Genomic DNA, 115,343 nt, shown 5'->3' with positions numbered 1-115,343 from the left:
GAATTTTGATGATCCAGGTACGTACCACCTTTATTTTGGAAATGAAGGAGGAAAGCCTGGAACAATTATTACGTTTTTCCCATGGGCAGGTGCTCGTCAAGGTATTATTGGGGACGGTCAAGTAGGAATTACGTCTTACGTTGTACCAAAAGGTACAATGGAGTTTTGGGAAAATAGATTAGAAAAATTCGATGTTTCGTATACAAAAATGACTCGTTTTGGAGAGCAGTATTTAGAATTTGATGATCCGCATGGTTTGCATATAGAATTAGTTGAAAGAGAAGCAGGCGAATTAAACAATTGGAGTTTTGGAGAAGTTACACCAGAAGTAGCAATTAAAGGGTTTGGAGGTGCTGTTCTTTTATCTGCACAGCCTCAAAAAACAGCTGAATTGTTAGAACATATTATGGGTCTTGAAAAAATTGGAGAAGAGGGCGAATTTGTTCGATTCCGTTCTTCTGCTGACATTGGAAATATTATTGATTTGAAATTATCAACAATCGGTCGTGGCCAAATGGGCGTTGGTACAGTTCATCATATAGCCTGGAGAGCGAGTGATGATGCTGATCAGCTAGACTGGAAAGAGTATGTGTCGCGTTTTGGATATCACGTAACTCCTGTACAAGATCGAAATTATTTTAACGCGATTTATTTTAGAGAACATGGTGAAATCTTATTTGAAATTGCAACAGATCCTCCTGGTTTCGCTCATGATGAATCGTTAGAGACGATGGGGGAGGAATTAAAGTTACCGGAACAATATGAACAACATAGAAAACAGATTGAACAAACGCTTTTACCATTTGAAGTGAGAAATTTAGATTAAAGTGATTGAAGGGGGAAAAGGATTATGATGAAACATGTTTTTCAAAAAGGAAAAGATACGTCAAAACCAGTGCTGTTATTACTTCATGGCACAGGTGGTAATGAATTAGATTTACTACCACTTGCAGAAATAGTTGATTCGGAAGCGTCGGTATTAAGCGTTAGGGGAAATGTGTTAGAGAATGGGATGCCGCGTTTTTTCCGCCGATTAGCAGAGGGCATTTTTGATGAAGAGGATTTAATTTTCCGTACGAAGGAATTAAATGAATTTTTAGATGAAGCGGCTAAAGAATATAAATTCGATAGAAATAACATTGTAGCTATCGGTTATTCGAATGGGGCAAATATCGCAGCAAGCTTATTATTCCATTACGAAAATGCATTGAAAGGTGCTGTGCTTCATCACCCAATGGTACCTAGAAGAGGAATGCAATTAGCAAATTTAGCAGGGAAATCTGTGTTTATTGCTGCTGGGACAAATGACCCAATTTGTTCATCAGCAGAGTCAGAGGAATTGAAGGTACTATTAGAAAATGCAAATGCGAATGTAACAATGCATTGGGAAAATCGAGGGCATCAATTAACGATGGGTGAAGTAGAAAAAGCAAAAGAGTGGTATGACAAAGCATTTTAAAAAAAGAAGCATCTGCTAACGATTAGCAGATGCTTCTTTTTTATTTAAGACTGGATTGCAAGATGAGATGAAGAAAGTGGTAGCTCAATATCAACAATCGTACCTTTATTTAATTCGCTTGAAATGTGTAATTTACCATGATGTTCTTCAATTATTTTGTAACACATCATTAATCCTAGTCCTGTGCCTTTTTCTTTTAAACTATAAAAAGGTTCGCCTAGACGGGAGATACGATCTTCTGGAATGCCACAACCTTCATCGATAATTCGTATTAAGATGAAATTATCCTCTAATGGTTTTGTTTGGATGAAAATATTTCCGCCATTTGGCATCGCTTCTATCGCATTTTTTAATATGTTTATAAAAACTTGTTTTAATTGGTTACCGTCACATTGAATATCATATACGTAATCAAAATGATCCATGATGATATGAACGCTATGCATAATTGCAGTCGGTAAAATAAATGTAACTACCTCTTCAATTAAAGTTTGTATGTTACAAGTTTGGATAGATAATACTTGTGGCTTAGACATCGCCATAAATTGACTCGTGATGGATTCCATTTGTGAAATCTCACTTAACATAACATCGATATACCATTTTTGCTCCTCATTTATTTCAGGGAGGAGCAACGTTAGAAAACCTTTTAGAGAAGTGAGTGGATTTCGAATTTCATGGGCAATTCCAGCTGTCAGTTGTCCGACTACTGCGAGCTTCTCAGATTTTCGTAATAACTTTTCAGTTTCTTTTAGCTCAGTAACATCTCTCCCCATCACGATAAGACCTTTGCGAGAACCGTCAGGATGATAAAGCGGGACTTTTGATATACTTAAGATTAGATCGAAATCATCTCTATGTATAATAAATTCCTCGCCATGAAGAATTTGTCTTTGTTGCCATGCTAGTTCATCAATTTCTTCACAATGTAAAAAAGCTTCTCGGTATGCTTCATTATATTGAATGAGTTCGCTATCTTTTTTCCCGTGGTAAGGTACATGATGGAAATTGAAGCAAGAAAGTGCGTAGTCATTTGCCTCAAGCCAGCGCCCTTCATGATCTTTAAAAATAACAAACGCAGGCATGGAGTTTACTAATGTACGCAATCTCTTCTCACTTTCTTTTAGTATATTCTCAATTCTTTCTGATTTTTCAAGCGGCTTCATAATAGCATATACGCCAGTAAGACGATTTTGAACAAAAATAGGAACTAGTTTTGTCACAACATCTAATAAGAATCCATTTTTATGATAAATAGATAAGATATACTCTTGTTGATTATCCGCTTCAGTATTCTTTATATTTTGTAATACTTGCTCAGAAATATGGGCTTCTAAAATAGAGGTAATATTTTTCTGTTCTAATTCTAAAGAAGTGTAACCTAATATTCTTTCGGCAGAAGGATTTATATGTAGAATAACTCCTTCTAAATTTAATGAAATAATACTATCAGGATTGTGTTCGAACAGAGATGCGTACATTTCTGTTAATGAACGATCTTGTATATGGTTTCGCAAACGTCTAGAAATGTTCGGATGACGTTTTTTTTGAGTTGGTGAATATTTTTTACGACTCATAATAGTTCCTCCGTACAAATAGCATCTAAAAAGATTTGTCTATTCATAACTATAATATAGATGTAATGTGTATTTCTATAAAAAATGGAAGTTATAGAATAAATTTTGTTTTTTTTATTTTTTGCAAGGTGAATGCAGGAGGGTAATAAGGGGAGCTTATATTGTTTTATAAACCTTTTGTAAGTTACAGACGGTTGTTTTCCGTATAACATTAGGGTAGAGGAGGGGGAGAGAAAATGAAAAATTATATTCAAGGGATTGATCACGTGCAAGTAGCTGCACCTGTAGGGTGTGAAGAAGAGGCGCGTGATTTTTATGGGAATACGATTGGTATGGAAGAAATTCCAAAGCCAGAAGAGTTGAAAAAACGAGGTGGATGTTGGTTTAAATGCGGAAATCAAGAAATTCATATTGGTGTCGAGCGGAACTTTACACCAGCTAAAAAGGCTCATCCAGCTTTTTATGTGAATGAAATTAATGAATTTAAGCAAACACTTATAGAGCAAGGTGTTAAAGTGATTGATGATTATGCACGGCCAGATGTAATTCGATTTTACGTGTCAGATCCATTTGGAAACCGAATTGAATTTATGCAAAATAAAGACTAGGTGGATTCCCACCTAGTCTTTAACTTCTTCTGAAAAGTCCTAACACTTCTACAGTTTCTGTAATATTAACGAATGCATTCGGGTCGATTTCAGAAATTGTTAGTTTCATACTTGCTAATTCTTCACGAGAAACGACGGTCATAAGTACACGCTTTTTCTCGCTTGAATAAGCACCTTCGCCATCAAGTAACGTTATTCCACGTACAACAGTTGAAAGAAGTTGTTTTTTCATTTTTTCTGCTTCATTTGTTACAATCATAAGTGTAACTTTACGATGTTTTGTATGAACAGCATCAATTACTTTACCAGTTACATAAATTGAAAGTAAGCTTGTAAGTGCAACATCCCAGGTGAAGAAGAATCCTGCGATTATTACAACGACTGCATTTAAAATAATAAGGAATCCGCCAAGTTTAATGTCTCGCTTGCGGGATAAAAGCATACCGATAATATCAAATCCACCAGTGGATCCATTACAGTTAAAAACAAGACCAATACCAGCTCCGGCGATTACACCTCCGAAGATAGAAGATAACAATGGATCTGTTGCTACGACTTTTACTGGAACGTAGTATAATGCAACAGATAATACAACTACAGAGACAACTGTGTTAAAAATTACTTTTTTTCCAAGACCTATGTACCCTAAAATAAGGATAGGTAAGTTTAATACAAAGTTAATAATGCCTGTGTTTACAGGGGTTACAATCCCTAAAATAATAGCAATTCCGCCAATTCCACTACTTAAAATTTTGTGGGGGATAAGGAAAAGATTAAAGGCAACCGCAATAATAATAGAACCGATAATAACACCAAGGAATCTGACCATTTCTTTCCCGTCCTTCACTGAAAAATTCATATTATTTCAAGATTATATATGATATTGAAAGTTTTGGGTAAAAACAGTTTATTTAGGTAAATTAGATTAATCAAAAGAATTTGAGTATTTTATCATTTGAAAGGGGATACAGTTGTGAAGATAAAAACATATCAACAGAAAAGCCCGTTGAAGCAAGAATGTGAGGATTCTTATTTTTGTAATAAAGAAAAAAAGATTTATGGTGTATGTGACGGTGCAACACCACTTGTCCCGTTTCGTGATGAAAAGGGACATAATGGAGCATACATCGCTTCGCATTTATTTGCAAGTTATTTTACTGCATTACGAGAGAATCATAGTTTACAATTTGCAGTTGCCAAAGCAAATGAAGTATTGCAAAGCAAAATGTTAGAATATGAAGTAGACACGAGAAAAAAAGAGCATTTGTGGTGCACATGTATCGCGGCAGTCCAAATAGTTGGTGAGAAAATTGAATATGCGCAGCTTGGGGACTGTATGATTGTCGCAACTTTTCAAAATGGAACGATGCAAGTATTAACGAAAGACACAGTTGAAGGAATTAATAAAAGAGCAAAAAAGAAGAGGGAAGAAGATCGTAAAAAAGGGTTATCTGTACCAGAAGAATATGTTTTTCAAGATGTTCGAGAACAGTTAAAATACAATCGTTATCTTGCAAATATGCCAAATGGTTATTCAGTTGCAAATGGAATGAAAGAAGCGATACATTATTTACAACATGGTGAATTACATACAGATGAAGTGAGTGGGATTTTTATTTGTTCAGACGGGTTATTTCACCCAGATTGGTCATTAGAACAAACTGTTGCATATATAAGAAAGAATAGTATAAACGAATATATAGCAATTATTGAAGAGCTAGAAGCGGAAAAGAGAATAAGGCCAGATGATAAAACGATTATAATGATTGATTTTTAAGAGGAGGCAGTTCAAATGGAAATTAAACGTGTCAATCTAACATTTCAAGATGAATTAGTTCCTTTAGAAAAAGTAAACAAACTGATTATTCACCATACAGCTGAAGATGGATGGGACGTGTATAAAACGCATGAATTTCATCAAACTGTAAGGGGGTGGAGCGGAATTGGTTACAACTATTTTATCGAAAAGGATGGAACTGTAGTGGAAGGGCGAGGTTTACATATTGGAGCGCACGCGAAAGACCATAACCGTCATACAATTGGAATATGTATGACGGGAAATTTCGATAAATACGATCCCACTCCCCCGCAAGTGAATGCATTATATTCTTTATGCAAACTGTTTATGAAGCAATTTGCTATAAAGAAAGAAAATATACTCGGTCATAGAGAGTTAGAAGGAGTTACAAAAAGCTGTCCTGGTAATCGTTTTTCTATGGTAGAGTTAAGGAAGATACTATCTTAAATATAGAGGAGTAACAACGATGATGAATATAAAAATACCAAATGATAAAAAAGAAGAACTTGTAGCACAAATTCAGCAATTTTTTATGGAAGAAGATTTAGATGAAATTGGACGTTTCCAAGCAGAGCGTTTAATAGAAGAAATGATTAAATTAGTTGGACCGTTTGCATATAATCAAGCAATTGGAGATGCAAGAAAGCTTGTAAGTGAGAAATTAACGAATATCGAAGAAGATTTATACGTGTTAGAGAAGAATGAAGGGAAATAAAAAAAGAGCCGATGGGCTCTTTTTTTATTTTTCTTTCTTGTGTTCTTTATATTCATGTACTTTTTCTTTTACATTACCAACTGTATCTTTAGCAGTGCCTTTCACCTTATCCCATTTTCCTTCAGCTTGTAATTTCTTATTGTCAGTTACTTTCCCAACAACTTCTTTTACTTCACCTTTTACCTTATCAATGGCACCTTCTACTTTTTCTTTTAAACCATGATCATGTTTAGTCATACATTTCTCCTCCTTGTAGTTTGATTAGAATTCTCTTTTCATATTGCAAGTTGAATGATGTATCTAGTAATATCGTAACAAATCTAGTTTGAATATTCAAATGATTAATAGGATAGAAAAGAATTTGTCATAAAATGTTTAAAAATATAACGGAAGGAGAAATAAAGTAAATTATATGTCTTTTGCGGTCCATATTGATTTTGTATAAGCAATTTTCATGTGGGCACGTTCCATGTTATTTTGACTGCCGCTACCGAACCTTGCTTGTCCAACTATTAAAGTACAATTGGATTCAATAGCTGTCTTAATTCGTTTTTGAATTAATGCAGTGTGACAGCCTTTACGCTGAAATTCTGGTAAAGTAGCAGAAGCAGCTAATGATGCGACACCTTTATTTATATACAGGACACCAATACCAGCAGGGATATTTTGAACTTCAGCTATGAAAAAATGCCATCCTGGTTCATTGTAAAGAATTTCATTATTTTGGCGCACGCTATCTTTTGTAAAGGATGGCATATTAAATCCACGTACATATATGTCTGCAAAAATATCAAATTCATTTTCTTTCAGTTTTCGTAATGTAATATTAGAAGGAAGAAGTGATGAACTCTCTCTCGGTATACTATACAAAGCAGTATGGAAGCTAGATTGGTAAAAACCTTTTTGAGATAAGTATTGAAATAGTTCAGTTGTGCCTTGCGCTGGTGTAATTTCAAAACGGCAAGGAATTTGTAGTGATTCATAATAAGAAATAATTGCATCAATCGCATCTGCATTTGTAATACCTTTTACCGTATTAAAAGCAGGACCGGCAATTATTTTTGATGAAAAGGCAGTGGCACTACCGAAATTTTTCATGTGCACTTGCATTGGGTTTCCGCTTATTGTTTGTAGTCTCTCTAATCTAGAAGAGAGCATATCAATTTCTGCATTTTCAATTTCTGTTGCTATATCGAGTGTCATAACAGTAGTCATAAAATTCCTCCGTTAATAAATATATTTCATAGTACATATACGATTTTTGTTTTGAGATTCCTGTTGAAATGTGAGAGAATAAGAGGTTTTTTGGAAGGGAAATGGAAGTGAGCTGTCGAAGGGAGTGGAAACAGATTAAAGGTGGTGCTCTCATGAAACAAAAAACCGTGCAGACATGCTCTAATTGTGGTTCTCAAAACATAGGAGAAGGTGAGTTTGTCGGATATGCACAAATACGGAAAAAGGAAACGATGTTCACATCTTCACCGGTGGATGCTTATATTTGTACAGATTGCGGGAATATCCTTCTATTAAAAGTACGACATTATGAAAAGTTTAAGCAGAAGCCGTTATGATTATTGAAAAGTGTTTTTATTAAAGAAGCTAATAGGAGTAATATTTTACATATATATGAATATGCCTTATATAAAGAGATGACAACATATACTGTGTGGGATGCTTATTAATCGTTGCACAACATACAAAAATATATAGAAGAAATTGTGAATTAATATGAGAAAGAAAATTAGCCCTTCTTGGAATATTTCATATCGAAAACTCCTTTAAATGAATAAGGGAGTTTTTATTTTTTGTAACAATAATTACCTTTAATTGTTATAATTTGTTATTGGAATGAAATGTTTGATTAATGTCATAATCGTAGAAGAAAACTAGCTAAATCGTATGAAAAACCGCTATATAACACAATCGCAACCGTAAGTTGACAAAGTGCAACTGCAGGAAGATAGAGATAAGGGCAATGTTTACATACAATTTAGGTAAGAAAACAAAGGGGGACACACATATGGGATTTGGTGAAAAGCTTTTTAAATTAAGAAAGGAAAAGGGCCTTTCTCAAGAAGCATTAGCTGAAAAATTAAACACAACAAGGCAAGCGGTTAGTAAATGGGAAAACGGTCAAGGTTTTCCTGAAACTGAAAAGTTAATAATGATTGGAAATGTATTTGAAGTATCACTCGACTATTTATTAAAAGAAACTGCAGAGCAAAGTAATGAAAATGTGGATGGCTATTACGTAAGTCAGGAAATGGCAGAAGGGTATATAGTGTATGGGCAAAAGATTTCAAAATATATAGCGTTAGGGTTTAGCTTGCTCATTTTATCTACAATACCGTATTTACTATTTAAAGAAAATGCAACAATGTCGACATTCCTTGTCATTATCATTGCTGTTCTTGGAATTGGAGCAATGATGGTGCCTGCAACGATAGAAGAGAGTCGATACAATGTATTGAAAAAAGAAGAACTACTATTTGATCAAAACTTTCTAAAAGAATTGACAAAAAGATATGCGATTATTAAGAAGAAGTATGCCGCAGTGATGATTGTTGGATTTTGTTTTATTGCCGCAGGCGCAATACCGTTTTTGTTTGAGGAAAAGCATATCACTTCAGGAGAATTAGTGCAGTATTATCCGTACTGTGTTGTACTTATTGCTATTGGAGTTTATCTTTTTGTTCGTGTTATAGGAGTGTGGGAGATGTATCGAATTTTAGTAGAAAATAAAGAATATAGCAATCGTATTATTTTCAAACTAAAAAAGAAAGTGAGAGAAAAAGTGGATAATTTTTAATAGGAGCAAACATACTTTTATGAAAAGTTAAGATAGGAGTGAAATGATGTCAAACATTCTAGAAATTAAAAATTTAAGTAAATCATTTGGAAACAAAATTGTTTTAAAAGATGTTACATTCAATGTGCCATCAGGGTCAATAGTGGGATTCATTGGTGACAATGGGGCAGGTAAATCAACAACATTTAAAACAGTACTAGAATTAATTTCTAAAGATAGTGGTACAGTGAAAATATTTGGTGAAGAAAATATAAATAAAGATGCCAAGAATAAGGAGAAGATTGGAGTCGTATTTGATGCTATGAATCTCCCGGCTCATCTTACAATAAAACAACTAAATAAGGTTTTTGAAAAGATGTTTGAATCTTGGGACAGAGAAAATTTTTACCGATTAGTTCATTCTTTCTCTTTACCTACTAATCAAAAAGTAGGTAGGTTTTCCCGTGGAATGTCGATGAAACTATCTATAGCTGTTGCATTGTCGCATAATGCCAAATTGTTAATCCTAGATGAAGCGACGGGAGGTCTTGATCCTTCATCTAGGGAGGAGGTATTAGAGGAATTAAAAAGTTTTGTGAATAAAAGTAACGGTGGTATATTACTTTCTTCACATATTATGAGTGATGTAGAAAAAATAGCTAGTCACCTTATTGTGATAAAAGATGGAGAAATTTTATTGAATGAAGAAAAGGATAAAGTTTTGGACAATTATGCCATTGTAGATGTTGATGAGGAACAACTAACTTTAATCAACAAAGATATAGTTGTGGTGAAAAGGAATAATGGTTCTTATTTCAATGTACTTGTATCAGATGTGCATAAACTACCAAATGGGATTGCTCATAGAACCATTTCACTAGAAGAAATAAGTGTTTTATTAACAAGGAGTGAAAAATAAATGAAAGGTTTATTATTGACAAACTACTATCTAGTGTATCGAACTTTCTTTATGTTCATGGGAATGGCGATATTAGGATCGGGATTTGTTTTTTATTTTGGTAATGCTTCAATGTACCGTTTAATTGCTACATTCATTATCTTATTTGCTGCGATTCCTGCACTTGAAGTTATTAAGTATGAGAGTAAGTCGGGTTATGAAAAATATGTACTTACTTTACCGGTTACTAGAAATAACATTGTACAAAGTCACTACCTTTTCTATTTTTTAGTTGTAATTATTGGTACTTTATTATCGTATGGCATATTTTATGTACATGGTTTAGTATCAGATATACCAATTGATGATGATATATTTAAGAGTGTTTCTTTAGGGACGTTCATCATTCTTAATGCCGGAGCAATAGCCTATCCACTTCTCTATGTTTTTGGAGCAGAAAAATCTGATGCTATTACAATTGGAGGCGCATGCGGGGGGCTTGTTACTTATTTTGGATTACAAAGTGTTATTGGTTATCTAATAGAACAATTTCCAATATCAAATTTAAATTCATCTGTATACGTTTCAATGCTATATACAATATTTGGTGTTATCATATATATCTTTTCTTTTGTTATTTCGGTATTTATATATTGTAATAAAGAATTTTAATATGTTTTCACTTGGTATTTTCTGAATTATTTCCAAAGAAATAATTCAGAAAATACAGAAAAATTTCGTAATCATTTGCGGAAGTCTGTTATAATAAACGAAAAAATGAAAACGCTTTAAAGGGGGATATAACCAATATGATGATGAATGTACCGCTAACAATTAGTTCTATGATGGAAAGAGCAGAAAAGTTATTCTCAAAGAAAGAAATTGTTTCTCGTACACATGATACCATTACGACATTAACGTATAAGCAGCTAGGAGAAAGGACGAGAAGACTTTCTAGTGCGTTAAAAAAGCTTGGGATTAAGGAAGGCGAACGTGTAGGAACGTTAGCGTGGAATCATCATCGACATGTGGAGGCGTATTTTGCTATTCCTGGTATTGCTTCCGTTTTACACACAATTAATATTCGTTTATCTCCTCAACATATTTCATACATTATTCAGCACGCAGAAGACCGAATTCTACTTATAGATGAAGATCTCGTACCGCTTGTTGAAAATATTCAATCACAATTATCAACTGTACAAGCTTACATTATTATGACTGATAAAGATGAACTCCCAAACACTACGCTGAAGCCTGTATATCATTATGAAAAGCTATTAGAAGAAGGCGATCCCAATTTCCAATTTGTAAAAGATATTGATGAAAATACACCAGCTGGTATGTGTTATACGTCAGCGACTACAGGAAATCCGAAAGGTGTTGTATATACGCATCGTAGTACTGTACTGCATTGCATGGCACTCGGTTTAGCGGATACAGCTGCTTTATCGGAAAGTGACGCGGCGATGGCAATTGTACCGATGTTCCATGTGAATGCTTGGGGACTTCCTTTCGCTGCTACTTGGTTTGGATCAAAACAAGTTCTTCCAGGACCGATGTTTACGCCGAAAATTTTATTAGAAATGATCCAATCTGAAAAAGTGACGTTAGCTGCCGGTGTGCCGACAATTTGGCTCGGTGTATTACAAGAGTTAGAAAATAATAGTTATGATTTATCTAGTATGACGAGAATACTATGTGGTGGTGCAGCCGCACCGAAAAGTGTTATTAAAGCATTTGAACAGAAACACAATGTTCCTTTCATCCATGCATATGGTATGACCGAAACAAGCCCACTCGTAACACTTGCACGTTTAAAAAGTTATGAAACAGAATTATCGTATGAAGAGCAATTAGAAATTAGATCAAAGCAAGGGTATCTTGTCCCTGGTGTAGAGATGAAAGTAGTCGGTACAAATGGTGAAGTGAAGTGGGACGGTACGGAGATGGGAGAACTATGTTTACGAGCACCTTGGATCGCTGAAAGCTATTATAACGATGATCGTACTGTCGAAGGTTTTCGCGATGGATGGTTATATACTGGTGATGTTGTCACAGTGGATGAGGAAGGTTGCGTGAAAATTGTTGACCGTACGAAGGATGTTATTAAAAGCGGGGGAGAATGGATTTCTTCGGTCGATCTTGAAAATGCTTTAATGGCACATGATGCTATATTTGAAGCGGCTGTCGTTGCAGTTCCTCACCCTCAGTGGCAAGAGCGACCAATTGCCTGCGTTGTTCAAAAGAAAAATAGTACGGTTACAAAAGAAGAAATATATGAGTTTTTAAAACCACAGTTTGCGAAGTGGTGGTTGCCAGACGATATTGTCTTTATGGAAGAAATACCGAAAACATCTGTTGGGAAGTTTTTAAAACAGGCGCTTCGGAAAGAACTGGAGCATTTGCATAGAGAGAAATAAGTGAACTTCTATTTGTAAACTCTAATACATTAATGGTTGACAAAAGAAGAATGGAAAGATAATATGATTTTTATGATATGTTACCTAAAAAAAATTTTAAGTTTACAAATAGGAGAAGCAAATATGAATACAAAAAACTTAGTTTTTGTCGCTTTATTCAGTTCTATTATGGGAGTGTTAGGGTTAATACCTCCGATTGCTCTTTCTATTACACCAGTTCCAATTACATTGCAATCACTCGGTGTTATGCTTGCGGGTGGGTTGTTAGGATCACGTCTAGGTGCGTTAAGTCAGCTTATTTTCTTACTTATTGTAGGAGTTGGAGCACCATTGCTTGCGGGTGGACGCGGTGGCCTTGGTGTATTTGTTGGACCAAGTGCAGGATATTTACTTGGTTACATCATTGGGGCGTTTGTTATTGGTTATTTAATTGAGCGTTTACGTGAAGTTTCTATTATAAAAGTATTATGTATTAATATAATTGGTGGTATTTTCGTAGTTTATGTATTTGGTATTACTGTACAAGCGTTCTTAATGGATGTTTCTGTATGGGAGACAATGAAAGTGAGTGCTGTGTTTTTACCAGGGGATTGTATAAAAGCAATTATTGCGGCAGTTCTCGTAACAAAATTACATCGTTCATTGAAACATATTATTACGCCCGCTTTAAAGAATGGAAAATATACAAATACGGGATGATAAAGGGAAGAAACACGTTAATTGCGTGTTTCTTTTTATTATTATTGTAAAGAAAGGACGTCTCATATGGGGATTACAAAAGAATATAAAAAGCATGCCTCTTTACAACCAAATAAAATAGCGATAAAGGAAAATGATAGAGTTTTAACATATAAAGAGTGGTTTGAATCAGTTTGTAAAGTAGCAAGCTGGTTAAATGAAAAAAAATCGAAGAATAAAACGATAGCAATCCTATTAGAAAATCGTATAGAGTTTTTACAACTATTTTCTGGTGCCGCTATGTCCGGGTGGGTTTGTGTTCCGTTAGATATAAAGTGGAAACAAGATGAGCTCAGAGAAAGAATTGAAATTAGTAATCCGGATATGATTGTGACAGAACGATATAAGGTGAATGATCTATTGGATGAAGAAGGAAGAGTAATTGAAATTGATGAGTGGAAAAGAATGATAGAGAAATATCTTCCTACATATTCCACTGTAGAAAGTGTACAACATGCTCCTTTTTATATGGGATTTACATCAGGATCAACAGGAACAGCAAAAGCATTTTTACGTGCACAGCAATCGTGGGTTCATAGTTTTGATTGTAATGTACATGACTTTCATATGAAAAGGGAGGATTCAATTTTAATAGCTGGGACGCTCGTTCATTCTCTTTTCTTATACGGGGCAATAAGTGCATTATATGTAGGACAAACAGTGCACATTATGAGAAAGTTCATTCCGAATCAAGTATTAGATAAGTTAGAAACTGAAAATATATCGGTTATGTATACAGTTCCGACAATGCTTGAATCTTTATATAAAGAAAATAGATTAATAGAAAATAAAATGAAAATTATTTCATCAGGAGCGAAATGGGAAGCTGAAGCGAAAGAAAAAATAAAGAATATATTTCCTTATGCGAAAAGATATGAATTTTATGGTGCATCAGAGTTAAGTTTTGTAACAGCACTAGTCGATGCAGAAAGCGAAAGAAGGCCAAATTCAGTAGGAAAACCTTGTCATAATGTGCAAGTTCGAATATGTAATGAAGCAGGCGAAGAAGTACAAAAAGGTGAAATAGGAACTGTTTATGTGAAAAGTGATCAGTTTTTTATGGGATACATAATAGATGGGGTTTTAACACGGGAGTTGAATGCAGAAGGTTGGATGACAGTGCGAGATGTAGGCTATGAAGATGAAGAAGGCTTTATATATATTGTTGGTAGAGAGAAGAATATGATTTTATTTGGAGGAATCAATATTTATCCAGAAGAAATAGAAAGTGTATTACATGAACACCCAGCTGTTGATGAAATAGTTGTAATTGGTGTGAAAGATAGTTACTGGGGTGAAAAGCCCGTCGCGATCGTAAAAGGAAGTGCTACGAAACAACAATTAAAGAGTTTTTGCTTACAGAGATTATCCTCTTTTAAAATACCGAAAGAATGGCATTTTGTAGATGGAATACCTTATACAAATAGTGGGAAAATCGCTCGTATGGAAGCAAAAAGTATGATTGAAAACCGGGAGAAAATATATGAATAGAGCAGTCATTGTAGAGGCGAAAAGAACACCTATTGGTAAGAAGAATGGGATGTTAAAAGAGTATGAAGTTCAGCAATTAACAACGCCGCTTCTTACGTTTTTAAGTAAAGGGATTGAGAGGGAAATAGATGATGTCATATTAGGTAATGTTGTTGGGCCAGGAGGGAATGTTGCGAGACTATCTGCTTTAGAGGCGGGACTTGGCTATCATATTCCTGGTGTAACGATTGATCGGCAATGTGGTGCTGGTTTAGAAGCAATTCGAACTGCGTGTCATCTCATTCAAGGCGGGGCAGGTAAGTGTTATATCGCCGGGGGAGTAGAGAGTACAAGTACGTCACCTTTTCAAAAAAGAGCACGATTTTCACCTGAAACAATTGGTGATCCTGACATGGGAGTAGCGGCTGAATATGTTGCGGAGCGTTATAATATAACGAGAGAAATGCAAGACGAGTATGCTTGTCTTAGTTATAAGCGGACACTGCAAGCGTTAGAAAAAGGATATATACATGATGAAATATTTTCTTTTAATGGATTATTAGATGAATCTATAAAGCCAGAAATGAATTATGAACGAATCATTAAAAGAACAAAGCCCGCATTTTTACAAAATGGAACAGTGACGGCAGGTAATTCATGTGGTGTAAATGATGGGGCATGTGCTGTTCTTGTAATGGAAGAGGGACAAGCTCGAAAGTTAGGTTATAAACCTGTCCTTCGTTTCGTTCGTAGTGCTGTAGTGGGAGTGGATCCCAAGCTTCCAGGGACTGGTCCGATATTTGCGGTGAACAAATTATTAAACGAAATGAATGTAAAAGTAGAGGACATCGATTATTTTGAAATAAATGAAGCATTCGCCTCAAAAGTTGTTGCTTGCGCAAAAGAGTTACAAATTCCGTACGAAAAAGTAAATGTAAATGGTGGAGCAATTGCGCTCGGTCATCCGTACGGTGCATCTGGTGCTATGCTTGTAACACGTTTGTTTTATCAGGCTCAAAGAGAGTCTATGAAATATGGAATTGCTACATTAGGAATTGGAGGCGGGATAGGGATTGCGCTATTATTTGAGAAAGTAGAAGACTAGCGAGGTAACTAGTTTTCTACTTTTTGAGGAACATAAATATTGCTACCAGGCTTCGCTTTCATTTCGTTCCAAGCAGCAATCGCATCAGCTTTTGCTTTCCCTTTATTATTTGGATCTTCGAAAAAGTCACGAGTAAAGCGATTGTATTCAAATTGTGTACCGATAGTTGTTTTGTATGTAGGGTCTTTTTTTCGTTCGTTTTCTTCATGCCAAAAAGCTATCGCGTCTTCATATGTTTTTCCAACATTCTCTTTGAAAAATTTTTGAAGAGCTACTGTAAAGCGAAAGTTTGTTCCGATTTTTTCTTTGAAAAAAGCACGAACATCTTCGCTACAGCGGTGATTGTTAGTAATAATCGTTTGAAGAGAAAGGTCTTTATAGGATAGAGAAGTTTTACTCACCTTTTGAACAGAGCTGTTTTTTAATATTTTACCAGTAGTTAAATAATGTGAGATACAATCGGTTATTTCGATCTTAGAGCCACTAGCTGGCAACCCATTCTCACGACAAAATGTTTGGAGTTCTGCTTTTAACCAATAATAGTTTTGGAAATCTTCAAGTGATATAGACTTTGTTAAAGGTGGACGCATGAATGTAACAACTACTTTCTTCCATAATTTCCTTCAATTATAAAACATATGTTCTTTTTATGGAAGGGTTAATTTGTAAATATAATGGGAAGAGGAGATTGCATATGGAAAATGTAATGCAAGTTCGTGTTACAGGAATTTTAATTGAAGATGAAAAGGTATTGCTAGTAAAGCAAAAAGTGGCTAATCGAAATTGGTCTTTACCTGGAGGAAGAGCAGAGAATGGCGAAACGTTAGAGGAAGCAATGATTCGAGAAATGAGAGAAGAGACAGGGTTAGAAGTTAACATTCAGAAGCTACTCTATGTTTGTGATAAACCAGATGCTCGCCCGTCTTTATTACATATAACGTTTTTGCTTAAAAGGATTGAAGGTGAAATTATGCTACCTTCTAACGAGTTTGATCATAATCCAATTCATGATGTGCAAATGGTGCCGATTAAAGATTTAAGTCATTATGGTTTTTCGGAAACTTTTATCAATCTTATAAGTGAAGGTTTTGTAAATGCAGGGAGTTATCAAGGTTTGAAACAAAATATAGGTCTGTAAATATAGGGGAAGGATAGCCGTTCGCTATCCTTCATAACATGTTTTAAACTGCTGACTGTAAAGAAGAAACAAGCTGATTTAAAAATTCATCTCCGCTCATAATTGCTTTCCCGCCACCGCGAGCACTCTTCTTATTTCCGCCACCTTTTCCTTCGAGTGTAGGAAGAGCGTCTTTTAAAAGAGCATTCATATCGAGTGATACTGATTTTCCGCAAGCGAGAATACATTGTAGTTTGTCATCATTTTCGATGACGAAATACGTAATTGCATGCTCTTGTTGTTCTGTAATAATAGCGGAAAGCTTTGCGATTTCTTGCATAGAACGATTTGTAAATACTTTAGAAATAAGTATGCCGGCATGTATTTCCGTAGGGTGTTGAAGTAGTTCATTTGCCTCTGCAAATAATAATTTTTCATTCATTGTTTGTATTGCTTTTTCGTTTTCTTTTTGAGAAGTAAGCAGTTGCGCCACTTTTGTTGGAATATCAGTTTCGCTACTGTTTAATTGTTTGGAGACATTCTTCATAATTTGTTGTTGCTGCCCTATTAATTTAAGTGTGCGCCAGCCAGCGATAAACGTTAGTCGTATGCCACCTTTATTGCGTTCCCAGCTAAGAACTTGAATAGGACCTACTTCACCAGTACGTTTCGGGTGTGTTCCGCCACAGCCGTTATAATCAAAGTTTTCGATCATAACAACGCGTATATTTTCTGTCATAGTCGGTTCTTTACGAAGGGGCAACGTTTTCGCTTCTTCTAAGTTCATCCACTGGATGCGGATTGGATGGTTTTCAAAAACAATTTTGTTTGCAATTTGTATTGCTTTTTCAACCGTTTCTGCATGAAGATTTTCTGTTTCTAAATCAATTGTTACTGTTACTTTACCAAGATGGAATCCAATTGTAGGCATGTTAAAATGGTCCCAAAAGGCAGCAGATAAAATGTGCTGAGCCGCATGTTGCTGCATATGATCAAAACGGCGATCCCAATTGATTTTACCTTCTACGTCTTCTGTATGTAATTGTTCTGCAATGTAATGACGAATTTCTCCGTTTATCTCTTCTACATTGATTACATTGATATCATTTAATGTACCAGTATCATATGGTTGTCCGCCACCTGTCGGATAAAATGCTGTTTCATTCAAAACAACGTATAAGTTACCGTCTTTATCATAATCTTGCTTTATAATTTTAGTAGTAAAGTCTTGCTTATAAGCGTCAGTGTAATATAATTTGTGCTCCAATTTTCTTTCTCCTCTCGCATTAACTAGTTTCATTGTAAAGCAATTGAAATTAGTTTCCTAATATTTCAGAAGAAAGAAACTATTTTTAGAATTTTCTTGCTATAATAAGAAAAAGAAAATGCGGGGGTGGAATGAATATGTTATATGAAAACGGCGTAGATAAACTGCTTAGTTTAAGTAGAAATATTTCCGAATTATATCGAGAATTAAACGAAATGACCCGGATTTTAACGGATTGTAATCGAGAAAGTGTGAAGTTTGATCGATTATATGTAAAAGAGTTACTTTGGAAGAAAGAAGATGTAATAGAGAAATATGACCAGCTACTTGTACAACTTTGTATTAACGAATGCTTTGATCTAAAAAGTGTCATTACAGGGGAATATAAGTATACATATGAAGAAGTAGAAAACATAGTTTTACAATTTAATGAAAAGTATAATGTCGCAATCTTAATTAAAGATGTGTGTAAAGAATTACAGTTCACATATGGAATTGATATGGACATAACGAGAACAACTCGGGTATCAACAGCTCAAGTATAGAAAAAGGAAAAGAAAGCAGATCCTTTGCTTTCTTTTTTTGTGAAAATAGAGAGAGTAGGTTTAACGATGAAGGGGAAGTTACAGCATATTCATCCGCTTGGAATGAGTATTATTTTAGGGACATTGTTTGCTAGGTTTGCAACTTCAATGAGTATCCCTTTTTTAGCGATTTATTTAACGACTGTTAAAGGTGTATCAGCTGGAATGACTGGTGCTATTATCGGAACGAGTGCACTTGTTGGTGTTTTTGCTAGTTTTATCGGAGGGAATTTATCAGATCGATTTGGCCGGAAAACGATTATGATCTGGTCCATGATAGTTTGGATTTTTGTGTTTATAGGTTTTTCACTTGCGGATCATGTTTTAAGTTTCTTTTTATTAAACGCTTTAAATGGATTATGTAGGTCGTTTTTTGAGCCAACATCAAGAGCATTATTATCAGATTTAACAAAGCCTGAGTATCGGTTACTCGTCTATAACTTACGATACGGTGCAATAAATGTTGGAGTTGCTATTGGACCAATTGTTGGATTACAGATTGGAAGTGCAAAATCAACAATTCCTTTTTTAGTAGCAGCTGGGGTATATATTCTATATACAGCTATATTAGCGTTCCAATTTAAGAAGTATCCAATGGAAAAAAAGAAAGTGAGTACAGAAAAACCTGTTACAATGTTAAATGCAATGCGTATATTGCGAAAAGATATAGTATTTTTAGTTGCTTTAGTCGGTATTATTTTGAGTAATTGCGGTTTTTCACATTTAACGACGACAGTATCTCAATATTTTGCAAATGCACATATATTTGAGGATGGAGTGAAGCTATTCTCATATATGCTCGCTTTAAATGCAATTGTTGTAGTGATTATCCAATACCCTGTTATTCAAATGTGCAAAAAATACACACCATTAGCATCCATTATGGTTGGAACTTTATTTGTGAGCGGAGGATTGTTTGGATTTGGAGTAGTAGAATCTATGCTAGGTGCTGCCGTCTGTACAATTATTTTTACAATTGGAGAAGTCTTAATGTTTTCAATGACGGATGTATTTATTGATGATATTGCTGTTGCGCATCTAAAAGGAACATACTTCGGTGCGATGGGTTTTTCGGGAATTGGAGCAGTAATAGGTCCGTGGTTTGGAGGAGTACTTCTCGATTACTACGGGTACCAAAATGGGTTTGCAATATTTTCAGCACTAGCTATATTTTCAACTGTGGCATTTCCTGTGCTTTTAGTTACAAAAGGTTTATCGAAAAAAAGATATGATAGAAATTCTAATATAGAAATGCATGCGAAATAACATAAGCCCCAGTAACCAACTGGGGCTTAGTGTGTATTATATTAACTCTTAATTTGAAAAAAGAACTTTCTTTTCATGCTTATCAGCAACTTCATTTTTGGAAATATGAATGGCTAAATATCCATTTTCTAAGCAGGCTAGCATCTTCTTATAAATAATATTATCGGGTAAAGGAATGATCCGCTGTAAAGAAATATTATTATGAAGTATGCAAATGGTTAGGCCTGTCTTCATCTTTTTAATGACTACATTTTGTTCAGTTACATTTGGTACATCTGTTTCCAAAATGTATTCTTGTTCCGTTTCGCAAAGGTCAATATGAATTTGATTTGGGAAACTAAAGTTACTACAAGAGTCAGAACAAAATTGATCCATCCATTCTTCGAAACCATCAACATGAAAAAGACAATCCTTCTTTTTCTTGCCCATGTAAGACACCCTCCGTGAAATCTCAATTCATACTATGTTATGCATGAATGAAGTAGGGGTGAAGAATAAATGGAAAAATATAAACATTGTATGTGGAAAAGATAGCTAGTGTGCACTTTTTGTTTTACATATCATGATGCGCATGATGTTTTTGGCGTGAATGGTTACGGTTTTTTACTTTATGAGATCCGCTTAATGGTTCAGGTTGTCCTTTTTTTTCTTTCGCTTCACGATTGTTTTTTCCCATTGTATGTGACACCTCCTCTTCCTCTTTAGAATGAGAGAAGTTTGCAAATTTATACGAGAATGTTTTTAGAAAAAAAGGTAAAGATAAATGGGACTAACTATTATGGAAAGGGGATTATATAATGCCATATCATAAAGATAAACAACAAGCGTTTCAAGCAGCTCAGCAAGGTGTTACACAAGCAGAAAATGCATTTAACAACATTGTAAAAAATGATCCAAACTACGGTCATGATTTAAAAGAATTACGCCAAGAGGTTCAGGAAGCGTATGAACAAATTCAAAATGCACTAGAAGTAGCTTCAGAAACACAACGCCCACAACTTGAGCAATACGAAAATAACCTTCAAAATATTATGCAGCATGTAGATCAATTAGAAAAGTAAATGAGGTTGTTGTGTATTCGACAACCTCATTACTTTAACGAATATTATGCTAAAACAGAAAATTTTTCTACTCGTTTTTTCTTTATTATGCGCAGTACATATATTTCAAGTTGAAAAAGTGGAAGCGAAAATGTTGCTCAGAAAAGAGCTAGAACCAACTGGCTATGTAACATGGGAAGTACCTAATAATGAAAAGATTATTGCTATTACATTTGATGATGGACCGGATCCAACTTATACACCACAAATTTTAAATTTATTACGTCAATATAAAGCAGAAGCGACATTTTTTATGATTGGATTTCGGGTTCAGCGTAATCCATATTTAGTGAAACAAGTGTTAAAAGAGGGACATGAAATTGGAAATCATACGATGAATCATTTGTATGCGAGTAATTCATCAGATGAAAAATTAGAAAATGATATTTTAGATGGAAAGAAATTTTTCGAAAAATGGGTGAAAGAATCTTTGCTATTCCGTCCACCGGGTGGATATATTAACGATGCTGTATTTAAAACAGCGAAAGAAGCTGGTTATCAAACTGTTCTATGGTCGTGGCATCAAGATCCACGTGATTGGGCAAATCCAGGGGTTGAATCCATTGTAAATCATGTAGTGAAAAATGCAAAAAGTGGTGATATTGTATTGTTACATGATGGTGGAAATAATCGTAGTCAAACAGTAGCAGCGCTAGCAAAAATTTTACCTGAACTGAAAAAGCAGGGCTATCGATTTGTAACGGTTTCGGAATTGTTACGTTATAAACATTAGAAAAAATCCCAAAAGGTGAATGCTCCTTTTGGGATTTTTCGTTACTGGTTCTTTTTGCGTTTCTTATTATTTTGTCGTTCTGCAGCAGTTAAGTTTTCATTTGCAAACTCTTCGTTATAACCAGCACCTTGTCCTTGTGCAGATGCCGCATTCATTCCTGAAATAGTATGATTTGCTTTTCTTTTACCCATTTTATTTCACCTCTATAACTTTTTTTGTAAGTTGCATGATGAGCAGTTCATAGTATGTATGAACTGTAAAGAAAGCGCTAATAGAGCACTTTACTTTATGGTAATAGTATTCATAAGGAACATGAACACTATTCAAATTTAGAAACATAAAGAAAACTTATGATAATCTATAAGTTTCTTATTATTTACTTATTTAGAAAGTTGTAATAAGATATTATCGTAAGGTATTGAAAAGTTTGTCTACATTTTATATTCAGACAACTTAGTCACGTTTAACAGGGGGGAAACATAATGGTCAAACATAATCCATTTCAATCACGCGCAACTTTTGAAGTAGATGGAAAAACGTATCATTATTATGATTTGAAAGCGCTTGAAAACGCAGGGGTTGGCAACGTATCTCAATTACCATATTCCGTGAAAGTTTTACTTGAATCAGTACTTCGTCAAGTAGACGGACGTGTAATCACAGAAGAGCATGTTACAAATTTAGCGAAATGGGGAACGAAAGATGTGCAAGATATCGATGTTCCATTTAAACCATCTCGTGTAATTTTACAAGATTTTACTGGTGTTCCAGCTGTTGTTGATTTGGCTTCGCTTCGTAAAGCAATGGCAGACATGGGTGGGGATCCTGATAAAATTAATCCGGAAATTACTGTAGACCTTGTAATCGATCACTCTGTACAGGTTGATAGAGCGGGTACGGCAGACGCGCTTGCATTCAACATGGACTTAGAGTTTAAACGTAATGAAGAACGTTATAAATTTTTAAGCTGGGCACAAAAATCATTTGATAACTACCGCGCAGTTCCACCAGCTACAGGTATTGTACACCAAGTAAACCTTGAATATTTAGCACCAGTTGTTCACGCGGTGAAAAATGCTGAAGGTGACTTAGTTGCATACCCAGATTCATTAGTTGGAACAGACTCACATACAACAATGATTAACGGTATCGGCGTTCTTGGTTGGGGCGTTGGTGGTATTGAAGCAGAAGCAGGAATGCTTGGACAGCCTTCATACTTCCCAGTACCTGAAGTAATCGGTGTAAAATTAACTGGTACACTTCCAAGTGGTACTACAGCAACTGACGTTGCATTAAAAGTAACACAAGTATTACGTCAAAAAGGTGTAGTTGGTAAATTCGTTGAGTTCTTCGGTAATGGACTAAAGAGCATGCCTTTAGCTGACCGTGCAACAATTTCAAACATGGCACCAGAATATGGCGCAACTTGTGGATTCTTCCCAATCGATGATATTTCATTAGAATACTTACGTTTAACAGGTAGAGATGAAGAACAAATTCGCGTTGTTGAAGAATACTGTAAAGCGAACGGCTTATTCTATACAGCAGACAGCAAAGATCCAATTTACACTGATCTTGTTGAAATTGATTTAAATACAATTGAATCTAACCTTTCTGGACCGAAACGCCCACAAGATTTAATTCCACTTTCAGATATGAAAGATGCGTTCCACAAAGCTGTTGTAGCACCAGTTGGAACACAAGGACTTGGATTTAATGAGCAAGAGTTCGATAAAGAAGTGAAGGTTACATTAGAAGATAAAGAAGTAACGATGAAAACAGGTGCAATTGCAATCGCAGCAATTACAAGCTGTACAAATACATCAAACCCATACGTATTAATTGGAGCAGGTCTAGTTGCGAAGAAAGCAATTGAAAAAGGACTTGTAGTACCTGAGTACGTAAAAACATCATTAGCACCAGGATCTAAAGTTGTTACTGAGTACTTAGATAAATCAGGTTTAACAACATATTTAGACCAATTAGGTTTCCAAACAGTTGGTTACGGCTGTACGACTTGTATCGGTAACTCTGGTCCATTAGCGCCAGAATTAGAAGAAGCAATCGCAGCAAACGACTTATTAGTAACATCTGTTTTATCTGGTAACCGTAACTTTGAAGGTCGTATTCATCCACTTGTAAAAGCGAACTACTTAGCATCACCACCACTTGTTGTGGCATATGCACTTGCAGGTACTGTTGATATTGACCTGAAAAATGATGAAATCGGTAAAGATGCAAATGGTAATGCTGTTTACTTCAACGATATTTGGCCATCAGCTAAAGAAATTGAAGATGTAGTTCAAAGCGTTGTTACATCTGAGCTGTTCAAGAAAGAATATGCACAAGTATTTAATAGCAATGAGCGTTGGAATGAAATCCAAACTTCAAACGAAGCTTTATATACTTGGGATAATGATTCAACATACATTCAAAACCCACCATTCTTTGAAGGTTTATCTAAAGAGCCAGGTGAAGTTGAAACGTTATCAGGCTTACGCGTAGTTGGTAAATTTGGTGACTCTGTAACGACAGACCACATTTCACCAGCAGGTTCAATCGGTAAGCACACACCAGCTGGACGCTACTTATTAGAAAACGGCGTACAACCAGTTGACTTTAACTCTTACGGTTCTCGTCGTGGTAACCATGAAGTTATGATGCGTGGTACATTCGCGAACATCCGTATTAAAAACCAAATTGCACCAGGAACAGAAGGCGGATATACAACATACTGGCCGACTGGTGAAGTAACATCAATCTATGATGCTGCTATGAAATATAAAGAAGATGGCACAGGTCTTCTAGTTGTTGCTGGTAAAGATTATGGTATGGGAAGTTCTCGTGACTGGGCTGCGAAAGGTACTAACTTATTAGGTATTAAAGCAGTAATCGCAGAAAGCTTCGAACGTATTCACCGCAGTAACTTAGTGTTAATGGGTGTATTACCACTTCAATTTAAAGATGGCGAAAGTGCTGAAACGTTAGGTCTTGTTGGTAACGAGTCATTTGAAATTCAAATCGACAAATCAGTTAGACCACGTGATCTTGTAAAAGTAGTTGCAACTGATTTAGATGGCAACGAAAAACAATTTGAAGTAGTAGCTCGTTTCGATAGTGAAGTTGAAATTGATTACTACCGTCACGGTGGTATTCTGCAAATGGTTCTTCGTGAGAAAATTGAAGAGTCAAAAGTGTCAAACTAAATAATTGAAATGAACGAGAAGGAAGCTAACAACTGTTAGCTTCCTTATTTTATGGAAAGGGATGAAACCATTTGGTTTCATCCCTTTCTTTTTACTGTGAAAAAATGGAGGAAACGTCATGAAAGAATATAAAAGAATTTTGTTACCGTTACAGAAAGAAAAAATATTAGTAATAGCAGCTGTATGTAGTGGGCTTTTTGCAGCGATTTTAAATTTATCTCGGCCACTATTCATGGGACTAATTGTAGATAATTTGATTCAACGGGAGTTGAAGGGAGCATATTTTTACATTACTTTGTTTACAGTTTGCCGCTTGTTGATGTGGGTGAACAACCTCTCATTTGATTATATAAGCTCAAAAGCGAGTCAGCGAATATTACGAGAGAAGCGTATAGATGTATTGCGCCATTTTTTCCTATTACCGTTTGAAGAGAGTGAGAAGATTAAGCAAGGAGAGTTAGAAACTTTGGTCGTGTCTGATATTCCGAACTGGGTCAGGTTATATGGCTCTATATTAATAGAATATATACATGCCATTGCGCAATTTATAGGTGCGTTCATAGCACTACAACATATAGATATACAGTTCATATTGTGGATAACTCCGTTTTTATTTTTAAGTGCAACGGTTCCGATGTTGTTTGGGGAAAAGGTAAGAAATATCGCAAGCGTTGCTCAAAAAAATCACTCAAGTGTTGTAGAGATGGTGTCACAGTTTGTAAAGGGAATACAAGATTTGCGGAGTTTACAAAAAGAAAAATGGGCAATTCGCTTATTTAAAAGAGTAACGGCACAATCGTATAAATCGGAAGTAAAGAAGACGATGATGCAACATTGTATTGGAGTAGTTGGAACGGTGATTGAAACAGGAGCATATATCCTTGTTCTCATTATAGGTGCACAAAAAATAATGAGGGGAGAAATAGAAGTTGGTTCACTCATTGCAGTGTTAGCGACAATTGAGATGCTCTTTTTCCCTGTCCGTTATGTAGGCGATTTATTAATAATGACACAAGTTGCAGTCGCTTCGGCAAATAGAACTTTTTGCTTTTTAAATAAACGAGCAGCAGATAACAATGTAGAAAGAGCGATGGGTATCAGGATAACAAATGTTTCATTTCAGGAGAATGACGAAGAGAAATGCAGAATTCATAATATTGATTTGCAAATTCGTCCTGGTGAACTCGTTATTATTGTGGGAGAAAGCGGTGCAGGAAAAACAACGCTTTTAAAGTTAATAACGGGCTTGTATAAACCATCTAACGGTAGCATTGCTTATTATGGTAATGAAGCTCGTATGACTACAGTTTGGCAAGAACCACGTTTTTTTCGAACGACGATAACAGAGAATATGTATTTCGGGGAAGAGTGTTTAGAAAATCAGTTAGAAAAAAATAGTGAACTTATAAATGTAACGCCGATTATTAGAGGGTTACCTGAAGGGAGTCAAACTGTGCTACATAAAAGCGGTGAAGAGCTTTCAGGAGGCGAAAGAAAACGTCTCGCATTATTGCGAGCGATTGTATCAAATCCAACTCTTATTATTTTAGATGAACCGACGGCTGGGTTAGATCCAGGCAATCAAGAACTGGTTTGGAATATGATTGAAGGGATAGGAAGAGATGTAACGAGAATTGTGGCAACACATGATGTAGAGAGAGCGATGATAGCAGATTGTGTTGTTGTCATAAAGAATGGGACTATTGTGGAATGTGGGAATCCTAGAGAATTATTAAATTGCAACTCATTGTACAAAGAGTTGCAAACAAAAAGATAAGAGATATGTAATGCCCTTATCTTTATTCAGCTATTTGCCGGGCAGCCCGATTGGTGAGGGCTGATTAAAGTTTCACTTTATTCGTTCTCATTAAGTTGATAAGTATAAGAATTCGGATCACTAGAATTAACTTCTTTGACGAGAGTAAGTTGATTTGTATCTGGATTATATTTGAAAATCTTAATTGTATGTTCGCTACTTAGTAATGGATTATATTCTTGAATAGCGAATGTATTTTCCGCAATTTGTGTCATATTACTGGTGGGAACATTTTCTATGGAATCATGATTTGTAGAAATTTCAACGACTTTTTCACTGTTGAAAAATAAAAGAACGATTACTAAAATAACTAAGCATATTCGTATATAGCGTAGCTCTTTGGTGATAGGGTGTTCTCCCAAAATAATCATCCTTTCTATAACTATTCTATAGTAGTAATGGTAGTCATCGTGAAAAAAGTAATAATGCCGAGGCCTGCCCAAAGGATAAATGAGATTAATGCGATATAGAGACAAATACGTCCAACTTGTTTTTTTTCAGGGTCTTTACTAAATAGTGAGATAATCCATGTGATAATTCCGATTGGGGAAAATATAAAACTAAGAATATATAGAAGTATTTTTTCAAATAAATTCATGAGAGCTCCTTTCATTGTAAAATATTCTATTTATTTCTAATTATATGATGGAAAGGTAAATATTTCATCACAGTTATAAAAATTCTGATTATTTAGAATGTGAATATTTCCAAGCTTGTCCGTATAAGCTAAAATAAGATATATAGTATTTTGATGAATGTGTTAAAAGAAGATAATACGTTAGGGTGATATAAAATGTGGCGGAAGCTTACGATTATTGTAGTGTTACTTTGTTTAGCGGGATATGCAGCTTATGAACAGTTTGGTAATAAAGAGCAGGCGGTAAAAGTGAAGCAAGAAAAAAGTGAAGCTGTGATGAAAGAGATTATCGCAAGGAATGGTATTGAGATAGGGAAGAGCGCACCAGACTTTGAATTAACTAAGTTAGATGGGACAAATGTAAAGTTATCGGATTTAAAAGGAAAGAAAGTAATTTTAAACTTTTGGGCTACGTGGTGTGGACCATGTCAGCAAGAAATGCCTGATATGGAGGCTTTCTATAAAGAACATAAAGAAAACGTAGAAATTTTAGCAATCAATTATACGCCTTCAGAAAAAGGTGGGGGGGAAGAAAAGGTAAGCAATTTTATTAAAGAAAAAGGAATTACTTTTCCTGTTTTATTGGACAAGAACATTGATGTGACAACAGCGTATAAAGTAATTACGATTCCAACTTCGTATTTTATAGATACAAAAGGTGTCATTCAAGATAAGTTTATTGGGCCGATGACGCAAAAAGAGATGGAGAAAAGGGTTGCTAAATTAAAATAATGGTAAAAAGGTAGAGGTGGAGAGTTCCCATTTCTGCCTTTTCTTTTTCAAGTAGTAATAACTTCATGATATGATGTAAGAAATATAAACGTTTAGAGATAAAGGAGTGTATGGAGTGGGGAATGTATCCTTACCGTTAGATTATGTTGTAATTGATTTTGAAACAACAGGATTTAACCCTTATAATGATAAAATTATTCAAGTTGCAGCGGTGAAATATCGTAATCATGAACTGGTAGATCAATTTGTTTCATACGTGAATCCAGAGCGGCCAATTCCGGACCGAATAACGAGTTTAACAGGTATTACCAATTATCGCGTTTCAGATGCACCGACGATTGAAGAAGTGTTACCTTTATTTTTAGCATTTTTACATACAAATGTTATTGTGGCTCATAATGCTTCTTTTGATATGCGCTTTTTGAAAAGTAATGTAAATATGCTTGGGTTGCCTGAACCTAAAAATAAAGTAATTGATACTGTATTTTTAGCGAAGAAATACATGAAGCATGCGCCTAATCATAAACTTGAAACGTTAAAACGAATGCTTGGAATTCGTTTAAGCTCTCATAATGCATTTGACGATTGCATTACGTGTGCTGCTGTTTATCAAAAGTGTGCAGCTATTGAAGAAGAAGGGAAACGAAAAGTAAATAAGGCTATGCTTGATGAAACTGCGGTATATGAAGCGGTGAAAGAAATACTTGCATGTAATAAACGTAATGTAGAATGGCTACGTTGTATGAACGTAGGAAGTTATTTAGATATAAAAGCTTTTTATCCAGTTATGAGATTAAAGGTAAAAGGACGAAAGAAATATGTATTAACAGAGATATTAGAAGAAGATGTGAAAGAAATATGTACAAGTTTAAAATGTGAACCGGCGTTAAAAAGTGAAGTTGGTAATACGAGAATTATGCTTAATAGCTTAGAGGATGTTATGAAATTAGAAAGTTATATTTTAGAGCAGTATGATTTTGTATTACAGGCGCTTCATGATTATAAAGAAAATGAAATGAATGCAGATGAAAAGTTGAAAGAGTATTTAAATATTATGGTATAAAAAACTCCGTGTGCAATATATTGTACACGGAGTTTTTTTAGGAGTACTAAAACATAAAATTTTCTTGCAAATCTGATTAAAGAGTTTTTTGTTTGCTCATACTATGTAATAAGAAAGCGAAGGAGAGAGGGTGAACAACATGAGAAGAAGTCGCCGTAAATCGTTTGAAGAACTTGTAAATGAAAATAAACAACAATTATTAAGCGATCGTGATGCAATTGATCGCATTGAAGAGCGCATTGAAAAACGTTATGAAATGAAACTTTTTAAGCAAGCTGAATAATTCTTAACACTAGTACGATACTAGTGTTAAGGAGGCGATAGTAATGGGTAATCCGAAAAAAAATTCAAAAGACTTTGCACCAAATCATATTGGAACACAATCGAAAAAAGCTGGTGGAAATAAAGGAAAGCAAATGCAAGATCAAACAGGTAAACAACCGATTGTTGATAATGGTTAAAGAAAAGGAGAATATTACATTCTCCTTTTTTATGTATAAATTTGAGGAAAGATAGGTAATTTAAGATGGTGTGTATATACAATATTAGGAGGGAAGTACATGCCAAATCCAGATAATCGAAGTGACAACGCTGAAAAGTTACAAGAAATGGTGCAAAATACAGTTGATAACTTTAATGAAGCAAAAGAAACAGCGGAACTTTCTAATGAAAAAGATCGTGCTGCTATTGAAGCAAAAAATCAAAGACGTTTAGAAAGTATTGACTCATTAAAAAGTGAAATCAAAGATGAATCTTAACAAAATGTACAAAAAGGGCTGACTTTTGTCAGCCCTTTTTCGTAATCGTAAAATTTTCAACGAGTAAACGCCAATTTTGTGGGAATGGTAAACCGATTTTCCAGTAACTAATACCACCTATACCTTGTTCTTTCATTAAATTGAATTTACTTTGAACAGACCGTGAATCTTCAAACCAAACTTCGTGTTGCACGCCGTTTTCATCAAAATAATTAAAATGAGGAGCTTGGGCTGTGAAATCATAACGAATAGGGACATTATATTTACGAGCTAGTGCAACAGCTGCGACAGAGCTAATTGCTTTTGCGGGTGGATTTCCTTGTTTAAATGGAAGCTTCCAATCAAACCCGTATAAATTTTGCCCCATCATAATTTTTTGGGGAGGCATTTGAGATTTTGCATATTGAAGTACTTCTTTCACCGGACCGATAGGAGAAATTGCCATCGGTGGCCCGCCCTGCCATCCCCAGTCATATGTCATAATGACGACGAAATCAACAATTTGCCCTTGCGCTTTATAATCGTGAGCTTCGAAAAATTTTCCCTTTTGATTTGAACTTGTTTTCGGTACGAGAGTTGTGCTCAATGTGTACCCGCTAGGTAAGCGTGTTTTTACATTTCGTAAAAAACGATTATACGCTTCGCGGTCTTCAGGTGCTACACTCTCGAAATCGAAATGAATGTCTCGCATGCCATATTTCTCAGCTGTTTGCAAAATGTTTGTAATAAATTTGTTTTGAATCGTTGCGTCGCGTAAAATAACCGATGTTAGATCGGCACTGAAATTACCATTTTCAATATTTGTAATAACGAGCATAGGGATTGTTTTACCCTGCGTTGCAATATTAGCGATTTTAGCTGTTTCAGTAGGTTCTTTTAATGTGCCATCTCTTTTTGCCTCAAAACTAAAATAAGCTAAGTATGTTAAAAATGGATTGATGGCACGTGTAGCATTAACTAAACTCTCTTTAATCGGTATAGTGGAAGGTTGTAAATAAGCGATGGATTCTACAGCTCGTTTTGTACCTTTTGGTACGTATAATTGTTGTCCGACATGGAGAATAGATTTTAAAGATAAATTATTAACTTTAGCTAAACTAGCGAGGGGGACATTATATGTTTGAGAAATTCGATATAGGCTGTCACCAGGCTGTACATAATAATTATTCCCTTTCGTATTAACGATAAGTGCCTGACCAACCACGAGCGTTTCAGCTGGATTTAATCCATTGTCTTTTACTATTTCGTCAGGTGTTGATCCATATTTTGATGCCAAGCTATATACGCTATCACCACTACGAACAGTTACAATTTGAATCATATGCTGGCTCCTTTCAGTAAAAGATTCACTGTTTTTATTTTATTTTTGATGTTACTGTATTATGATTAAATGTATGCAAGGTAGCAGAAGTGAAAGAAGGCGAATATACATATGTTTGTAGCAGAACATGAAGTTGAAATCCGTTATGCGGAAACAGATCAAATGGGTGTTGTTTACCATTCAAACTACTTAGTGTGGCTTGAGTTAGGTCGCACGAAACTTATACAAGATTTAGGTTTTTCATATGTTGAAATGGAGAAAGAAGGAATTATTTCTCCTGTGTTAGATTTACAAATTTCATACCGTAAAGCGATGCGTTACGGAGAAAAAGCAATCGTAAAAACATGGGTAGATACTGTGAGCCCACTTCGCGTTGTATATGGATATGAAATATATAATGGTGATGGTGAACTTTGTATTACTGCAAGTACAACGAATATTTGTGCGAAAAAAGAAGGGTTCCGCCCTGTATCATTTAAAAAGTTATATCCTGAGTGGTATGCGAAATATGAGGAAATTAAGAAAAAATAAAAAAGCGTGGCAGAAGCCACGTTTTTTTATTTTTCATAATTAAATTGTGGGAAGTCGTCACCTTCGTTAAGTGTAACAGATAAATTATGTCCATCGAAGAACCATTCATCATCGCCTTCAATAAAGAAGTTAATACCTTCTTCTTGAATTTGAACAGCAGGATGTGCAGGATCATCTTTACGAATACCTAAAGAAAGTCCTTTTTGCACAGTACTGCAACCACCGTATTGTACGAAAAAGCGTAGTGTTTCATTTGATTGTAAGTTTAATTCATTTTTATACCATTGTGCTGCTTCTTTTGTTACGGAAAGATTCATGTATAGTTCCTCCAAATTATGTTGCTTTTTCTTTAGTATAAAAAATAACGCAAAAAGACGCTATTAATATGCTTCACGTTTTCTTTTTGCGTTATGTGGGTTACGATCTTATTTTTGCTTTTTTGAAAAGTTTGCTTTTGGTTCAGTTTTATTTATAATTCGTCCGATATTTGCACGGTGTTTATAAATAACCATACCTGCTAATAAACACATCGCAATAATGAAGATTTTATCCCCGCTAACAATGGATGCAATAACAGCAACAACTGCTGTTACCATAGAAGAAAGTGATACGTATCTTGTTGTAAATAAAAGGGTGAAAAATACAACAGCCAATATTGCAAAAACAACTGGTGAATAGCATAATAGCACCCCAGCAGAAGTTGCAACTGCTTTACCACCGCGGAATTTCGCGAAGATTGGATAGACATGTCCAAGAACAGCCGCTAACCCGAACCATAGTGGATGAATATCTAATCCGAAAATCATTGGTAGACTTGTTGCTAATGTCCCTTTTAAAATGTCAGCAATTGTAACGGTAAAACCTGCTTTTTTCCCTAATGTGCGGAATGTGTTTGTTCCGCCTAGATTACCGCTCCCGTGCTCACGAATATCGATTCCGTAGCCGATTTTTCCAACAACTAGTGCAAATGGAATCGAGCCAAGTAAGTAGGCAACGATAAATAAAAGATATGTAGTAACCATAAGTTCAGTCTCCTTTATTCAAATGTGTTGATAAAGGGTAAAAAGAGTTTTTCCCGTATATTGTACCATACATTTGTAAAGAGCACATTTCTTTTTTGTAAATGAAAAATTCATTATTTCGTGAAAAAAATTTCACAGTAATGTTACATTTCTCACAGAAACAGTAAGACTGTATGTAGTAACATTTTAATCAAAAGATAACAACATATTGGTGGAGGGTTATAAATGTTACAAAATAATACACGTGGAGAAGAAGAATTAATGAAAGTGTTTGAGACAATAGTCCACGGCAATGAACAAGATTTGATGCAAGAAAATGCAAATGTAGACGGCCGCTCTCCAATGGGCGTAATGGGAACGTTCGCATCTGAGAGTGCAAAATATTATGCTGTTGAGAATTTATTGTCAGATCAAGTGAAAAAAGCGATAAATGAAAATATATTATATCCACATGATTTAGATTTTTATGCAACAGGAACGACGACTTGTTCACAAATTCCGTTAGCGCAAATGCTTGCTAATGGTTTTCATACTGGACATGGACATATGAGACAACCGCAAGACATTAAAAGTGCATTGGCTCTTTCGTCTATTATTTTTCAAGCGAATCAAAATATGCAGCATGGTGGTCAATCGTTTGCACTCTTTGATATTGATTTAGCACCTTATGTACGAAAAACAATTGAGAGACATAAAAAACGATTACAATCATATCCGCTTACGAAAGAACAAATAGAAGAATTTTCATGGAAAGAAACGGAAAATGATACGTATCAAGCGTGTGAGGCTTTCGTTCATAATTCGAATAGTATGCATAGTAGGGGCGGAGGACAAGTACCGTTTATTTCTATTAATTATGGAACAGATACATCAAAAGAAGGAAGAATGTTAATTAAACAACTTTTAAAAGCGACACAAGCTGGACTTGGTAAAGGAGAGACACCGATTTTTCCGATTCAAATTTTCAAGATGAAAAAAGGTGTGAATTTTGAAGAAAGTGATCCGAACTACGATTTATTTGAATTAGCATTAGAGACAACCGCAGAGCGATTATTCCCTAACTTTTCATTTTTAGATGCTCCGTTTAATGCAGTGCATTATGATGGAAGACCAGAAAGTGAAGTATGTTACATGGGATGTCGTACCCGTGTTATGTCTAATATACATGGAGAAGAAACAGCGATTGGTAGAGGGAATTTATCATTTACGTCTATTAATTTAGTGAAATTAGCGTTAATTAGTGGTTCAAAAGAAGCGTTTTTTGAAGCGCTAAACTATTATTTAGATTTAGGAATTAAGCAGTTATTAGAAAGATTTGCGTATCAATGTACGAAGCGAGCAAGAGATTTTCAGTTTTTATATTCACAAGGTGTATGGCGTGGTGGAGAAACGTTGCATCCTGAAGACTCCGTAGCCTCAATTTTAAAACAAGGGACGTTAAGTATTGGTTTTATCGGTCTTGCGGAATGTTTAGTAGCTTTAACAGGAAAGCATCATGGGGAAGATGAAGAATCATGGAAACTTGGGTATGAAATTATTTCCTTTATGAGAGATAGAATGGATAAAGCGACAGAAGAACATCAACTGAATTTCTCAGTAATTGCAACTCCAGCAGAAGGATTATCAGGGAAGTTTGTGAAAAAAGATAGAAAAGAATTTGGCGTGATTAGCGGTATAACGAACCATAATTACTATACGAATTCATTCCATATTCCAGTTTATTATAACATTCAAGCGATAAATAAAATTCGTTTAGAAGGTCCGTTCCATGCTCTATGTAACGGGGGACATATTACTTATATTGAACTAGACGGAGCAGCAATGCATAACAAAAAGGCATTAAAACAAATTGTACAAGCCATGGCAGAACATGGCGTTGGATACGGTTCAATTAATCATCCTGTTGACCGTTGTAAGTGCTGTAGTTATCACGGGGTTATTGGGAATGAATGTCCAAGTTGCGGGAATGAAGATGAGGCTAATATAGAAAGAATTCGCCGTATAACAGGCTATCTTGTAGGAGATATGTCAAAGTGGAATAGTGCGAAACGTAGTGAAGAGATAGATCGGGTGAAACATAAATGAAAGTGATGAATATTATTCATGATAGTGTAGTAGATGGAGAAGGATTGCGGACAGTCGTGTTTTTTGCGGGCTGTCCGCATCGTTGCGTTGGTTGCCACAATCCGAAATCGTGGAATATTTGCAACGGAACGGAAATGACAGTAGAAGAAATTGTGAAAGAGATTGCAAGTAATCCATTAACTGATGTAACATTTTCAGGTGGAGATCCATTTTTTCAAGCTGCTGAAGTGAAAAAGGTAGCAAAAATCGTGAAAGATTTGAAAAAAAACCTATGGATGTATACAGGTTATACGTTAGAAGAGATACAGAGTTCTCAAAATAATGATATGATAGAGTTGTTACATTATGGGGATGTTTTAGTCGATGGAAGGTTTGAAATTGAGGAAAAAGATTTAACACTTCCATTTCGCGGAAGCTCCAATCAACGTATTATTCGATTGAAAGAGTAAAAAGGCGGGATAGATTATATGAACAAAACGGTATTGCTTGTTGAAGATGAAAGAAGATTACGTGAAATTGTTAGTGATTATTTTCGTAATGAAGGCTTTGAAGTAATCGAAGCAGAAGATGGAAAAAAAGCGTTAGAGTTATTTGCAGAGCATGAAATTGATTTAATTATGTTAGATATTATGTTACCGGAAATAGATGGATGGTCTGTTTGTAGAAGAATTAGAAAAGAATCAGCAGTACCAATTATTATGTTGACAGCGCGTTCGGATGAGGATGATACATTGCTAGGTTTCGAATTAGGTGCAGACGAGTATGTAACGAAACCATTTAGCCCGAAAGTATTAGTAGCTCGTGCAAAGACGTTATTGAAACGTGCGGATGGTGCGGTAGGAGTAGCGGAAGAAAATGCTATGTCTTTAGCTGGAATAGAAGTGAATCGTCTATCTAGAACTGTTTTAGTAGATGGAGAAGAAATTATATTGACACATAAAGAATTTGAACTTCTTGTGTATTTAATGGAGAACAAAGGAATTGTGTTATCACGTCAACATTTATTAGACCAGTTATGGGGATATGACTATTACGGTGATGACCGAACGGTTGATACCCATATTAAAAAACTTCGAAATAAGCTAGGAGATAAAGCGAAGCATATCGGTACTGTTATTCGAGTTGGTTATAAATTTGAAGAATAATCTAGAACGATTTGTGTAATTTAGCCTAGGGAAATGGTAATTTTATACTCTCTTTTGAAGGTAAAATGTACAAAAAATACTTTTTTTGTCTACAATGTTAGATAAGTGTATTTTTTTAATTGGATTTCACGATGAGTTCACAAGAAGGACACAAAACGTGACTATACTGAAAATACGAATTCACCAGAGAGGGGAAATAAAACATGGGATATTACGACGGACCAAATTTAAATGAAGAGCATAGTGAAACGAGAGAAGTGAGAAAATCAGGTAGTAAAAAAGGCTATTTCTTCACAGGTTTAGTGGGAGCTGTAGTCGGAGCGGTTTCGATTAGTTTTGCAGCACCATATATGCCATGGGCTCAAAATAATGGAGCGCCAGTATCATCATTTAGTTCGGATTCAAAAGTAGAAGGTACTGTAGTTCCTGTTGTAAATAAAGCGAAAAATGAAACTGATTTACCTGGTATGATTGAAGGGGCGAAAGATGTTGTTGTAGGTGTTATTAATATGCAACAAAGTGTTGATCCATTTGCAATGCAACCGACAGGTCAAGAACAACAAGCCGGTTCAGGATCAGGTGTTATTTATAAAAAAGCAGGAAATAAAGCATATATTGTAACAAACAACCACGTAGTAGATGGAGCAAATAAACTTGCTGTGAAGCTGAGCGACGGAAAGCAAGTTGATGCGAAATTAGTTGGTAAGGACCCTTGGTTAGACTTAGCGGTTGTTGAAATTGATGGATCTAATGTAAATAAAGTTGCCACTTTAGGTGATTCAAGTAAACTTCGTGCGGGTGAAAAAGCCATTGCAATCGGTAATCCACTTGGATTTGATGGAAGTGTAACGGAAGGTATAATCAGTAGTAAAGAACGCGAAATTCCGGTTGATATTGATGGGGATAAACGACCAGATTGGCAAGCACAAGTTATTCAAACGGATGCAGCGATTAATCCAGGTAATAGTGGTGGTGCATTATTTAACCAAAATGGTGAAATAATTGGGATTAATTCAAGTAAAATTGCACAACAAGAAGTTGAAGGAATTGGATTTGCTATTCCAATTAACATCGCAAAACCAGTTATTGAATCTCTTGAAAAAGATGGAGTAGTAAAACGTCCAGCTCTTGGAGTAGGTGTTGTTTCACTAGAAGATGTGCAAGCTTATGCAGTCAATCAATTGAAAGTACCGAAAGAAGTAACAAACGGCGTTGTATTAGGTAAAATTTACCCAATATCACCAGCTGAAAAAGCTGGTTTAGAGCAATATGATATTGTAGTAGCATTAGATAATCAAAAAGTAGAGAATGCTCTTCAATTCCGTAAATATTTATATGAAAAGAAAAAAGTAGGCGAGAAAGTAGAAGTTACATTCTACCGTAACGGTCAAAAAATGACGAAATCGGCTACTTTAGCAGATAATTCAGCTACAAAGAATCAATAATCGAAATAAAAGAAAGTCTCTTTCATATTGAAAGAGACTTTCTTTATCGGCTATACTAAAGGAATAGGAGGGATTAATTATGACAATTGAAAACCCAACTCGTACGGAAATTGGTGAAGTGTTAAAGAAAAGCAAAACAATTGCGGTTGTTGGATTATCAGATAAGCCAGAACGTACATCGTATATGGTTTCAAAAGCAATGCAAGATGCTGGATACCGCATTATTCCAGTTAATCCAACAGTAGATGAGGTGCTCGGAGAAAAGGCAGTTTCTTCACTAAAGGATATTAAGGAACACGTTGACATTGTAAATGTATTTCGTCGCTCAGAGTTTTTAATGGATGTTGCAAAAGAATTTGTAGAGATTGATGCAGATGTTTTTTGGGCACAATTAGGAGTACAAGATGAGGATACATATAAACTTTTAAAAGAAAAAGACTATACTGTAATAATGGATCGTTGTATTAAAGTAGAACATGCGATGACAAAATAGTATAGATTTAAAGGTAGAAAGATTGATTCAGCCCTCATTATAGATAAGTAGGGCCGATGAACGAGGTGTTCATCATGAGATTTTTTAAAGGCTGTTTTTGGGGATTGTTATTTGTAATCCCATTTTGGATCTTGATCATTTGGATCATAATAAAGGTTTGGAATGTGTAATCTTGGAATACATATCCATTTCTCGTTGACAAACGATTATTTTTCTGAAATAGTAGCCTAGAGGAATCCTTGTGAGAAAACAAGGATTTTTCTATTGAAAATGGTATATAAAAGAGATAAGATAACTTGCCAAAACGATAGTCGAGGCGTTATTCTATAATAGAAACATATGTTCTGATTTTGGATTAGGAAAGGGGCAAGGAGTTTGGCGAAGCATCAGTTCCAATATAATGAAGATGCGATTCAAGTGTTAGAAGGACTTGAAGCCGTTCGAAAACGCCCGGGTATGTATATCGGGAGCACGGACAGCCGTGGATTGCATCATTTAGTATATGAAATAGTAGATAACTCCGTTGACGAAGCGTTAGCGGGATTTGGCGACGAAATTTCAGTCGTAATACATAAAGATAATAGTATTAGCGTTATAGATAAAGGGCGAGGAATGCCTACGGGAATGCATAAACTTGGGAAACCTACACCTGAAGTTATTTTAACTGTACTTCATGCCGGTGGTAAGTTTGGTCAAGGTGGTTACAAAACGAGTGGTGGTTTACACGGTGTTGGGGCATCGGTTGTAAACGCCTTATCAGAATGGTTAGTCGTAACGATTAAGCGTGACGGAAATATTTACGAACAACGCTTTGAAAATGGCGGTGTTCCTGTAACGACGCTTGAGAAAATCGGGAAGACGAAAGAGTCTGGTACTACGATGTATTTCAAACCAGATACAACGATTTTCAGCACAACAAATTATAATTATGAAACATTATGTGAGAGATTACGTGAATCTGCATTCTTATTAAAAGGAATGAAAATCTCGATAAAAGATGAACGAAATGATTTAGAGGATGTATTTCATTATGAAACGGGAATTGAAGCTTTTGTTTCCTATTTAAACGAAGAAAAAGATTCCATTCATCCAGTTGTATATTTCACTGGTGAACAAAATGGAATTGAAGCAGAACTAGCATTTCAATTTAACGATGGCTACTCAGAAAACATTTTATCGTTTGTAAATAACGTACGTACAAAAGATGGTGGAACACACGAAGCTGGATTTAAAACAGCGATGACGCGTGTGTTTAACGAGTATGCTCGTAAAGTAGCACTATTAAAAGAAAAAGATAAAAACTTAGAAGGCACAGATATTCGTGAAGGTGTAGCGGCTATCGTTTCGGTACGTGTACCAGAAGAAGTGCTTCAGTTTGAAGGGCAAACGAAGGGGAAACTAGGTACAAGTGAAGCGCGTTCTTCAATTGATGCCATTGTATCTGAGCATTTAGCATACTTTTTAGAAGAAAATCCTGATGTAGCTACACTTCTTGTGAGAAAAGCAATTAAAGCAGCACAAGCACGTGAAGCAGCCCGTAAAGCAAGAGAAGAAGCGCGTAGTGGTAAGAAGAAGAAAAAATCAGAAGGTACGTTAAGCGGGAAATTAACACCTGCACAATCACGTAACCCGCAAAAAAATGAACTATACCTAGTAGAGGGTGACTCTGCCGGTGGTTCTGCAAAACAAGGACGAGACCGACGTTTCCAGGCCGTATTACCGTTACGTGGTAAAGTAATTAATACAGAAAAAGCAAAGCTTGCTGATATCTTTAAGAATGAAGAGATTAATACAATCATTTATGCGATTGGCGGCGGTGTAGGAAATGAATTTGATGTTGAAGATATTAACTACGATAAAGTTGTAATTATGACCGATGCCGATACGGATGGGGCTCATATTCAAGTATTGTTATTAACGTTCTTCTACAGATATATGAAGCCACTTATCGAAGCTGGTAAAGTATTTATCGCACTTCCTCCTTTATACAAAGTAAGTAAAGGAAAAGGTAAGAGTGAGGTAATTGAATACGCTTGGTCAGATGAGGAATTAGACGGTGTAACTAAAAAAGTTGGAAAAGGCTATATGTTACAACGTTATAAAGGACTTGGTGAAATGAATGCGGATCAATTATGGGAAACAACAATGAATCCTGAAACGCGTACATTAATTCGCGTGAAAATTGATGATGCAGCTAGGGCAGAGCGCCGCGTTACAACGTTAATGGGCGATAAAGTAGAACCGCGCCGTAAATGGATTGAACGTAATGTACAGTTTGGTATGCAAGAAGAAGGAAATATTTTAGAAAATGAAATGATTATGGAGACGGAGGTGGAATAACATGCAAGCAGAGAAGTTTCATGACCTCCCGCTTGAAGACGTGTTAGGTGATCGCTTTGCACGTTATAGTAAATATATTATTCAAGATCGTGCACTTCCAGATGCGCGTGACGGCTTAAAGCCAGTACAAAGACGTATTTTATATTCTATGTATGTAGAAGGTAATGTACATGATAAAGCGTTCCGTAAGTCAGCTAAAACAGTCGGTAACGTTATTGGTAATTATCATCCACATGGTGATTCCTCTGTATATGAGGCGATGGTACGTTTAAGCCAAACTTGGAAAGTACGTAATGTTTTAGTTGAAATGCATGGTAATAACGGTAGTGTTGACGGGGATCCAGCAGCAGCAATGCGTTATACGGAAGCTCGTTTATCACCAATTGCATCTGAGTTATTACGTGATCTTGATAAAGAAACAGTAGAATTCGTATCAAACTTTGATGATACGAGTGAAGAACCAGTTGTATTACCAGCAGCGTTCCCGAATTTATTAGTGAACGGATCTACAGGGATTTCCGCTGGTTATGCAACAGAAATTCCTCCGCATCATCTTGGAGAAGTTATTGATGCTACAATGATGCGTATTGATAAGCCAAATAGTACTGTTGATGATTTATTAACAGTTATGAAAGGACCAGATTTCCCAACAGGCGGTATTATTCAGGGGATTGATGGTATTAAAAAGGCGTATGAAACAGGTAAAGGTAAAATTATTATTCGCGGAAAAGCAGAAGTTGAAACAGTGCGTGGTGGGAAACAACAAATTGTAATCACTGAAATTCCTTACGAAGTGAATAAGGCAAACCTTGTAAAGAAAATGGATGAATTACGTCTAGATAAAAAGTTAGATGGTATTGCTGAAGTGCGTGATGAGACAGATCGTACTGGTTTACGAATTGTTGTTGAATTAAAGAAAGAAGCAAACGCCGAAGGTATTTTAAATTATTTATATAAAAATACAGATTTGCAAATTCCATATAACTTTAATATGGTAGCGATCAATAATCGTCGTCCAACACTTATGACATTACCGAAAATTTTAGATGCTTATATTGGACATCAAAAAGAGGTTATTACGAGACGTTCGCAATATGAATTAAGAAAAGCAGAAAATCGTCAACATATTGTAGAAGGTTTAAAGAAAGCATTATCGATTTTAGACCAAGTAATTGAGACAATTCGAGCTTCAAAAGATAAACGTAACGCGAAAGATAATTTAAGTGCAAAATTTGGCTTTACAGAAGCACAGGCAGAAGCAATTGTTTCCTTGCAATTATATCGCTTAACGAATACAGACATTACGGCGTTACAAGAAGAAGCAGATGAGCTTAATAAGAAAATTATTGAGCTACAGGCAATTTTACAAAGTGAAAAAAGATTGCTTCAAGTAATTAAAACTGATTTAAAGAGAGTTAAGAAAACGTATAGTGATGATCGACGCGCTATTATTGAAGATCAAATCGAGGAAATTAAAATCGATGTAGAAGTGATGATCCCACAAGAAGATGTCATCGTTACTGTAACGAAAGAAGGATATGTGAAACGTACTGGATGGCGCTCACATAATGCCTCAAACGGCAAAGACTTCGGTATGAAAGAGGGTGACATCTTACTTGAACGATTCGATACGAATACGACAGAGACAGTCCTCTTATTTACGAATAAAGGAAACTATATATATCTGCCAGTATACGAAATGCCAGATATTCGTTGGAAAGATTTAGGTCAGCACGTTGCTAATATCGTTTCACTCGACCGGGATGAAACAATCATTTGGGCAACGGTTGTACCGAACTTTGAGGAAGAAAAACGATTTATCGTATTTGTAACAAGAAATGGTATGATAAAGAAAACAGAATTAAATCAATATAAAGTTCAGCGTTATTCAAGAGCATTCGTTGCTGTAAACTTGAAAAAAGATGATGAAGTTGTCGATATATTTGCGACAGATGGAACGAGTGATATCGTTCTTGCTACACACGGTGCATATGCACTTATTTTCCATGAAGAGGAAGTAAGTCCAGTCGGTGTAAGAGCTGCTGGAGTGAAAGCAATTAATTTAAAAGAAGATGACTATGTCGCTTCTGGTAAACCGTTAAATGGTGACAAAGATCAACTTATTCTCGTAACACAGCGCGGTGCTGTAAAACGCCTAAAAGCATCAGAAATTGAGAAATCAACGAGGGCGAAGCGAGGTCTTGTTATTTTCAAAGAATTAAAACGTAATCCGTACCGCATTGTCGGTATTGAAATCGTTCGGGACGATGAATTAGTTTACATGAAGACAGAGAAAAACATTGTAGAAGAAATTGATCCGAAAGCGTATCGAAATAAAGACCGGTATAGTAATGGTAGCCTTGTGCTAGATGTTAATGATACTGGTGAAGTAGTAGAAACGTGGACGAAGAAAAGACCAGAATAAAGAGGGCATCTTGCTATGAATAGTAGCAAGATGCTTTTTTCTAGGCAATTTATTATGTAAATAATAATAATCTTGTTATAATAACTGAATGAAATCGTTCTCATAAAGTTCAACTAATCGGGCTTTAACAAGCAGTTGATTCCTCACCTAATTCCTTAGCTTTCACTGAATTTTGGGTTAGGAATCTTACTGCTCGTTAAAGCGGCACAAATGGAGGGGCAACATGAAAAAAATAGGTGTAGGGATTGTAGGATTTGGTTTTTCTAGTACGACATTTCATATCCCACTATTACAAACAATAGAAGAATATGATATTCGTGCTGTATTATCCTCAAAAGAAGAGGTAGTAAAAGACACATTACCAAACGCTAATGTTGTTAGTACAATTGATGAATTGGTGAAGCGAGCTGATGTTGACTTAGTTGTTATTACATCACCTAATACAACTCATTTTCCATATGTAAAAGAAGCAATTTTAAAAGGTAAGCATGTTGTTGTAGAAAAACCATTTGTTGTCTCAATTAAAGAAGGGGAAGAGCTTATTTCATTAGCAGAGCAGCATAATGTAATGTTAAGCGTATATCATAATCGTCGTTTTGATAATGATTTCTTAACAATTAAGAAATTGTTAGGAGAAAACAGAGTAGGGAATGTATACGCATATGAATCGAATTTTGATCGTTTCCGTCCACATGTACGTGATCGATGGAGAGAAAAAAATCTACCAGGCTCCGGTATATTATACGATTTAGGATCGCATTTAATTGACCAAGCGTTATCAATATTCGGGAAACCAGATGCGATAAGTGCAGATGTAATAAAACAACGACCAGGTGCAGAGGTGGATGATTATTTCCACATAGTACTTCATTACGGAGTTAAACGTGTCATTTTACGTAGTAGTAGTTATGTGAAAAAAGCTGGACCACATTTTATAGTGCATGGAGAGAAAGGTTCTATCGTGAAGTACGGTATGGATTCGCAGGAAGAGCAATTAAAAAATGGAATGAAGCCAGGTGATAACGGTTATGGAGTAGACGATGAAGAGAATTTTGCTACTTTAGAAACAGAAGAAAGCTTAGAGCGTATTCCAACAGAAGTCGGTTGTTATGACAATTATTATAAAGGTGTACGAGATAGTATATTAAATGGTGAGGAACTACCTGTAACAGCAAAAGAAGGTTTAGATGTTATTAAAATGATTCAATTAGCGATTGAAAGTAGTGAAAAGGGTAGAGTCATTTCTATAAAATAAAAAGACACGAAATTCGTGTCTTTTTTATTAGGAATATGTGAATATGATTAATTAATTAGTTTAGTCGTTTATCATACATTAATTGGATTTGTATGCCATAAGGATCTTCAATAATACCATATGCTTCACTAAATATATTTTTTTCTAGCGGAGAGATTATTTTCACATGCTTATCGGAAATTAAATTATTATAAAACCGTTGTATTTCTTCTAAATTAGCGCTTTGAATGCAAAGTGACATGTTATTTCCAACGTTATAACGTTCATTATGCTTCATTGTATCTTCTGCTATCATTAGCTTTGTATTCCCAATTTGTAAAACAGAGTGAGCAATATGATCTTTATTTTCACTTGTAATTTTAAAAGAACTATCTCTTTTCGCCAGTTCTTCATACGTAACAATCATTAATTTTTTGGCTTCTAAATTACGTGTATAAAAGTTAATCGCCTCCTTTGCTTGCCCGTTCATTGAAAGAAAAATAGCTATCTCTAATGTCATAAATATATAACTCCTTTATTAGTTGATAATTATAATATAGATTAAAAAGGTTTCAATACATGATACCTTTTTGGGAGGGAAATATGAAAAAAACTGAACGAATAAATGACATGCTTATTTTCTTAAATAATAAAAGATATTTTAATTTAAAAGATTTAATGGCTAGATATGATATTTCTAAAAGTACTGCGTTGCGAGATATTCAATCATTGGAAGAAATAGGTGTACCCATATATTCTGAATTAGGTAGAAATGGAAGTTATAAAATTATAGAAAATAGTGTGTTATCGCCAATTTATTTTAGTGTGGATGAAATGTATGCGTTATACTTTTCAATTCTTACGCTAAATGGATACAAGACAAAACCATTTAATGTAGAAAGTATTGCGCTTGAAAATAAATTTAAACATGTATTACCTGATAATGTGAGTAAAAATATTTCAATTATGGAACGAACGCTTTCCTTTGAAGTAACAAATCATAGTAATTTTAGTCCGTTCTTAAAAGAAATTTTACAGGGAATTTTTGCTGAGCAAGTTTATCATTTAACATATTTAAAAAAAGGTGAGGAGAAAGCATTGGTTGCCCAATTTATTCGAATAGAATCTAAATTTGGCCAGTGGTATGCTAAAATCTTTAATTTTGAGACAAATCATGTTCAAATAATTAGATGTGATAAAATTCTTTCTATTGTGGAAACAAGCAATGTTCATCCAAAAAATCTTGAAGAATTATTAAGTTATCTTACTACCTTTCACAGAAAGTCTGATGCAATTGATTTTAGCGTCATTGTTAATCAAAAAGGAAAAGACATTTTTGATAAAGAGAATTACCCTTCCATGAGGTTGCAAAAGGAAAATGAAAATTACATTATAACAGGCTATTTTAACAAGAAAGAATCTGATTTTATTTCAAATTATTTTCTGAATTTCGGTGAAACGATTATTTCAATTCAGCCTGTTATGCTAAAAGAGTTAATCTATAATAAGGTGTTATCTATAAAGCAGCATTTAACTTCTTTAAGATAAAGTTAGTTTTAGCTATTTATTTGATATGAAAAAGCCCTTGAGATTTAAATATCCAAAGGGCTTTTTGGTGATTGTATTTGTTTTTTAGAAACAATTATTTTTCTGGGACGGATAGTCCATAAAAGAACATCGTAACGATATCTTTTATATGTTTTTCCCGATCTCCTTCAAGAAGTTGTGCTCCAAATTCATCACCTAATTTTGTAAACATTTGAATGTAAAGTAACATCATTTCTTTAGTAAGGTGTGGATTAATTTCGTTTTTGCGCTGAGCTTGTTCTAATATTTCTAAATACCAGGGTAGGATTTTTTCATTTTGATAACTATAAATAAACTTACGGAGTTCTTCGTCCCTCTGCATCATTTGTAGTAACATATCAGGTTGAAATAATCCGCCAGTATTCATTTTTCTTACAATCATTTTTTGCATCATATCATGAAAAGGTAATTTTTCTTCTGCAAGCTCTTTATAATATTGAAATTCAGATATGATAAATTCTTGTATAAGCTCCCTAAATAACGCATCTTTACTTCCGAAATGATTATAAATTGTAACTTGAGAAACGTTTGCTTCTTTTGCGATATGTTCTATTTTCACTTCATTAAATCCACGTTCTGAAAATAATACGAATGCTGCTTCTTTAATGGCACGCTTTTTCTTTTCTTTTACTCTTTCAAAGCCGTTCAATGCAATCACCTCACTTAAAATATACAAGAAAAAATAATGGAAAACAATAATTTTGAAATATGGACTAATAAATATTTCAAAAAGTTGTTGCGAATATGGAAGATGAGGAGTACAATAATTTTGAAATATCAAACATTAAATATTTCAAAAAATGAGGTGGAATTATGATTTCAGTTCAAGATGTCACAAAACAGTTTTCGAATGGAAAAGGTTTGTTTCATATTACATTTGATGTAAAAGAGGGAGAAGTATTTGGTTATTTAGGACCGAATGGTGCCGGAAAATCAACGACGATTCGTAATTTAATGGGATTTATAAAACCGACAGCTGGTAAAGCGACAATTTTTGGATTAGATTGTTGGAATGAAGCAGCGAAAATTCAAAGGGAAGTTGGTTACTTGCCAGGTGAAATTTCTTTTATTGAAGGAATGAATGGATTAGAGTTTTTAAAATTAATGCAGGGAATGCGTGGATTAAAGGATACGAAAAGACGAGATGAACTGATAGAGCGTCTGCAATTTGATGTGAAAACACCGATTCGCAAAATGTCTAAAGGAATGAAGCAAAAAGTAGGGATAGTCGCTGCATTTATGCACGATCCAGAGGTGTTAATTTTAGATGAACCAACATCTGGACTTGATCCACTTATGCAACAAGTGTTTATAGATTTAATATTAGAGGAAAAGCAAAGAGGAAAAACAATCCTAATGTCATCACATATTTTTACTGAAATTGAGAGAACTTGTGACAGAGTAGCTATTATTAAAGATGGTCGACTCGTAACGGTTGAAAATATTCACGATTTACAAAGTATGAGAAGACAGGTGATAGATGTAACAGTATCATCACAAGAAGAGATTGAGTCCCTTACAAAGTGTAATTTGCAATTTGAAGCGGTAAAAGGTAGAGAGGCATCTATCATTGTACAAGGAAACTATCAAACTGTTTTACAAACACTTTCAAACTATAATGTAACGGCACTTCAAACGAGAGCGATGGATTTAGAACATTTATTTATGCATTATTACGATAAGAAAGAAGGGGTAACGCATGAATAAGCAATTATTTTTAGCTAGTTTGAAAGAAACACAAAAAAGTATTTTGAGTTATGCGTCTGGTGCAGCTTTATATCTGTGGTTATTAATTTGGATATTCCCGTCAATGGTATCAGCGAAAGGGCTAAATGAATTAATAGCTGCCATGCCTGATAGTGTGAAAAAAATCGTTGGTATGGAAAGTCCGATTCAAAACGTAATGGATTTTCTAGCGGGCGAATACTATAGTCTATTGTTTATTATCATTTTAACAATTTTTTGCGTAACAGTTGCGACACATTTAATTGCTCGTCATGTAGATAAAGGAGCAATGGCATACTTGCTAGCAACACCTGTATCTAGAGTGCAAATTGCGATTACACAAGCTGCTGTTCTCATATTGGGACTTCTAATTATTGTATCTGTTACGTATGTAGCTGGGTTAGTAGGTGCAGAATGGTTTTTACAAGATAACAACTTAAATAAAGAATTATTTTTGAAGATAAATGTAGTCGGAGGGCTCATATTTTTAGTCATTAGTGCGTATTCATTTTTCTTTTCTTGTATATGTAATGACGAAAGAAAAGCACTAAGTTATTCAGCGAGTTTAACTATTTTATTTTTCGTATTGGATATGGTAGGGAAGTTAAGTGATAAGTTAGAATGGATGAAAAACCTATCATTATTCACGCTGTTTCGTCCGAAAGAAATTGCTGAAGGATCATATAATATATGGCCGGTAAGTATAGGTTTAACTACTGTAGCGCTTTGTATTTTTATCGTAGCGATTGTATTATTTAGGAAGAGGGATTTACCGTTATAGAGTAGAAAGTCCACTGAGAAAGTGGGCTTTTTTTATTTGTAAATTTAAACTAGTATGTTTATCGCATAACACTTATAAAGGATATTTATCTTTTTAATTAAGAAAATATTCAAAAAAATGAACCTTTTTCTAGGTTCATACGTCTAATACATGTAAAGTTAAATTGGAAGTGATGAAGTGAGGATGAAACAGGAGGAGCAATTGTGAAAGTAATCCCTTTATATAAAATGATTGTAAAAGAAGAAACGGATGTTTCTTTAGCGAAAAAAGGTGATCATGAAGCCTTTATAGCGCTTATACATACAGAAAAAGCGCAGATGTATCGAATAGCAAAGGCGATGTTACGTGATGAGACAAATATAGAGGATGCGATACAGACAACAATTTTAAAAGCCTATGAAAATATAAAAAAATTAAAAAAAGAAGAATTTTTTCAAACTTGGTTAATTCGAATACTAATAAATGAGTGTAACAATATTATTAGAGCGTATAAAAATGTAATTGTGACAGAAGAGAATGATTACATTATGAGTGCGTGTGATCAGTATGAAGATATAGATTTGTGTAATGCGATTCAATCGTTACATGAAGAATTAAGAGCTGTTACGGTGCTTTATTACTATGAAGACATGCATCAAGAGAGTATAGCAAAGCTGTTAGAAATACCGAAAGGAACAGTGAAATCAAGATTATCACGTGCGAGGGAACAACTACAAAAACGATTAAAGATGGAATAGGGGGTGTAAAGGATGGATAATGAAAAATTATTTGATGAGAAATTAAAAAAGAGAATAAAAGATGAAAATGTTATAGTACCTCCAGAGTTAAATGAAAAGATTAATAGCACGCTACATAATCTTAAGGTAAAAAAGAAGAGTTACAAAATTCATATGATGATAATTAGTGCAGTGGTTTGTATACTTTCAGTGGTATCTATGTCTGAGTTTTCTATACAAAGTTTTGCGCAAAATGGTGGAGTATTTGAATATGTAAAGAAAAAAGCGTTTTCTGATTATGAAAATGAAGAAGAAATAAAATCGAATGTACATTATCCAGATAAAGAAAAGATTCATCAAAAAATGCTAGATTCTATTGATTATTTTAAAAATATTTCAGGACAATTTGAGGAATATTCTAGCTCATCAAGAATTGCTACAACATATAAGTATGCGATTGATACGGAGAAACAAAGAGGTATCTCTTCGAAAGAAGATAAACTAGCCAAAAAACGAACAATTATATATAACGAGGGGAAGAAAAAAGAATTTGATGATGAGAAGTATACTTATAAAGAGAAAAAATGGAACCCGAAAGAAAGAAACAATGAACTATTAAAATTAAATCCTACGGAAAGGTTAGTGAGAAAATCAGATGAGAAAAAGAGATATGATGATGAATATGTAGGGCTAGCTAAATATAGTATTCAATCAGAATTCGCAGATTTATTAATTCGATATAAAGATTGGAATTATAAAGAAACGAAATATCTTGGATTAGATTGTTACAAAATTGAAGGAGTTATAAACATAGAGATGCCTGTTAGCACCTCTGAAGATTTAAGAGGGAAATTCGAAATGGTTGTGGAGAAAAATACAGGGATTATGTTGAAATTTCTTAGTTTTCAAGAAGGCTTGATTCAATATTCAGTTACGACTGAATGGATACAAATAGATAAGGGATTGAAAGAAAGTATGTTTCAAAAGGATAGTGCTAAATATGAAAAAATGAAAAACATATTGGATGAATAGAAACAGGAGGAGAGTAAATGGGTAATCATTCATCTTTAAGAGAAGAGAAAAATAAGCAAAAATATAAAAAGAAAACGATAATAAGTTTACTACTGGCGGTATTACTATTTTGTGGAATTGGCTATGGAGCCTATGTATATATGAAAACTTCTAGTCTTGTACAAAAATCTAATTTGAATTTAGCACGAGGTGAAAAATCCAATTTACGTGAGAAATCTGTAAAGCCAATTGCAAATCATGTTTCACTTTTAATTATGGGAATTGATGAAAATCAAGAACGACAAAAGGAATATAATGGTGCATTTCATACAGATGCATTATTGTTAGCGACTTTTAATAAAGACGATAAAACAGTGAAATTAACGAGCATACCGCGTGATACATATACATATGTTCCAGTTGAAAAGAAAAAAGATAAAATAACCCATGCATATGGAAGTGGTTTCGTTAAAAATGGTAAAGATGGAGGACCGCAAGCTTCTGTGGAAGCAGTAGAAAAATTGTTACAGGTGCCTGTTGATTATTTTGTGAAATTTAATTTTGGTTCCTTTACTAAAATTGTTGATGGGTTAGATGGTATTGAAGTGGATGTCCCAGTTGAATTTACGGAGCAAAATAGTAAAGATGAACCTGATGCGATTCATTTGAAAAAAGGATTACAAAAATTAAATGGGGAAGAAGCACTTGCACTAGCAAGAACGCGCCATATTGATAGTGATGCAATGAGAGGACAGCGCCAACAACTTGTTATTGAAGCGATTTTAAGTAAATTAAAAAGTGTAGGATCGATTACGAAGCTAGAAAAAATAGTTGAGGCGGTTGATGGTGATTTTAAAACAAATTTAGTAATGGATGATATTTTATCTTTTTATAAATACGGTTTAAACGGTTCAGTTGAAAAAATACAATTAGCTGGTGATGATTTATACTTACCTAATGGCCCAAACGGGCAACGTGTATATTATTATAATCCTAATAAAAAAGATCTACAGAGTTTGAGTAATACTCTTAGAACACATCTAGGATTAAGTGAAAAACAGATTGAGGAGAATTAAAGCAGATGTAATGTCTGCTTTTTTATTATGTTAAATAGTATGTCTTTTATTCATAAATATTATATACTATTTTCAAGTTTAAGATAATAGTGTAACATAAATTTATAGTTTAAGTTAAATAACAGGGGGGCTATTACATAGAATATATCATTAGCAATTATTGAAATAGTATGGGAGAAATGAAAATACAGGGGAGTATCAAAAATGAGAATTGTAAAGAATTTAACATTCCAAGTTATTGTGGCTATTATTTGTGGTATTGCAGTAGGGGCAATTTGGCCGAGTGTTGGACAACAAATGAAGCCAATTGGTGAAACATTCATCAATATGATTAAAATGGTTATTGCACCGATTATCTTTTTAACAATTGTGCTCGGTATTGCAAGTATGGGAAGTATGAAAAAGGTAGGCCGCGTTGGTGGGAAGGCACTATTATATTTTGAAATTGTTACAACAGCGGCTTTAATTATTGGTATCATCGTAGCGAATGTTGTACGTCCAGGAGATGGATTAGATCCCTCAAAACTAAAAGGCGGAGATGTTTCACAATATGTACAAAGTGGGCAAGAAATGAAATGGATGGATTTCTTTTTACATATCGTGCCGTCTAACATGTTTGAAGCATTTGCCAAAGGTGATATTTTACAAGTTCTGTTCTTCTCCATTTTATTCGGAGCAGGGTTAACGATGTTAGGAAAAAATGGACAACCGGTTATTGACTTTTTTGAAAGATTATCGAAAGTATTTTTTAACATTTTATCAATTGTAATGAAATTAGCACCAGTTGGAGCATTCGGTGGGATGGCATTTACAATTGGGAAGTATGGTTTAAGCACGCTCATACCACTTGGTAAATTAATGATTTGTGTATATGTGACAATGGCATTATTTGTTTTTATTGTTTTAAATTTTATTTGTAAATTGTATAAATTTAGTTTGTGGAAATATTTAGCGTATATTAAAGAAGAATTACTTATTGTTCTCGGGACATCATCTTCAGAATCAGTACTGCCGCGGATGATGACAAAGATGGAAGACTTCGGGTGTTCGAAGCCGGTAGTAGGTTTAGTCATTCCAACAGGTTACTCTTTTAACTTAGATGGAACAACGATTTATTTATCAATGGCAACTATATTTTTAGCGCAAGTTTTTCACGTCGATCTTTCACTAGGTCAACAATTAACTATAATAGCTATTTTGTTAGTTACATCTAAAGGAGCAGCAGCAGTAACCGGCGGGGGATTCATTGTACTAGCATCTACTCTATCTGCAATGAATGTTATCCCATTAGAAGGTTTAGCGTTATTACTTGGTGTAGATCGTTTCATGTCAGAAGCACGTGCTATCGTTAATTTAATTGGTAACGGTATTGCAACTGTAGTTGTTGCGAAAAGTGAAAATGAATTTGATGATGAGAAGTATACGAGAGTAGTAGAGGAAATGAAAAGAGAAAAAATGGTCGGGTAAAAAGTCAGCTTTGCTGACTTTTTTATTTTTGTAGAAAAGATGTTTTTAGATATATGCATTATTTATTAGCAATAATTAACAAGTATTCAAGTGGTAAATGAGATGAAAGTGATTAAAACAACGAATGTGTATGAATGCGAAATAAGGTTTGAACAAAATATGGAATTTTTATGAATATTACTGTAAAAAAATAATTTTTTAAAAATTTTCAATAATAATACTTTACAAAAATTAAAAAATTAGTAGAATAAGAATTAGTAAGAATCGTCTGATAAATATATAGAGAAAAACAGAATTATCAGAAAATTCTTTAATAGCTATCGTTAAGAATTAGGGAGGGTACAAAATGAAAAAGAAACAAATGAAAAAACTAACAGCAGTTGTAGCACCGGTTTTAGCAATGAGCATGGCGTTAACAGCATGTTCTACATCAGGTGGAGATAAGAAGACAAGCACAAACTCAAGTGGAGATAGCAAGTCAGAGGGAAAATTAGCGGCAAAACAAGTGTTGAATCGAACAGTAAACCAAGAGATTCCAACGATGGATTCTTCTAAATCAACAGATACAGTATCTTCACAAATGCTAGGGAATACGATGGAAGGATTATATCGTCTTGATAAAGATAATAAGCCTATTCCAGCTGCAGCAGAATCTAGCACGAAAAGTGAAGATGGTAAAAAATATACATTTAAACTACGTAAAGATGCAAAATGGTCAAATGGAGATCCAGTAACGGCGAAAGATTTCGTATATGCTTGGCAACGTCTATTAGATCCAAAAACAGCTGCTGAGTATGCATTTATCGCATTCCCAATTAAAAATGCAGAAGTGGTTAATAAAGGTGAAAAACCTGTAGCTGAATTAGGAGTGAAAGCGGTAGATGATCTTACGCTTGAAGTTGAATTAGAGCAAGCGGTACCGTACTTCTTAAACTTAGTAGCATTCCCATCGTACTACCCATTAAATGAAAAATTCGTAAAAGAAAAAGGGGAGAAGTTCGGTATAGAGTCTGATACAACAGTTTATAATGGACCGTTCGTTCTTAAAGATTGGAAGCATGAACAAGGATGGCAATTAAAGAAAAATGATCAATATTGGGATAAAAAGACTGTAAAACTTGAAGAAGTTAACTTCAGTGTTGTTAAAGAACCAGCAACTCTTATCAATTTATATGATAGCGGTCAAGTTGACTTTGCTTTATTAACTGGAGAGTTCGTAGATAAATATAGAAGCAAGAAAGATGAATTTGGCACATATTCACAAGTGAGTACGTATTTCATTCGTATGAACCAAAAACGTGATGGACAAGACACGCCATTAAAGAGCAAAAAATTACGTGAAGCAATTGCGCTATCAATTGATAAAAAGAATTTAGCAAATGTAATTTTAAATGATGGATCAAAAGAAGCTGACTTCTTAGTACCAAAAGGATTAGCAACTGGACCGGACGGTAAAGATTTCCAAGAAACATTTAAAAACGGTTTGAAACCAAATCCTAAAAAAGCTGCTGCAGCTTGGGAAGAAGCGAAAAAAGAACTTGGAAAAGATCAAGTTACGATTGAATTCTTAAACTACGATACTGGTAATGCGAAAAAAGTTGGCGAATATATTAAAGATCAGATTGAGAAAAACTTAAAAGGTGTAACAGTTAATATTAAACTTCAACCATTTAAGCAAAAACTAAAATTAGAGACTGAACAACAATATGATATTTCGTATGGCGGATGGAATCCGGATTATGCAGATCCAATGACGTTCTTAGATATGTTTGAGACTGGACATTCTCATAACCAAATGAGCTTCTCTGACCCTAAATATGACGGCATGGTGAAAAAAGCTGGAACGGAATTAATGAGCGATGCGAAAAAACGTTGGGAAGAGTTAGGGAAAGCTGAAAAAACATTACTTGAAGAAGATGTAGCGATTGTACCTTTATATCAACGTGGAGATTCTTATGTTTTACAACCAAATGTAAAGGGAGTAGTAAAACATAATATCAGTCCAGAATTTAGCTTTAAATGGGCATATATAACTGAAAAATAATAGAGTTAAAAAAGCATTTCAAAGTAGCTTGGCTACTTTGAAATGCTTTTTTTGTGAGCTTAAAATACTAATTTTTAGTATGGTTAAATAGAGGAGAATAAGGTGTATAGTATGTACATATAGTAGATGGGGGATAAATCCTACTAAAATAAAAAAGTCAGAATATTTAAAATTAAACTATTTACAAATGCGAAAAAAAGAGTAGAATAACATTAGTTGTAAATTTCAGAAAAATGAATCTTTAGTAAGGGGTCTCTCAAGGGTTGGTAATGTACATATAATTAGGGAGGGTACAAAAATGAAGAGAAAAAAGATGAAAAAGTTAACAGCAGTTGTAGTACCAGTTTTAGCGATGAGTGTTGCATTGACAGCATGTTCTGGGTCAGGTGGGGAAAAGAAAACGACTACTACATCAAATAGTGGGGAAGAAAAAAAATCTGATATTAAATATGCAGCGAAACAAGTATTAAATCGTACGGAAAACCAAGAAATTCCGACGATGGATACTTCTAAATCTACTGATACATTAGGTGCGCAAATTTTAGGGAACACGATGGAAGGCCTATATCGCCTTGATAAAGATAATAAGCCAATTCCTGCTGCGGCAGAGTCTAGTACGAAAAGTGAAGATGGTAAAAAGTATACGTTTAAACTGCGAAAAGATGCAAAATGGTCAAATGGTGATCCTGTAACAGCGAAAGATTTCGTTTTCGCATGGCAGCGCTTACTTGATAAGAATACTGCGGCAGAATATGCATTTATTGCTTACTATATTAAAAATGCGGAAGCGATTAATAAAGGAGAAAAACCTGTAACTGAATTAGGAGCGAAGGCGGTAGATGATTACACGCTGGAAGTAGAATTAGAAAAACCGGTACCGTATTTCTTAAATTTATTAGCATTCCCATCATACTATCCATTAAATGAAAAATTCGTAAAAGAAAAAGGTGATAAGTACGGTTTAGAAGCAGATACAACTGTGTATAACGGTCCATTCGTTATGTCTTCATGGAAACATGAACAAGGTTGGCAGCTGAAGAAAAATGATAAGTACTGGGATAAAAAGACTGTGAAATTGGAAGAAATTAACTATAGTGTAGTAAAAGAGGTTGCAACGAAAGTAAACTTATATGATACAGGATCAATTGATTTTACATTACTATCAGGAGAGTTTGTAGATAAATATAAATCGAACAAAGAAGAATATGGTGAGTATGCGGAATCAAGTACATTCTTCTTACGTTTAAATCAAAAACGTAACGGACAAGATACGCCTTTAAAGAGCAAAAAACTACGTGAAGCAATTGCATTATCAGTTGATAAAAAAGGATTGGCAAATGTAATTTTAAATAATGGATCAAAAGCAACAGATCAATTGGTTCCAAAAGGGCTTGCGACAGGGCCAGATGGTAAAGATTATCAAGATACATTTAAAAATGGTCTGAAATATAATCCGAAAAAAGGAGCAGCAGCGTGGGAAGAAGCGAAAAAAGAACTTGGAAAAGATCAAGTTACAATTGAATTGCTAAGCTATGATGATGGAACTGCGAAAAAGATTGCTGACTATGTAAAAGATCAAATTGAGAAAAATTTAAAAGGTGTAACGATTAATACAAAAATTCAGCCGTTCAAACAAAAATTAAAATTAGAAACTGCGCAAGATTATGAAATTTCTTATGCAGGTTGGAGTCCAGACTATGCGGATCCAATGACATTTATTGATATGTTTGAATCGAAGAGCCCGTACAACCAAATGAGTTATTCAAATCCAAAATACGATGAAATGGTAGGAAAAGCAGGTAATGAATTAATGAGTGATGCGAAAAAACGTTGGGAAACGTTAGGGAAAGCTGAAAAGTTATTCCTTGAAGAAGATGCAGGGTTAGTTCCTTTATATCAAACAGGAAGATCGTACGTAATGAAACCGAATGTAAAAGGAATTGTGAAACATAACATCAGTCCAGAATATAGCTTTAAGTGGGCGTATGTAACTGAGGATGGCGGAAAAAAATAAAGTGAAAGCATTTCAAAAGTGGCTGAGCTGCTTTTGAAATGCTTTTTAGTATGCATAAGGGAATAAATCTCGTTAGCCTATTGAGAATCGGGTAGGTAATTAGGAAGGTTCTATCGGAGGAAAATAGAGAGGTCAGTAAGTAGTAAGACAGATGAATGATAGTAAGAGACCTCATGCTAATAAGAAAAATATAGAACGTAGTAATAGATTGGAATAAGGGGAGGGATGTTTACATATAGTAGACGGGGGATAATTCATATAGTAGTTAAAACAACAAGTTACTATAATAAAAAAATAAATATTTAGAAAATTTACAAAAATACTTTACAAAATCTAAAAAAATAGTAGAATATTAATTAATAAGAATTTTCTGATAACGAAAGTTAGTAGAGAATTTCTAAATGTTAATATCGTACATATAATTGGGGAGGGTACAAAAAATGAAGAGAAAAAAGATGAAAAAATTGACAGCGGTCGTAGCACCAGTTTTAGTAATGAGTATGGCATTAACAGCTTGCTCTGGATCAGGAGATAAAGAGAAGGCAAGCACAACACCGAAAAGTGGTGAAAAAGAAGGTGGAAAATTAGCAGCTAAGCAAGTATTGAATTTAACAGAAGCCCAAGAAATTCCATCTATGGATTCTTCGAAAGCGACAGACCAAGTATCGTTTCTTGCTTTAAATAACGTAATGGAAGGTTTATATCGACTTGATAAAGATAATAAGGCAGCTCCAGGGGTTGCTGAATCATATAAAAAGAGTGATGATGGTAAAAAGTATACATTTACATTAAATAAAAATGCAAAATGGTCAAATGGAGACCCTGTAACAGCGAAGGATTTCGTGTTTGCTTGGAAACGTGCGGTAGATAAAAATACAGCAGCGGAATATGCATACATTATGTTTGATTTAAAGAACGCAAAAGCAATTAATGATGGGAAAGCACCACTTGATACGTTAGGTGTAAAAGCTGTAGATGACTACACATTAGAGGTAGAATTAGAAAATCCAGTTCCTTACTTTGTAGAATTAACTTCATTCGGAACATTCTATCCGTTAAATGAAAAATTCGTAAAAGAAAAAGGTGAAAAATTTGGTTTAGAAGCAGATACAACGTTATACAACGGACCATTTACATTAACAGACTGGAAACATGAAGAAGGATGGAAATTAAAGAAAAATGCACAATATTGGGATAATAAAACAGTTAAGTTAGATGAAATCAACTTTAACGTAGTAAAAGATAGCGGTACACGTGTAAACTTATATGAAAGTGGACAAATCGATCGTGCGGGACTTACATCTGAAATGGTTGACAAATATAAATCAAATCCAGACTTCTATACACAAAAAACACCATCAACGTTCTTCTTACGTTTAAACCAAAAACGTGGTGGGCAAGATACAGTATTAAAAAACAAAGATTTACGTTTAGCGATTGCAAAGGCATATGATAAAAAAGGCTTAACGAACGTTATTTTAAATGACGGATCTACACCGGCAGATTACTTAGTACCAAAAGAATTTGCGAAGAGTCCAGATGGAAAAGACTTCCGTAAAGATAACGGAGATATTTTAAAAACAGATGTGAAAAAAGCAAAAGAGCATTGGGAAAAAGCGAAAAAAGAACTTGGAAAAGAGCAAGTAACGATTGAGCTATTAAACTACGATAGCGATAATGCGAAAAAAGTAGGGGAGTTCTTAAAAGGAGAACTTGAGAAAAACTTACCAGGGTTAACAGTGAACTTGAAAAATCAACCGTTTAAACAAAAGTTAAAATTAGAATCAGATTTAGATTATGATTTATCTTACGCTGGTTGGGGCCCTGATTACTTAGATCCAATGACATTCATTGATATGTTCGTTACAAATGGTCCTCATAACCAAACTGGATATTCAAATCCAAAATATGATGAAATTGTAGAAAAAGGTAAAGGCGAGCTATTAACGAAAACGAAAGAACGTTGGGATAGCTTACTAAAAGCTGAGAAAATGTTACTTGATGATGCTGTAATTGCACCATTATATCAACGTGGTGATGCTATCGTTCAAAGACAGAAAGTAAAAGGTATTGTTCACCATCCAGTTGGTGGAGACTACAGCTATAAATGGGCATATATTACAGAGGATAAGTAAGATGAGGGGCGTACAATACGCCCTTTTTTCTATGCACTTTTCTTCCTTGCTCGAATATATAAAATAAAAAAGGGAGAATCCCATGAAGCGAAACACATACATCGATTTCCTAGCTTATTACGGAATAGGAAGCGCTCATCCTGGTGGCTTTACGTTAACAAAACAATTGTTAGCACAACTGCCTTTTAAATATGGAGCGAATGTCCTTGAGATAGGTTGCGGTACGGGGAAAACAGCGGCATATATGACAAGGGAATTTGGTTATAAAGTAACAACGGTTGAAAAGAATGAAATTATGATTCAAAAGGCAAAAGATAGATGGTTGTTTGAAGGGTTAGATATACAATTAATTGAAGGAAATGTGGAGCATTTACCGTGTTTGAATAACTCATTTGAGTTCGTACTTGGAGAATCAATCATCGCTTTTACAGACAAAGAAAGGGTTATCTCGGAATGTTATCGTGTATTACAGCAGGACGGTAAGCTTGTTGTCATTGAAATGATTATTGATAGGCACATTGATAAGGGTGAGGAAGAAAAAATCGCCCAATTATATGGTATGAAAGAATTATTAACTGAGAATGAGTGGGTACAATTATTTCAGAAAGCAAATTTTAAAAGAATTACAATTGCTGGCGGTGGCACGATTGCAGAAACGATCTCTGGCTATGTAGAAGAGCCAGAATGGAATGTATCCTCACATATTCCGAATGAGTTATATGAGGCGTGGGTACAGCATGAAAATATACGGCTTATGTACCAACACATTTTAGGGCATCGTATTTTTATATGTGAAAAATAAAGAAAAAGAGTTGGCTAAAGGTAGCCAACTCTTTACTATGTTAAATGAAAAATAATGCAGCTAATGTAATTCCGAAGATGAAACCAAATCCGAGTTCAACACCCCAGCCACAACCGCCGCCTCCCCAGCCACCGCAACCACAACTACTACAACCACGACCACCACATCCGCAGCTGCTGAATCCACCACCGCATCCGAATCCACAACTATCACACCTGCTAAGGCCTCCACAAAGGTCACAACCACCGTTTGCATAAGCGTCATAGTAGCCGAATCCTGAATCAAAAGATGAGCGCTGTTGCACCGGTTCAATCCATACAGAGCTTTGTGTCACATCGATTATTTTCCCTAAATGTATACGGCCATCACGGTCTTCAATCCGAACAACTTTTCCGAAGTAACGTCGGCATGTATCATAACATTTTTGTCTATGCATGTTCTTTCCTCCTTCCGCATTACAGTAATACGATATGTAAGGGGGACAAGTGCGGCTTGTACGAATGCCCTATCTATCATAATTGTTATAGGAAAGGGGAAATATAAGAAGAGGATATATAAGGAGGAAAAGGCATGAAATCTACAGATCAGTTTCAGACATACGAAGTACCGTGGGAAGAATTTATTGAAGCGTTGCGAGAGGAAATGAAGAAGCAAGTAGGGGCAGATATTATTGATACAGTAGTTTGCAATTTAGAAGATGGTTTTGAAGTGTATACATATGTGCAGGGGGATTTAGATTTTGAATATAAGGAAGCGCTTGAGAGAAAATACGGAAGTGATGCGAAGACACCTAATGTGTTAACGATAATGTTATTAGCTAGTATTTATAATACAAGTGAAGAGAATATACGCTTGCATGCGGATCATAAAGAGAATCCGATTGTTGAAGTGTATGTAAAGCAAGGAAACACGCTGTGAAAGGCGTGTTTTTTAATTGTATGATAAAATATTAGAAAATTAAGAAAGAAGGTGATGAATTGGGAATTAAACATCTTAATTTAACAGTTGCAGATGTAGTAGCTGCAAGAGAGTTTTTAGAAAAGTATTTTGGCTTAACTTGTAGTGGAACAAGGGGGAATGCCTTTGCAGTTATGCGTGATAATGATGGATTTATACTAACGTTAATGAAAGGAAAAGAAGTTCAGTATCCAAAAACATTTCATGTAGGATTTCCACAAGAAAGTGAAGAACAAGTAGATAAGATAAATCAAAGATTGAAGGAAGATGGATTTTTGGTCGAGCCTCCTAAGCATGCCCATGCGTATACGTTTTACGTTGAAGCACCTGGTGGATTTACAATAGAAGTGATGTGTTAAGTTAAAAATCAAACTTTTTGTCATGTGTTTTTAAAATAAAAAGTAGGAAAAGTCTGTTTTAAGCGTGGAGCTTAAACAGGCTTTTTTACTTATATAATTGGATAGAGAATGCTAGAAGGAATATTACCAAGTGTATGATCTGTTTACATAATAAAGTTATGGTGGGTTAGTTGTCCTAAAATACAAGTCATATATCTTGTTTCCTCTCATAAATTTAAACATAGGAATTTGTCTACAAAGGTGGCGAAGCCTCATCATGAAAATTCGAATTTGTGCCACATTCATGTTGTTTCTATTTATATGGTTACATCCTTTTTGGACTTTTGCAAAAGGAGAGGAGGCAAAGGAAAGGGTCGTTTCACTTGTATATGATGATTCGGGCAGCATGAGAAATAACGATCGCTGGAAATATGCCAATTATGCTTTGCAAAGTTTAGTTGCGCTATTAGATGAAAAAGATAAATTTTCTTACGTTCCAATGAGTAAGCCGAATGATCCATTAAACATTTCGTTAGCGAAGGATAAGAGACAAATGGAAATTGAGGGAATTGGAGCGTGGAAAACGTATTTAAATACTCCGTTTAGCGCAGTAGAAACGGCGATGCAATCTATAAAAAAGGAAGCAGATATAGATGGGAAGCGTGAATTTTGGCTTATTGTCTTAACTGACGGGGCATTTAATGATTTAGAGAAAGATAAGGTTGGCGGAAAAGAACAAATTTTGCAGAAATTAGCCCAGTTTAAGAAAGAAATGGATACAAAAAAGATATCGTTACATCCAGTTTTAATTACGATGGAAGAAGATTTAGGACAACAAGAAAAAGAACAACTAAATACGTTCAAGGAAATATGGAAGAAAGAGATAAATGGTGTTACGATGCCGTCAAGCGGAGAAGATGGCATTGTAAAAAGTGTAAATCAAGTGGCAGCATTAGTTGCAAATCGTGATCCATTCTCCTCTGTTGAATCGATTGTAAAAACGAAAGTAGTGGGGAAAAGAGTAGAGATTACAACACCATTTCCGTTAAAGCGTATGACGCTTGTACGACAATCGCCTTCTCTGCCCGATTATCAGGTCACACAAATTTCTAAACCATTACAATTACAATCTTCTTTTTCCATACATGCACCAGGAGAAGCAAAATTGTTCGGAAATATAGTTCATATAAGTACGGAAAATGAGGAAGTTATTAAACCAGGAACTTATACGATAGAAGTGGATCAGGACATTGAGAAAGAAGGACTACAAGTATTAGTTGAACCAGCGCTTAATTATACGGTTTCTACTTATGACAAAGATGATAGTAGTCAAAAAAATGTAGAGAAAATGTACGAAGGTGTTACTGCTGTTATTGAAGCAAAGCCTACGGAGTTGCCAGTTCAGTCTTCTTACTTTCAGGCAGAAGTAGAAATAGATGGAAAACAATATGCAATGAAGTGGAACGATAAAAGGCATGTGTTTTATTACGAAACGAAGCTTGGTAAAGGGTTAGTACGCGGGAAAGTTCATATGAATATAAAGGGGTTTTATAGACAGACGAAAGAATTTAAAATTGAAACAGCTGAGAAACCGAAATTATCACTTCAAACTGTTACAAAAGATTATGAAGAAAAAGTGACAAATTTAGAGAATAGTAAACCATTTGTTTTACAACCACAGTTAGATGGTAAGTTAATGACAGAAGAAGCTGTAAAAAAACTATTAAAATCTACTGGTGTCACATCTAAACAATCAATCAATTATGAAATAAAGCAACATGGAAATCAAATCTATGTTTATCCTCGTCCCTATTACTCCGACACATTTAATTTTACAGATACCGGCACCGTAGAAGCTACCATCGTAATGCAGGATTCAAAGTTACAAGAAGTAAAGAAAAACATAACATTCCATATTCAAGATGCTCTGTTTTATGAAAAATATGCGCTTATTTTTAAGTTTGTCATTCCTATCACTTTATTACTGCTAGTAGTAGGAATCATTGTTTTAGGATGGATTGTTCGGCCAAGATTTCACCGGAAAGCACTACTGTATTATGAATGGGATCAAGAGGTAGCGAAAGATTGGCTATATCAATCTGAACCAGAATTACTTCGAAATAAATGGTGGAACCATTATTTTGGTATCCCATTTAGAGCAGAAAGAAAAACCGTGCAATCCGTTACGTTTATAGCGAAGAAAGGTTCGAAATCTGTCTTTGTAGCGAAAGAATCACAAGTAGTTGGAATGATTATTGATGGAATGTTTATAACAGAGGATGAAGTAGGAATGGAACATAAGACACTATATCCAAATGAACTTTTACTAATTGATAGGGGATATGGTAAAGAGATTTACAAGTACGAATGTGAATAGTAGGTAGGGATAAGAAGGGGATGGAGTATTGATCCTCTTTCCCTTTTTTCAAACAAGCAAGAATAGGAAGGTGGTTCACATGACATTACAAGTTCCAACAATATTAATTGGTTTAGGTGGAATCGGTAGTACTGTGACGCATCAAATATATGAAAAACTGCCTGAAGAGCGCCGGAAAAAGGTAGCAATGCACGTATTTGATACAGATGTGAATACATTAAGTAAATTCGATCATATTCGAAAGTTTAAGACACAAACAAGTTCTAGTAAAACGCCTAGGGAGTATATTGCGGGAGATCCAACGATCCCAGAGTGGTTTCCGATGGATCCGACTATACTTGATAAACCATTAACAGAAGGAGCAGGACAGTTACGCGTCATTTCACGTTTAGCGTTACGTGCTGCGATGAAAGAAGATAAATTGACGTCTTTTTGGCAAGAAATCGAGAAAATCTTTCCGGTTACAAGTGATCAAACGGAATATGGTGTGCGTGTCATTATAGTAACATCACTAGCAGGCGGAACAGGTTCAGGGATGTTTCTGCAAATTGCTTTATATTTACGTGAAATGCTTCGGAAGAAATTGCAGCATCATAACATTTTAATACGCGGTGCGTTTTTAATGCCGGATGTTTTAGTAAAGACGAGAACGGTTAGCGCGAAAGAATTTGAAACGGTGCAAGCAAATGGCTATGCATCGTTAAAAGAATTACATGCTATTACGCTCGGGTCTACTGGAGAATTATCAAAACGCGGCGGTGTAACAATTGAATTAGAGTATCGCCCTGATCAAGTAGATGAAGACGGAAGAACGAATCATACAATTAAACAACATCATTTACCTTACAATTATTGTTTCTTATACGATTACGAAAACCTACATGGACACCATTTACACAATTTATCAGACTATATGGAACAGATGGCAAATACAATTTATTTACAGTTATTTAGCCCGATGTCCACAAGTCATTTTGCACAGGAAGACAATCAAATTCAGCAATTAGCAGAATCAAGCGGAAAAGGACGATATTGCGGGGCAGGAACGGCAAAACTCATTTATCCATATGAACATGTGTTAAAATATTGTGCTTTAAAATGGGCTGTGCAAGGTTTAGATGAATCGTGGCTTCATTTAGATCAACTGTTTCAAGAGAAGAAGCAAAGATACGATCAAGATGTAAAACGTGGGATGCAACGTGAAAAGCCGGAGAGAGGTAAAAGTTATTTAGAGGACTTGGAGCATCTTGCTACCCGTCCAGAGCAAGCTCATATTTTCTATAGACAAATGTACAATGAAACACGTGAAGGAGCAGAGGGTGGTAAGCTCGGAGTTGCGAAATCAAAACTGTTTTTAGAAGCTGTAGAAAGTTATGTACAACGAACGGTGCAAAAAGATGAGGAATTAAATCGTCTGCAACATGAGTGTAAAATTTCAGCTACGAAACTGAAAATGATGGAACAAATGAAGGGTGAAGTGGCAAGAGTGGATCATGCGGTTCGTTTATATGCGTATGCGATTCCGAGCCGGGTACATGAACATGTAACGACACTTTTATATGACATGATTGAATCAGACCGCTTTTCACCAAGTGGTTCTGAAGGACAGTCCTATCAATTAAATACATGGTTTTTAAAGAAAACAGATCCCGTTCACCCAGTAGCAGCACGTTTTATGTTATATGAAATTCGAAAGCAGTTAGTAGAAAAAATGAATCGACTACATGAAAATAATGAACAAAAGCGTAATGTAATTCAAAATTACGATAAAAAATTTAATGTGGGTAATATTGATGGAACGGTAACGGCTGTACGCCGAGTAGAAATTGCTCAACAACAAGGCTGGTTCGGAAAAATGATTAATAATCAGCAACGTTTATTCAAAAGAGAATTTGAAGACATCGTAACGCAATATGTACACAAATTAAATGAATATCGAAAAGAAATGCTATTAGAACTTGTATATCAATCGCTATATCAAGCAGTTAATAAAATGATTCAATATTGGGAAAGATTTTTTGATAATTTACATGAAACACGTGAAAATTTACTGTTCGAAATTCAAAAACGAAGCAAGGAATTTGAAGGAAAAACAAACCCAACGAATGTATACGTATTAGCTGAAGAGAAGTTGCAAGAAAAGATATGGCAAGATATGCAGCAACATTTAAATTTAGGTGTACTACCGAAAGATATATCAGCGGAAATTTATATGAGTTTGTACGGGGAATATTGTCGTGATGCGAAAACAGAAGAGATTCAGTCGAAAAAGGTAGAGGATTTCTACCGAGAACATATACTGAGCTATTGTTATGACGAACTGCAAGTACGCTATCGTGATAAATTAGAACTGAATATTATTGAAGCGTTGCGAAAAGAAGCAGATTATAAGAAACGTGATCGCGATGAATACGTTCGTGAAAAAATTGAAGACCTGTTCCATTTAGCGAGTCCATTCGTTCCGAAAGTTGCTCATCATAGGGAATTACAATATTGGGGTATACATCCTTCTTTAAAGAAAGAGTTGCAAGAGGAATTAATTCAAGAAATGTTTAAAGAAAAAGATACAGTACATGAAGCCTTTTCGCCATTTGAAGTGATCTGTTATCGAGCGCATTACGGCTTATCGCTGCAAGACTTTCCTAAATTATCATCAGGACATATTTCAAATGGATTTATGAATGATAAAGGTGACTATTTCCAATCGTATTATCGCCGTGTAAACAAATTAAATAGTAAAAAATCTAGTTTAACGCCGCATTTAGATAAGTATTGGCACTTACCAGCCTTTATGCCAGATTTAAACGCGACTCAAACAAAATTAGATTATGATAAATGTAATCGTGCATTACTATACGCATATATGTATCGCTGGATTAGTTTAGTTGCTGTTGATGGACAGTTTGTGTATCAATATAACGGTGTAGGACGTAGCTTTTTAATTCAGTCGATGGGGAAAAATATTTCAAGCGAAAGTTATAAATTACACAGAGCGTTGCTTCATAATCCGTTTATTTATGAAAACATCTTGTCACGATTTGAAGAAGAGCAAGAAAAGGCGATGATACAAGGTGGACATTTATATACACATCCGTTCGTATTAGGAGCCCAAGATGTAAGATGGCTTAGAAAAGAACATGTCCACAATCTTTTAGATATGATTTTAATGTATGACCGTGAAGCGAAGTATGATCCGACGTTAGAAGAAACATCAGATGAATTATTAAGACTATTCCTTGATGAAATCGAGTTGTATTTCCAGAGCTATTACGGTACAGGTGCCGATATGGTGGCAAAGAAAGAGAAAGAAATGTTTATTAAACAATTGTGGGATCGCTCGCATGCAAAAGGATATGTAGATCCAAATAGCGCTCCGTATAAAAAATGGCAAAATTTATTAGGTGTTCAAGATGAAGAAGAAATGTCAAAAACGAATGTATAATGAATGAAAAGGGAATCCTTAAAAGTGGCAAGACAACTTTAGAAAAGAGGGATTCTGATGCCGTTTTTAGGAAGTGTATATCAAATATTTGGGTTATATCCGGAACTTTATTATGGGATGATTTCAGCGGAGCTGCAAGAGGAAGCTCAGAAGGAGCATCTTGAAACTAGTAGTGCAGAAGCTGAAGCGGAAGAATAAAAAAAGTGCAGATGAAAATCTGCACTTTTTTGTTAGTATTAAAATGGTAAAATAACCTCAAATGAATTATTATTTTTAAATAATAATTCATTTGAGGTTATTATGATTTTCATTGCATTGTATGCAATGAAAATTGTATGAAAATCAATGTAATAAAATGTGTATGAATATTAAGGTGGAAAACAACAATGTTTTTGAGAAAATAATTATGTATAAAAATAACATTTGATACATAATCAACCGATTATTTTTGATTGATTTATTATTGACAATATAATTAATTGTATAATAAATTCAATCAGCATTCTTAATGGTTTTTTTGTACCATTAATATTTTGAAAATTCAATATGTCATAAGGAGATTGATTTTTCTGTTTTTTTAAGTGGGTTACTAAGTCTATAGGGGAAGTGAACTATGTATATTTTTATTTTTAAAATAGAACAGTAATAAAGAATGTAACAAGTAAGAGATAAACTTGAAAAAGAGGTTTCAAAGAATGAGTCTTTTCATAAAGAAAGCAATGGATGAAGAAAAGAAAAAAGTATTGAATCAAACTTTAGGAGCGATTGATCTAACTCTTTTAGGAATTGGAGCAATTATTGGTACAGGTATTTTCGTATTAACTGGTATTGTAGCAGCGAAACATGCTGGTCCAGCGATTGTATTATCTTTTGTATTAGCGGCAATTATATGTGCATGTGTAGCTTTCTGTTATGCTGAATTTGCATCTACAGTTCCAGTTTCGGGAAGTGTATATTCATATACATATATGACACTAGGTGAGATTTTTGCATTTATAGTTGGCTGGTGTGTTATGCTGGAGTATTTATTAGCGACTTCTGCGGTTGCAGCAGGCTGGTCAGCATATTTTCAGTCATTGCTACTAGGTTTTAATATTCACATTCCTACGATTTTTGCTTCGGCACCAGGAATGGGGAAGGGTGGAATCATTGATTTACCAGCAGTTCTTATTATTTTAGTTGTTACATTTTTATTAAGCCGTGGTGCAAAAGAAAGTGCACGAATAAATAATATAATGGTTATTATTAAACTGGCTGTTATTGTAGGATTTATTGTTGTAGGGACACAATATGTAAGACCAGAGAATTGGCAACCATTTCTACCGTTTGGTTTTCACGGTGTGGTAGGAGGCGCTGCTACTGTATTTTTTGCTTTTTTAGGATTTGATGCAGTTGCAACAGCCGCAGAAGAAGTGAAGCGTCCACAACGTAACGTGCCAATTGGGCTACTTGTTTCCTTGTTCATTTGTACGGTTCTATATGTAGGTGTTTCATTCGTGTTAACTGGAATGGTTCCGTTTACGGAATTAAATGTTGCTGATCCGGTTGCATATGCGTTGCGCACTGTAGGAGAAGATAGAATTGCTGGGTTGTTATCGGTCGGAGCGATAGCAGGGCTAACAACAGTTCTGTTAGTAGCTATGTTTGCATTTGTTCGTGTATCTTACTCGATGAGTCGAGATGGATTGTTACCAAAAAGACTTTCAAGTGTTCATAAACGTTTACAAACTCCATTTTTTAATACATGGGTTACAGGTATACTAGCAGCTTTATTAGCGGGATTAGTGGATTTGAATTTATTAGCTAATTTAGTGAATATGGGAACGATAACAGCGTTTGTGTTTGTATCTATAGCTGTCATTGTATTAAGAAAGACACATCCTAATATGAAGAGGCCATTCCGTGCTCCTCTAGTACCTTTTTTACCTATCGTTTCGATAGTAAGTTGTATATATTTAGCTTTGAACCTTTCTAAGCTTACTTTAATTAGTTTTGTTGCATGGATTATAGTAGGTGTTTTCATATATTTTGTATATGCTAAAAAACATAGTAATGTTAGAAATAGAAATAAAGTATAGTCCATTGAAATAATACTTGTAATGGAAATGAAAACACGCTACTTATTCATATAAGAACAAGTAGCGTGTTTTTTCTATTTAATAATCCCATTTTCTAAAATTTTAATAGTTGGTGCCACTTTCACATTAGCTTTTGAAAAGGCACTCGGCCAATCATCTTCAACTTGTTTCCATTCTTTATATTGAAACGCTCTCGCATAATCACCAAATCCGAATGGATCAAGTTGCTGTTTTTGAATGTTGTGGATTAAATCGTTCAAATCTTTGTTTAGTTGTTTTGTAATAAGAGAAGTTAATTTCTTTCTATCTTTGTCTATATCCATATTGAATGTAAGTTCAGAGACAGCAATTTTTAAATCCATTTTAACATGAAATTTGAAGTGGTTATCGCTATAATCTGTATGGATATCACGATTCATGCTAAGAACATTTATTGTTACGAAATCGCCGCCATCGGTATCTTTTAAATCACTATTACTTTCAACTGAAGTAGAAGGGATTTTCAATGTAAGCGAAACCGGTGTATTCGCTTTCTTTTGTAACAAAAGAAGAAGGGCGCTTTCATAACGATTTAATGACATTTTATAAATTCCGCGAGAAGTTAATAGCGCGGAACCAGTAACGATAACATCCTTTTTACCTTTTTTTATTTCTGAAATAGCAGGTGTTATACCTTTATTAAACGTTTGCCTGTGAAATTCATGGAATGTCGTAAAAACGGTCCGATTGTACAGTTTGTTCGTATTAATTAAATCTGTTAAATACTCGGGAAGGGCAGGCTTATCTTTAAAGTTATTATATATAACTGAAGAAATTGGACCGTCTACTGCAACCATGCGCATGTTTCCAGTGTTTTTAGGATCACGATACCAAACATCAAGGTAAGGCATAGCCCCTTCTTGTTTTAAAAAATTTGTGCTAAATAAAATGAGCTGTAACTTTTCTGTAGATACTAAACCGCCACTTGAGCTATTAAACGTTGCTTTTGCTTCTCGAGGTGTACGTACTTTCGCTTCATGTGTTTCGTACTTTTTTTCTACGTCTTCATTAAAAATAGGATTCACGTGGTACACAATTAATTTTCCTTTTGCTTTTGCGTCAAAGCCGTAAATTAATGAAATCGATTGTTTTTCTAAGTCGAGTCGATCTCCACAGCCTGTTAAAAAGGTTATGAGAAAGTAAAGTATAGTGAAATGAATAAAGCGCCTCATTTAAACTCTTCTCCTTTTCCAATGCTGATAAAGTGTCATGTATAAGAGAAATACGACTGGGAATAGAAAAACGATAAAATAACTAGCAGTTCCCCAAAATTCCCGCAACGCACTTATCTGATAAGAAGAAGGGATATAAAAGAATAAGATGAAAATACACCCGAATAATAAAACATAAATAGGTAATGAACTGCCTTTTTTGTTAAGAAATTGATTAATTCCATCTGAAGCAGTGAAAATATAAGGAATACAGGAATCAAAAATAATAAAGAGATAAAATGACAAAAAGATAATTTCAAATCGCTCAAGAAATGAGAAGTGAAACGGTGTAACAAGAGAAAGAGTCGGCCATAAAAACTTTGTTATACCATCTGGACTAAAATAAACAAAAGAGACAAAGGTGACTTGAAGATAAATAAATAGCGTAATCAAATTCGCAAGAACAATTCCTTTTTTTGCAGATGATTTATTACTGAGATAAGGATAAAGGACAAATGCAAACTCAAATCCGAGAAACGCAATGATAGTTGATTTTACTGTGTTTAAAACTGGTATCCAGCCTTCTTTAAGAAGAGGAAGAAGATAAATCCAATGCCCATCTTTAAGCGGAATAAACAATAGAAAAGGCATCCATAGTGTGAAAAATACAGTGAAAACAGCATAGCGACTTATAATAAGAACGCCTTTACATGCTAGCATTAACATTGGAATAGATAGTAAAATCATAATTAAAAACATTGGAGTTCTAGGTAAAATCCAAATGTGAATAACGTATAAGAGGGAAAAAATTAAGGAAATAGCTGCAAGGACAGCATATAAAATCCAAAAAATCATTCCTACTCTTCCTAGCCACTTCCCAAGATAACGAGTTAGCACATCGAGTAAAGTATATCCAGGATGCTTTTCCATAATTTTCACAATACATAAACTGACTAAAGTAGTGAGAGCACATCCAATAATAATAGACATCCAGCCATCTGTATTTGCCCCTTGTGCAACTTCACGCGGAAGTGTAAGGACACCGAATCCTACTTGAACACCACTAATCGTTAAAATGTATTGAAATAAACTAATCTCCCTCTTTGCACGTTTTGTCACTTATTATCCTCCTTTTCCTCAACATCTCTTTGCCGGTTATCTTGTTTTAATTGTAGAGATAGTGGCCGTTTCTTCATAATTTTCCATGGGAAACGTACAAGGGTATCTTTTAAATCCGAAGCAAATAACGGAGAAAAAGGACTACCATAAGGAACACCGAGAGATTCCATAGAAAGTATATGAATAATAATGATCGCCATCCCAACCATAATTCCAATGACGCCAAATAAAGAGGCGGCTATCATCATTGGGAATCGAAGAAGCCGAATTCCTGCTGACATTTCTAAGTTAGGAATAATGAAGGAGGCAACCGCAGTAATTGATACGACGATAACCATAACGTTACTAACAATCCCAGCTTGAACGGCAGCTTGTCCAATTACAATTCCTCCTACGACGCCGATTGTTTGCCCAACAGGTCCAGGAAGCCGAATCGCTGCTTCTCGGAGCATTTCGAGAACTAATTCCATTAATAAAGCTTCTAATATGGGAGGAAAAGGAATTTTGGCTCGAGATTCTCCAATCGTTAACAACAATTTGAGCGGAATCACTTCATAATGGAAGGAAATCATAGCAATATAAAGAGCAGGAGCAAATATTGCAATAAATAGCCCAGTGAAACGAAGGAGTCGTATAAAAGATGGAATCATAGGTCTGAAGCTGTAATCATCTATCGTCTGAAAAAAGGATGAAAAGGTCATAGGTCCTATTAATACGCCTGGTGAGCGATCTACAACAACGGCAATTCGCCCATCAAGAATATGATGTGCTGTTGTGTCGGGGCGTTCAGTTATTGATAATTGCGGAAAGAGAGTAAATGAATTATCTTCAACAACCCCCTCTAATTCACCAGTAGTAAGAATCGCATCAACTTTTACTGACTCGATACGGGATGCCATTTCTTTTACGACATTTTCGTTCGCAACATCTGCTAGATAAAGCAAAAAAACCTTTGAAGTAGCTCGTTCACCAACAGTGAATTCCTTCACTTTCAGTTCGCGATTTGGAATATATCGACGAATAAGTGCAAGGCTGTCGCTCGCTACTTCATTAAATCCTTCGTGTGAGCTTTTTATGGAGCTCTCTGTTGTAGGTTCTTCAATACTCCTTTTTGGTGCCGCTTGCGTATCGAGCTCTAAAGCGGATAGTTGTCCGTTTATAAATAAAATACTTTTGCCGTGTAAAAGAGATTGTTCAATGTCTGTCCACTGTTGAACTTTTTTAATATTTCCGATAGAAACAGAGGCTTTCCAAAAATCGTCTTCATTCCACTCTTTAAATAAGAGAGGACGAAGAATGTTTACGTTAATAACAGTTTTGTCTACAAGTCCTTCCATATATATGAGTGCAGCTTCCTGTCCGTTTTTTAATGGAAAAGTGCGTGTTATTAATTCTGGAATACCGCTAAACAGTTTGGACAAGTGCTTTAAATTAAGGGAAAGGGAAGAAGAGATAGATTTATTTAATGCGTAATCAGCTTGCTCTTGGGTAGAAAGAGATTTTTCACCACGAATCCATTTATTAAAAGACCCCATTTGTTCGCTTACTCCTTGTTATGTTTTATCCCGATTGGTGAGGGCTGATAATCAGTGGGGGATGAAGAAAACCCCCCACTGATTAAAGTTTCACTTTATATGGGTTATTATGGATAGTTACAAGCTGACATATGCGTAGTTTAAATTTTATATTGTATATTTTTAACTTTAACGCTATAATTATAGTGTTAAAGATGGAATCGTGATATGACCTGTTATGACTCTATCGTTTTATTTATGAATAAATGGATTGGTATTTTAGCAAGATGTGCTAATAAACTACTCCACCATGATAATAACGTGCCGAAATGTGGTGCGTATATTTTCGTGGTGGAGTTTTTTTATTCTCAAAAAGGGGGAAAGACCATGAATAACAACATGGTTCATATTACAATTGACGGAAAAAAGTATACAGCGGAGCCCGGTTCAACGATATTGGGTGTTATTAATGAGAACGGGATTGAACATCCGCAAATTTGTTACGTGCCAGAAGTAGATCCTATTCAAACATGTGACACTTGTATTGTAGAAGTTGACGGAAAGTTAATGCGTTCTTGTTCGACGATAGCAACGGAAGGTATGAACATTGAACGTGCTTCTGTTCGCGCAAAAGAAGCACAAACAGAGGCGATGGATCGGTTACTAGAAAATCATTTATTATACTGTACAGTATGTGACAACAACAATGGGAACTGTAAACTGCATAATACAGCAGAATTAATGGAAATTGAACATCAAAAATATCCGTATGAACCGAAAGTAGATGTAAGTGAAGTTGATATGACGCATCCGTTTTATCGCTATGATCCTAATCAATGTATTGCATGCGGTCAATGCGTTGAGGTGTGTCAAAACTTACAAGTAAATGAAACGTTATCGATAGACTGGGAAGCGGAACGCCCACGAGTTATTTGGGATGAAGGAGTAAATATTAATGATTCTTCATGCGTTAGCTGTGGTCAATGTGTAACGATTTGTCCTTGTAACGCTTTAATGGAGAAAACGATGCTCGGTGAAGCTGGATTTATGACGGGATTAAAACCAGATATTCTTGAACCGATGGTAGATTTAATTAAAGAAGTTGAGCCTGGATATAGCGGTATTTTTGCGGTATCAGAAGTGGAAGCGGCCATGCGTGATACTCGTACGAAGAAAACGAAAACAGTATGTACATTTTGTGGTGTAGGTTGTTCGTTTGAAGTGTGGACGAAGGGGCGTAAAATTCTTAAAGTACAGCCATCTTCAGATGCACCAGTTAACGCAATTTCCACTTGTGTAAAAGGGAAATTTGGTTGGGATTTCGTAAATTCTAAAGAACGAATAACAAAACCTTTAATTCGTAAAAATGGAACGTTTGTTGAATCTACATGGGAAGAAGCACTGAATGTAGTTGCAAATAAATTAGGCGCTATTAAAGAAGAGTACGGTAAAGGTTCTATCGGATTTATTTCTTCCTCTAAAATTACAAATGAAGACAATTATGTAATTCAAAAATTAGCTCGACAAGTATTTGGAACGAATAATATTGATAACTGCTCACGTTATTGCCAATCACCAGCAACGGATGGTTTGTTCCGTACAATTGGTATGGGCGGTGATGCCGGAACGATTAAAGATATTGCGCAATCTGGTCTTGTTATTATTGTAGGATGTAATCCGACAGAAGGTCATCCTGTTCTAGCTACACGTATTAAACGTGCACATAAATTACACGGACAAAAGTTAATTGTAGCTGATCTTCGTAAAACCGAAATGGCAGAGCGATCAGATGTCTTTATTAGTCCAAAACAAGGAACAGATCAAGTTTGGTTAATGGCTGTTACGAAATATATGATTGATCAAGGTTGGCATGATCAGGAATTCATTAATGAGAATGTAAACTTCTTTGAAGATTTCAAAGAAAGCCTAGAGGAATATACACTTGAATATGCAGAAGAAGTAACAGGCATTTCAAAAGAAACGCTTATTCAAATGGCTGGAATGATTCGTGATGCAGATGGTACATGTATCCTTTGGGGTATGGGGGTAACGCAAAATACAGGTGGTTCTGATACTTCCGCTGCAATTTCAAACTTACTTCTTGCAACAGGGAACTACCGTCGTCCAGGAGCAGGCGCATACCCACTTCGAGGCCACAATAACGTACAAGGTGCTTGTGATATGGGTACTTTACCAGGATGGCTTCCAGGATATCAGCACGTTACTAACGAAATGGAACGTGCGAAATTTGAAACTGCTTACGGAGTGAAAATTGATAGTGAACCAGGTCTTAATAATATCGAAATGCTTCACGCAATTGACGAAGGAAAAATGAAAGCAATGTATCTTGTCGGAGAAGATATGGCTCTTGTAGATTCTAATGCAAATCATGTACATGAAGTGTTATCGAGCCTTGATTTCTTCGTTGTGCAAGATGTTTTCCTTTCTAAAACTGCTCAATATGCAGATGTTGTATTACCAGCAGCGCCATCTCTTGAGAAAGAAGGTACTTTCACAAATACAGAGCGCCGTGTCCAAAGATTATATCAAGTTCTTCCTACGCTAGGAGATGCGAAACCAGACTGGTGGATCGTCCAGGAAGTTGCGAATAAACTAGGTGCAAACTGGAATTATAGCCACCCAAGTGAAATCTTTGCTGAGATGGCAAGTTTATCACCATTGTTCTCGCAAGCGAACTATGAAGTGCTTGAAGGATGGAACAGTTTCCATTGGGGAAGTTTTGATGGAACGAATACACCACTTCTGTTCCAAGACGGATTTAACTTCCCAGATAAAAAGGCTCGTTTTGCGATTGCTGACTGGGTACGTCCAGCTGAATTTCCAGCTGAGTTTGACCTTCACATTAACAACGGTCGTATGCTTGAACATTTCCATGAAGGGAATATGACAAATAAATCAACAGGTATTCAAACGAAAGTACCTGGTGTTTTCGTTGAAATCTCTCCAGACCTTGCAAAAGAACGTGGCGTAAAAACAGGTTCGTTAGTTCGTCTTGTCTCTCCTTTTGGAGCATTAAAATTACGTGCACTCGTTACAGATCGTGTAAAAGCGAATGAGTTATATTTACCGATGAACTCTACAGATAACGAAACGGCAATTAATTTCTTAACAGGTCCTGCTGTGGATGTACGTACGAATACACCTGCGTATAAACAAACAAAAGTACGTATGGAAGTATTAGAAGTTGATGGCGAAAATCCGATGCCAAAAGCGAACCCACGCAATAAAAAACGTCACCCTCAAGCTGGAATTGAGGTACATCGTAAGTGGGCACGTCCAGGGTATGTGCATTTAACGGATAAGTAGGAGGAGAAAACTATGGCTGCACCTATAAAAATGATTCAAAAACAAGAATTAACTGAGGAAGAAATAAAACAGCAAAAGTTAGATGATTTAAAAGAGCTTCTAACTAATAATGAAGAAGCTCTAAATCAGATGTTTAATATAGTAGGGGAATTAAATGACATTGGAATGCTAGAAGCTGCAAATTCAATGCTAAAAGCGAAAGAACCAATTGCGAAAATTGTTCTAGGTCAAGTAACTCGTGAGCCTGTTACAAATTTAATTAATAATATGATGGGCGCTGCAGGTGCGTTAACTGAACTTGACCCAGAACTTACGAAAAAGCTTATAGGTAGTTTATTAGTCGGGCTAGAAGAAGGTAATGAACATCTAGAAAGTAATAAAAAAGTAGGGGTATTCGATCTTATGAAAGTATTGAAAGACCCAGATATTAACCGTGCTATCGGGTTTGGGCTTCATTTCTTAAAAGGTATGGGGAAAGGGTTAAAAGACGAATAAACTTCATGAAGTGAACCTTTCCGCCCAAATATTTGTAGGAAATAGTTTGGGCGGAAGGCTCATTTTGGTAAAATATATAATAGAGTAAAATGAGGCTTTTGGGAGGTATAATTGTATGTCAAAAAAAGTACATGAATTTAATGATATGATACGAAAACTTCGAAAGGAACTTTTCGGAAAAGGACCAGAACGAATTCATACTGTTTTTGCGGAAAATATGGCTATAGCGACTCTTTATGGAAACTTAACACCTACTGAAAAATTTATTTCAAGTACGATGGACGGTGCGGAAATGGTTCATATGGCTAGAACGAAAATGATTCAAGAAGTGTATGCTGCGAATTCCCGTGAACATTTGGAGGAACTTGTTGGAGCGAAATTAGTGAATTTGTTTTCAGATATGAAAGTAGAAGAAGATATTGCAGTTTCTGTATTTGTTTTTGATAAAAATATAACGTGAGAGAAGGATACTGATCGTGAAACCGATACAGGTAGAAAGAGAAATCTTTCGTTATGAACAAGGAGCATTTAAACATATAGAGGACAGCATTGTAACAGAGTTTCCTGTCACCATTAAAATGAACGGACAGGAGTTTGTTACAATGGTTAGTACTCCAGAATATATAGAAGATATGGTAATAGGCTTCTTGGCGTCTGAAGGAATCATTCGGAAGTATGAAGACATTGATAGTGTATGGGTGCAGGAGAAAGAAGGATTTGTGCATATAACAACGACAAAAGTAAATCCGTATTATGAACAAATGCAAAATAAACGCTATATTACGTCTTGTTGTGGTATGAGTAGGCAAGGGTTTGTTTTTGCAAATGATGCACTAAGTGCAAAAAAAATGAAGGGTGTCCATGTACAGGTTGCTGCCGATGATTGTTTTCGGTTAATGAAAGAAATGCAGCAATCTGCGGATACGTTTCATCGTACTGGTGGGGTTCATAATGCAGCTTTATGTGATGTTAATGGTATTATTTTAAGCCGAATGGATATTGGTAGGCATAATGCACTAGACAAAATTTACGGTTATTGTTTAAGAAACGATATTTCTATAAAAGATAAAATCATTGTTTTTAGTGGTCGTATTTCTTCGGAAATATTATTGAAAGTTGCAAAAATCGGTTGTGAAATTATACTATCAAAATCAGCTCCAACTGAGTTAGCTTTGCAACTAGCGGAAGATTTAGGTATTACGACAATAGGATTTATTCGTAATCACTCCTTAAATGTATATACCCATCCAGAACGTGTTTTAAATATAAAATAAAAGTGAGGCAATGAAGATGAAATCAGTTACATTAGACAAGTTGCAACGTCCGTTAAAGGATTTACGTATTTCAGTTACTGATCGCTGTAATTTTCGCTGCCGATATTGTATGCCAGAAGAAATATTTGGTCCTGATTACTCGTTTTTGTCTAATGATAAAATTTTATCTTTTGATGAAATTGAAAGGATAACACGTATTTTCGTTTCTTTAGGTGTGAGAAAATTACGGATTACAGGCGGAGAACCGTTACTTCGAAGAGGGCTTCCAAAGCTTATTGAGCGCCTTAATAAAATTGATGGTGTAGAAGATATCGGTTTAACAACCAATGGATCGTTACTTAAAAAGTTTGCTCCTGATTTATATAAGGCGGGACTATCACGTGTAACAGTTAGCTTAGATTCCTTAGAAGAAGAGCGGTTTTTCTATTTAAATGGTAATAGGAGCAAAGTGCAAAGGGTTCTGGAAGGAATACAGGCTGCAGCTGAAGTTGGAATGAAAATTAAAATAAACATGGTCGTTCAAAAGGGAAAAAACGAACAGGACATTTTGCAGATGGCGCAATATTTTAAGGAAAATAAGCATATTCTTCGTTTTATTGAGTATATGGATGTTGGAAATTATAATGGTTGGGATTTAAAAGAGGTCGTCTCTAAACAAGAAATAGTAGATACGATTCATCAAGTTATGCCGTTAGAACGGATAGAAGCAAATTATTCTGGTGAAGTGGCTACTAGGTATCGTTATATAGGAAGCGATGAGGAAATAGGTATTATTTCATCAGTAACAGATTCTTTTTGCTCATCATGTACGAGAGCTCGTATTTCTGCAGAAGGAAAATTATATACTTGCTTATTTGCTTCTAAAGGAAATGATTTAAGAGAATTGCTTCGTTCTGAACATACAGATGAGGACATTACAGATGTAGTACGCGATATATGGAATAATAGGGAAGATCGTTATTCAGATGAACGCTTAAATCATACAAATAAGAAAACAATACCTAAAATTGAAATGTCACATATCGGTGGTTAATATATATAGCTAGCGTCATAGTGAAAAATGGAAAATTTACAAGAGTTGTGGATTTTCTATTTTATAGTAAAAGTGATGATTGATATCTCTGTAAAAGATGTGCAGAGAAATTAAGCAGCATTCAAAAACCTTTATTTTGAGGAGGTTTTTTGAAGCTGCTTTTTTATTTGGAGAAAATGGAGGAATGGGTAATGGCATTTCATAAGCCGGAACAAATTGCTGAGCTTGTCATTGAGGCCGGTGTTCAAAAAGTAAGACAGACATTGCCAGCGATGCTTATTCTCGGTTTTTTAGGAGGAGCGTTTATTGCGATAGGTTTTTTACTTAACATTCGAGTTTTAGGGAATTTACCTGAGCGCTGGGGAAGTCTAGTGAATGTTTTAGGAGGAGCAGTATTTCCTGTTGGACTCATGCTCGTAGTATTAGCAGGAGGAGAATTAATTACGGGAAATATGATGTCACTGTCTATGGCGCTTTATGCAAAGAAAATTACATTAATAAGTGTACTGAATAACTGGGTTTGGATTACTCTCATGAACTTTATTGGGGCAATTTTCGTTGCGTATTGCTTTGGACATCTTGGCGGATTAACAGAGGGAGAGTATTTAAATAAAACGGTAGCGATAGCGGAAGGGAAGTTACATGAATCATTTGGGAGAACTTTGATTTTAGCAATTGGTTGTAATTGGCTCGTTTGTCTTGCTCTTTGGCTCGCTTACGGGACGAGTGATTTTGTCGGGAAAATCATCGGAATTTGGATTCCAATTATGGCATTTGTAGTGATTGGATTTCAGCAAGTAGTAGCAAATATGTTTGTCATTTCCGCTGTTATTTTTGCTGGTCATCTAACGTGGATGGATCTGGCTAAAAATTTTGTTCCTGTTTTTATCGGAAATGTAATTGGAGGAGCTGGGTTTGTTGGTTTTGCTTACTTTGCTTGTTATCAGAAACAACATTCTAATATGAAATAGAGTTCTTGAGAGGAAGGGTATGTAATGGCTGATCGGTATTCACGACAACAGTTGTTCAAACCAATTGGGAGTAAAGGACAAGAAAAAATTCGAAATAAACATGTGTTAATTGTAGGGGCAGGCGCATTAGGAAGTGCAAGTGCCGAAAGTTTCGTACGTGCAGGTGTTGGTAAGTTGACGATTATCGATCGTGACTACGTTGAATGGAGTAATTTACAAAGGCAACAATTGTACTCTGAACAAGATGCGAGAGAGAAAATGCCGAAAGCAATTGCTGCAAAAAATCGGCTAGAACAAATTAATTCGGAAGTACAAATACATGCTTTCGTAATGGATGCAACTTCAGAAAATATGGAAGGTCTATTAAAAAATGTAGATGTAATCATTGATGCAACAGATAATTTTGATATTCGATTTGTAATAAATGATTTATCACAAAAACATAATATTCCGTGGGTATATGGTTCTTGCGTTGGATCATATGGTATGAGTTATATAATTATTCCGCAAGAGACACCGTGTTTACATTGTATGCTGAAAAATATCCCTGTTACAGGTGTGACGTGTGATACTGCTGGGATTATTAGCCCGACTGTTCAAATCGTCGCAGCATATCAAGTGGCAGAAGCGCTCAAAATTTTAGTGGAAGATTTCTCAGCAATTAGAAAAACATTTTTCATGTTTGATATATGGAGTAATCAAAATCATTTTATAAAATTAGGGAAAATAAAAACAGACGCTTGTCTCTCATGCGGTTTGAATCGAACTTATCCTTATTTATCATACGAAAATCAAACGAAAGCAGCTGTTTTATGCGGAAGAAATACAGTTCAAATTAGAACAGTAGACAATAGGAAATACAATTTTGATGATATAGAAAAAGTATTAAAAAAACTGGGAAAAGTAGATCGGAATCCGTATTTACTATCTTGCCAATTCGATGATTACCGCATCGTTTTTTTTCGGGATGGTCGTGTTTTTATTCATGGTACAAATGATATTTCGAAAGCGAAACAACTATATTATCGCGTATTCGGTTAATAGAGAGGATGTCAACAATGGAAAGAAGAGTGCCAATTACGGTTGAAGAAGCTGTTCGTAAAGTGATGGGATTTGCTGATAAGGGCTTAAAGGAGCTATTACCAATTGAATTAGCTTATGGACGTATATTAGCAGAGGATTTAGTAGCTGACCATGATGTACCGTCATTTAATCGTTCGCCGTATGACGGATTTGCTATTCGAGCAGAAGATACTAATTTAGCAAGTTATGAAACGCCAATTGTATTTGAAGTAGTGGGTGAAATTGGTGCAGGATCGCTATTCCATGAGAAAGTAGGTCCATTTCAAGCAGTTCGAATTATGACAGGAGCACAAATTCCGAATGGGTGTGATGCGGTTGTTATGTTAGAGCTGACTCGTCAATATGAGAAGAATGGCAACAATTATATGGAAGTGAAGCGATCATTCAAAACGGGCGACAATATTTCTTTTCAAGGTGAAGATGCTCGTAAAGGAACAGTTCTTGCAAAGAAGGGATCGTACATTAATCCAGGTATTTCAGCTCTTCTTGCTACATTCGGTTATAGTGAAGTACCAGTTGCGAGAAAGCCTGTAATTGGACTGTTAGCGACTGGGAGTGAATTACTGGATGTCAATGATTCATTACAGCCAGGGAAAATCCGAAACAGTAATACGTACATGATATTGTCTCAAATTCGAAGAGCGGGCGGAAGAGTAAAATATTTTGGGAAGTTTAGTGATGATTTTAATACGTGTTTTACAGCTGTGAAAGAAGCGCTTGGCCAAGTAGATATGTTAATTACAACGGGCGGTGTATCAGTAGGAGATTATGATTATTTACCAGCTATTTACGAAAAGTTAGGTGCATCTGTTCTTTTTAATAAAGTTGCAATGCGACCAGGAAGTGTTACGACTGTAGCACAATTAAATGGCAAGTTATTATTTGGTTTATCAGGGAATCCATCAGCTTGTTACGTAGGGTTTGAATTATTCGTAAGACCGTGTATTCGGACGTATATGTTTAGTGAAAAAGTACATTTAAAAAGAGAAAAAGCGTTATTAGGAGAAGATTTTCTAAAACCGAATCCATTTACAAGATTTGTACGAGCAAAATTGCAATATGATGAGGGGAAATTAATCGCTTATCCATCAGGGTTTGATAAATCTAGCTCAGTTTCTTCATTGGCAGAATCCAACGCGTTTATCGTATTGCCGGGCGGGACAAGAGGATATAAAAAAGATATGTTTGTCGATGTTCTTTTATTAGAAGATAACGAAGGTAGTGAATGGCCTTGGACATTTCATAAAGTGAGAGGTGGTTTTAATGGGACAAGTGCTATTTGAGATTGTAGATAAACCGATTTTAGTTGAAGAAGTAACGAATAAAGTCGCAAGAAGGGAAGCAGGTGCGATTACAACATTTATTGGTACGGTGAGAGAATTAACAAAAGGAAAACGAACGCTACATTTAGAGTATGAAGCATATAAACCGATGGCAGTAAAACAACTTATGAGAATTGGTGAAGAAATTAGTGAAAGATGGCTGGATGCAAAAGTAGCAATTACGCACCGTGTAGGGCGGCTAGAAATAATGGATATTGCGGTAGTCATTGCAGTTTCATCACCGCATCGTAAAGTAGCTTATGAAGCGAATGAGTACGCGATTGAACGTATAAAACGAATCGTTCCAATTTGGAAAAAAGAATTTTGGGAAGATGGAACGATGTGGGTTGGAGATCAACTTGAAAACACACCTTATCCAGAAGGAAAACCAAAGAAGGAAGAATGAAAAAATGATTACAATTTTACTGTTTGCAAATTTGCGTGAGGAAGTTGGATCGGATCGATTAGTAATTTCAGAAAAGCAAGAAATGACAGTGCAGCAATTAAAAGAATGGCTCAAAGCCAGCTATTGTTTACAATCGCTGGATAAAGTGATGGTGGCTGTTAATGAAGAGTTTGTAATAAATGAAGAGATGATAAAAGCCGGAGATATAGTCGCATTAATCCCACCCGTTAGCGGGGGATAATAAGCTTTTTCACCAGATGAAGTGCCAAGAAAATGTTGTATATAAATTAGAATAAGAGAAGGGATGAGTTCTATGCTTACTCAAGAACAAATAATGAATGCATTAAAACATGTAGAGGATCCAGAGTTACACAAAAGTGTTGTAGAATTAAATATGGTTAGAAATATACAAATGAACGGAACAGAGGTTAAACTTGAAGTAGTACTAACAATCCAAGGTTGTCCGTTAAAAGCAAAAATTCAACAAGATATTGAAGAATCGCTTCACGCAATTGGTGCCTCTAAAGTGGAGGTAACATTTGGTTCTATGACACAAGAAGAACGTGCAGCTTTAACAGAGAAGTTAAAGCGAAATACTAGAACAGAAACTGGTATGCCGAGCATGCTTCGCCCGGATTCAGGAGTACGTTTTATTACTGTAACGAGCGGAAAAGGCGGAGTTGGAAAATCAACGGTGACAATTAATCTTGCAACTGCACTAGCTCGTATGGGCAAAAAAGTGGGGATATTAGATGCAGATATATATGGTTTTAGTATTCCAGCTATGATGGAAACGAATAAGAAACCAACGATGATTGATCAAACGGCAATTCCAGTCATTAGTCACGGTGTTAAAATCATGTCGATGGGATTCTTTACAGAAGGAAATAACCCAGTGATGTGGCGCGGACCGATGCTAAATAAATGGATTCAAAATTTCCTTGCGAATACGCACTGGGGAGAATTAGATTATTTATTACTTGATTTACCACCAGGTACAGGAGATGTTGCGATTGATGTTGCAGCGATGATTCCGCAAGCGAAAGAAATAATTGTTACAACTCCGCACAATATAGCTTCATTCGTTGCTTCAAGAGTTGGTGTAATGGCAAAACATACGAAGCATGAGATTTTAGGTATTGTGGAAAATATGGCTTATTATGAAGAAGAAGATGGATCGAAAAATTATCTCTTCGGAAAAGGCGGCGGCGAAATGCTTGCAGAACAATTGCAAACAGAAGTAATTGCCAAAATACCTTTTGCGAAACGTGAAGAAAATAATGGTTCATCTGTATATGATGAAGATTCTCTTGTTGGAGAAGTGTTTACATCGTTAGCTGAGGATATTATTTATAGAGGATAGAGGGGGAAGTTTAGTATGGTATGTAACATTGATCATTCTATTGAAGATGTGATGAATAAGCTTGAAAGTCAAAAGAATTTTTTACCTGAAGGGATCTTTAAAGAGTTAAAGAGTTTTTTGCAAGGTATTCATTCACAGAAATTATTAAATGATGTTTTTCACCTCCTAAAAAAGTATGATTTAGTCAGTGAGGAAGAACGAGAGACGAGAAACGCACAATTGTTGTACATTTTGAATTAAGTACTCTTTGGCTTTAGAATTTTTTCAGAAGGGGTGAATGTGATGGATATGAAAAAGATGATTGAAACGATAGAAGTAACTAGAGTGACTGACGAGGAATTATCGATTTCGAATTTACATCCAAAGCTTGTGAAGTTGTATAGTCAAAAAGATAGTGCAGAGTATACGAAGCTATTAAAATATATTTTATCATTATCCGTACAGCTGAAGCTGAATCTTGTATTGAAATATTTTGGTGTACGTCACATTGTTGCTGCAGACGAGCGGGTGCAATTTCAAGAGATATTTAAATGCTTAGCTAAGAAAGATGAGAATGGGGAATGGTTTCTAAATTTTGTTTCTTTATATGTAGGGCTAATTGTAGTTCTTCGTTTTGATGAGAAAGTGATTGAGAGCAATTTTTTTGATGATATGGTAGTGGATGAATGTAATGAAATATAAGATTCTACTCATAACATTTTTCTATATTAAATGCTTTAACTGCGATTTTAGTTGGTTATGTAAATATGAAGGTAACTAATTAAGAAAAAGGAATGAAACTAGTTGGATAAAAAGAGTTCTTCAGTTGTTTCCGTCGTTTTTTCGTGTTACTATTAATCGAATTTTTCATAAGGAGAGAAAGCGATGAAATGGATTTATTTTCTTATTATTAACGTTATAGCTTTTAGCCTTATGGGGCTTGATAAACGAAAAGCAAAGAAGAAACAGTGGAGAACGCCAGAAAGTACGTTGTTTTTATCGGCGGCAGCTGGAGGAGCAGTTGGAGCTTGGATCGGCATGTATATGTTTCATCATAAAACTCATAAAAAGAAATTTGTTTTCGGCATACCGTTACTTGTTGTAATAACGGTATGTTTATTATTCGTTGTATGAGAAATGTCGAAAGAAATGCAGATTGATTATTGGTAAAGTGAGCATGTGAGACCGTATAATGGAGAAAAAATGAGAAGAGGAGAAAAAGGAAGATGGGGAGTCAATCAGCAGAGCAAAAAAAAGGGATACTATACGCGGCTGGTGCTTACACGATGTGGGGAATCCTACCGATTTATTGGAAATGGGTTGAGGAAGTTCCAGCAGATGAAATATTAGCACACCGCATCGTTTGGGCATTTGTTTTTATGTTACTCGTATTAGGTGTTACGAAGAGGTTTCGTCAGTTTATTGGGGAATTTGTGAATCTTTTTAAACGACCTAAATTATTAATGTCATTAACAATAGCTTCAGTCTTGATTAGCGGAAACTGGTTTGTTTACATATGGGCCGTTAATCATAATCATGTTATTGAAGCGAGTCTTGGCTATTATATTAATCCGCTTATTAGTATTTTACTTGGTACAGTCGTTTTAAAGGAAAAGTTAAACTTCTGGCAATATGTTGCAGTTGGTTTAGCTGGAGTGGGGGTTATCATTTTAACAGTGCGTTTCGGATCTATTCCGTGGGTTTCTCTTTCACTTGCCTTTTCATTTGGATTATACGGATTAACGAAAAAACTGTTAAACTATGATGCTACAATTGGACTTACGATGGAAACGATGTTAGTGACACCGCTTGCAATCATTTACCTTGTTATGACAGGCGCCCATGGTTTCGGCTCATTTGGATCTATTTCAATGTTATCGACATTACTATTAATAGGAGCAGGTATTGTTACAGCTCTACCACTTTTTTATTTTGCAAAAGGAGCCCAACTTATTCCACTTTATATGGTAGGTTTTTTACAATATATTGCACCAACAATTAGCTTAATTTTAGGTGTATTCGTATTTGGTGAACATTTCACATCTACTCATATGATTGCATTTTTCTGTATATGGGTTGCATTATTTGTATTCTCGGTAGCGAAGACTAAGTTTTTAGTGCAGAAACAACCGAAATTTATAAAAAATAAATCAGCAAAAGTATCATAATGCGTAGTATTTTCTACGCATTTTTCTTTATACTTATATTATATAGAATTTCCATTATAGTCAGTAAGGAGCTGAGAACATGGAAACAATTTTACATAATGATCCGCTTATGGCAGCTGTAATTTCATGGTTTTTAGCACAATTAACGAAAGTAGTCTTCAAATTAGTTAAAACAGGTGAATTTGATTTTGCAAAGTTTTTTGCTTCAGGTGGGATGCCAAGTTCTCATGCTTCAACAGTTACAGCGCTTGCTACAGGAGTTGGAGTAGTGGAAGGTGTGGAAAGCTCGATGTTTGCGGTTGCTACAATTTTTGCCATTATTGTTATGTATGATGCTTCAGGAGTAAGGCTTGCAGTAAGTAAACAAGCAAAAATATTGAATGATTTTTTTCACGGTAGAGAAACAGAATATAAGAAGTTAAATGAACTTGTTGGGCATACACCGTATGAAGTAGTAGTCGGTGCTTTATTAGGGATTATTGTCGGAGTAGGGTATTGTTTATGAGCAGAACATTTTATATGTTCTGCTTTTCTTTGTTTTTATACATATTCAGCTACCTTTTTGAATATCGTTATACGGATTTCGAAAGGGTGGGTGAGCAACTTGTTATTATATGAAAAAGTGCATGAAGAAATAGCGAGAAGAACAACTGCACTTCAAACAATGCAACGGCAAGATGGTACGTGGCGGTTTTGTTTTGAAGGAGCGCCACTAACAGATTGTCATATGATTTTTTTATTAAAATTATTAGGTAAAGATAAAGAGATAGAACCGTTTGTAAAAAGATTAGCATCACTCCAAACAAATGAAGGAACATGGAAATTGTATGAAGATGAAGTGGGTGGTAATTTATCTGCTACAATTCAATCTTATGCTGCCTTACTTGCATCGGAAAAATATACAAAAGAAGATGTGAATATGAAGCGAGCGGAAATGTTTATAAATGAGCGCGGTGGGGTAGCGCGTGCTCATTTTATGACGAAGTTTTTATTAGCGATTCATGGAGAATATGAATATCCTTCTCTCTTTCATTTGCCAACACCAATTATGTTTCTGCAGAATGATTCCCCTCTCAGTATTTTTGAACTGAGTAGCTCAGCACGTATTCATTTAATTCCGATGATGTTGTGTTTAAATAAAAGATTTCGAGTAGGGAAAAAGTTATTGCCAAATTTAAATCACATTGCAGGCGGGGGCGGAGAATGGTTTCGGGAGGATCGGTCTCCAGTTTTTCAAACGTTAGTAAGTGACGTGAAGAAAATTATAACGTATCCACTTTCTTTGCATCATAAAGGATATGAGGAAGTAGAACGTTTTATGAAAGAGCGTATTGATGAAAATGGAACATTATATAGCTACGCAACTGCCTCGTTTTATATGATTTATGCTTTACTTGCATTAGGACATTCTATTCAATCACCAATTATTCAAAAAGCTATAACGGGAATCACATCTTATATATGGAAGATGGAGAGAGGGAGCCATTTGCAAAACTCTCCATCAACTGTATGGGATACAGCTTTACTCAGTTATGCTTTGCAAGAAGCTCAAGTTCCGAAAGCAAGTAAAGTGATTCACAATGCATCAGCATATTTACTAAGAAAACAGCAAACGAAGAAAGTAGATTGGAGTGTACATGCACCGGATCTCTTCCCGGGTGGTTGGGGCTTTTCGGATGTGAATACGACGATTCCAGATGTTGATGATACAACTGCTGCGTTAAGAGCATTGGCGCGAAGTAGAGGGAACGAAAATGTAGACACTGCTTGGAAGCGAGCGGTTAATTGGGTTAAAGGATTGCAAAATAATGATGGTGGTTGGGGGGCTTTTGAAAAAGGGGTAACGAGCCATATATTAGCAAATTTACCAATCGAAAATGCAAGTGATATGATTACAGATCCTTCTACACCAGATATTACAGGAAGAGTATTAGAATTTTTCGGAACGTATACGCAAAATGAATTGCCCGAGAAACAAAAACAAAGTGCGATAAATTGGTTAATGAATGTACAAGAGGAAAATGGATCGTGGTATGGGAAATGGGGAATTTGTTATATATATGGTACGTGGGCAGTGTTGACTGGTTTACGGTCACTAGGAATACCATCTAGCGATCCATCAGTGAAACGAGCAGCTTTATGGCTTGAACATATACAGCATGAAGATGGTGGCTGGGGAGAATCTTGCCAAAGTAGTGTGGAAAAAAGATTTGTTACTTTGCCATTTAGTACACCATCCCAAACAGCATGGGCGTTAGATGCCCTCATTTCTTACTATGATAAAGAAACGCCAGTCATTCGAAAAGGTATTTCATATTTGCTCTCCAACTCTTATATAAATGAAAAATATCCTACTGGAACAGGTTTACCAGGTGGGTTTTATATTCGTTATCATAGTTATGCTCATATATATCCATTGCTTACTTTGGCTCATTATGCAAAAAAATATAGAAAATAAACCGAGAGATGTCTCTCGGTTTATTTTGTTGGGTAGTAGGTCCCTTTTGAAAAGAATAAGGTTGTGATGTACCTTATTTTTCGGTTGATTGGCGCTTTTGACGTGCATCAGCGGCATTTGCACGTGCGTTTGCTTCTAAGTCATTGTGGTCAGCGAGTTCGCGAGAGAACTCAACATCAATGCCATCAGTTGCTTTGCTTTGTTTGAAATTCTTTTTGTTCATTCGACACAATCTCCTTGCGTTTATGCGACGTTGCAAAGTTAGTTTGACACAAATAGACTTTTTTATACAAAGAGGAATTGGAAAGCAAGGAGCCGAAATATACAGTATAAGTAATAGAAATGGGGGATAGGAATGGAGTTTTTAAATGGGAAAACAGCTGTTGTAACAGGAGCTGCACAGGGAATTGGAAAAGAGATTGCAAGGGTTTATGCAAAACTAGGGGCGAAAGTATTAATTAGCGATGTAAATGAAGAAAATCTACAAAAAACGACACGTGAGTTATCAGATGAAGGATATGAAGTGTGCTCATATCGATGTGATGTGAGTAATCAAAATGAAGCAAAGTCGTTAATTGAATATGCGGTTCAAAAATTTGGTACATTACATATTTTGGTGAATAATGCTGGAATTACAAGAGACGCAATGTTACATAAAATGGAGAAGTCTGCTTGGGAACAAGTATTACAAGTGAACTTAACTGGAGTTTTTTATTGTATGCAACCCGCGCTTCTTTACATGAGACAACAAGGGTATGGACGCATTATTAATATATCTTCAATTAGTAGAGAAGGAAACATAGGTCAAGCAAATTATGCGGCTACAAAGGCAGGAGTTGTAGGATTAACGAAAACAGCAGCGAAAGAAGTTGGAAGTTTCGGTATTACTTGTAATGCGATTTGTCCGGGGTTTATGGATACAGATATGACCAAAACGATACCAGATAAAGTGAAAGAAAAGATGGTTGGCGCTATTCCAGTTGGTAGAATTGGAACGCCAGAAGATATTGCGAACGCAGCAGCCTTTTTAGCATCAGAATACGCATCTTATATTACAGGTGAAGTATTAAATGTGAGCGGAGGACTGCAAGTTTAAAGGAATACATAATGAACAGAACCTGACCAGGTAGGTCAGGTTCTTTCTCATTAATTTAAGTTAAGCCAAACGCTCTTTACTTCTGTATAGTTATTTAATGCGTAAGATCCCATTTCACGGCCAAGACCAGATTGTTTAAATCCTCCAAATGGAGATGCTGCATCAAAGACGTTATAACAGTTTACCCATACTGTACCTGCACGTACTTTACTTGCAACATAGTGTGCTGTTTTAACATTTTCTGTCCACACACCAGCCGCTAAGCCGAATTGTGATTTATTTGCACGTTCAATTACTTCATCAATATCGTTAAATGGTATTGCAGAAATAACTGGACCGAAAATTTCTTCTTTTGCGATCGTCATTTCATCATTTACGTCAGCGAATACTGTAGGAGAAACGAAGTAGCCTCGATTGAATGGATTACTTCCTCCGCAAAGGACTTCAGCGCCTTCTTCAATCCCTTTTTCAATGTAGCCCATTACACGTTTTTGTTGTTCTTCGGAAACGAGAGGGCCAATTGTTGTTTCAGGGTTAAGACCGACACCTTGATTTAGTTTTTTAGAATAGAGGACGAGATCAGCCATGACATTATCATACATTTTCTTCGGAACAAATAAGCGTGATCCAGCAGAGCATACTTGTCCTTGGTTAAACATAACACCAGAAAGTGCACCAGGAATCGCGCGAGATAAATCAGCATCTGGCAATATGATATTTGGTGATTTACCGCCTAATTCAAGTGTAACGCGTTTTAATGTTTCGGATGCTTGTCGCATAATTTGTTTACCGACAGGAGTAGAACCGGTAAATGCAATTTTATCAACGAGTGGATGATTAACGAGAGCTTGTCCAGCTGATTCACCGAATCCAGGTACGATATTAATAACACCTTTCGGGAATCCAGCTTCTTCAATTAATTCAGCTAAGTATAGAGCAGATAGTGGAGTTTGTTCTGCAGGTTTTAAAACGATTGTACATCCTGTAGCAAGCGCTGCTCCCATTTTCCACATTGCCATAAGAAGCGGGAAGTTCCAAGGGATAATTTGACCAACGACACCAACAGCTTCATGGCGTGTATAGTTAAAGTAATCACCGGAAACAGGAATTGTTTGACCAACGATTTTCGTAGCCCATCCAGCGTAATAGCGCATATGCTCAATTGCAAGTGGTATGTCTGCTGCCATTGTTTCACGGATTGGCTTTCCGTTATCTAATGTTTCGAGCTGTGCAAGCTCTTCTTTATGTTCTTCCATTAAATCAGCTAACTTGTACATGAGACGGCTTCGCTCAGCGGTGCTCATACGAGACCAAGGACCTTCGTCAAAAGCCATACGAGCTGCGACTACAGCTTTATGAATATCTTCGCGACCAGCTTCAGAAACGACGGCAAGTGTTTCACCAGTTGCTGGGTTAGGTGTTTTAAATGTTTTACCGGAAGCGCTTTCAATGAAAGATCCATTCACATATAACTTTTTTGTACCTTGAAGAAATTTCTCTACCTTTTCATGAAGATTTACAGCTAGTTGACTCATTGTATAACCCCCTTGAAAATATAATGTAAACGCAGTACGAGACGGCGCTTATTCCGAAATCAAGGATGTGGAAACTAGATGGAAAGCCTCTAATTAAAATCATAATTAAGAAATACTGAAAATTCAAATTTCATTTGTGTTACAATTGTAAAAAATATGTAATGTAAGAGAATCTTCTATATGATTATAAAAAATCCTGCTTGTTTTTGCTTTCTAGTAGGAAAAACTAGAAGAACAATGGTACAATAATACATCGTGAGAGGAGGGGTAAAAATGAAAGATTATCATGATGATCCACGCTTTCGAATAGCCCATAGAGAAGCGTTAATTGGTCTTGGACTTGCTATTATTAATTTTATAATATGGTACGGATTTGCTTATGGGCTTGGTAGTAAAAATCCGAATGAATATACATATGTATTAGGTTTTCCCGCATGGTTTTTTTATAGCTGTATCGTTGGATTTATCGTTATGGTTATTTTACTTAGTTTAGTTGTTCGTTTTGTATTTCAAGATATTTCACTCGATGAGGAAGAAAAAAGTGAGGAATAATAGATGAATTGGTATGTAATCATTCCAATGATAATTTCGTTTATCGTTGTATTTTTAATTGGTGTATATGCTTCAAGACGTGTGCAAGCAACTGCTCATAATAAATTTTTACAAGAATATTTTCTTGGTGGGCGTGAGCTAGGCGGTTTATTATTAGCGATGACAATGATTGCTACGTACGGTAGTGCAAGTAGCTTTATTGGTGGCCCTGGTATTGCTTACAATATGGGTCTTGGATGGGTACTGTTATCTGCGATTCAAGTTGTAACAGGCTATATCGTTTTAACGGTTATCGGTAAAAAGTTTGCAATTATCGCTAGGAAGATGGAAGCAATTACTCTTATCGATTATTTAAAAGGGAGATACAATAATAAAGCAGTTGTTATACTTTCTGCGTTATGTATTATTATCTTTTTATTTTCAGCGACAGTAGCCCAGTGGGTCGGTGGTGGACGATTAATCGAGTCACTAACTGGTCTATCGTATACAACAGCACTATTTTTATTTACTTTTTCTGTACTTGTGTACGTATTAATTGGTGGATTTCGTGCAGTTGCTCTATCAGATACATTATTAGGAATCATTATGTTAGTTGGAACGACAATCATTTTAATTGCTACTGTCATTGCTGGTGGTGGAATTGAAAAGATTATGCAGGAACTTGTTCAAATTAATCCAAAGTTAATTACACCATTCGGAGCAGATGGCAGTTTAACGAAATCATATGTTACATCATTTTGGATTTTAATTGGAATTGGCGTTGTCGGCTTACCGCAAATTAGCGTGCGTGCCATGTCTTATAAAAATTCAAAAGCGATGCATCAAGCTTTAATAATTGGAACCGTTGTCGTTGGCACAATTATGATCGGTATGCATTTAACTGGTGTATTTGCAAGAGTAGTACTTCCAGGTATAACGGTACCAGATAAAGTAATGCCGCTACTTGCGATGGAAGTGTTACCTCCTTGGTTAGCTGGAGTTTTCTTAGCTGCACCGATGGCAGCGATTATGTCTACAGTAAACTCTTTATTATTACTTGTAAGCTCGTCAATTATTAAAGATATATATGTAAATTACATAAATAAAGATGCAGCAGACAGTACGATAAAAAAAGGAAGTTTGTGGATTACTGGTATTGTAGGACTACTCGTTTATGCAGCGGCGATTAAACCACCAGATTTTTTAATATGGCTAAATTTATTTTCTTTCGGTGGATTAGAAGCAGCATTCATTTGGCCAATCGTATTAGGGTTATATTGGAGGAAAGGAAATGCTACAGGAGCGCTTGCGTCTATTTTAGTTGGGGTAGGCTCATATATGTGTATTCATCTTTTCTATCCAAATCCGTTCGGTATACATACAGTTGTCTTCCCGATTTGTTTTGCGTTTATCGCTTATGTTATTGGAAGTATGAGTGCTGTAAAAAAAACAGTATAGGTTAGCTGAAGAACGTAGTCCTTATAAGACTGCGTTTTTTCGTATGAATTTGTTCTTTTTTATTCTGTATATCCACGGTTATTCATAAATTAATAACAACTGAGGGGATGGAGTTGAGGTCGATGAAAAAAGTGTTATTTTTAGGAGACCCAGGAATTGATGACTCTTTAGCAATTATGTATGGATTGTTGCATCCTGATATTGATATTGTTGGTGTAGTAACGGGATATGGAAATGTAACACAAGAAAAGGCGACAAGTAATGCCGCATATTTATTGCAAATGGCAGGACGGGAAGATATACCTGTTATTAATGGTGCGAAAATTCCTTTATCCGGAGATATTACGACGTATTATCCAGAAATTCATGGGACAGACGGTTTAGGGCCAATTAAACCTCCAAAAACTTTTTCACCAAATATAAAGCCTTTTTGTACATTTTTTGATCTTCTTGAAAAATATAAAGGAGAATTAATAATAGTCGATGCTGGTAGATCAACAACATTAGCGACAGCATTTATTTTAGAAAAGCCGATGATGAAGTATGTGAAAGAATATTATATAATGGGCGGTGCTTTCTTAATGCCTGGCAATGTAACACCAGTCGCAGAGGCGAATTTTCATGGTGATCCCATTGCGTCACAATTAGTTATGCAAAATGCCAAAAATGTGACATTAGTGCCACTTAACGTTACATCTGAAGCAATTATTACACCGGAAATGGTAAAATATATTACGAAACACTCTAAAACGAGTTTTAATAAGTTAATCGAGCCGATATTTACGTACTATTATAAAGCTTATAGAAAGTTAAATCCGAAAATAAAAGGAAGTCCAGTACATGACGTCGTTACAATGATGGTTGCGGCAAATCCATCCCTTTTAGATTATGTATATCGTCGTGTCGATGTAGATACAGCTGGAATTGCAAAAGGAGAGAGTATTGCTGATTTTCGGCCTCAACCTGATGCAAAAGCATTAAAAAATTGGGTGCGAATTGGTTGGTCGTTACATTATAAAAAGTTTCTTGAGGATTTTGTGAAATTTATGACGTAGACATAATAGGAGCATACAAGTTAAAATAATGGAGATGGTTATGTAAATGACCATCTCCATTATTTTGTTTTTAAATGATAAATAGAGAAGAGTTACACAATAGGAGAGGAATTTTACTTGAAAAAAACTATAGTATGCGCAGTAATTGTGGGTATTTTTGTTTTGCTAATATCGGGTAACTTTTTAGTGAAAAAAGTGTGGAGTTCAAATAATGATGATGCACAGTATATTGCATCTTTTATTGAAGAACATAAAGATGAAAAAAATAGTGCGCTTCTAGTAAAGAGAAATGATAAAGTTGTTTATTCTGTAAACCCAAATGTTGTATTGCCAGTTGCTAGTACGATGAAATTAATTGTGGCGCTTGAATATACGAAACAAGTTACTGAAGGGAAAATTGATTCTTCTAGTTTCGTGTCGATTAATGATGTGAATCGCTATTATGTGCCGAATACAGATGGTGGTGCACAAGATAGATGGCAAAAGTATTTGGAGAAAACGGGCAAGATAACTGAAGGAGCGGTTTCTTTAGAAGAAGTGGCAAAAGGAATGGTTAAGTTTAGTTCGAATGCAAATGCTGAATACTTAATGGAATTGTTAGGATTAGATAACATCAATCGAAATTTACAAAGTTTATCACTTCCTGCACATCAACCACTATTTCCAATCGTTTCATCTTTGTATATCCCGGGATATTTGCATAAAGAATTACATGTTCCAAAATATAAAATAGAGAAAAAGTTAAAAGAAATGTCTCAAGAGCAATATCGTGAATATGCGATGATTATTCATGAACGCTTAAAGAAGAAGGGACCATTATTACAGAAGGAAATTCCGCTTTATTTAGAGGAACGTTACGACAAAATTTGGTCAGATAGATTACCAGCAGCTTCTGCAAATGATTATATGGTATTACTTCAAAAGGCAAACCATAAAGGTGGCTTGACAGAAGCTGAAGAAAAAGTGTGGGCAAATATCGTTGAAACAGACATGAGTGCCAAGAAATACCGTAAAACATTTAGACATGCTGGGCAAAAGAATGGTTATACACCATGGACGGTTACAAAAGCAGTTTACGCTATGGATAAACGTGGAAACTGTACGGAGATTGTGTTTTTGGCAAATAATTTAAATGAAGACGATAGTGCAGAAATACGGAAACATTTAGCAAACTTACATTTCCAAGTGTTGCAAAGTGATAAGTATGATGCGACTTTTATTAAATAAACTCGGTGCAGAGAGCACCGAGTTTATTTTTATGTACAAGCACTTTTTTTCTATCTCTGGGTATGATGGGTAGTAATACTTAGGTGAGAGGGGAAAAGGTGATGAAACAAAGTAAAGAAGAGTTTATAAAGAGTGAAGGCGCTGATTTCCCTGGGAAAACATATGTGGATTGTGTATTACAACATGTATTTCATTTTCAAAGAAATTACTTATTGAAAGATATGTTTCAAGTGCATAAAGCACATATTACGATGCTGACGGAAGAAAATTTAATGAAAAAGGAAGAAGCTAAAGTTATATTACACGCATTAAAAAAGGTAGAGGGAATTCCAGAAGAGCAATTGCTCTATACAGAGCAGCATGAAGATCTCTTTTTTTTAGTCGAACATTTAATTTCTCAAGAAGCGAAATGCGATTTTGTAAGTAATATGCATATTGGTAGAAGTAGAAATGATATGGGCGTAACGATGTATCGCATGAGTTTAAGGCGATATGTATTACGATTAATAGAACATCATTTGTTATTGCAAGAAAGTGTACTGCAACTTGCCGTTGATCATAAGGAAACGATCATGCCAGCTTATACACATACACAACCAGCACAGCCAACAACATTTGGTCATTATACGTTAGCAATTTATGATACGATGCAAAGAGATTTAGAACGAATGAAAAAAACGTACCAGCTTTTAAATCAGTCTCCAATGGGGGCAGCTGCACTCTCTACAACAAGTTTCCCGATTAAACGAGAACGAGTTGCTCATCTACTTGGATTTACAAATGTAATTGAGAACTCATATGATGCTGTTGCTGGAGCGGATTATTTATTAGAAGTTAGCTCGCTACTTATGGTAATGATGACGAATACGAGTAGATGGATTCATGACTTTTTGTTGTTAGCAACGAAAGAATATGACGGTATTACTGTTGCAAAGCCATATGTACAAATCAGTAGTATTATGCCGCAAAAACGAAATCCGGTTTCAATTGAACACGCTCGTGCAATTACAAGTAGTGCTTTAGGAGAAGCATTTACAGTATTTCAAATGATTCATAATACACCATTTGGTGATATTGTCGATACGGAAGATGACTTGCAGCCATATTTATATAAAGGGATTGAAAAGGCAATTCGTGTTTTTTGTATGATGAATGCAGTGATCCGAACGATGAAAGTAGAAGAAGAAACGTTAAAAAGTCGTTCCTATAAACATGCAATAACGATAACGGATTTCGCCGATGTTTTAACAAAAAACTATGAAATTCCATTTCGGCATGCTCATCATGCAGCAAGTGCTATTGCAAATATGTCATTGGAGCAGAAAAAAGAACTACATGAATTACACTTCAAAGATGTAAATATGTATTTGCAAGAACATTTTAAAATAAATTTATTAGAAAAAGAGTGGAAAGAAATTATATCGCCAGAAGCTTTTATTCAAAAAAGAAATGTATACGGTGGACCGAGTAAAAAAGAAATGAAGCGTATGATTAAAAATCGAAAAGAGTCCTTTCGAAAAGAAGAAGATGTATTTGAAAAGGAAAAACAGAGAATTTTACAAGTTGAAAATGCCTTGAATACATTAGCTTTGAATATTATTGAATCGTAAAAGAGGGATTTAATGAATTAATCGCCAATACTTAATTAAAATATAAATAGAGAGAAGAGATTGTCGATGATTCAATTACATGTATATGAAGAGATTTTTCATTTTAAAGAAGATGTTACACCATTTCTAGAAAAGAATGAGCAGGAAAACAATCTCATATTAGGTGTATTACAAATGGTTCAAGAACCGATATTTATGGGGATAGCGAAACAAGGAGAAGACATTGCGGTTGTATTTCTGCAAACAGAAGAGAAGAAACAAATCATTGTTGCAACTTCTGAAATTTCGGGAGTAGCTATTGAGGAACTTGCAAAAGAGTTAACGAAAGTATATCCGGATATTCCTGGATTGATCGGTAATAAGAAAATTGTACAGAAATTAGCGGAAGAGATTGCGGTATTAGAAAATAAGAAAATGAATGTTGCAATGGAGCAAGGTGTGTATGAGTTGAACAGAGTAAAGAAGAAGTGTAATGCGAATGGACTTTTTCGAGCGGTAAATAATGATGAATTACCATTAATAGAACAGTGGATATATCAATTTTGTGAAGATGTAAAGCTTCCTACTACGAAAGAAGAAGCAAAACAAACTGCATATACATTAATAACTACAAATCGACTGTTTGGTTTGGAAGTGGATGGGAAACTCGTTTCTGTAGCTGCAAAAACGAGACCAACTAAAAATAATATAACAGTTAATTTTGTATATACGCCGAAAGAAGCAAGGAAAAAGGGATACGCATCTAAGTGTGTAGCGGCACTTAGTCAACGTATGTTAGATGAAGGGTACAAGACGACTACGTTATATACTGATTTAGCGAATCCGACATCGAATAAAATTTATCAAGAAATTGGTTATGAGCAAATTGCGGAGTCTGTGCTTATATTTTTAGAGAAGTAGAACAAAAAGGCGTGCTATTTTAGCACGCCTTTTTGTTATTCATCGATTCTAATAACCTCGCCTTGAGGGAAGTCCTCAGTTTCTAGTAAGTTACGAATAGCTTTCGCAACATATTCAGGTGATAATAGTTTTCCTTCTTCTTTTAATGCAATGAAGCGGTCCAAATTTATGAAATCTTCTTTATTTGTTTCGCGAATTTGTGATTGCATATTTGTATCAACAACGCCAGGTGCAAAAGCGACGATTTTTACTGGATATTCTTTTTCCACTTCTTCAGTTGCTACGCACTGTGTAAACATATTTACACCAGCTTTCGTTGTACAATAAGCGCCCCAGCCAAAGTAAGGATTTTTTCCTGCGCCAGATGAAATGTTAATAACGCGTTTATCTACTTTCCAGTCTTTCGTATGTTTCATAAATGTAGATGTAAGAATCATAGGTGCAAGTAAATTAATGTGAACGTTCGTAATGAATTGTTCACTTTCAGCTTTTTCAATTGGCTTCATAGGTGCAATTGTACCCGCATTATTAATTAAATGAATAGAGGATACATTGTCTTTTTTAATAGATGAAATGATCTCTTTAAAGTTAGTTTCTAAGTTATGTACATCTTGAAGATCTAGGGAATGAAAAATGCAATTGCTGTTATATTGCTCTGCAAGTTTTGTAAGCTCTTGATTTTCTCTTCTAGAAATAGAGATGACAGTTGTATTTTTTTCTAATAATTGCGTAGCGATTGCCTCACCTAAACCTTGTGAAGTTCCTGTTATGATAACGTAGCGCATAGTTTTATAAACCCCTCTCATATGTGCGGAATTTTGTTGGACAACGTACATTGTATAGTTTGTCTACATTTTATAGTATAGAGCACTTTTTACTATAATTGAAATGAGATGATTGTGTGCCTTTTATAAATAGGTTTACGACAACAGTACCTGGTGCCGTCACGTTTACTGGGAATACGCTGGGACTTAGCCCTACATCACCTGCACCAGGTAATATTTTTGGTACACTTGCTGTATTTACGACAGTAAATACAGCATTGCAAGTACCAGGGTTCCCAGCAGGGACAACAGATGAATGGCAATTGAATTCTTCAAGTGCAATTTTAAATCTTCCAGCGGGAAGCAGTGTATTATATGCAGAATTAGTTTGGGCTGGTACTTTCCGGACTGATACGGAAGATGTGTTACCATTTTTAAATGATAACATTACATTTACAACGCCAGCAGGGACGTTTTCTGTTACGCCAGATCCTGCTACCGCGCAGCAAGGTTCAGTAGGAAATCAGTTTTATTATGCTCGCTCTGCCAATGTAACAAATCTTGTTAGTGCAGGTGGAGCAGGCACATATACAACGGGTGCTGTGCCAGCTGCAAGAACTTCAGCCGACCCGACAATCAGTCGTTCAGCTGGATGGACGCTTGAGGTTGTGTATCAAAATGCAAGTTTACCACTTCGAAATTTGTCAGTATATGCAGGTCAAGAAATTATCGATGCTTCATCCCCGCCAGTTGATGCTACAATTTCAGGTTTTGCTACGCCGGCAACAGGAGCTGTTACAGGAAGAGTGCTCGTAACTGCTCAAGAAGGTGATTCTAACATTGTTGGAGATCAACTTCGCTTTGGGCCGAATGCAAATGCTACAGTTGCATTATTCGGACCGAGAAATCCTGCGAATAATTTCTTTCAGTCACAAATTTGTAATGATAGTGGAAATTTAGATACGAGCGGCACGTTTGGAGATTTGAATCAGCCGTTAGGGGTAGCTTTGGCCGTCCGAAGACAAGGGTGGGATATTACGAATGTAGATGCCTCCTCATCTTTAGTAAACAGTCAAACATCAGCAACGGTTCGATTTGTTACAAATGGAGATGGATACGCAGCAGCTGGTTTTGGTGTTCAAATTGATGCAACAGGTCCAATTATTAATCCTGTTAAATCAGTTAATAGAACAGTCGCAGGGGTAGGGGATATTCTCACTTATACGATTACGGTCCCAAATACAGGAACAGGAAGTGCAGAAAACGTTGTATTACGTGATAGTATTCCGAACGGAACGACGTTTGTTGCAGGTAGTGTTACGGTAGGGGGAGTAACACAGCCGAATGCAAACCCTTCTAATGGAATTAATTTAGGTACAATCCCAAATAACACGCAAAGAATTGTTACATTTCAAGTTCGAATAATATCATTCCCGAATCCCAATCCTATTTTAAATCGTGCAATGGTGTCATATCAATTTCGTCCTTTCGTTGGTAGTCCTCCTATTACAAGTACGTCTTCTTCAAACACAGTACAAACGACAGTGAATCAAGCAACTATAAGTATGCAGAAATCTGTAGATTTACAGACGGCAACGCTTAATGATGTATTAACGTACACAGTTAATATCACAAATAATGGAAATGTCACTGCGAGCAATGTTATTTTTGTTGATAGTATCCCTGCTGGAACAACATTTGTCGCAAATAGCGTTACGGTAAATGGAGTAGCGCGTCCAGGAGCGAATCCAGCAAGTAGTATTAATCTAGGAAGTATTAATGCTTCGCAAACGACTGTAGTGCGCTTTCAAGTTCGAGTAACATCGAACCCTCTTGTCAATCCAATTCCAAACCGTGCAAGTGCAACATTTACCTTTACTCCAGTGCCTGGTCAACAACCAGTTTCAGGGCAAGCGACAAGTAATACTGTAGTTACGACAATTAATATAGCTGATATAACAACGAGAAAAACAGTGGATAGAGCTTTTGCAACGGTTAACGATGTTCTTACGTACACGGTAACAATTCAAAATACAGGAAATGTACTTGCAACGAACGTTATTTTTCAAGATCCAATACCAATTGGAACGACATTTATAGCAAATAGTGTGACTGTGGATGGGGTTTCACAACCTGGGGTAAATCCAGCGACTGGGTTTACAGTAGCAAATATATCTCCCGGCGGAAGTAGGACAGTGACTTTTCAAGTACGAGTGACATCAACGCCATCAGGAGGCACAATTGCGAATCGCGGAAATGTAACTGCTAATTTCGTCGTTATTCCAAATCAGCCACCAATAACGATTAATAGACAAACGAATACAGTTGTGACACAAGTTAATACAGGCGGTTTAAATGTAATAAAAGAAGTGAATACAACGCAAGCGGCAGTAGGAGACACTTTAACATACACAATTGCCGTTCAAAATACAGGGAATGTTCCGTTAACAAATGTATTTTTCCAAGACCCTATTTCTTCTGCTGTTTCATTTGTTGCAAATTCTGTAACAATTAATGGAGTACAGCAAAGTGGACTAAATCCGAATACAGGATTCTCTCTTCCGAATATTCCTGCGGCTCAAACGGTTGTAGTCACATTTGACGTAGTAATTGTACAGAATCCAGAAAATGAAGATATTTTAAATCAAGCAAATGTAACAGCAAGCTTTCAAGTGAATCCGAATGAACCACCAGTAACAATCAATGTACCGAGTAATGTTGTGAATACGACAGTACAATCAGGAAACTTTGAAGTTGTGAAAGCAGTCAATACGGATGTTGCAACAGTAGGGGATATTTTAGTATATACAATAGAAGTCATAAATGCAGGTAGTGTACCAGCTACGAATGTATTTTTCCAAGATTCAATTCCCCAAGGGACATTATTTATTGAAAATAGTGTAGTTGTGAATGGTGTTTTACAAGAAGGGGCAGATCCAGAACTTGGATTCCCATTAAATAATTTGCCTACTGGCGCCAGTGTTATTGTTACATTTGAAGTATTAATTGATGAAATTCCCCAAGGAAATAATGTTGTAAATAATGCGAATGTAACTGGAGATTTCCTTGTAAATCCAACAGAGCCGCCGATTACTGTAACAGTACCAAGTAATACTGTTATGACGATCGTGAATTCTTCAGGGTTAAATGTAATGAAAAGTGTAAGTGCTACTGAAGCCGGTGTAGGAGATACGTTAACGTATACAGTTCGTATACAAAATAGTGGAACGGTGACAGCGACAAATGTATCATTCCTTGATCCGATTCCAGTTGGAACCACTTTTGTAGCGAATAGTGTAACAATAAACGGGACGCCTCAACCAGGTTTAAACCCGACAACTGGATTTCCACTTGCTAATATTCCAGTAGGAGGAATGGTGACGGTCACTTTTCAAGTGACAATCACGAGTGTACCACCAAATAGAGTTCTTCCGAATAATGCGAATGTCACTGCTGATTTCCAAGTAAGTCCTCTCCAGCCACCAATTACAATTGTAACGATTAGTAATATTGTTGTGACGCGAGTGAATGTAGGATCACTTAATGTAATGAAGAGTGTAAATACACTACAAGCCGGTGTAGGAGATACGTTAACGTATACGATTCTTATTCAAAATACAGGAACTGTTCCTGCAACGAATATTGTTTTTCAAGATCCAATTCCGTCTGGTACTGCCTTTGTAGCAAATAGTGTGACGATAAATGGAGTCGTACAGCAAGGCGCGGATCCTATGCTAGGTTTCCCGGTACCAAATATTCCGGTCGGGCAAACGGCTACGATTACGTTTCAAGTTACAGTGACGAGTGTTCCGAGCGGTGGAAATATAAGAAACCAATCGAACGTTACTGCAAGTTTTCTTATAAATCCAGCAAACCCTCCAATAACGACTGTTACAAATAGTAATTTTGTAGTGACGCAAGTAAACACAGCACAGTTAAATATACAAAAATCTTCATCTGTACAACAAGCAGCACTTGGAGAAACTTACACGTATTCTGTTGTCATTCGAAATAACGGTACAGTAACAGCAACGAATGTCTCTTTCCTTGATCCAATTGCTTTAGAAACAACTTTTGTAGCAAATAGTGTAACGATAAATGGAACGCCACAACCTGGATTTGACCCAAATGTTGGTTTCCCGCTTCCTAATATTGCAGCTGGAACATCATTGACAGTAACGTTCCAAGTTACGGTAGTTGCACCGTCTACACGTGGAGCGGTATTAAATACAGCATCTGCTACAGCCACTTTCTTATTAAATCCTTTACAGCCACCTGTAACAACAACGAATTCAAGTAATACAACGGTAGTTACAATACCGTTACCTCCTCCTGGTGAAGTAACTGCAACAAAAACAGTTGATGTTGCAACTGGGGCCGTTGGGGATGTATTAACGTATACTGTGCTCATTTCAAACGTAGGAATTATCCCTGTTACAGATGTGTTCTTCCAAGATGTCATACCAGAAGGAACGACGTTTGTTGACAATAGTGTAACGATAGGTGGAGTGCAGCAACTTGGTTTAAATCCAGAAATAGGATTTACAGTTACTCCATTATTAATCGCTGGTGGAAGTATTGAGGTCACATTCCAAGTGACGATTACAGAAATTCCAGATAATGAAGTCATATTAAATGATGCAGATGTTACATTTACTTCACAACCAAATCCGCAGGAACCACCGATTACGGAAACGATATTAACAAATTTAGTCGTTACGACAATTAATATAGCCTTTATTTTTCCATTGAAACTAGTAGATAAAGAAGTAGCGACGGTAGGAGAAATATTAACGTATGATGTATTGATTTTTAATTTCGGAACAGTGCCAGCGACGAATGTTCAATTTATCGATACTACTTCCGCGGGTGTAGCATTTGTACCAGGAAGTGTGAGCATAAACGGGGTACCAGCACCAGGATTAGATCCTTTCATTGGTTTTACAGTTCCAGATATACCTGTCGATGATTTTGTACTTGTCACATATCAGGAAGTGGTTACAAGCATACCAGAAGGTGGAACGATTGTTAATTTTGTAGACGTTACAGCTACATTTGCTGTAAGTGAAACAGAACCGCCTATTACGGAAATAACGACAAGTAATACGACATTAACAGAAATCAATGAGCCTGGTTTGAATGTTTTAAAATCAGTGAGTCAGCCGGTTGTTGTAGTAGGCGATACAGTCACATATACAACAGTAGTTCAAAATACAGGAACAGTGCCAGCAACGAATGTTCAATATAGTGATGTATTACCTTCCTCTATAGCATTCGTGCCGAACACTGTAACGATAGACGGTGTGTTACAACCTGGATTCAATCCGAATAATGGATTCCCGCTTCCAGATATAAACCCAGGTGAAAGTGTAGAAGTCATCTTCCAAGTAACCGTTGTTAGTGCGCCATCAAACGGAACAATTGCCAATACGGCAAATGTAACTGGAAGTTTTGTATTAGTACCAGGAGAACCACCAGTTATAGTAACAGAGCCGAGCAATACAACACTTACAACTGTAAATAGAGGGCAATTTAATGTTATTAAACAAGTAAATAGGGTTGCTACTCTCGTTGGAGATATATTAACGTATACGGTTCAAATAACAAATACTGGAACAGTAACAGCTAATGCTGTTCAGTTTGTTGATACCATTTCAGCAGGGGCGTCATTTGTACCAAATAGTGTAACGATAAATGGAGCCTCGCAACCAAACTTAAATCCGATTACTGGATTTGGAGTTGGAGATATCCCAGTTGGTGAAACGGTTATAGTGACGTTTCAAGCGACAGTTACAAACATCCCGTCATCAGGAACAATTACGAACGTTGCAAATATAACAGGAAGCTTTACTTTAGTGCCAGGAGAACCACCAGTTGTAGTAACAGAGCCGAGTAATACGACGATAACTAGAGTGAATAGAGGACGATTCAGCGTTATAAAATCTGTAAATAAAGAAGCGACACGATTAGGAGATACGTTAACGTATAGTGTGCAAGTTACAAATACGGGAACGGTAACAGCAACGAATGTTCAGTTTATCGATGTTCCATCACCTAGTTTAGAATTCGTTCCTGGAAGTGTACAAATAAATGGGATTCCGCAAGTAGGTTTAGATCCATTTGTAGGCTTTGCATTGCCTGATCTTGCAGTAGGGGATAGTGTATTAATTACATTTGAAGTAAATGTAATCGCAGTTCCGCCTTCTAGTAGCATTATGAATACAGCAAGAGTAACGGGTGATTTCGAATTGATTCCAGGAGAACCTCCGTCTACAATTACAAATTCAAGTAATACGACGGTTACGCCGGTAAATAGAGGTAGCTTAGATATGCTAAAAGAAGTAGACCATTCAGTTGTTGGTGTAGGAGAAACGGTAACGTATACTGTTCGTATATTAAATACTGGTACTGCTGATGCAATGAATGTTCAATTTATCGATGTGCTATCTCAGGAAGCTGATTTCGTTCCAAATAGTGTAACGATAAATGGGGTTCCGCAACCGGGGGTAAATCCGCAGATTGGATTTACGATACCTGATATACCAGTTGGTGAGACGGCACTTGTAACATATGAAGCTACGATTACAAGTTTTCCGGATGGTGGTACAGTAGTGAACGTTGCTGGGGCGTTAGCAGAATATATTTTAGTACCAGGGGAGCCGCCAGTTACAGTGATGGATACAAGCAATACAGTTATAGTGACGGTAAATACTGCAATCTTATTTGTTGCAAAAGGAGCAAACTTTGAAGTAGCAATGATAGGGGATGTTGTCACTTACGGAATCGCTGTTATAAATGATAGTACAGTTCCTGTGACCAATATTGTGTTAACAGATATCATTGATCCGAATACGCTATTTATAAATGGTACGGTAACGGTAAATGATGTACCTCTTCCATTTGCTAATCCGAATACTGGTATTCCGTTAGGTGATTTTCAGCCAAATGATGCAGCAATTATTAATTTCCAAGTTGTAATAATAGGAGGGCAAGTAAATAATTTAGTTACAAATACTGCTACAGCGAATGGGCTTGCAACTGTAAATCCGAATGAGCCGCCAGTAGTAGTTGAAGGTGATAGTAATACAGTTGTTATCCCGTTTATTCCTCAAAATGTCTCAACGACAGTCGTAAAAACGGCAGATTTACAGGTAGCAACAATTGGAGATGTCATTACGTTTACGACAGTCATCACAAATACGGGTGATACTGTAATGCAAAATATTCGTTTTCAAGATATGTTAGATAGTAGTGTTCGATTTGTTCCTGGAAGTGTAACGGTTGATAATACGCCAGTGCCGAATGTAAGCCCGGCAGTAGGGTTTCTTATCGGAAGTTTAAATCCTGGTGAAGCAAGGACAGTTTCGTTCCAAGTAGCAGTACAGAGCGCGCCAAATGGTTCAGGAAATTATATAAATCAAGCGAGTATTCGTTTTGAACATCAAGTAGGCACAGTATTGCCACCTGTTACACAAATAGTAGAAAGTAACATAGTTGTCATTCCATTTGTTCCAACGATTGAACAAATTTGCGAAACGAATCTTAATTGCTTAGGGAAAATTCCTTTTCAATGTTCTCCGTGTGATCATTTGCAAATAAAGAAAAAATAAATGAAGAAAGAGCATCCTGTAAGAGAAGGATGCTCTTTCTTCATTAATCATGTAGATTCTTTTTCGGGCGAGGTGAAAAATTCGTCGATTTTGTTGGAAAGTAGTAATGGAATAGCTCCTTTTATAACAGAAATGTCCCAGTCCCACCATGCAAGATTCTCTAGTTTGTCAATTGTTTCTTGCGGGAAACGATATCGAATAAATTTTGCTGGATTACCAGCCACAATTGCATATGGAGGGACGTCTTTTGTAACAACACTTTTTGCACCAATAATGGCACCGTTACCAATTGTAACACCAGATAAAATGCAGGATTGATAACCAATCCATACATCATTGCCAACTACGATATCACCTTTTGAAGAAGGGTGACCAGTAATATGTGCTCCTTCATCAAAAAGTGCATTAAATGGATAAGTCGTTATCCAGTCTGCGCGATGTTCACCGCCAAGTATGAAAACGACTTCTTCTGCTAATGAACAAAACTTACCTATTTTCAATTTTGTTTCATCGTTCCAAGAAAAAATGGTTGGCCCTACTTTACTATAAGTATAATCACCAATATCATATTTATTATATTCAGGTTTTTGATTTAAATATAACATGCTTCTTCAGCCTCCTTTCTCAATTAAGTGATACGTATGGAATATTATATGCAAGATGTAGTAATGTGAACTGTATTAATAGGTGAAATGAACAAAAGGGAGTGGGATGTATGCGATACGAAATGGGTTTCAGTCAATTCAATCAGGGGAAAAAGTATATGAAGTACGCCTATACGATAAAAAACGTCAACTAATAAACAAAGACGATGAAATCGTATTTACGAATCTTAAGACAACAGAAATGATGACGGTAAAAGTAACGGAAATAAAGCGATACGAGAGCTTTAAAGCTATATATGAACAAATCGATAAAAAATTATTGGATTGTGAAAATGATAGTTTAGAGGAAATGTTAGAAAGTACATACAAAATATATACGAAAGAACAAGAAAAAGAGTGGGGAACAGTTGCGATTCGTATTGAGGTAATAAAATGATAAGAAATCGCGGAGCCGCTATCATTGTACAGGAAGGAAAAATCGCTCTTATAAAACGTATTCGAGAAGAGGAAAGATATTATGTTTTTCCTGGCGGAGGGATTGAGGAAGGTGAAACGCCTGAAGAGGCAACGAAAAGAGAGGTATACGAAGAATTAGGGGTACATATACAAGTGGAGCACCTTATTGCAAAGGTAAAATATAAAGGAAATGAATATTATTATGCTGCCTATATTACAGGCGGAGTGTTCGGAAGCGGAACAGCTGAGGAATTTCAGCTGGAAGGTAGGGGAAATTATATTCCGTTATGGCTACCGATAAACGAGTTGGAAAAAGTGAATATAAAACCTTATGAAGTGGTCAGAAATATATTTAATCATTATAAAATATAACGTCTGACAACATACAAAAAAAACCATTGACATAGTCTTCTGATTTAAGTATTGTATTCGAGTATGTTTATAATCAGGAGGTTTATATGAGCAATCAAACTACTACACATCATGTGAAAATGACAACAGCGGATCCATCTGGAATTGGTCTATTTGGATTAGCGATGGTAACACTTGTAGCATCATCTCAAAAGTTAGGCTTAACAGATGGCGTTTCACTTGTATTACCGTGGGCAATCTTTTTAGGAGGATTTGCACAAATCTTTGCTTGCATTCATGATGCAAAGCATAACAATACATTCGGTACAACAGCATTCGGTGCGTACGGTCTATTTTGGCTAGGTGTTGGAATGACTTGGTTAATTCAACTTGGAGTATTTGGCGAAAAATTAGCACAAGCTGCAGATTCAAAACAGCTTGGTGTAGCCTTTATCGGATATTTGATTTTCACAATCTTTATGACAATTGGTGCAATGGAAACACATAAAGTATTATTTATGATTTTCGTCCTTATTGATTTCTTATTTATCGGTCTTTCATTAAGTACTTTAGGTGTTATGCCGCATGCAATGCATAATTTAGCAGCATATTCTGAACTTCTTATTTCATTATTATCTTTCTACGGTTCAGCAGCAGCAGTGTTAAATACACACTTCGGAAAAGTTGTTTTACCAGTAGGAAAGCCTTTTGGTATTTTTAAAAAATAATAAAAAAGCACAGATGATTGTATAGTCATCTGTGCTTTTTTATTTATTCCGCTCTTTGTGGGTTGTCTGAAAAAGCCTGATTGGTGAGGACTCATTAAACTTTCACTTTATCCCGCTATTTGCCGGGCAGTAAGCCCCCCTCCGCCTCAAAATTCAGCGGAAACAAAGAAGTTAGGTGGGGGATGAATACCCTCACTGATTAAAGTTTCACCTTATTTGAAATAAGTAATGTGAAATGTAAATAAAAGTAGAAAAAATAAATTGAAATTGATTATCATTATTAATATAATGAGAATGAGAATCATTTATTGTTAGAGGGGGATGCCAAAGTGGCAAAAATTTTAATAGCTTATGCAAGTATGTCAGGAAATACAGAGAGTATTGCTGATTTAATTAAAGTTAGTTTAGATGCTTTTGATCATGAAGTAGTATTGCAAGAAATGGAAGGCATGGACGCTGAAGAATTATTAGCTTATGATGGAATCATTTTAGGATCTTATACGTGGGGCGATGGTGAATTACCATTTGAAGCGGAAGATTTTCATGATGACTTAGAAAATATAGATTTAGCTGGGAAAAAGGTAGCGGTATTCGGATCGGGTGATACGGCGTATGAACTGTTTTGTGAAGCGGTAACGATATTTGAAGAACGTCTTGTGGAACGCGGTGCAGAGCTTGTACAAGAAGGGCTGAAAATTGAATTAGCTCCAGAAGATGAAGAGGATGTTGAAAAATGCAGTAATTTTGCAATTGCATTTGCTGAGAAGTTCTAAGAATGGGAGTGTCAACGTGGAGACAATGTTAAGTGCAACTGCTATTACAAAGTTAAGAGATGGAAAACTGTTGTTAGCTACTACATATAATGGCTTATTTGTTGAACAAGACGGAGAATGGAAACGAATTTTAAATGGTTTTCAAAAACGAATTAGGGATTTACATAGCGAAGATAATGTAGTTTATGGTGTAGGTGACGAAGGGATTTTTATTCGCAGTATGAATGGTGGAGAGAACTGGACAATTCAGCGTTTTCCAACAAAAGCAACGAGTTGGAATGTATGTAGCAATGTACAAGGAACTGTTGTTGCTCATGGAGAAAAAACGCTGTATCTTTCTAATAATTTCGGTTTGACATGGGAAACTATTCATCCGTTTCTTGAGTATGGCAGTGCGGCACCGTCTATTCGATCATTATTTTTATATAAACATTACTTATTTATTGGTACGAAAATACATGCTAAATATGGTGGTGTTTGGCTCTTTGATTTGAAGACACGTAAATTAAAGAGGATTAAAATTGCGATGAATCAAATGATCTCCGCGTTGACTTTACACAATTCTTATTTAGTAGCGGCAAGTGGATCGTGCAAGGGAGTTAGCGGAAATATTTCTTATTGTAAAATAGATGAAAGTATTGCAAGTGAAAAAATATATTGGCATACATGTCAAAGTGAGCAGAAAGCAAGTAGTTATTTAGACTTAAGTGTAGATCAACATGTTTTATATACAACTTCAACGCAAAATAAGGCGGGGATTAGTAGTGTGTGCCGTGTGCTTCTTGAAGAAGGTATTGTTACAGTATGTGATTCAGTTAAAGGGCACGGATGGCGCATTGTTAATCAAAAAGATGGTTATGTAGTAGCCGGATCAGGTGAATTAAAAGCAATGCAGTGGGAACAAAAAATAATTTAAGAAAAAAACTTTACTTTTATTATATTGATATGATATAGTATATTTAAACCATTTTACTTTTAATAATATAGAGATTTAAATGAGCTGTAACTTCCGAGGAGGATAGCAATGTTAAATCTCCTCAGGGGTTGCAGTTTTTTAATATCTGGCTTATTATTGTAAGGTGGTTGAAAATGAATATGTACATATAGGTACATTGTAGGAGGATTTTTTTCATGCAAAACGGTAAAGTAAAATGGTTTAACTCAGAAAAAGGTTTCGGTTTCATCGAAGTTGAAGGCGGAGAAGACGTATTCGTTCATTTCTCAGCTATCCAAGGCGAAGGCTTCAAAACTTTAGAAGAAGGTCAAGAAGTTACTTTCGAAGTAGAACAAGGTAACCGTGGACCTCAAGCTACTAACGTAAACAAGAAGTAATTTTTGAAAAAAGAAGGGCTCGCCCTTCTTTTTTTTTGCATTTTTATAGATGTCCTCCTACTTACATATCATAACAAGACTGAATTTTCATTTATTTATTCGGAGTATTTTTGTATAAAGTACATGAATAAATAAATACTGAAAATAAAGTGTTTGTGTGAAAAGGAATTTAGAAAGAGGTAAATAAATTGAAAAACGCTACACATTTCATTGTGTTTGATATTGAAAGGAATTTCAGACCGTATAAATCAGAAGATCCATCAGAAATAGTTGATATCGGAGCTGTAAAAATAGAAATAGGTACAATGAAGATAATTGAAGAATTTTCGGAGTTAGTAAAACCAAGTGCACGATTAACTCGTCATACAACAAAATTAACCGGTATTACGAAAAAAGATTTAATGGGTGTAGAAAAATTCCCTCAAATTATAGAGAAATTTATTCAGTTCATCGGCGAAGGTTCTATATTTGTTTCATGGGGAAAAGAAGATTATCGCTTTCTATCTCATGATTGTACATTATATGGTGTTGAATGCCCAAGTATAGAAAAAGAAAATAGAATTGATTTGCAAAAATTTGTTTTCCAAGCATATGAGGAATTGTTTGAACATACGCCAAGTTTACACTTTGCGGTAGAACAGCTCGCTTTAACGTGGGAAGGAAAACAGCACCGTGCTTTAGCAGATGCTGAAAATACAGCAAATATACTTCTTAAAGTATATAGCGAGAGAGATATTAATAAGCGATACAAAAGACATGGTGAACTTGAACTTGTAAAAAACGGAAAACTAACAGAAAAAGCGAAAAAAAAGATGCGAAAATGGGTATTTAAAGAACTAAAGAAAAATACAGAACGCCCTTTTGAATGGAGTACATTTGAAAGTAGTGACACGTGGGAAAGTATAACGGAAAGATATTATATAAGTGAAAATACAGTAGAACTCCTGAAAAAACATTTTCGTACAGCAGTGAGAAAAGCGGAACGGCAGATTAGGTATTTGGCTGAGATGGAGGAGAATACAGAGGTTAAATGAATTTCTCCTCCACCTCTAACTACATACATGTAATAACAGCGTATTGATATTAAATAGGCATCAACTTGTTGTTGTGATTGTGCATTATAATTGCTTTGGGAGTGTTAAGACGTAATAAGAGCTTTAAATCGTATTAATAAAATAAATATATATATATAAATAAAAGAGTGTAGTTTAATGGAAACAATCTTTAACATTTTAACTGTTTTAGTTTTTGGGATAATATTTACCACACAATTAGCATTAACTACACTTTCTTTCATAGTAAAGAAGAATTGGAAAAAACTTAATATCTCTTTAAGTTGTGGTGTATTAAAGTTTAAAATAGAAGAGTAAGATTGAGCTTTGTACAAGGGAGGTGTGATAGTGGTAGACTTGGATATTAAAGATGTCACAGTAAAGATGGAATTAAACGGTGTCTTTTGGAATGAGGATCGGATTGCTGAAATGAAGGTGACTACAAAAGAAGAGCATTCTGTTATTCTTCGTCTAGTAGTTGATTTAGAAAGTAAAACTATTAGGGCGACGAGTGCGGAAATAGTGAATGGATTCTGCCCTCTGTGCAAACAGAAAAGGGACGAATGTAGTGAACTTAATGACTTGCAAAACAAAATGGAAATTTTAGAAGAAGCCTACGATTGGGTGAGAGAACATCCGGAATATCGTTTTCAATTATCTTTTTACGAGTACAATAAATTTGAGGTAGTAAAGTGAAATTTGCATCTTAACAACTTATAGAAGGACTTGGTCAACTAGAAATATTGAAGTAGATATTTCTAATGGAAATAAGCTTGTATAACAAGGAAGGGATGTATTTGATTCTGCAACAAATGTCATCTTGCATCAAAAAAATTTGAAAATAAACATGTTTTATTATAAAGCAGAAAAATCGATTCTTAGTAGAATCGGTTTTTAATATAAACAAAAGAGCGCTTATTATAAGCGCCCAGTAACAACAGTTATATGGAAGTATTTATCCCGTAAAAGCCCGATTGGTGAGGGTTAATAATTAGTGGGGGATGAACAAAACCCCACTGATTAAAGTTTCACTTTATTCAATACCGCTCGGATCAAACGAATACTGCTGCTTATTCTCAATCCGCTCAATCACATCTTGCAGCTCATCTGGCTTCAGAAACTCAATAGGAGAGAAGCCTTTTTCAAATGTAAGTGTGTCTGCTTCAATCATAAGTACATATCGATCATTTACCTTCGCAATATGTATTTGATCCCCGAAATCAGCAAGCAGGGCCTTCACAGAGATATGATCTGCTTTTAGTTTTAATTCGACTTCAGGAGCATGCTCGACGATTTGAGCAGTTGCTTCCATTACTTCTTCGGTTGAAAATTGTTCCATAATTTCGCGTTTCGGACTGGCAGCCCATACTTCCATCGCTTGGTCGAATTGTTCGCGTTCTTCCGTACCTTCTTCAAATACATCTTCAATTTGGTCGTATACCATGTCCATTACTTGTGTTTTCATAATTTCAGGCATAGAGCGTTCGTATTCGACGAATTTTAAGAAGTCTTCAAAGTAGCGGGCATGTGATGCTTGGTGTATTTTTAGTTCGCCTACTTCAACCATACCTTCTTCAGGCATGTACGGATATTGGATAGATTTCATATTCTTTGTTGTGATGGCCATTTCAACGTTACGAATCAGTGTTGATTCATCAGAAATAGAAGCAACCTTTGGTTCAAAGTCGCATTTCATTACGAATACGAATGGATCATCAAAGTATTTGCGTAGTTTTGCCTGAGCAATTAAAAATACACCACCACGTACAGCGCTTGTGTCAAGATATGTATAAACGAGAGGTTCGCTCATATCTTTAAAGTTTTCTTTTGTTTCTGCAAAGCGAATACGATTAAAAAGGTTGTAATGAGGGTTTGAATCAAGTTCGTGCCCTTCTTCTACAATAAAGCGACCAATTTTTGTTGGGGCTTGTTCTGTTTTTGCATGACGTTCTACTTTTCGCTTCGATATTTTTAATAACTCACCATTCAAAAATTCTTTTAAGGAACTATCTTCATATTCTTCAGCGTCTAAAGTTTGAAAATGTTTGTAGCGTTTATCAACTGCTTCACCTTTTCCTTCTACTTGTACAACATAAAAGGAAAGATAATTTATTTCAAAATCCATATTTATCACCTTGTTTCATTTCATTAACTCTTATCAGTATAGAGATGGAAAAAACTTTCGTCAATTTATATAAGGAAGGGGAAGCCCCTTCCTTTATATAATCTTTATTTTCTCGATTAAAATCCGTCTTCTAATGCTGCGAATGGAATGTTTAGTCTGTTTTCTACTGTGCGTAAACGTTGGTTTAAGCGGTTTAGTCTACGTGTATGGCGCTCAACTGTATTTTCTAGTTGACGAACTCTTTGTTCAAGCTCATTTACGCGTCTTTCTAATTGACGATTTCCAGTGCCAGGAAAAGAGATTGGAAGTTGGAATTGTCTATTTTGGTCATATGGATTCGTGTGCTCTGCTTGATCTATATAAGATTGATATTGTGTTTGTAAGTCATACTGTGGTTGTTGGTACGCATATTGATTATATGGATCATATGGATTGTAGGGATACATAATAACATCCTCCATTTCTTTAAAATAGGTTGAATTCACCATAATGTATGTGCAAAAGCGGAGTGGTGGCACGGCAAATACCTATTTATGTTGACGGGATTTCTCTTTATCCCGCTATTTGCTGGGCAATAAGACCCCCATGTCAAAATTCAGCAGAAACAAAGAAGGTCGGGATGCCCGTAAAACCCCCACTGATTACAGTTTCACTTTATAAAAAATAGCTTGAGGGTTTTTGATTTGTATTTCTTTTGCTTAATGGTATATACTGGATAAAAGAGAGAGTTTACATAAAAGTTACAATTCTATCAAACTCAAACTTTTATGTAAATATGTATAGACATTTATAAAAGAAAAGAGTAATTTATATAGAGTGAAAAATAACTTGTAACATTTTATAAACATATTGTAAAATGATTGTAACAAAACATACATGAAAATGAAATAAATACATAATAGTGATGTTGGGGAAAGGGAGAGAGTATATTGTTCCGTAAAGTAAAGGGTATATTGGTTGGGGTGTTATGTGTAGCTATAATGAGTGGCTGTGGTGCAAAAGTAAGTGATGTTGCATTGGTAAGTGATATTGGTGGGCATACTGTAGAGGCTAAAGCAGAAGTGCAGGATACTATTAGTTTAGTTGATGGTCGAACTGGTACTGAAGTGAAAAAATTAGATTTATCTAGTTTAGGCTATTTTGAAGATGAAGCGAAATTTAAAAAGTCTGTAACAAAGGTTGTTGGTGAGGTTGGAAAAAGCGTCGACAAAAAAATGGTTCCTTCACGTATAGCACCTGATGGAAGTTGGCAAGAAGGAAAACCTTCTTATGAATTAATGGAAAAAGAATTAGTAGATAAATTGTTAAATGTTGGTATGTGGGATGCTACGTATCAGTTGCCGATCGTGGAGAAAAAACCAGTCGCAACATTAAGTGATGCGCAAGGAAATGGTACGGTAATTGGTAGATATGAAACGAACTTAGGTGGTTCAACAGGTGGCCGTATTGAGAATATTCGTTTGTCAGCAGCGAGCATAAATGGAGTTGTGTTAGCAAAAGGAGACCGTTTCTCTTTTAATTCATTAATCGGTGATACAACACCAGATAAAGGATATCAATTAGGGAAAGAAATAGTTGATGGTAAATTAGTAGATGGATATGGCGGTGGTGTTTGTCAAACATCTTCAACTTTATACAATGCAGCAGATCAAGCTGGTCTGAAAATGGTGGAGAGAACTACACATTCTAAAACGGTAGGTTATGTTCCACAAGGAAGAGATGCTACAATTGCATATCCATACTTAGATTTAGTATTTGAAAATACGAATGATGCACCTGTGAAGCTTTATATGGGCATTCAGGGTGGAAAGCTAGTTGCTGAAGTACATAAAATGAGATAAGAGTTAAAAAGCCACCTTTTCTAAAAGTTAGAATGAAGTGCACCCCAATTGTTAGACACAGTCTAACAATTGGAGGTGCATTTTTTATGGCTAAATTTTCTTCAAAAGAAAAAATCCAAGCGGTGAAACGATATTTAGATGGT

General features: G+C 35.6%; 112 protein-coding genes and 1 pseudogene (1 of these 113 running past the window's edge). 87 read left to right on the top strand and 26 right to left on the bottom strand.

Annotation, left to right across the window (positions count from 1 at the left end; genetic code table 11):
- Positions 1-826, top strand: partial view of a ring-cleaving dioxygenase gene (locus ACUN13_RS25205; protein ID WP_000412739.1) — the 3' portion only. Its footprint begins 113 nt before the window's first position; only the last 826 of its 939 coding nucleotides appear in the window; its start codon lies off the left edge, out of view; the stop codon is at positions 824-826.
- A 24-nt stretch (positions 827-850) separates the two neighbouring features.
- The gene (locus tag ACUN13_RS25200; RefSeq protein ID WP_000975492.1) at positions 851-1,459 is read left to right on the top strand and encodes an alpha/beta hydrolase; all 609 of its coding nucleotides are present in this window, start codon (positions 851-853) and stop codon (positions 1,457-1,459) included.
- Positions 1,460-1,503: 44 nt separating this feature from the next.
- Here ACUN13_RS25200 and ACUN13_RS25195 read toward each other — a convergent pair whose 3' ends face one another.
- Complete coding sequence (locus ACUN13_RS25195; protein ID WP_000087648.1) at positions 1,504-3,036, bottom strand: BA3702 family sensor histidine kinase; 1,533 nt, start codon at positions 3,034-3,036, stop codon at positions 1,504-1,506.
- Between the two features lie 236 nt (positions 3,037-3,272).
- On the opposite strand from ACUN13_RS25195, the gene ACUN13_RS25190 reads away from it, so the two are divergent.
- Positions 3,273-3,644, top strand: coding sequence for a VOC family protein (locus ACUN13_RS25190; protein ID WP_000800772.1), 372 nt, complete (start codon positions 3,273-3,275; stop codon positions 3,642-3,644).
- Between the two features lie 19 nt (positions 3,645-3,663).
- Here the strand turns inward: ACUN13_RS25190 and ACUN13_RS25185 are convergent, their stop codons facing one another.
- Complete coding sequence (locus ACUN13_RS25185) at positions 3,664-4,473, bottom strand: YitT family protein (protein WP_000251344.1); 810 nt, start codon at positions 4,471-4,473, stop codon at positions 3,664-3,666.
- 126 nt (positions 4,474-4,599) lie between these two features.
- Here ACUN13_RS25185 and ACUN13_RS25180 point away from each other — a divergent pair, with 126 nt between their 5' ends.
- From ACUN13_RS25180 to ACUN13_RS25170, 3 genes are read left to right on the top strand one after another with little or no spacing between them, the layout of a single operon-like run.
- Positions 4,600-5,421 carry a protein phosphatase 2C domain-containing protein gene (locus ACUN13_RS25180; RefSeq protein WP_445424009.1) on the top strand — a complete coding sequence of 274 codons (822 nt, stop codon included), beginning with the start codon at positions 4,600-4,602 and terminating at the stop codon, positions 5,419-5,421.
- A gap of 15 nt (positions 5,422-5,436) precedes the next feature.
- Entirely contained in the window at positions 5,437-5,889 is a 453-nt protein-coding gene (locus ACUN13_RS25175; protein WP_000404001.1) for a peptidoglycan recognition protein family protein, read from the top strand.
- Between the two features lie 19 nt (positions 5,890-5,908).
- The gene (locus tag ACUN13_RS25170; RefSeq protein WP_000981064.1) at positions 5,909-6,157 is read left to right on the top strand and encodes a DUF2164 domain-containing protein; all 249 of its coding nucleotides are present in this window, start codon (positions 5,909-5,911) and stop codon (positions 6,155-6,157) included.
- 24 nt (positions 6,158-6,181) lie between these two features.
- Here the strand turns inward: ACUN13_RS25170 and ACUN13_RS25165 are convergent, their stop codons facing one another.
- Both ACUN13_RS25165 and ACUN13_RS25160 read right to left on the bottom strand, forming a co-directional pair.
- A complete protein-coding gene (locus ACUN13_RS25165; RefSeq protein WP_000160410.1) occupies positions 6,182-6,394 on the bottom strand; it encodes a CsbD family protein in 213 nt (70 codons plus the stop codon).
- Positions 6,395-6,565: 171 nt separating this feature from the next.
- Positions 6,566-7,372 (bottom strand): GNAT family N-acetyltransferase, encoded by an 807-nt coding sequence (locus tag ACUN13_RS25160; RefSeq protein ID WP_025687652.1) that lies wholly within the window; start codon positions 7,370-7,372, stop codon positions 6,566-6,568.
- A 152-nt stretch (positions 7,373-7,524) separates the two neighbouring features.
- Between ACUN13_RS25160 and ACUN13_RS25155 the strand changes: the two genes are divergently transcribed.
- The 9 genes and pseudogenes from ACUN13_RS25155 (at position 7,525) to ACUN13_RS25115 (ending at position 15,579) form a co-directional block, all read left to right on the top strand.
- A complete protein-coding gene (locus tag ACUN13_RS25155; protein WP_000810948.1) occupies positions 7,525-7,728 on the top strand; it encodes a hypothetical protein in 204 nt (67 codons plus the stop codon).
- A gap of 3 nt (positions 7,729-7,731) precedes the next feature.
- Positions 7,732-7,836: pseudogene (locus tag ACUN13_RS25150) on the top strand (GNAT family N-acetyltransferase); the annotation flags it as partial.
- A gap of 341 nt (positions 7,837-8,177) precedes the next feature.
- Positions 8,178-8,966, top strand: a complete 789-nt coding sequence (locus tag ACUN13_RS25145; protein WP_000505616.1) for a helix-turn-helix domain-containing protein — start codon at positions 8,178-8,180, stop codon at positions 8,964-8,966.
- A 46-nt stretch (positions 8,967-9,012) separates the two neighbouring features.
- Positions 9,013-9,864: an ABC transporter ATP-binding protein gene (locus ACUN13_RS25140; protein ID WP_000065397.1), complete on the top strand. Its 852-nt coding sequence runs from the start codon at positions 9,013-9,015 to the stop codon at positions 9,862-9,864.
- Positions 9,865-10,515, top strand: a complete 651-nt coding sequence (locus tag ACUN13_RS25135) for an ABC-2 transporter permease (RefSeq protein WP_445424008.1) — start codon at positions 9,865-9,867, stop codon at positions 10,513-10,515.
- Between the two features lie 137 nt (positions 10,516-10,652).
- Positions 10,653-12,266, top strand: coding sequence for a long-chain fatty acid--CoA ligase (locus tag ACUN13_RS25130; protein WP_000980172.1), 1,614 nt, complete (start codon positions 10,653-10,655; stop codon positions 12,264-12,266).
- Between the two features lie 123 nt (positions 12,267-12,389).
- Positions 12,390-12,965, top strand: a complete 576-nt coding sequence (locus ACUN13_RS25125; RefSeq protein ID WP_409531798.1) for a biotin transporter BioY — start codon at positions 12,390-12,392, stop codon at positions 12,963-12,965.
- A gap of 66 nt (positions 12,966-13,031) precedes the next feature.
- Positions 13,032-14,495 (top strand): acyl-CoA synthetase, encoded by a 1,464-nt coding sequence (locus ACUN13_RS25120; RefSeq protein ID WP_409531800.1) that lies wholly within the window; start codon positions 13,032-13,034, stop codon positions 14,493-14,495.
- Positions 14,488-15,579 (top strand): acetyl-CoA C-acyltransferase, encoded by a 1,092-nt coding sequence (locus tag ACUN13_RS25115; protein WP_001078003.1) that lies wholly within the window; start codon positions 14,488-14,490, stop codon positions 15,577-15,579. Before ACUN13_RS25120 ends, ACUN13_RS25115 begins: the two co-directional genes overlap by 8 nt.
- Before the next feature lie 8 nt (positions 15,580-15,587).
- Here ACUN13_RS25115 and ACUN13_RS25110 read toward each other — a convergent pair whose 3' ends face one another.
- Positions 15,588-16,169 carry a DUF6434 domain-containing protein gene (locus tag ACUN13_RS25110; RefSeq protein WP_001247747.1) on the bottom strand — a complete coding sequence of 194 codons (582 nt, stop codon included), beginning with the start codon at positions 16,167-16,169 and terminating at the stop codon, positions 15,588-15,590.
- Positions 16,170-16,273: 104 nt separating this feature from the next.
- Here ACUN13_RS25110 and ACUN13_RS25105 point away from each other — a divergent pair, with 104 nt between their 5' ends.
- Positions 16,274-16,717, top strand: coding sequence for an NUDIX hydrolase (locus ACUN13_RS25105; protein WP_000432568.1), 444 nt, complete (start codon positions 16,274-16,276; stop codon positions 16,715-16,717).
- Positions 16,718-16,760: 43 nt separating this feature from the next.
- Here ACUN13_RS25105 and ACUN13_RS25100 read toward each other — a convergent pair whose 3' ends face one another.
- On the bottom strand, positions 16,761-17,963 hold the full coding sequence (locus tag ACUN13_RS25100) for a serine-tRNA(Ala) deacylase AlaX (protein WP_000400370.1): 1,203 nt from the start codon (positions 17,961-17,963) through the stop codon (positions 16,761-16,763).
- Between the two features lie 137 nt (positions 17,964-18,100).
- On the opposite strand from ACUN13_RS25100, the gene ACUN13_RS25095 reads away from it, so the two are divergent.
- Together ACUN13_RS25095 and ACUN13_RS25090 are read left to right on the top strand one after the other, a co-directional pair.
- A complete protein-coding gene (locus tag ACUN13_RS25095; RefSeq protein ID WP_000965149.1) occupies positions 18,101-18,508 on the top strand; it encodes a hypothetical protein in 408 nt (135 codons plus the stop codon).
- A 66-nt stretch (positions 18,509-18,574) separates the two neighbouring features.
- Positions 18,575-19,813, top strand: a complete 1,239-nt coding sequence (locus ACUN13_RS25090; RefSeq protein WP_409531804.1) for an MDR family MFS transporter — start codon at positions 18,575-18,577, stop codon at positions 19,811-19,813.
- A gap of 48 nt (positions 19,814-19,861) precedes the next feature.
- Here ACUN13_RS25090 and ACUN13_RS25085 read toward each other — a convergent pair whose 3' ends face one another.
- Positions 19,862-20,242 (bottom strand): Hsp20 family protein, encoded by a 381-nt coding sequence (locus ACUN13_RS25085; protein WP_000516748.1) that lies wholly within the window; start codon positions 20,240-20,242, stop codon positions 19,862-19,864.
- Between the two features lie 124 nt (positions 20,243-20,366).
- On the bottom strand, positions 20,367-20,489 hold the full coding sequence (locus ACUN13_RS25080; protein WP_000517649.1) for a small acid-soluble spore protein P: 123 nt from the start codon (positions 20,487-20,489) through the stop codon (positions 20,367-20,369).
- 121 nt (positions 20,490-20,610) lie between these two features.
- Between ACUN13_RS25080 and ACUN13_RS25075 the strand changes: the two genes are divergently transcribed.
- Positions 20,611-20,874 carry a hypothetical protein gene (locus tag ACUN13_RS25075; RefSeq protein WP_001146294.1) on the top strand — a complete coding sequence of 88 codons (264 nt, stop codon included), beginning with the start codon at positions 20,611-20,613 and terminating at the stop codon, positions 20,872-20,874.
- Positions 20,875-20,920: 46 nt separating this feature from the next.
- Positions 20,921-21,646 carry a polysaccharide deacetylase family sporulation protein PdaB gene (gene pdaB, locus ACUN13_RS25070; protein WP_409531807.1) on the top strand — a complete coding sequence of 242 codons (726 nt, stop codon included), beginning with the start codon at positions 20,921-20,923 and terminating at the stop codon, positions 21,644-21,646.
- A gap of 41 nt (positions 21,647-21,687) precedes the next feature.
- Here pdaB and sspO read toward each other — a convergent pair whose 3' ends face one another.
- Complete coding sequence (gene sspO, locus ACUN13_RS25065; protein ID WP_000518051.1) at positions 21,688-21,837, bottom strand: acid-soluble spore protein SspO; 150 nt, start codon at positions 21,835-21,837, stop codon at positions 21,688-21,690.
- Positions 21,838-22,128: 291 nt separating this feature from the next.
- Between sspO and acnA the strand changes: the two genes are divergently transcribed.
- Positions 22,129-24,852, top strand: coding sequence for an aconitate hydratase AcnA (acnA, locus tag ACUN13_RS25060; RefSeq protein ID WP_000238564.1), 2,724 nt, complete (start codon positions 22,129-22,131; stop codon positions 24,850-24,852).
- A gap of 118 nt (positions 24,853-24,970) precedes the next feature.
- Positions 24,971-26,629, top strand: a complete 1,659-nt coding sequence (locus ACUN13_RS25055; RefSeq protein WP_098214168.1) for an ABC transporter ATP-binding protein — start codon at positions 24,971-24,973, stop codon at positions 26,627-26,629.
- A gap of 77 nt (positions 26,630-26,706) precedes the next feature.
- Here ACUN13_RS25055 and ACUN13_RS25050 read toward each other — a convergent pair whose 3' ends face one another.
- Both ACUN13_RS25050 and ACUN13_RS25045 read right to left on the bottom strand, forming a co-directional pair.
- Positions 26,707-27,039 (bottom strand): YmzC family protein, encoded by a 333-nt coding sequence (locus ACUN13_RS25050; protein WP_074555548.1) that lies wholly within the window; start codon positions 27,037-27,039, stop codon positions 26,707-26,709.
- 11 nt (positions 27,040-27,050) lie between these two features.
- Positions 27,051-27,266 carry a hypothetical protein gene (locus tag ACUN13_RS25045; protein WP_001047912.1) on the bottom strand — a complete coding sequence of 72 codons (216 nt, stop codon included), beginning with the start codon at positions 27,264-27,266 and terminating at the stop codon, positions 27,051-27,053.
- A gap of 195 nt (positions 27,267-27,461) precedes the next feature.
- Here ACUN13_RS25045 and ACUN13_RS25040 point away from each other — a divergent pair, with 195 nt between their 5' ends.
- The 5 genes from ACUN13_RS25040 (at position 27,462) to tlp (ending at position 29,858) form a co-directional block, all read left to right on the top strand.
- Positions 27,462-28,037: a redoxin domain-containing protein gene (locus ACUN13_RS25040; RefSeq protein ID WP_006917475.1), complete on the top strand. Its 576-nt coding sequence runs from the start codon at positions 27,462-27,464 to the stop codon at positions 28,035-28,037.
- A 115-nt stretch (positions 28,038-28,152) separates the two neighbouring features.
- On the top strand, positions 28,153-29,100 hold the full coding sequence (locus ACUN13_RS25035; RefSeq protein ID WP_000528755.1) for a 3'-5' exonuclease: 948 nt from the start codon (positions 28,153-28,155) through the stop codon (positions 29,098-29,100).
- A gap of 139 nt (positions 29,101-29,239) precedes the next feature.
- A complete protein-coding gene (locus ACUN13_RS25030) occupies positions 29,240-29,383 on the top strand; it encodes an FbpB family small basic protein (protein ID WP_001254699.1) in 144 nt (47 codons plus the stop codon).
- Between the two features lie 43 nt (positions 29,384-29,426).
- Positions 29,427-29,561, top strand: coding sequence for an acid-soluble spore protein SspN (gene sspN, locus ACUN13_RS25025; RefSeq protein WP_000527987.1), 135 nt, complete (start codon positions 29,427-29,429; stop codon positions 29,559-29,561).
- Between the two features lie 99 nt (positions 29,562-29,660).
- The gene (tlp, locus tag ACUN13_RS25020; RefSeq protein ID WP_001133511.1) at positions 29,661-29,858 is read left to right on the top strand and encodes a small acid-soluble spore protein Tlp; all 198 of its coding nucleotides are present in this window, start codon (positions 29,661-29,663) and stop codon (positions 29,856-29,858) included.
- Between the two features lie 28 nt (positions 29,859-29,886).
- Here the strand turns inward: tlp and ACUN13_RS25015 are convergent, their stop codons facing one another.
- Complete coding sequence (locus ACUN13_RS25015; RefSeq protein WP_000614855.1) at positions 29,887-31,179, bottom strand: glycosyl hydrolase family 18 protein; 1,293 nt, start codon at positions 31,177-31,179, stop codon at positions 29,887-29,889.
- Positions 31,180-31,290: 111 nt separating this feature from the next.
- Here ACUN13_RS25015 and ACUN13_RS25010 point away from each other — a divergent pair, with 111 nt between their 5' ends.
- The gene (locus ACUN13_RS25010) at positions 31,291-31,710 is read left to right on the top strand and encodes an acyl-CoA thioesterase (protein WP_000495812.1); all 420 of its coding nucleotides are present in this window, start codon (positions 31,291-31,293) and stop codon (positions 31,708-31,710) included.
- A 26-nt stretch (positions 31,711-31,736) separates the two neighbouring features.
- Here ACUN13_RS25010 and ACUN13_RS25005 read toward each other — a convergent pair whose 3' ends face one another.
- Complete coding sequence (locus ACUN13_RS25005; protein ID WP_001054453.1) at positions 31,737-32,027, bottom strand: HesB/YadR/YfhF family protein; 291 nt, start codon at positions 32,025-32,027, stop codon at positions 31,737-31,739.
- Between the two features lie 108 nt (positions 32,028-32,135).
- Entirely contained in the window at positions 32,136-32,732 is a 597-nt protein-coding gene (gene plsY, locus ACUN13_RS25000) for a glycerol-3-phosphate 1-O-acyltransferase PlsY (protein ID WP_000258974.1), read from the bottom strand.
- Positions 32,733-32,957: 225 nt separating this feature from the next.
- On the opposite strand from plsY, the gene ACUN13_RS24995 reads away from it, so the two are divergent.
- From ACUN13_RS24995 to ACUN13_RS24960, 8 genes are all read left to right on the top strand, one after another.
- Complete coding sequence (locus tag ACUN13_RS24995) at positions 32,958-34,817, top strand: anaerobic ribonucleoside triphosphate reductase (RefSeq protein WP_000940076.1); 1,860 nt, start codon at positions 32,958-32,960, stop codon at positions 34,815-34,817.
- A complete protein-coding gene (gene nrdG / locus ACUN13_RS24990; RefSeq protein ID WP_000867076.1) occupies positions 34,814-35,266 on the top strand; it encodes an anaerobic ribonucleoside-triphosphate reductase activating protein in 453 nt (150 codons plus the stop codon). The genes ACUN13_RS24995 and nrdG overlap by 4 nt, the downstream gene beginning before the upstream one ends.
- Before the next feature lie 18 nt (positions 35,267-35,284).
- On the top strand, positions 35,285-35,962 hold the full coding sequence (locus tag ACUN13_RS24985) for a response regulator transcription factor (RefSeq protein ID WP_001044679.1): 678 nt from the start codon (positions 35,285-35,287) through the stop codon (positions 35,960-35,962).
- Positions 35,963-36,165: 203 nt separating this feature from the next.
- Entirely contained in the window at positions 36,166-37,407 is a 1,242-nt protein-coding gene (locus tag ACUN13_RS24980) for a S1C family serine protease (RefSeq protein WP_000542646.1), read from the top strand.
- A gap of 79 nt (positions 37,408-37,486) precedes the next feature.
- Positions 37,487-37,900, top strand: a complete 414-nt coding sequence (locus tag ACUN13_RS24975; protein WP_000151390.1) for a CoA-binding protein — start codon at positions 37,487-37,489, stop codon at positions 37,898-37,900.
- A 375-nt stretch (positions 37,901-38,275) separates the two neighbouring features.
- Positions 38,276-40,240 carry a DNA topoisomerase IV subunit B gene (gene parE / locus ACUN13_RS24970; protein WP_445424007.1) on the top strand — a complete coding sequence of 655 codons (1,965 nt, stop codon included), beginning with the start codon at positions 38,276-38,278 and terminating at the stop codon, positions 40,238-40,240.
- Between the two features lies 1 nt (position 40,241).
- On the top strand, positions 40,242-42,665 hold the full coding sequence (gene parC, locus ACUN13_RS24965; RefSeq protein ID WP_001147464.1) for a DNA topoisomerase IV subunit A: 2,424 nt from the start codon (positions 40,242-40,244) through the stop codon (positions 42,663-42,665).
- A gap of 223 nt (positions 42,666-42,888) precedes the next feature.
- Entirely contained in the window at positions 42,889-43,920 is a 1,032-nt protein-coding gene (locus tag ACUN13_RS24960) for an oxidoreductase (RefSeq protein ID WP_086692772.1), read from the top strand.
- A gap of 55 nt (positions 43,921-43,975) precedes the next feature.
- Here the strand turns inward: ACUN13_RS24960 and ACUN13_RS24955 are convergent, their stop codons facing one another.
- Entirely contained in the window at positions 43,976-44,419 is a 444-nt protein-coding gene (locus ACUN13_RS24955; protein ID WP_000171342.1) for a VOC family protein, read from the bottom strand.
- Between the two features lie 59 nt (positions 44,420-44,478).
- Between ACUN13_RS24955 and ACUN13_RS24950 the strand changes: the two genes are divergently transcribed.
- Positions 44,479-45,447, top strand: coding sequence for a helix-turn-helix transcriptional regulator (locus ACUN13_RS24950; RefSeq protein WP_445424006.1), 969 nt, complete (start codon positions 44,479-44,481; stop codon positions 45,445-45,447).
- 94 nt (positions 45,448-45,541) lie between these two features.
- Here the strand turns inward: ACUN13_RS24950 and ACUN13_RS24945 are convergent, their stop codons facing one another.
- Positions 45,542-46,144: a TetR/AcrR family transcriptional regulator gene (locus tag ACUN13_RS24945; protein WP_002041614.1), complete on the bottom strand. Its 603-nt coding sequence runs from the start codon at positions 46,142-46,144 to the stop codon at positions 45,542-45,544.
- A gap of 155 nt (positions 46,145-46,299) precedes the next feature.
- Between ACUN13_RS24945 and ACUN13_RS24940 the strand changes: the two genes are divergently transcribed.
- From ACUN13_RS24940 to ACUN13_RS24895, 10 genes are all read left to right on the top strand, one after another.
- Positions 46,300-47,193 carry an ABC transporter ATP-binding protein gene (locus ACUN13_RS24940; RefSeq protein WP_000626569.1) on the top strand — a complete coding sequence of 298 codons (894 nt, stop codon included), beginning with the start codon at positions 46,300-46,302 and terminating at the stop codon, positions 47,191-47,193.
- Positions 47,186-47,992 carry an ABC transporter permease subunit gene (locus ACUN13_RS24935; RefSeq protein ID WP_001041427.1) on the top strand — a complete coding sequence of 269 codons (807 nt, stop codon included), beginning with the start codon at positions 47,186-47,188 and terminating at the stop codon, positions 47,990-47,992. The genes ACUN13_RS24940 and ACUN13_RS24935 overlap by 8 nt, the downstream gene beginning before the upstream one ends.
- 203 nt (positions 47,993-48,195) lie before the next feature.
- Complete coding sequence (locus ACUN13_RS24930; RefSeq protein WP_409531817.1) at positions 48,196-48,729, top strand: sigma-70 family RNA polymerase sigma factor; 534 nt, start codon at positions 48,196-48,198, stop codon at positions 48,727-48,729.
- Between the two features lie 12 nt (positions 48,730-48,741).
- Entirely contained in the window at positions 48,742-49,740 is a 999-nt protein-coding gene (locus ACUN13_RS24925; RefSeq protein WP_000368253.1) for a hypothetical protein, read from the top strand.
- A gap of 17 nt (positions 49,741-49,757) precedes the next feature.
- Complete coding sequence (locus ACUN13_RS24920; RefSeq protein WP_409531818.1) at positions 49,758-50,795, top strand: LCP family protein; 1,038 nt, start codon at positions 49,758-49,760, stop codon at positions 50,793-50,795.
- A gap of 204 nt (positions 50,796-50,999) precedes the next feature.
- Positions 51,000-52,262: a dicarboxylate/amino acid:cation symporter gene (locus tag ACUN13_RS24915; protein ID WP_001223630.1), complete on the top strand. Its 1,263-nt coding sequence runs from the start codon at positions 51,000-51,002 to the stop codon at positions 52,260-52,262.
- 346 nt (positions 52,263-52,608) lie between these two features.
- A complete protein-coding gene (locus ACUN13_RS24910; RefSeq protein ID WP_445424005.1) occupies positions 52,609-54,306 on the top strand; it encodes a peptide ABC transporter substrate-binding protein in 1,698 nt (565 codons plus the stop codon).
- Between the two features lie 298 nt (positions 54,307-54,604).
- Positions 54,605-56,320, top strand: a complete 1,716-nt coding sequence (locus ACUN13_RS24905) for a peptide ABC transporter substrate-binding protein (protein ID WP_000823467.1) — start codon at positions 54,605-54,607, stop codon at positions 56,318-56,320.
- A gap of 440 nt (positions 56,321-56,760) precedes the next feature.
- Complete coding sequence (locus tag ACUN13_RS24900) at positions 56,761-58,455, top strand: peptide ABC transporter substrate-binding protein (protein WP_000823438.1); 1,695 nt, start codon at positions 56,761-56,763, stop codon at positions 58,453-58,455.
- An 82-nt stretch (positions 58,456-58,537) separates the two neighbouring features.
- A complete protein-coding gene (locus ACUN13_RS24895) occupies positions 58,538-59,257 on the top strand; it encodes a class I SAM-dependent methyltransferase (protein ID WP_000828249.1) in 720 nt (239 codons plus the stop codon).
- Positions 59,258-59,297: 40 nt separating this feature from the next.
- Here the strand turns inward: ACUN13_RS24895 and ACUN13_RS24890 are convergent, their stop codons facing one another.
- Entirely contained in the window at positions 59,298-59,693 is a 396-nt protein-coding gene (locus tag ACUN13_RS24890) for a hypothetical protein (RefSeq protein WP_000555000.1), read from the bottom strand.
- Positions 59,694-59,827: 134 nt separating this feature from the next.
- Between ACUN13_RS24890 and ACUN13_RS24885 the strand changes: the two genes are divergently transcribed.
- The 6 genes from ACUN13_RS24885 (at position 59,828) to ACUN13_RS24860 (ending at position 68,449) form a co-directional block, all read left to right on the top strand.
- On the top strand, positions 59,828-60,175 hold the full coding sequence (locus ACUN13_RS24885; protein WP_000842902.1) for a hypothetical protein: 348 nt from the start codon (positions 59,828-59,830) through the stop codon (positions 60,173-60,175).
- 59 nt (positions 60,176-60,234) lie between these two features.
- Positions 60,235-60,573: a VOC family protein gene (locus tag ACUN13_RS24880; RefSeq protein ID WP_000511515.1), complete on the top strand. Its 339-nt coding sequence runs from the start codon at positions 60,235-60,237 to the stop codon at positions 60,571-60,573.
- 256 nt (positions 60,574-60,829) lie between these two features.
- Positions 60,830-62,929: a vWA domain-containing protein gene (locus ACUN13_RS24875; RefSeq protein WP_409531822.1), complete on the top strand. Its 2,100-nt coding sequence runs from the start codon at positions 60,830-60,832 to the stop codon at positions 62,927-62,929.
- A 79-nt stretch (positions 62,930-63,008) separates the two neighbouring features.
- Complete coding sequence (locus ACUN13_RS24870) at positions 63,009-66,371, top strand: tubulin-like doman-containing protein (protein WP_257115619.1); 3,363 nt, start codon at positions 63,009-63,011, stop codon at positions 66,369-66,371.
- A 57-nt stretch (positions 66,372-66,428) separates the two neighbouring features.
- Positions 66,429-66,569 carry a hypothetical protein gene (locus tag ACUN13_RS24865; protein WP_001116194.1) on the top strand — a complete coding sequence of 47 codons (141 nt, stop codon included), beginning with the start codon at positions 66,429-66,431 and terminating at the stop codon, positions 66,567-66,569.
- Between the two features lie 497 nt (positions 66,570-67,066).
- Complete coding sequence (locus tag ACUN13_RS24860) at positions 67,067-68,449, top strand: APC family permease (protein WP_000051656.1); 1,383 nt, start codon at positions 67,067-67,069, stop codon at positions 68,447-68,449.
- 74 nt (positions 68,450-68,523) lie between these two features.
- Here the strand turns inward: ACUN13_RS24860 and gerSC are convergent, their stop codons facing one another.
- Genes gerSC through ACUN13_RS24845 form a run of 3 tightly spaced genes read right to left on the bottom strand, consistent with a single transcriptional unit; the run spans position 68,524 to position 72,293 of the window.
- Complete coding sequence (gene gerSC / locus ACUN13_RS24855) at positions 68,524-69,660, bottom strand: spore germination protein GerSC (protein WP_001252213.1); 1,137 nt, start codon at positions 69,658-69,660, stop codon at positions 68,524-68,526.
- Positions 69,661-70,758, bottom strand: a complete 1,098-nt coding sequence (locus ACUN13_RS24850; protein WP_000166517.1) for an endospore germination permease — start codon at positions 70,756-70,758, stop codon at positions 69,661-69,663.
- The gene (locus tag ACUN13_RS24845) at positions 70,755-72,293 is read right to left on the bottom strand and encodes a spore germination protein (protein ID WP_445424004.1); all 1,539 of its coding nucleotides are present in this window, start codon (positions 72,291-72,293) and stop codon (positions 70,755-70,757) included. Before ACUN13_RS24845 ends, ACUN13_RS24850 begins: the two co-directional genes overlap by 4 nt.
- A 366-nt stretch (positions 72,294-72,659) precedes the next feature.
- On the opposite strand from ACUN13_RS24845, the gene fdhF reads away from it, so the two are divergent.
- The 17 genes from fdhF to ACUN13_RS24760 all read left to right on the top strand — a co-directional run bounded on the left by fdhF (position 72,660) and on the right by ACUN13_RS24760 (position 88,151).
- Positions 72,660-75,599, top strand: a complete 2,940-nt coding sequence (fdhF, locus tag ACUN13_RS24840; protein ID WP_001063638.1) for a formate dehydrogenase subunit alpha — start codon at positions 72,660-72,662, stop codon at positions 75,597-75,599.
- Positions 75,600-75,611: 12 nt separating this feature from the next.
- The gene (locus tag ACUN13_RS24835) at positions 75,612-76,094 is read left to right on the top strand and encodes a DUF1641 domain-containing protein (protein WP_000729897.1); all 483 of its coding nucleotides are present in this window, start codon (positions 75,612-75,614) and stop codon (positions 76,092-76,094) included.
- A 115-nt stretch (positions 76,095-76,209) separates the two neighbouring features.
- Positions 76,210-76,554 (top strand): DUF2294 domain-containing protein, encoded by a 345-nt coding sequence (locus ACUN13_RS24830; protein WP_000039582.1) that lies wholly within the window; start codon positions 76,210-76,212, stop codon positions 76,552-76,554.
- 16 nt (positions 76,555-76,570) lie between these two features.
- Positions 76,571-77,368 carry a formate dehydrogenase accessory sulfurtransferase FdhD gene (gene fdhD / locus ACUN13_RS24825; RefSeq protein ID WP_000802683.1) on the top strand — a complete coding sequence of 266 codons (798 nt, stop codon included), beginning with the start codon at positions 76,571-76,573 and terminating at the stop codon, positions 77,366-77,368.
- A gap of 16 nt (positions 77,369-77,384) precedes the next feature.
- Entirely contained in the window at positions 77,385-78,401 is a 1,017-nt protein-coding gene (moaA, locus tag ACUN13_RS24820; RefSeq protein WP_000844124.1) for a GTP 3',8-cyclase MoaA, read from the top strand.
- A gap of 191 nt (positions 78,402-78,592) precedes the next feature.
- The gene (locus ACUN13_RS24815) at positions 78,593-79,372 is read left to right on the top strand and encodes a formate/nitrite transporter family protein (RefSeq protein WP_000863998.1); all 780 of its coding nucleotides are present in this window, start codon (positions 78,593-78,595) and stop codon (positions 79,370-79,372) included.
- Positions 79,373-79,396: 24 nt separating this feature from the next.
- On the top strand, positions 79,397-80,413 hold the full coding sequence (locus tag ACUN13_RS24810) for a molybdopterin-synthase adenylyltransferase MoeB (RefSeq protein ID WP_000785259.1): 1,017 nt from the start codon (positions 79,397-79,399) through the stop codon (positions 80,411-80,413).
- 17 nt (positions 80,414-80,430) lie between these two features.
- Positions 80,431-81,738, top strand: a complete 1,308-nt coding sequence (locus tag ACUN13_RS24805; RefSeq protein ID WP_000442200.1) for a molybdopterin molybdotransferase MoeA — start codon at positions 80,431-80,433, stop codon at positions 81,736-81,738.
- Entirely contained in the window at positions 81,719-82,183 is a 465-nt protein-coding gene (gene moaE, locus ACUN13_RS24800; RefSeq protein ID WP_000531881.1) for a molybdopterin synthase catalytic subunit MoaE, read from the top strand. The genes ACUN13_RS24805 and moaE overlap by 20 nt, the downstream gene beginning before the upstream one ends.
- A gap of 4 nt (positions 82,184-82,187) precedes the next feature.
- Positions 82,188-82,424 carry a molybdopterin converting factor subunit 1 gene (gene moaD / locus ACUN13_RS24795; RefSeq protein ID WP_000628499.1) on the top strand — a complete coding sequence of 79 codons (237 nt, stop codon included), beginning with the start codon at positions 82,188-82,190 and terminating at the stop codon, positions 82,422-82,424.
- Positions 82,425-82,496: 72 nt separating this feature from the next.
- Positions 82,497-83,546, top strand: a complete 1,050-nt coding sequence (locus ACUN13_RS24790; RefSeq protein ID WP_000957507.1) for a P-loop NTPase — start codon at positions 82,497-82,499, stop codon at positions 83,544-83,546.
- 15 nt (positions 83,547-83,561) lie between these two features.
- Complete coding sequence (locus ACUN13_RS24785) at positions 83,562-83,786, top strand: hypothetical protein (protein ID WP_000227056.1); 225 nt, start codon at positions 83,562-83,564, stop codon at positions 83,784-83,786.
- A gap of 42 nt (positions 83,787-83,828) precedes the next feature.
- Entirely contained in the window at positions 83,829-84,227 is a 399-nt protein-coding gene (locus tag ACUN13_RS24780; RefSeq protein ID WP_000367296.1) for a hypothetical protein, read from the top strand.
- 183 nt (positions 84,228-84,410) lie between these two features.
- Positions 84,411-84,659 carry a DUF1294 domain-containing protein gene (locus tag ACUN13_RS24775; RefSeq protein ID WP_000871349.1) on the top strand — a complete coding sequence of 83 codons (249 nt, stop codon included), beginning with the start codon at positions 84,411-84,413 and terminating at the stop codon, positions 84,657-84,659.
- Between the two features lie 92 nt (positions 84,660-84,751).
- On the top strand, positions 84,752-85,693 hold the full coding sequence (gene rarD, locus ACUN13_RS24770; RefSeq protein ID WP_000535539.1) for an EamA family transporter RarD: 942 nt from the start codon (positions 84,752-84,754) through the stop codon (positions 85,691-85,693).
- 79 nt (positions 85,694-85,772) lie between these two features.
- A complete protein-coding gene (locus tag ACUN13_RS24765) occupies positions 85,773-86,198 on the top strand; it encodes a divergent PAP2 family protein (RefSeq protein ID WP_000447820.1) in 426 nt (141 codons plus the stop codon).
- A 99-nt stretch (positions 86,199-86,297) separates the two neighbouring features.
- Positions 86,298-88,151: a terpene cyclase/mutase family protein gene (locus tag ACUN13_RS24760; protein WP_000928146.1), complete on the top strand. Its 1,854-nt coding sequence runs from the start codon at positions 86,298-86,300 to the stop codon at positions 88,149-88,151.
- Between the two features lie 73 nt (positions 88,152-88,224).
- Here ACUN13_RS24760 and ACUN13_RS24755 read toward each other — a convergent pair whose 3' ends face one another.
- A complete protein-coding gene (locus tag ACUN13_RS24755) occupies positions 88,225-88,374 on the bottom strand; it encodes a YfhD family protein (RefSeq protein ID WP_001035815.1) in 150 nt (49 codons plus the stop codon).
- A gap of 132 nt (positions 88,375-88,506) precedes the next feature.
- On the opposite strand from ACUN13_RS24755, the gene fabG reads away from it, so the two are divergent.
- On the top strand, positions 88,507-89,247 hold the full coding sequence (gene fabG, locus ACUN13_RS24750) for a 3-oxoacyl-ACP reductase FabG (protein ID WP_000395038.1): 741 nt from the start codon (positions 88,507-88,509) through the stop codon (positions 89,245-89,247).
- Between the two features lie 50 nt (positions 89,248-89,297).
- On the opposite strand, the gene dhaS is transcribed toward fabG, so the two are convergent.
- Entirely contained in the window at positions 89,298-90,782 is a 1,485-nt protein-coding gene (gene dhaS / locus ACUN13_RS24745; protein ID WP_086401819.1) for an aldehyde dehydrogenase DhaS, read from the bottom strand.
- Positions 90,783-91,055: 273 nt separating this feature from the next.
- Between dhaS and ACUN13_RS24740 the strand changes: the two genes are divergently transcribed.
- The 6 genes from ACUN13_RS24740 (at position 91,056) to ACUN13_RS24715 (ending at position 97,563) form a co-directional block, all read left to right on the top strand.
- Positions 91,056-91,334: a YhdT family protein gene (locus tag ACUN13_RS24740; RefSeq protein WP_000656239.1), complete on the top strand. Its 279-nt coding sequence runs from the start codon at positions 91,056-91,058 to the stop codon at positions 91,332-91,334.
- Between the two features lie 3 nt (positions 91,335-91,337).
- Positions 91,338-92,771, top strand: coding sequence for a sodium/pantothenate symporter (gene panF, locus ACUN13_RS24735; protein ID WP_001104820.1), 1,434 nt, complete (start codon positions 91,338-91,340; stop codon positions 92,769-92,771).
- A 122-nt stretch (positions 92,772-92,893) separates the two neighbouring features.
- Entirely contained in the window at positions 92,894-93,826 is a 933-nt protein-coding gene (locus ACUN13_RS24730; protein WP_000756458.1) for a nucleoside hydrolase, read from the top strand.
- Between the two features lie 117 nt (positions 93,827-93,943).
- The gene (locus ACUN13_RS24725; RefSeq protein WP_000751366.1) at positions 93,944-95,053 is read left to right on the top strand and encodes a serine hydrolase; all 1,110 of its coding nucleotides are present in this window, start codon (positions 93,944-93,946) and stop codon (positions 95,051-95,053) included.
- 101 nt (positions 95,054-95,154) lie between these two features.
- On the top strand, positions 95,155-96,663 hold the full coding sequence (gene argH / locus ACUN13_RS24720; protein WP_257115612.1) for an argininosuccinate lyase: 1,509 nt from the start codon (positions 95,155-95,157) through the stop codon (positions 96,661-96,663).
- A gap of 66 nt (positions 96,664-96,729) precedes the next feature.
- Positions 96,730-97,563 (top strand): GNAT family N-acetyltransferase, encoded by an 834-nt coding sequence (locus ACUN13_RS24715; protein WP_000615373.1) that lies wholly within the window; start codon positions 96,730-96,732, stop codon positions 97,561-97,563.
- Between the two features lie 35 nt (positions 97,564-97,598).
- Here ACUN13_RS24715 and ACUN13_RS24710 read toward each other — a convergent pair whose 3' ends face one another.
- A complete protein-coding gene (locus ACUN13_RS24710) occupies positions 97,599-98,348 on the bottom strand; it encodes a (S)-benzoin forming benzil reductase (RefSeq protein ID WP_257115611.1) in 750 nt (249 codons plus the stop codon).
- Positions 98,349-98,464: 116 nt separating this feature from the next.
- On the opposite strand from ACUN13_RS24710, the gene ACUN13_RS24705 reads away from it, so the two are divergent.
- Entirely contained in the window at positions 98,465-105,937 is a 7,473-nt protein-coding gene (locus tag ACUN13_RS24705; RefSeq protein WP_438906285.1) for a DUF7507 domain-containing protein, read from the top strand.
- Between the two features lie 47 nt (positions 105,938-105,984).
- Here ACUN13_RS24705 and ACUN13_RS24700 read toward each other — a convergent pair whose 3' ends face one another.
- Positions 105,985-106,542, bottom strand: a complete 558-nt coding sequence (locus tag ACUN13_RS24700; protein ID WP_257115609.1) for a CatB-related O-acetyltransferase — start codon at positions 106,540-106,542, stop codon at positions 105,985-105,987.
- Positions 106,543-106,648: 106 nt separating this feature from the next.
- Between ACUN13_RS24700 and ACUN13_RS24695 the strand changes: the two genes are divergently transcribed.
- From ACUN13_RS24695 to ACUN13_RS24660, 8 genes are all read left to right on the top strand, one after another.
- Positions 106,649-106,978, top strand: a complete 330-nt coding sequence (locus tag ACUN13_RS24695) for an ASCH domain-containing protein (RefSeq protein WP_409531836.1) — start codon at positions 106,649-106,651, stop codon at positions 106,976-106,978.
- On the top strand, positions 106,975-107,370 hold the full coding sequence (locus ACUN13_RS24690; RefSeq protein WP_000620822.1) for an NUDIX hydrolase: 396 nt from the start codon (positions 106,975-106,977) through the stop codon (positions 107,368-107,370). The genes ACUN13_RS24695 and ACUN13_RS24690 overlap by 4 nt, the downstream gene beginning before the upstream one ends.
- An 86-nt stretch (positions 107,371-107,456) precedes the next feature.
- Entirely contained in the window at positions 107,457-108,077 is a 621-nt protein-coding gene (locus ACUN13_RS24685; protein WP_000070938.1) for an acetate uptake transporter, read from the top strand.
- Positions 108,078-108,406: 329 nt separating this feature from the next.
- Positions 108,407-108,850, top strand: coding sequence for a flavodoxin (locus ACUN13_RS24680; protein WP_001062752.1), 444 nt, complete (start codon positions 108,407-108,409; stop codon positions 108,848-108,850).
- Between the two features lie 16 nt (positions 108,851-108,866).
- Positions 108,867-109,766: a WD40/YVTN/BNR-like repeat-containing protein gene (locus tag ACUN13_RS24675; RefSeq protein ID WP_000449496.1), complete on the top strand. Its 900-nt coding sequence runs from the start codon at positions 108,867-108,869 to the stop codon at positions 109,764-109,766.
- A 215-nt stretch (positions 109,767-109,981) separates the two neighbouring features.
- Positions 109,982-110,182: a cold shock-like protein CspB gene (gene cspB, locus ACUN13_RS24670; RefSeq protein ID WP_001179150.1), complete on the top strand. Its 201-nt coding sequence runs from the start codon at positions 109,982-109,984 to the stop codon at positions 110,180-110,182.
- Positions 110,183-110,370: 188 nt separating this feature from the next.
- A complete protein-coding gene (locus tag ACUN13_RS24665; protein ID WP_000786414.1) occupies positions 110,371-111,216 on the top strand; it encodes an exonuclease in 846 nt (281 codons plus the stop codon).
- Positions 111,217-111,582: 366 nt separating this feature from the next.
- A complete protein-coding gene (locus tag ACUN13_RS24660; protein WP_000227983.1) occupies positions 111,583-111,930 on the top strand; it encodes a hypothetical protein in 348 nt (115 codons plus the stop codon).
- A gap of 337 nt (positions 111,931-112,267) precedes the next feature.
- Here the strand turns inward: ACUN13_RS24660 and ACUN13_RS24655 are convergent, their stop codons facing one another.
- Together ACUN13_RS24655 and ACUN13_RS24650 are read right to left on the bottom strand one after the other, a co-directional pair.
- Positions 112,268-113,359, bottom strand: a complete 1,092-nt coding sequence (locus ACUN13_RS24655; protein ID WP_000345046.1) for a DUF3900 domain-containing protein — start codon at positions 113,357-113,359, stop codon at positions 112,268-112,270.
- Positions 113,360-113,475: 116 nt separating this feature from the next.
- Entirely contained in the window at positions 113,476-113,805 is a 330-nt protein-coding gene (locus tag ACUN13_RS24650; protein ID WP_000283715.1) for a hypothetical protein, read from the bottom strand.
- A 483-nt stretch (positions 113,806-114,288) separates the two neighbouring features.
- On the opposite strand from ACUN13_RS24650, the gene ACUN13_RS24645 reads away from it, so the two are divergent.
- Positions 114,289-115,200 (top strand): VanW family protein, encoded by a 912-nt coding sequence (locus ACUN13_RS24645; protein WP_000488973.1) that lies wholly within the window; start codon positions 114,289-114,291, stop codon positions 115,198-115,200.
- Positions 115,201-115,343: the final 143 nt, after the last annotated feature.

The sequence above is a fragment of the Bacillus cereus group sp. Bce041 genome (genome assembly GCF_052646455.1).
The sequence above is the reverse complement of the archived record's forward strand: the minus strand, read 5'-3'. Positions and strand labels throughout refer to the sequence as shown.

What these genes read in the sequence shown, in the direction of transcription:
- ACUN13_RS25200 (WP_000975492.1), top strand. Translation starts at nt 851, where the DNA reads ATGATGAAACATGTTTTTCAAAAAGGAAAAGATACGTCAAAACCAGTG.
- ACUN13_RS25195 (WP_000087648.1), bottom strand. Translation starts at nt 3,036, where the DNA reads ATGAGTCGTAAAAAATATTCACCAACTCAAAAAAAACGTCATCCGAAC.
- ACUN13_RS25190 (WP_000800772.1), top strand. Translation starts at nt 3,273, where the DNA reads ATGAAAAATTATATTCAAGGGATTGATCACGTGCAAGTAGCTGCACCT.
- ACUN13_RS25185 (WP_000251344.1), bottom strand. Translation starts at nt 4,473, where the DNA reads ATGGTCAGATTCCTTGGTGTTATTATCGGTTCTATTATTATTGCGGTT.
- ACUN13_RS25175 (WP_000404001.1), top strand. Translation starts at nt 5,437, where the DNA reads ATGGAAATTAAACGTGTCAATCTAACATTTCAAGATGAATTAGTTCCT.
- ACUN13_RS25170 (WP_000981064.1), top strand. Translation starts at nt 5,909, where the DNA reads ATGATGAATATAAAAATACCAAATGATAAAAAAGAAGAACTTGTAGCA.
- ACUN13_RS25165 (WP_000160410.1), bottom strand. Translation starts at nt 6,394, where the DNA reads ATGACTAAACATGATCATGGTTTAAAAGAAAAAGTAGAAGGTGCCATT.
- ACUN13_RS25160 (WP_025687652.1), bottom strand. Translation starts at nt 7,372, where the DNA reads ATGACTACTGTTATGACACTCGATATAGCAACAGAAATTGAAAATGCA.
- ACUN13_RS25155 (WP_000810948.1), top strand. Translation starts at nt 7,525, where the DNA reads ATGAAACAAAAAACCGTGCAGACATGCTCTAATTGTGGTTCTCAAAAC.
- ACUN13_RS25145 (WP_000505616.1), top strand. Translation starts at nt 8,178, where the DNA reads ATGGGATTTGGTGAAAAGCTTTTTAAATTAAGAAAGGAAAAGGGCCTT.
- ACUN13_RS25140 (WP_000065397.1), top strand. Translation starts at nt 9,013, where the DNA reads ATGTCAAACATTCTAGAAATTAAAAATTTAAGTAAATCATTTGGAAAC.
- ACUN13_RS25135 (WP_445424008.1), top strand. Translation starts at nt 9,865, where the DNA reads ATGAAAGGTTTATTATTGACAAACTACTATCTAGTGTATCGAACTTTC.
- ACUN13_RS25130 (WP_000980172.1), top strand. Translation starts at nt 10,653, where the DNA reads ATGATGATGAATGTACCGCTAACAATTAGTTCTATGATGGAAAGAGCA.
- ACUN13_RS25125 (WP_409531798.1), top strand. Translation starts at nt 12,390, where the DNA reads ATGAATACAAAAAACTTAGTTTTTGTCGCTTTATTCAGTTCTATTATG.
- ACUN13_RS25120 (WP_409531800.1), top strand. Translation starts at nt 13,032, where the DNA reads ATGGGGATTACAAAAGAATATAAAAAGCATGCCTCTTTACAACCAAAT.
- ACUN13_RS25115 (WP_001078003.1), top strand. Translation starts at nt 14,488, where the DNA reads ATGAATAGAGCAGTCATTGTAGAGGCGAAAAGAACACCTATTGGTAAG.
- ACUN13_RS25110 (WP_001247747.1), bottom strand. Translation starts at nt 16,169, where the DNA reads ATGCGTCCACCTTTAACAAAGTCTATATCACTTGAAGATTTCCAAAAC.
- ACUN13_RS25105 (WP_000432568.1), top strand. Translation starts at nt 16,274, where the DNA reads ATGGAAAATGTAATGCAAGTTCGTGTTACAGGAATTTTAATTGAAGAT.
- ACUN13_RS25095 (WP_000965149.1), top strand. Translation starts at nt 18,101, where the DNA reads ATGTTATATGAAAACGGCGTAGATAAACTGCTTAGTTTAAGTAGAAAT.
- ACUN13_RS25090 (WP_409531804.1), top strand. Translation starts at nt 18,575, where the DNA reads ATGAAGGGGAAGTTACAGCATATTCATCCGCTTGGAATGAGTATTATT.
- ACUN13_RS25085 (WP_000516748.1), bottom strand. Translation starts at nt 20,242, where the DNA reads ATGGGCAAGAAAAAGAAGGATTGTCTTTTTCATGTTGATGGTTTCGAA.
- ACUN13_RS25080 (WP_000517649.1), bottom strand. Translation starts at nt 20,489, where the DNA reads ATGGGAAAAAACAATCGTGAAGCGAAAGAAAAAAAAGGACAACCTGAA.
- ACUN13_RS25075 (WP_001146294.1), top strand. Translation starts at nt 20,611, where the DNA reads ATGCCATATCATAAAGATAAACAACAAGCGTTTCAAGCAGCTCAGCAA.
- pdaB (WP_409531807.1), top strand. Translation starts at nt 20,921, where the DNA reads ATGCTAAAACAGAAAATTTTTCTACTCGTTTTTTCTTTATTATGCGCA.
- sspO (WP_000518051.1), bottom strand. Translation starts at nt 21,837, where the DNA reads ATGGGTAAAAGAAAAGCAAATCATACTATTTCAGGAATGAATGCGGCA.
- acnA (WP_000238564.1), top strand. Translation starts at nt 22,129, where the DNA reads ATGGTCAAACATAATCCATTTCAATCACGCGCAACTTTTGAAGTAGAT.
- ACUN13_RS25055 (WP_098214168.1), top strand. Translation starts at nt 24,971, where the DNA reads ATGAAAGAATATAAAAGAATTTTGTTACCGTTACAGAAAGAAAAAATA.
- ACUN13_RS25050 (WP_074555548.1), bottom strand. Translation starts at nt 27,039, where the DNA reads ATGATTATTTTGGGAGAACACCCTATCACCAAAGAGCTACGCTATATA.
- ACUN13_RS25045 (WP_001047912.1), bottom strand. Translation starts at nt 27,266, where the DNA reads ATGAATTTATTTGAAAAAATACTTCTATATATTCTTAGTTTTATATTT.
- ACUN13_RS25040 (WP_006917475.1), top strand. Translation starts at nt 27,462, where the DNA reads ATGTGGCGGAAGCTTACGATTATTGTAGTGTTACTTTGTTTAGCGGGA.
- ACUN13_RS25030 (WP_001254699.1), top strand. Translation starts at nt 29,240, where the DNA reads ATGAGAAGAAGTCGCCGTAAATCGTTTGAAGAACTTGTAAATGAAAAT.
- sspN (WP_000527987.1), top strand. Translation starts at nt 29,427, where the DNA reads ATGGGTAATCCGAAAAAAAATTCAAAAGACTTTGCACCAAATCATATT.
- tlp (WP_001133511.1), top strand. Translation starts at nt 29,661, where the DNA reads ATGCCAAATCCAGATAATCGAAGTGACAACGCTGAAAAGTTACAAGAA.
- ACUN13_RS25015 (WP_000614855.1), bottom strand. Translation starts at nt 31,179, where the DNA reads ATGATTCAAATTGTAACTGTTCGTAGTGGTGATAGCGTATATAGCTTG.
- ACUN13_RS25010 (WP_000495812.1), top strand. Translation starts at nt 31,291, where the DNA reads ATGTTTGTAGCAGAACATGAAGTTGAAATCCGTTATGCGGAAACAGAT.
- ACUN13_RS25005 (WP_001054453.1), bottom strand. Translation starts at nt 32,027, where the DNA reads ATGAATCTTTCCGTAACAAAAGAAGCAGCACAATGGTATAAAAATGAA.
- plsY (WP_000258974.1), bottom strand. Translation starts at nt 32,732, where the DNA reads ATGGTTACTACATATCTTTTATTTATCGTTGCCTACTTACTTGGCTCG.
- ACUN13_RS24995 (WP_000940076.1), top strand. Translation starts at nt 32,958, where the DNA reads ATGTTACAAAATAATACACGTGGAGAAGAAGAATTAATGAAAGTGTTT.
- nrdG (WP_000867076.1), top strand. Translation starts at nt 34,814, where the DNA reads ATGAAAGTGATGAATATTATTCATGATAGTGTAGTAGATGGAGAAGGA.
- ACUN13_RS24985 (WP_001044679.1), top strand. Translation starts at nt 35,285, where the DNA reads ATGAACAAAACGGTATTGCTTGTTGAAGATGAAAGAAGATTACGTGAA.
- ACUN13_RS24980 (WP_000542646.1), top strand. Translation starts at nt 36,166, where the DNA reads ATGGGATATTACGACGGACCAAATTTAAATGAAGAGCATAGTGAAACG.
- ACUN13_RS24975 (WP_000151390.1), top strand. Translation starts at nt 37,487, where the DNA reads ATGACAATTGAAAACCCAACTCGTACGGAAATTGGTGAAGTGTTAAAG.
- parC (WP_001147464.1), top strand. Translation starts at nt 40,242, where the DNA reads ATGCAAGCAGAGAAGTTTCATGACCTCCCGCTTGAAGACGTGTTAGGT.
- ACUN13_RS24960 (WP_086692772.1), top strand. Translation starts at nt 42,889, where the DNA reads ATGAAAAAAATAGGTGTAGGGATTGTAGGATTTGGTTTTTCTAGTACG.
- ACUN13_RS24955 (WP_000171342.1), bottom strand. Translation starts at nt 44,419, where the DNA reads ATGACATTAGAGATAGCTATTTTTCTTTCAATGAACGGGCAAGCAAAG.
- ACUN13_RS24950 (WP_445424006.1), top strand. Translation starts at nt 44,479, where the DNA reads ATGATACCTTTTTGGGAGGGAAATATGAAAAAAACTGAACGAATAAAT.
- ACUN13_RS24940 (WP_000626569.1), top strand. Translation starts at nt 46,300, where the DNA reads ATGATTTCAGTTCAAGATGTCACAAAACAGTTTTCGAATGGAAAAGGT.
- ACUN13_RS24935 (WP_001041427.1), top strand. Translation starts at nt 47,186, where the DNA reads ATGAATAAGCAATTATTTTTAGCTAGTTTGAAAGAAACACAAAAAAGT.
- ACUN13_RS24925 (WP_000368253.1), top strand. Translation starts at nt 48,742, where the DNA reads ATGGATAATGAAAAATTATTTGATGAGAAATTAAAAAAGAGAATAAAA.
- ACUN13_RS24920 (WP_409531818.1), top strand. Translation starts at nt 49,758, where the DNA reads ATGGGTAATCATTCATCTTTAAGAGAAGAGAAAAATAAGCAAAAATAT.
- ACUN13_RS24915 (WP_001223630.1), top strand. Translation starts at nt 51,000, where the DNA reads ATGAGAATTGTAAAGAATTTAACATTCCAAGTTATTGTGGCTATTATT.
- ACUN13_RS24910 (WP_445424005.1), top strand. Translation starts at nt 52,609, where the DNA reads ATGAAAAAGAAACAAATGAAAAAACTAACAGCAGTTGTAGCACCGGTT.
- ACUN13_RS24905 (WP_000823467.1), top strand. Translation starts at nt 54,605, where the DNA reads ATGAAGAGAAAAAAGATGAAAAAGTTAACAGCAGTTGTAGTACCAGTT.
- ACUN13_RS24900 (WP_000823438.1), top strand. Translation starts at nt 56,761, where the DNA reads ATGAAGAGAAAAAAGATGAAAAAATTGACAGCGGTCGTAGCACCAGTT.
- ACUN13_RS24895 (WP_000828249.1), top strand. Translation starts at nt 58,538, where the DNA reads ATGAAGCGAAACACATACATCGATTTCCTAGCTTATTACGGAATAGGA.
- ACUN13_RS24890 (WP_000555000.1), bottom strand. Translation starts at nt 59,693, where the DNA reads ATGCATAGACAAAAATGTTATGATACATGCCGACGTTACTTCGGAAAA.
- ACUN13_RS24885 (WP_000842902.1), top strand. Translation starts at nt 59,828, where the DNA reads ATGAAATCTACAGATCAGTTTCAGACATACGAAGTACCGTGGGAAGAA.
- ACUN13_RS24875 (WP_409531822.1), top strand. Translation starts at nt 60,830, where the DNA reads ATGAAAATTCGAATTTGTGCCACATTCATGTTGTTTCTATTTATATGG.
- ACUN13_RS24870 (WP_257115619.1), top strand. Translation starts at nt 63,009, where the DNA reads ATGACATTACAAGTTCCAACAATATTAATTGGTTTAGGTGGAATCGGT.
- ACUN13_RS24865 (WP_001116194.1), top strand. Translation starts at nt 66,429, where the DNA reads ATGCCGTTTTTAGGAAGTGTATATCAAATATTTGGGTTATATCCGGAA.
- ACUN13_RS24860 (WP_000051656.1), top strand. Translation starts at nt 67,067, where the DNA reads ATGAGTCTTTTCATAAAGAAAGCAATGGATGAAGAAAAGAAAAAAGTA.
- gerSC (WP_001252213.1), bottom strand. Translation starts at nt 69,660, where the DNA reads ATGAGGCGCTTTATTCATTTCACTATACTTTACTTTCTCATAACCTTT.
- ACUN13_RS24845 (WP_445424004.1), bottom strand. Translation starts at nt 72,293, where the DNA reads ATGGGGTCTTTTAATAAATGGATTCGTGGTGAAAAATCTCTTTCTACC.
- fdhF (WP_001063638.1), top strand. Translation starts at nt 72,660, where the DNA reads ATGAATAACAACATGGTTCATATTACAATTGACGGAAAAAAGTATACA.
- ACUN13_RS24835 (WP_000729897.1), top strand. Translation starts at nt 75,612, where the DNA reads ATGGCTGCACCTATAAAAATGATTCAAAAACAAGAATTAACTGAGGAA.
- ACUN13_RS24830 (WP_000039582.1), top strand. Translation starts at nt 76,210, where the DNA reads ATGTCAAAAAAAGTACATGAATTTAATGATATGATACGAAAACTTCGA.
- moaA (WP_000844124.1), top strand. Translation starts at nt 77,385, where the DNA reads ATGAAATCAGTTACATTAGACAAGTTGCAACGTCCGTTAAAGGATTTA.
- ACUN13_RS24815 (WP_000863998.1), top strand. Translation starts at nt 78,593, where the DNA reads ATGGCATTTCATAAGCCGGAACAAATTGCTGAGCTTGTCATTGAGGCC.
- ACUN13_RS24810 (WP_000785259.1), top strand. Translation starts at nt 79,397, where the DNA reads ATGGCTGATCGGTATTCACGACAACAGTTGTTCAAACCAATTGGGAGT.
- ACUN13_RS24805 (WP_000442200.1), top strand. Translation starts at nt 80,431, where the DNA reads ATGGAAAGAAGAGTGCCAATTACGGTTGAAGAAGCTGTTCGTAAAGTG.
- moaE (WP_000531881.1), top strand. Translation starts at nt 81,719, where the DNA reads ATGGGACAAGTGCTATTTGAGATTGTAGATAAACCGATTTTAGTTGAA.
- moaD (WP_000628499.1), top strand. Translation starts at nt 82,188, where the DNA reads ATGATTACAATTTTACTGTTTGCAAATTTGCGTGAGGAAGTTGGATCG.
- ACUN13_RS24790 (WP_000957507.1), top strand. Translation starts at nt 82,497, where the DNA reads ATGCTTACTCAAGAACAAATAATGAATGCATTAAAACATGTAGAGGAT.
- ACUN13_RS24785 (WP_000227056.1), top strand. Translation starts at nt 83,562, where the DNA reads ATGGTATGTAACATTGATCATTCTATTGAAGATGTGATGAATAAGCTT.
- ACUN13_RS24780 (WP_000367296.1), top strand. Translation starts at nt 83,829, where the DNA reads ATGGATATGAAAAAGATGATTGAAACGATAGAAGTAACTAGAGTGACT.
- ACUN13_RS24775 (WP_000871349.1), top strand. Translation starts at nt 84,411, where the DNA reads ATGAAATGGATTTATTTTCTTATTATTAACGTTATAGCTTTTAGCCTT.
- rarD (WP_000535539.1), top strand. Translation starts at nt 84,752, where the DNA reads ATGGGGAGTCAATCAGCAGAGCAAAAAAAAGGGATACTATACGCGGCT.
- ACUN13_RS24765 (WP_000447820.1), top strand. Translation starts at nt 85,773, where the DNA reads ATGGAAACAATTTTACATAATGATCCGCTTATGGCAGCTGTAATTTCA.
- ACUN13_RS24755 (WP_001035815.1), bottom strand. Translation starts at nt 88,374, where the DNA reads ATGAACAAAAAGAATTTCAAACAAAGCAAAGCAACTGATGGCATTGAT.
- fabG (WP_000395038.1), top strand. Translation starts at nt 88,507, where the DNA reads ATGGAGTTTTTAAATGGGAAAACAGCTGTTGTAACAGGAGCTGCACAG.
- dhaS (WP_086401819.1), bottom strand. Translation starts at nt 90,782, where the DNA reads ATGAGTCAACTAGCTGTAAATCTTCATGAAAAGGTAGAGAAATTTCTT.
- ACUN13_RS24740 (WP_000656239.1), top strand. Translation starts at nt 91,056, where the DNA reads ATGAAAGATTATCATGATGATCCACGCTTTCGAATAGCCCATAGAGAA.
- panF (WP_001104820.1), top strand. Translation starts at nt 91,338, where the DNA reads ATGAATTGGTATGTAATCATTCCAATGATAATTTCGTTTATCGTTGTA.
- ACUN13_RS24730 (WP_000756458.1), top strand. Translation starts at nt 92,894, where the DNA reads ATGAAAAAAGTGTTATTTTTAGGAGACCCAGGAATTGATGACTCTTTA.
- argH (WP_257115612.1), top strand. Translation starts at nt 95,155, where the DNA reads ATGAAACAAAGTAAAGAAGAGTTTATAAAGAGTGAAGGCGCTGATTTC.
- ACUN13_RS24715 (WP_000615373.1), top strand. Translation starts at nt 96,730, where the DNA reads ATGATTCAATTACATGTATATGAAGAGATTTTTCATTTTAAAGAAGAT.
- ACUN13_RS24710 (WP_257115611.1), bottom strand. Translation starts at nt 98,348, where the DNA reads ATGCGCTACGTTATCATAACAGGAACTTCACAAGGTTTAGGTGAGGCA.
- ACUN13_RS24700 (WP_257115609.1), bottom strand. Translation starts at nt 106,542, where the DNA reads ATGTTATATTTAAATCAAAAACCTGAATATAATAAATATGATATTGGT.
- ACUN13_RS24695 (WP_409531836.1), top strand. Translation starts at nt 106,649, where the DNA reads ATGTATGCGATACGAAATGGGTTTCAGTCAATTCAATCAGGGGAAAAA.
- ACUN13_RS24690 (WP_000620822.1), top strand. Translation starts at nt 106,975, where the DNA reads ATGATAAGAAATCGCGGAGCCGCTATCATTGTACAGGAAGGAAAAATC.
- ACUN13_RS24685 (WP_000070938.1), top strand. Translation starts at nt 107,457, where the DNA reads ATGAGCAATCAAACTACTACACATCATGTGAAAATGACAACAGCGGAT.
- cspB (WP_001179150.1), top strand. Translation starts at nt 109,982, where the DNA reads ATGCAAAACGGTAAAGTAAAATGGTTTAACTCAGAAAAAGGTTTCGGT.
- ACUN13_RS24655 (WP_000345046.1), bottom strand. Translation starts at nt 113,359, where the DNA reads ATGGATTTTGAAATAAATTATCTTTCCTTTTATGTTGTACAAGTAGAA.
- ACUN13_RS24650 (WP_000283715.1), bottom strand. Translation starts at nt 113,805, where the DNA reads ATGTATCCCTACAATCCATATGATCCATATAATCAATATGCGTACCAA.